The organism is Lacibacter sp. (assembly GCF_035299325.1).
Classification (GTDB): Bacteria; Bacteroidota; Bacteroidia; order Chitinophagales; family Chitinophagaceae; genus Lacibacter.
In genome coordinates this window covers 1-115,343 of the sequence record NZ_DATGWT010000013.1, presented here as the reverse complement: position 1 = coordinate 115,343, position 115,343 = coordinate 1, and the positions used below count along the sequence as shown (strand labels likewise).

General features: G+C 40.6%; 103 protein-coding genes (1 of these 103 running past the window's edge). 49 read left to right on the top strand and 54 right to left on the bottom strand.

All coding sequences use genetic code 11. The features are described 5' to 3' along the window. Positions 1-326, top strand: the final stretch of a protein-coding gene (locus VK159_RS08570; RefSeq protein ID WP_324229713.1) for an aminotransferase class IV. Its footprint begins 511 nt before the window's first position; 326 of the gene's 837 nt are visible here — the last part of the coding sequence; its start codon lies off the left edge, out of view; the stop codon is at positions 324-326. 15 nt (positions 327-341) lie between these two features. Here VK159_RS08570 and VK159_RS08565 read toward each other — a convergent pair whose 3' ends face one another. Next, positions 342-812, bottom strand: coding sequence for a hypothetical protein (locus tag VK159_RS08565; RefSeq protein WP_324229712.1), 471 nt, complete (start codon positions 810-812; stop codon positions 342-344). Positions 813-969: 157 nt separating this feature from the next. On the opposite strand from VK159_RS08565, the gene VK159_RS08560 reads away from it, so the two are divergent. Further along, positions 970-2,763, top strand: coding sequence for an ABC transporter ATP-binding protein (locus VK159_RS08560; protein WP_324229711.1), 1,794 nt, complete (start codon positions 970-972; stop codon positions 2,761-2,763). A 9-nt stretch (positions 2,764-2,772) separates the two neighbouring features. Here VK159_RS08560 and VK159_RS08555 read toward each other — a convergent pair whose 3' ends face one another. The 4 genes from VK159_RS08555 to VK159_RS08540 form a co-directional block, all read right to left on the bottom strand. Continuing rightward, entirely contained in the window at positions 2,773-3,396 is a 624-nt protein-coding gene (locus tag VK159_RS08555) for a zinc-dependent metalloprotease family protein (protein ID WP_324229710.1), read from the bottom strand. 2 nt (positions 3,397-3,398) lie between these two features. After that, positions 3,399-4,445, bottom strand: coding sequence for an LIC11966 family surface protein (locus VK159_RS08550; protein ID WP_324229709.1), 1,047 nt, complete (start codon positions 4,443-4,445; stop codon positions 3,399-3,401). Between the two features lie 22 nt (positions 4,446-4,467). Beyond that, positions 4,468-6,546, bottom strand: coding sequence for a S41 family peptidase (locus VK159_RS08545; protein WP_324229708.1), 2,079 nt, complete (start codon positions 6,544-6,546; stop codon positions 4,468-4,470). A gap of 62 nt (positions 6,547-6,608) precedes the next feature. After that, a complete protein-coding gene (locus tag VK159_RS08540) occupies positions 6,609-8,627 on the bottom strand; it encodes a dehydrogenase E1 component subunit alpha/beta (RefSeq protein ID WP_324229707.1) in 2,019 nt (672 codons plus the stop codon). Positions 8,628-8,645: 18 nt separating this feature from the next. Here VK159_RS08540 and VK159_RS08535 point away from each other — a divergent pair, with 18 nt between their 5' ends. Then, entirely contained in the window at positions 8,646-9,023 is a 378-nt protein-coding gene (locus tag VK159_RS08535; RefSeq protein WP_324229706.1) for a hypothetical protein, read from the top strand. Between the two features lies 1 nt (position 9,024). On the opposite strand, the gene VK159_RS08530 is transcribed toward VK159_RS08535, so the two are convergent. The 3 genes from VK159_RS08530 to VK159_RS08520 form a co-directional block, all read right to left on the bottom strand. Further along, positions 9,025-9,384, bottom strand: coding sequence for a phage holin family protein (locus VK159_RS08530; RefSeq protein ID WP_182802888.1), 360 nt, complete (start codon positions 9,382-9,384; stop codon positions 9,025-9,027). Between the two features lie 129 nt (positions 9,385-9,513). Next, the gene (locus VK159_RS08525) at positions 9,514-12,336 is read right to left on the bottom strand and encodes a TonB-dependent receptor (RefSeq protein ID WP_324229705.1); all 2,823 of its coding nucleotides are present in this window, start codon (positions 12,334-12,336) and stop codon (positions 9,514-9,516) included. A 256-nt stretch (positions 12,337-12,592) separates the two neighbouring features. Next, positions 12,593-13,873: a pitrilysin family protein gene (locus VK159_RS08520; RefSeq protein WP_324229704.1), complete on the bottom strand. Its 1,281-nt coding sequence runs from the start codon at positions 13,871-13,873 to the stop codon at positions 12,593-12,595. 61 nt (positions 13,874-13,934) lie between these two features. Here VK159_RS08520 and VK159_RS08515 point away from each other — a divergent pair, with 61 nt between their 5' ends. Then, entirely contained in the window at positions 13,935-15,689 is a 1,755-nt protein-coding gene (locus tag VK159_RS08515) for a hypothetical protein (RefSeq protein ID WP_324229703.1), read from the top strand. 8 nt (positions 15,690-15,697) lie between these two features. Here the strand turns inward: VK159_RS08515 and VK159_RS08510 are convergent, their stop codons facing one another. Both VK159_RS08510 and VK159_RS08505 read right to left on the bottom strand, forming a co-directional pair. Next, positions 15,698-16,936: a pitrilysin family protein gene (locus tag VK159_RS08510; protein WP_324229702.1), complete on the bottom strand. Its 1,239-nt coding sequence runs from the start codon at positions 16,934-16,936 to the stop codon at positions 15,698-15,700. 62 nt (positions 16,937-16,998) lie between these two features. Beyond that, on the bottom strand, positions 16,999-18,183 hold the full coding sequence (locus VK159_RS08505; RefSeq protein WP_324229701.1) for an aspartyl protease family protein: 1,185 nt from the start codon (positions 18,181-18,183) through the stop codon (positions 16,999-17,001). Between the two features lie 183 nt (positions 18,184-18,366). On the opposite strand from VK159_RS08505, the gene mqnC reads away from it, so the two are divergent. After that, the gene (gene mqnC, locus VK159_RS08500) at positions 18,367-19,491 is read left to right on the top strand and encodes a cyclic dehypoxanthinyl futalosine synthase (protein WP_324229700.1); all 1,125 of its coding nucleotides are present in this window, start codon (positions 18,367-18,369) and stop codon (positions 19,489-19,491) included. Between the two features lie 123 nt (positions 19,492-19,614). On the opposite strand, the gene VK159_RS08495 is transcribed toward mqnC, so the two are convergent. After that, the gene (locus VK159_RS08495; RefSeq protein ID WP_324229699.1) at positions 19,615-20,007 is read right to left on the bottom strand and encodes a hypothetical protein; all 393 of its coding nucleotides are present in this window, start codon (positions 20,005-20,007) and stop codon (positions 19,615-19,617) included. Between the two features lie 50 nt (positions 20,008-20,057). After that, positions 20,058-22,073: a hypothetical protein gene (locus tag VK159_RS08490; RefSeq protein WP_324229698.1), complete on the bottom strand. Its 2,016-nt coding sequence runs from the start codon at positions 22,071-22,073 to the stop codon at positions 20,058-20,060. A gap of 259 nt (positions 22,074-22,332) precedes the next feature. Here VK159_RS08490 and VK159_RS08485 point away from each other — a divergent pair, with 259 nt between their 5' ends. The 5 genes from VK159_RS08485 to VK159_RS08465 all read left to right on the top strand — a co-directional run bounded on the left by VK159_RS08485 (position 22,333) and on the right by VK159_RS08465 (position 27,526). Further along, positions 22,333-25,620 carry a S41 family peptidase gene (locus VK159_RS08485; protein ID WP_324229697.1) on the top strand — a complete coding sequence of 1,096 codons (3,288 nt, stop codon included), beginning with the start codon at positions 22,333-22,335 and terminating at the stop codon, positions 25,618-25,620. 84 nt (positions 25,621-25,704) lie between these two features. Continuing rightward, positions 25,705-26,157 (top strand): DinB family protein, encoded by a 453-nt coding sequence (locus tag VK159_RS08480; protein WP_324229696.1) that lies wholly within the window; start codon positions 25,705-25,707, stop codon positions 26,155-26,157. 39 nt (positions 26,158-26,196) lie between these two features. Beyond that, positions 26,197-26,652, top strand: a complete 456-nt coding sequence (locus tag VK159_RS08475; RefSeq protein WP_324229695.1) for a GNAT family N-acetyltransferase — start codon at positions 26,197-26,199, stop codon at positions 26,650-26,652. 66 nt (positions 26,653-26,718) lie between these two features. Next, the gene (locus VK159_RS08470) at positions 26,719-27,171 is read left to right on the top strand and encodes a copper resistance protein NlpE (RefSeq protein WP_324229694.1); all 453 of its coding nucleotides are present in this window, start codon (positions 26,719-26,721) and stop codon (positions 27,169-27,171) included. Positions 27,172-27,235: 64 nt separating this feature from the next. Continuing rightward, complete coding sequence (locus VK159_RS08465; RefSeq protein WP_324229693.1) at positions 27,236-27,526, top strand: hypothetical protein; 291 nt, start codon at positions 27,236-27,238, stop codon at positions 27,524-27,526. Between the two features lie 35 nt (positions 27,527-27,561). On the opposite strand, the gene VK159_RS08460 is transcribed toward VK159_RS08465, so the two are convergent. Then, positions 27,562-28,173 (bottom strand): hypothetical protein, encoded by a 612-nt coding sequence (locus VK159_RS08460; RefSeq protein ID WP_324229692.1) that lies wholly within the window; start codon positions 28,171-28,173, stop codon positions 27,562-27,564. Positions 28,174-28,215: 42 nt separating this feature from the next. Further along, entirely contained in the window at positions 28,216-28,782 is a 567-nt protein-coding gene (locus tag VK159_RS08455) for a methyltransferase family protein (protein WP_324229691.1), read from the bottom strand. A gap of 122 nt (positions 28,783-28,904) precedes the next feature. On the opposite strand from VK159_RS08455, the gene VK159_RS08450 reads away from it, so the two are divergent. Continuing rightward, positions 28,905-29,042, top strand: coding sequence for a hypothetical protein (locus tag VK159_RS08450; protein ID WP_324229690.1), 138 nt, complete (start codon positions 28,905-28,907; stop codon positions 29,040-29,042). 54 nt (positions 29,043-29,096) lie between these two features. Here the strand turns inward: VK159_RS08450 and argH are convergent, their stop codons facing one another. The 11 genes from argH to VK159_RS08395 form a co-directional block, all read right to left on the bottom strand. After that, positions 29,097-30,398, bottom strand: coding sequence for an argininosuccinate lyase (gene argH / locus VK159_RS08445; protein ID WP_324229689.1), 1,302 nt, complete (start codon positions 30,396-30,398; stop codon positions 29,097-29,099). Between the two features lie 18 nt (positions 30,399-30,416). After that, a complete protein-coding gene (locus VK159_RS08440) occupies positions 30,417-31,490 on the bottom strand; it encodes a M20 family metallo-hydrolase (RefSeq protein WP_324229688.1) in 1,074 nt (357 codons plus the stop codon). 10 nt (positions 31,491-31,500) lie between these two features. Continuing rightward, positions 31,501-32,292 carry an acetylglutamate kinase gene (gene argB / locus VK159_RS08435; RefSeq protein WP_324229687.1) on the bottom strand — a complete coding sequence of 264 codons (792 nt, stop codon included), beginning with the start codon at positions 32,290-32,292 and terminating at the stop codon, positions 31,501-31,503. Continuing rightward, positions 32,285-33,241: an acetylornithine carbamoyltransferase gene (locus VK159_RS08430; protein WP_324229686.1), complete on the bottom strand. Its 957-nt coding sequence runs from the start codon at positions 33,239-33,241 to the stop codon at positions 32,285-32,287. Before VK159_RS08430 ends, argB begins: the two co-directional genes overlap by 8 nt. Further along, positions 33,238-33,462: a hypothetical protein gene (locus tag VK159_RS08425; protein ID WP_324229685.1), complete on the bottom strand. Its 225-nt coding sequence runs from the start codon at positions 33,460-33,462 to the stop codon at positions 33,238-33,240. The genes VK159_RS08430 and VK159_RS08425 overlap by 4 nt, the downstream gene beginning before the upstream one ends. Before the next feature lie 9 nt (positions 33,463-33,471). After that, positions 33,472-34,614: an aspartate aminotransferase family protein gene (locus VK159_RS08420; protein ID WP_324229684.1), complete on the bottom strand. Its 1,143-nt coding sequence runs from the start codon at positions 34,612-34,614 to the stop codon at positions 33,472-33,474. A 71-nt stretch (positions 34,615-34,685) separates the two neighbouring features. Further along, the gene (argC, locus tag VK159_RS08415) at positions 34,686-35,663 is read right to left on the bottom strand and encodes an N-acetyl-gamma-glutamyl-phosphate reductase (RefSeq protein ID WP_324229683.1); all 978 of its coding nucleotides are present in this window, start codon (positions 35,661-35,663) and stop codon (positions 34,686-34,688) included. Between the two features lie 85 nt (positions 35,664-35,748). Next, positions 35,749-36,951, bottom strand: coding sequence for an argininosuccinate synthase (argG, locus tag VK159_RS08410; RefSeq protein ID WP_324229682.1), 1,203 nt, complete (start codon positions 36,949-36,951; stop codon positions 35,749-35,751). 78 nt (positions 36,952-37,029) lie between these two features. Beyond that, entirely contained in the window at positions 37,030-37,749 is a 720-nt protein-coding gene (locus VK159_RS08405) for a GNAT family N-acetyltransferase (protein ID WP_324229681.1), read from the bottom strand. Positions 37,750-38,046: 297 nt separating this feature from the next. Beyond that, on the bottom strand, positions 38,047-38,961 hold the full coding sequence (locus tag VK159_RS08400) for a DMT family transporter (RefSeq protein ID WP_324229680.1): 915 nt from the start codon (positions 38,959-38,961) through the stop codon (positions 38,047-38,049). Positions 38,962-38,963: 2 nt separating this feature from the next. Continuing rightward, the gene (locus VK159_RS08395) at positions 38,964-40,304 is read right to left on the bottom strand and encodes a M24 family metallopeptidase (RefSeq protein ID WP_324229679.1); all 1,341 of its coding nucleotides are present in this window, start codon (positions 40,302-40,304) and stop codon (positions 38,964-38,966) included. A gap of 401 nt (positions 40,305-40,705) precedes the next feature. Between VK159_RS08395 and VK159_RS08390 the strand changes: the two genes are divergently transcribed. Next, positions 40,706-42,253 (top strand): hypothetical protein, encoded by a 1,548-nt coding sequence (locus tag VK159_RS08390; RefSeq protein WP_324229678.1) that lies wholly within the window; start codon positions 40,706-40,708, stop codon positions 42,251-42,253. Between the two features lie 109 nt (positions 42,254-42,362). On the opposite strand, the gene VK159_RS08385 is transcribed toward VK159_RS08390, so the two are convergent. Beyond that, on the bottom strand, positions 42,363-43,505 hold the full coding sequence (locus VK159_RS08385; protein WP_324229677.1) for a methionine aminotransferase: 1,143 nt from the start codon (positions 43,503-43,505) through the stop codon (positions 42,363-42,365). A 126-nt stretch (positions 43,506-43,631) separates the two neighbouring features. Between VK159_RS08385 and VK159_RS08380 the strand changes: the two genes are divergently transcribed. Then, positions 43,632-44,963 carry a Gfo/Idh/MocA family oxidoreductase gene (locus VK159_RS08380; RefSeq protein WP_324229676.1) on the top strand — a complete coding sequence of 444 codons (1,332 nt, stop codon included), beginning with the start codon at positions 43,632-43,634 and terminating at the stop codon, positions 44,961-44,963. 3 nt (positions 44,964-44,966) lie between these two features. On the opposite strand, the gene VK159_RS08375 is transcribed toward VK159_RS08380, so the two are convergent. Then, complete coding sequence (locus VK159_RS08375; RefSeq protein WP_324229675.1) at positions 44,967-45,293, bottom strand: MmcQ/YjbR family DNA-binding protein; 327 nt, start codon at positions 45,291-45,293, stop codon at positions 44,967-44,969. A gap of 57 nt (positions 45,294-45,350) precedes the next feature. On the opposite strand from VK159_RS08375, the gene VK159_RS08370 reads away from it, so the two are divergent. Further along, the gene (locus tag VK159_RS08370) at positions 45,351-45,815 is read left to right on the top strand and encodes a hypothetical protein (RefSeq protein ID WP_324229674.1); all 465 of its coding nucleotides are present in this window, start codon (positions 45,351-45,353) and stop codon (positions 45,813-45,815) included. A gap of 92 nt (positions 45,816-45,907) precedes the next feature. Here VK159_RS08370 and VK159_RS08365 read toward each other — a convergent pair whose 3' ends face one another. From VK159_RS08365 to VK159_RS08355, 3 genes are all read right to left on the bottom strand, one after another. Further along, positions 45,908-47,164 carry a pyridoxal phosphate-dependent aminotransferase gene (locus VK159_RS08365; RefSeq protein WP_324229673.1) on the bottom strand — a complete coding sequence of 419 codons (1,257 nt, stop codon included), beginning with the start codon at positions 47,162-47,164 and terminating at the stop codon, positions 45,908-45,910. A 144-nt stretch (positions 47,165-47,308) separates the two neighbouring features. Next, positions 47,309-48,412 (bottom strand): trypsin-like peptidase domain-containing protein, encoded by a 1,104-nt coding sequence (locus tag VK159_RS08360; RefSeq protein ID WP_324229672.1) that lies wholly within the window; start codon positions 48,410-48,412, stop codon positions 47,309-47,311. Positions 48,413-48,443: 31 nt separating this feature from the next. Beyond that, positions 48,444-49,769 (bottom strand): hypothetical protein, encoded by a 1,326-nt coding sequence (locus VK159_RS08355; RefSeq protein ID WP_324229671.1) that lies wholly within the window; start codon positions 49,767-49,769, stop codon positions 48,444-48,446. A gap of 177 nt (positions 49,770-49,946) precedes the next feature. On the opposite strand from VK159_RS08355, the gene dnaN reads away from it, so the two are divergent. Next, positions 49,947-51,062, top strand: coding sequence for a DNA polymerase III subunit beta (gene dnaN / locus VK159_RS08350; protein WP_324229670.1), 1,116 nt, complete (start codon positions 49,947-49,949; stop codon positions 51,060-51,062). 65 nt (positions 51,063-51,127) lie between these two features. Here dnaN and VK159_RS08345 read toward each other — a convergent pair whose 3' ends face one another. After that, the gene (locus tag VK159_RS08345; RefSeq protein ID WP_324229669.1) at positions 51,128-51,643 is read right to left on the bottom strand and encodes a hypothetical protein; all 516 of its coding nucleotides are present in this window, start codon (positions 51,641-51,643) and stop codon (positions 51,128-51,130) included. A gap of 13 nt (positions 51,644-51,656) precedes the next feature. Between VK159_RS08345 and VK159_RS08340 the strand changes: the two genes are divergently transcribed. From VK159_RS08340 to VK159_RS08290, 11 genes are all read left to right on the top strand, one after another. Then, positions 51,657-52,097 carry a putative signal transducing protein gene (locus tag VK159_RS08340; RefSeq protein ID WP_324229668.1) on the top strand — a complete coding sequence of 147 codons (441 nt, stop codon included), beginning with the start codon at positions 51,657-51,659 and terminating at the stop codon, positions 52,095-52,097. Positions 52,098-52,191: 94 nt separating this feature from the next. After that, positions 52,192-53,016, top strand: coding sequence for a sterol desaturase family protein (locus VK159_RS08335; protein WP_324229667.1), 825 nt, complete (start codon positions 52,192-52,194; stop codon positions 53,014-53,016). 327 nt (positions 53,017-53,343) lie between these two features. Continuing rightward, positions 53,344-53,742 carry a PadR family transcriptional regulator gene (locus tag VK159_RS08330; RefSeq protein WP_324229666.1) on the top strand — a complete coding sequence of 133 codons (399 nt, stop codon included), beginning with the start codon at positions 53,344-53,346 and terminating at the stop codon, positions 53,740-53,742. A gap of 19 nt (positions 53,743-53,761) precedes the next feature. Beyond that, a complete protein-coding gene (locus VK159_RS08325; protein WP_324229665.1) occupies positions 53,762-55,990 on the top strand; it encodes a PspC domain-containing protein in 2,229 nt (742 codons plus the stop codon). A gap of 129 nt (positions 55,991-56,119) precedes the next feature. Then, on the top strand, positions 56,120-56,590 hold the full coding sequence (locus tag VK159_RS08320) for a nuclear transport factor 2 family protein (protein ID WP_324229664.1): 471 nt from the start codon (positions 56,120-56,122) through the stop codon (positions 56,588-56,590). 208 nt (positions 56,591-56,798) lie between these two features. Beyond that, positions 56,799-57,317 (top strand): GNAT family N-acetyltransferase, encoded by a 519-nt coding sequence (locus tag VK159_RS08315; protein WP_324229663.1) that lies wholly within the window; start codon positions 56,799-56,801, stop codon positions 57,315-57,317. Positions 57,318-57,422: 105 nt separating this feature from the next. Beyond that, complete coding sequence (gene gcvT, locus VK159_RS08310; protein ID WP_324229662.1) at positions 57,423-58,508, top strand: glycine cleavage system aminomethyltransferase GcvT; 1,086 nt, start codon at positions 57,423-57,425, stop codon at positions 58,506-58,508. A 104-nt stretch (positions 58,509-58,612) separates the two neighbouring features. Further along, a complete protein-coding gene (locus VK159_RS08305; protein WP_324229661.1) occupies positions 58,613-59,083 on the top strand; it encodes an SRPBCC family protein in 471 nt (156 codons plus the stop codon). Positions 59,084-59,174: 91 nt separating this feature from the next. After that, positions 59,175-61,259, top strand: coding sequence for a matrixin family metalloprotease (locus VK159_RS08300; RefSeq protein WP_324229660.1), 2,085 nt, complete (start codon positions 59,175-59,177; stop codon positions 61,257-61,259). Between the two features lie 70 nt (positions 61,260-61,329). Next, positions 61,330-62,061: a 2-phosphosulfolactate phosphatase gene (locus tag VK159_RS08295; protein WP_324229659.1), complete on the top strand. Its 732-nt coding sequence runs from the start codon at positions 61,330-61,332 to the stop codon at positions 62,059-62,061. Between the two features lie 407 nt (positions 62,062-62,468). Continuing rightward, positions 62,469-66,227, top strand: coding sequence for a DEAD/DEAH box helicase (locus VK159_RS08290; protein ID WP_324229658.1), 3,759 nt, complete (start codon positions 62,469-62,471; stop codon positions 66,225-66,227). A 110-nt stretch (positions 66,228-66,337) separates the two neighbouring features. On the opposite strand, the gene VK159_RS08285 is transcribed toward VK159_RS08290, so the two are convergent. Continuing rightward, positions 66,338-66,991 (bottom strand): ABC transporter ATP-binding protein, encoded by a 654-nt coding sequence (locus VK159_RS08285; RefSeq protein ID WP_324229657.1) that lies wholly within the window; start codon positions 66,989-66,991, stop codon positions 66,338-66,340. 534 nt (positions 66,992-67,525) lie between these two features. On the opposite strand from VK159_RS08285, the gene VK159_RS08280 reads away from it, so the two are divergent. After that, positions 67,526-69,700 carry a TonB-dependent receptor gene (locus VK159_RS08280; RefSeq protein WP_324229656.1) on the top strand — a complete coding sequence of 725 codons (2,175 nt, stop codon included), beginning with the start codon at positions 67,526-67,528 and terminating at the stop codon, positions 69,698-69,700. Between the two features lie 8 nt (positions 69,701-69,708). Then, complete coding sequence (locus tag VK159_RS08275; RefSeq protein WP_324229790.1) at positions 69,709-69,819, top strand: VOC family protein; 111 nt, start codon at positions 69,709-69,711, stop codon at positions 69,817-69,819. 147 nt (positions 69,820-69,966) lie between these two features. On the opposite strand, the gene VK159_RS08270 is transcribed toward VK159_RS08275, so the two are convergent. After that, positions 69,967-72,090 (bottom strand): hypothetical protein, encoded by a 2,124-nt coding sequence (locus VK159_RS08270; RefSeq protein WP_324229655.1) that lies wholly within the window; start codon positions 72,088-72,090, stop codon positions 69,967-69,969. Positions 72,091-72,495: 405 nt separating this feature from the next. Here VK159_RS08270 and VK159_RS08265 point away from each other — a divergent pair, with 405 nt between their 5' ends. Continuing rightward, complete coding sequence (locus VK159_RS08265; RefSeq protein ID WP_324229654.1) at positions 72,496-72,879, top strand: VOC family protein; 384 nt, start codon at positions 72,496-72,498, stop codon at positions 72,877-72,879. 9 nt (positions 72,880-72,888) lie between these two features. On the opposite strand, the gene VK159_RS08260 is transcribed toward VK159_RS08265, so the two are convergent. Next, positions 72,889-73,521 carry a DUF1080 domain-containing protein gene (locus VK159_RS08260; RefSeq protein WP_324229653.1) on the bottom strand — a complete coding sequence of 211 codons (633 nt, stop codon included), beginning with the start codon at positions 73,519-73,521 and terminating at the stop codon, positions 72,889-72,891. 127 nt (positions 73,522-73,648) lie between these two features. Between VK159_RS08260 and kdsB the strand changes: the two genes are divergently transcribed. Beyond that, the gene (kdsB, locus tag VK159_RS08255; RefSeq protein WP_324229652.1) at positions 73,649-74,365 is read left to right on the top strand and encodes a 3-deoxy-manno-octulosonate cytidylyltransferase; all 717 of its coding nucleotides are present in this window, start codon (positions 73,649-73,651) and stop codon (positions 74,363-74,365) included. 146 nt (positions 74,366-74,511) lie between these two features. Here kdsB and nadA read toward each other — a convergent pair whose 3' ends face one another. Further along, positions 74,512-75,516, bottom strand: coding sequence for a quinolinate synthase NadA (gene nadA, locus VK159_RS08250; RefSeq protein ID WP_414672823.1), 1,005 nt, complete (start codon positions 75,514-75,516; stop codon positions 74,512-74,514). A 603-nt stretch (positions 75,517-76,119) separates the two neighbouring features. Here nadA and VK159_RS08245 point away from each other — a divergent pair. The 3 genes from VK159_RS08245 to VK159_RS08235 all read left to right on the top strand — a co-directional run bounded on the left by VK159_RS08245 (position 76,120) and on the right by VK159_RS08235 (position 79,286). Continuing rightward, a complete protein-coding gene (locus VK159_RS08245; RefSeq protein WP_324229650.1) occupies positions 76,120-78,258 on the top strand; it encodes a peptidylprolyl isomerase in 2,139 nt (712 codons plus the stop codon). 161 nt (positions 78,259-78,419) lie between these two features. Beyond that, complete coding sequence (locus VK159_RS08240) at positions 78,420-78,938, top strand: DUF2480 family protein (RefSeq protein ID WP_324229649.1); 519 nt, start codon at positions 78,420-78,422, stop codon at positions 78,936-78,938. A 153-nt stretch (positions 78,939-79,091) separates the two neighbouring features. Next, positions 79,092-79,286 carry a hypothetical protein gene (locus tag VK159_RS08235; protein ID WP_182802985.1) on the top strand — a complete coding sequence of 65 codons (195 nt, stop codon included), beginning with the start codon at positions 79,092-79,094 and terminating at the stop codon, positions 79,284-79,286. Positions 79,287-79,291: 5 nt separating this feature from the next. Here VK159_RS08235 and VK159_RS08230 read toward each other — a convergent pair whose 3' ends face one another. Beyond that, positions 79,292-79,807, bottom strand: a complete 516-nt coding sequence (locus tag VK159_RS08230) for a RidA family protein (RefSeq protein ID WP_324229648.1) — start codon at positions 79,805-79,807, stop codon at positions 79,292-79,294. A 33-nt stretch (positions 79,808-79,840) separates the two neighbouring features. Next, entirely contained in the window at positions 79,841-80,935 is a 1,095-nt protein-coding gene (gene corA, locus VK159_RS08225) for a magnesium/cobalt transporter CorA (protein WP_324229647.1), read from the bottom strand. 66 nt (positions 80,936-81,001) lie between these two features. Here corA and VK159_RS08220 point away from each other — a divergent pair, with 66 nt between their 5' ends. From VK159_RS08220 to VK159_RS08210, 3 genes are all read left to right on the top strand, one after another. Beyond that, positions 81,002-81,496 carry a hypothetical protein gene (locus VK159_RS08220; RefSeq protein ID WP_324229646.1) on the top strand — a complete coding sequence of 165 codons (495 nt, stop codon included), beginning with the start codon at positions 81,002-81,004 and terminating at the stop codon, positions 81,494-81,496. A 5-nt stretch (positions 81,497-81,501) separates the two neighbouring features. After that, a complete protein-coding gene (locus VK159_RS08215) occupies positions 81,502-82,380 on the top strand; it encodes a serine hydrolase (protein WP_324229645.1) in 879 nt (292 codons plus the stop codon). Positions 82,381-82,461: 81 nt separating this feature from the next. Beyond that, positions 82,462-83,607 carry a hypothetical protein gene (locus VK159_RS08210; protein ID WP_324229644.1) on the top strand — a complete coding sequence of 382 codons (1,146 nt, stop codon included), beginning with the start codon at positions 82,462-82,464 and terminating at the stop codon, positions 83,605-83,607. A gap of 59 nt (positions 83,608-83,666) precedes the next feature. Here VK159_RS08210 and feoB read toward each other — a convergent pair whose 3' ends face one another. Continuing rightward, positions 83,667-85,787 (bottom strand): ferrous iron transport protein B, encoded by a 2,121-nt coding sequence (gene feoB, locus VK159_RS08205; RefSeq protein WP_324229643.1) that lies wholly within the window; start codon positions 85,785-85,787, stop codon positions 83,667-83,669. Positions 85,788-85,941: 154 nt separating this feature from the next. Here feoB and VK159_RS08200 point away from each other — a divergent pair, with 154 nt between their 5' ends. The 3 genes from VK159_RS08200 to VK159_RS08190 are packed head-to-tail and all read left to right on the top strand — an operon-like array spanning position 85,942 to position 88,305. Further along, positions 85,942-87,579 carry a M28 family peptidase gene (locus VK159_RS08200; protein WP_324229642.1) on the top strand — a complete coding sequence of 546 codons (1,638 nt, stop codon included), beginning with the start codon at positions 85,942-85,944 and terminating at the stop codon, positions 87,577-87,579. Positions 87,580-87,619: 40 nt separating this feature from the next. Then, on the top strand, positions 87,620-88,054 hold the full coding sequence (locus VK159_RS08195) for an IPExxxVDY family protein (RefSeq protein ID WP_324229641.1): 435 nt from the start codon (positions 87,620-87,622) through the stop codon (positions 88,052-88,054). A gap of 20 nt (positions 88,055-88,074) precedes the next feature. After that, positions 88,075-88,305 (top strand): 4a-hydroxytetrahydrobiopterin dehydratase, encoded by a 231-nt coding sequence (locus VK159_RS08190; RefSeq protein ID WP_324229640.1) that lies wholly within the window; start codon positions 88,075-88,077, stop codon positions 88,303-88,305. A gap of 27 nt (positions 88,306-88,332) precedes the next feature. Here VK159_RS08190 and VK159_RS08185 read toward each other — a convergent pair whose 3' ends face one another. The 7 genes from VK159_RS08185 to rho all read right to left on the bottom strand — a co-directional run bounded on the left by VK159_RS08185 (position 88,333) and on the right by rho (position 95,746). Beyond that, positions 88,333-88,665 carry a hypothetical protein gene (locus tag VK159_RS08185; protein WP_324229639.1) on the bottom strand — a complete coding sequence of 111 codons (333 nt, stop codon included), beginning with the start codon at positions 88,663-88,665 and terminating at the stop codon, positions 88,333-88,335. A 64-nt stretch (positions 88,666-88,729) separates the two neighbouring features. Then, entirely contained in the window at positions 88,730-89,788 is a 1,059-nt protein-coding gene (selD, locus tag VK159_RS08180) for a selenide, water dikinase SelD (RefSeq protein ID WP_324229638.1), read from the bottom strand. Positions 89,789-89,811: 23 nt separating this feature from the next. Further along, complete coding sequence (locus tag VK159_RS08175) at positions 89,812-90,693, bottom strand: hypothetical protein (RefSeq protein WP_324229637.1); 882 nt, start codon at positions 90,691-90,693, stop codon at positions 89,812-89,814. A 35-nt stretch (positions 90,694-90,728) separates the two neighbouring features. Further along, complete coding sequence (locus VK159_RS08170) at positions 90,729-92,450, bottom strand: hypothetical protein (RefSeq protein WP_324229636.1); 1,722 nt, start codon at positions 92,448-92,450, stop codon at positions 90,729-90,731. Positions 92,451-92,465: 15 nt separating this feature from the next. Next, positions 92,466-93,548 (bottom strand): tRNA 2-selenouridine(34) synthase MnmH, encoded by a 1,083-nt coding sequence (gene mnmH, locus VK159_RS08165; RefSeq protein WP_324229635.1) that lies wholly within the window; start codon positions 93,546-93,548, stop codon positions 92,466-92,468. A 253-nt stretch (positions 93,549-93,801) separates the two neighbouring features. Further along, on the bottom strand, positions 93,802-94,110 hold the full coding sequence (locus tag VK159_RS08160) for a hypothetical protein (protein ID WP_324229634.1): 309 nt from the start codon (positions 94,108-94,110) through the stop codon (positions 93,802-93,804). Between the two features lie 19 nt (positions 94,111-94,129). After that, positions 94,130-95,746, bottom strand: a complete 1,617-nt coding sequence (gene rho / locus VK159_RS08155) for a transcription termination factor Rho (protein ID WP_414672822.1) — start codon at positions 95,744-95,746, stop codon at positions 94,130-94,132. 325 nt (positions 95,747-96,071) lie between these two features. On the opposite strand from rho, the gene asnS reads away from it, so the two are divergent. Both asnS and VK159_RS08145 read left to right on the top strand, forming a co-directional pair. Further along, on the top strand, positions 96,072-97,520 hold the full coding sequence (asnS, locus tag VK159_RS08150) for an asparagine--tRNA ligase (protein WP_324229632.1): 1,449 nt from the start codon (positions 96,072-96,074) through the stop codon (positions 97,518-97,520). A gap of 52 nt (positions 97,521-97,572) precedes the next feature. Further along, positions 97,573-98,241 (top strand): hypothetical protein, encoded by a 669-nt coding sequence (locus VK159_RS08145; protein ID WP_324229631.1) that lies wholly within the window; start codon positions 97,573-97,575, stop codon positions 98,239-98,241. 1 nt (position 98,242) lies between these two features. Here VK159_RS08145 and VK159_RS08140 read toward each other — a convergent pair whose 3' ends face one another. Genes VK159_RS08140 through VK159_RS08125 form a run of 4 tightly spaced genes read right to left on the bottom strand, consistent with a single transcriptional unit; the run spans position 98,243 to position 101,885 of the window. After that, positions 98,243-98,575: a DUF2304 domain-containing protein gene (locus tag VK159_RS08140; protein WP_324229630.1), complete on the bottom strand. Its 333-nt coding sequence runs from the start codon at positions 98,573-98,575 to the stop codon at positions 98,243-98,245. Continuing rightward, on the bottom strand, positions 98,572-99,252 hold the full coding sequence (locus VK159_RS08135) for a glycosyltransferase family 2 protein (RefSeq protein ID WP_324229629.1): 681 nt from the start codon (positions 99,250-99,252) through the stop codon (positions 98,572-98,574). Before VK159_RS08135 ends, VK159_RS08140 begins: the two co-directional genes overlap by 4 nt. Before the next feature lie 41 nt (positions 99,253-99,293). Beyond that, the gene (locus VK159_RS08130; protein ID WP_324229628.1) at positions 99,294-100,901 is read right to left on the bottom strand and encodes a hypothetical protein; all 1,608 of its coding nucleotides are present in this window, start codon (positions 100,899-100,901) and stop codon (positions 99,294-99,296) included. A 6-nt stretch (positions 100,902-100,907) separates the two neighbouring features. Further along, positions 100,908-101,885 carry a DUF3089 domain-containing protein gene (locus tag VK159_RS08125; RefSeq protein ID WP_324229627.1) on the bottom strand — a complete coding sequence of 326 codons (978 nt, stop codon included), beginning with the start codon at positions 101,883-101,885 and terminating at the stop codon, positions 100,908-100,910. A gap of 156 nt (positions 101,886-102,041) precedes the next feature. Between VK159_RS08125 and VK159_RS08120 the strand changes: the two genes are divergently transcribed. Both VK159_RS08120 and chrA read left to right on the top strand, forming a co-directional pair. Beyond that, a complete protein-coding gene (locus VK159_RS08120; protein ID WP_324229626.1) occupies positions 102,042-102,986 on the top strand; it encodes an isopenicillin N synthase family dioxygenase in 945 nt (314 codons plus the stop codon). A 19-nt stretch (positions 102,987-103,005) separates the two neighbouring features. Beyond that, entirely contained in the window at positions 103,006-104,223 is a 1,218-nt protein-coding gene (gene chrA / locus VK159_RS08115) for a chromate efflux transporter (RefSeq protein ID WP_324229789.1), read from the top strand. On the opposite strand, the gene nadD is transcribed toward chrA, so the two are convergent. Continuing rightward, the gene (gene nadD / locus VK159_RS08110) at positions 104,203-104,790 is read right to left on the bottom strand and encodes a nicotinate (nicotinamide) nucleotide adenylyltransferase (RefSeq protein ID WP_324229625.1); all 588 of its coding nucleotides are present in this window, start codon (positions 104,788-104,790) and stop codon (positions 104,203-104,205) included. The genes chrA and nadD overlap by 21 nt on opposite strands. A gap of 18 nt (positions 104,791-104,808) precedes the next feature. Continuing rightward, the gene (locus tag VK159_RS08105) at positions 104,809-105,036 is read right to left on the bottom strand and encodes a FeoA family protein (RefSeq protein WP_324229624.1); all 228 of its coding nucleotides are present in this window, start codon (positions 105,034-105,036) and stop codon (positions 104,809-104,811) included. A 55-nt stretch (positions 105,037-105,091) separates the two neighbouring features. On the opposite strand from VK159_RS08105, the gene ybeY reads away from it, so the two are divergent. The 5 genes from ybeY (at position 105,092) to VK159_RS08080 (ending at position 111,479) form a co-directional block, all read left to right on the top strand. Next, on the top strand, positions 105,092-105,532 hold the full coding sequence (gene ybeY / locus VK159_RS08100; protein WP_324229623.1) for an rRNA maturation RNase YbeY: 441 nt from the start codon (positions 105,092-105,094) through the stop codon (positions 105,530-105,532). After that, the gene (locus VK159_RS08095; protein ID WP_324229622.1) at positions 105,529-106,191 is read left to right on the top strand and encodes a CAP domain-containing protein; all 663 of its coding nucleotides are present in this window, start codon (positions 105,529-105,531) and stop codon (positions 106,189-106,191) included. Before ybeY ends, VK159_RS08095 begins: the two co-directional genes overlap by 4 nt. Before the next feature lie 73 nt (positions 106,192-106,264). Continuing rightward, complete coding sequence (locus VK159_RS08090) at positions 106,265-106,882, top strand: hypothetical protein (RefSeq protein WP_324229621.1); 618 nt, start codon at positions 106,265-106,267, stop codon at positions 106,880-106,882. Positions 106,883-106,924: 42 nt separating this feature from the next. Beyond that, the gene (mnmG, locus tag VK159_RS08085; RefSeq protein ID WP_324229620.1) at positions 106,925-108,793 is read left to right on the top strand and encodes a tRNA uridine-5-carboxymethylaminomethyl(34) synthesis enzyme MnmG; all 1,869 of its coding nucleotides are present in this window, start codon (positions 106,925-106,927) and stop codon (positions 108,791-108,793) included. Between the two features lie 229 nt (positions 108,794-109,022). After that, the gene (locus tag VK159_RS08080) at positions 109,023-111,479 is read left to right on the top strand and encodes an outer membrane beta-barrel family protein (protein ID WP_324229619.1); all 2,457 of its coding nucleotides are present in this window, start codon (positions 109,023-109,025) and stop codon (positions 111,477-111,479) included. 337 nt (positions 111,480-111,816) lie between these two features. Here the strand turns inward: VK159_RS08080 and VK159_RS08075 are convergent, their stop codons facing one another. The 3 genes from VK159_RS08075 to VK159_RS08065 all read right to left on the bottom strand — a co-directional run bounded on the left by VK159_RS08075 (position 111,817) and on the right by VK159_RS08065 (position 114,210). Further along, positions 111,817-112,677: a hypothetical protein gene (locus VK159_RS08075; RefSeq protein ID WP_182803042.1), complete on the bottom strand. Its 861-nt coding sequence runs from the start codon at positions 112,675-112,677 to the stop codon at positions 111,817-111,819. 76 nt (positions 112,678-112,753) lie between these two features. Continuing rightward, entirely contained in the window at positions 112,754-113,023 is a 270-nt protein-coding gene (locus tag VK159_RS08070) for a hypothetical protein (RefSeq protein WP_324229618.1), read from the bottom strand. Positions 113,024-113,448: 425 nt separating this feature from the next. Next, on the bottom strand, positions 113,449-114,210 hold the full coding sequence (locus VK159_RS08065) for a fatty acid desaturase (RefSeq protein ID WP_182803045.1): 762 nt from the start codon (positions 114,208-114,210) through the stop codon (positions 113,449-113,451). Positions 114,211-114,618: 408 nt separating this feature from the next. Between VK159_RS08065 and VK159_RS08060 the strand changes: the two genes are divergently transcribed. Next, entirely contained in the window at positions 114,619-115,155 is a 537-nt protein-coding gene (locus VK159_RS08060; RefSeq protein ID WP_324229617.1) for a hypothetical protein, read from the top strand. The last annotated feature ends 188 nt before the right edge of the window (positions 115,156-115,343 follow it).

Sequence of the window (115,343 nt, the reverse complement as noted above, 5' to 3'; positions counted from 1 at the left end):
TCAGTGAGTTGCCACGTTCCAATGTGTTTGTTGTAACAACAGATAATAAATTGCTTACAGCAAATGAACATGTATTGTACGGCATCACCCGAAATCATATTCTGCAAATCGCAACATCAGTCTTGGAAGTAAAAGAACAACCAGTTTCACTTACTGATGTACTCAATGCAAAAGAAGTGTTTGTAAGCAGCACTACAAAACGGTTACTTCCCGTTTTTTCTGTCAATGGAAATAAAGTTGGCAATGGCAATACCGGAACTGTTACCACTGATCTTTATCAACGCTTTCTTGAAATGGAGCATCAATTCATCAAGAAAGGTTGGTAACAAATTTATCCAGGCTTAACTTTTTCTGTTGCTGATATAAAAATCACGCAGCAGTTCAGCTCCTTTTAATTTACCCGGATCTTTCCACCAGCTTTGTTTCTGCCACTGCATATACTGCTTCCGTTCCTCTAATAAAAAAGATTGCAGAAAAGGAGCCGGTGTCATTTGTTGTTTTTCATTTACTGATGGAGGCAATGGATAATTAACTGCAACAGGTGCAAGCGACTTAGCCTTCCCAAACTGAGTCGTTAATGATTGACCATAATTTGTACTGAACTTATAAGTAACTGAAGATTGTGGCAATTGCTTTTGTTGCCAATTCTGTTGTTGTTTATTATGATAGCCCGCAAGTTGCTGAAGCGTCGGTTTTTTAGGAAGATTTTGTGCGGTTACAGTAAAAGCAGGAGCGAGTATGAGCACTGCTAACCAAATTGTTTTTCCCTTTTCCGGGAACACCAGTTGCGGGAGGTGATACTTACTAAACATACACTGATTTTTAATTGATGATCAATTACAGGGCATGATTAAACTGTAAAGAACTTGTTTCTGTAAGTTACAACACTAAACAAAGAAATCAAATAGCTGTTATAACAATCCCGGGGCTGAAGAATCATTTTGTAACTTGTACGCCTCCTTCACTGATATGAAAATACTCTGGCAATATTTAAAACCCTACCGTAAGCTGGTATTTGTGGCACTGCTGCTGGCTGGTATTGCACAAATACTTTCGTTATACGATCCAATTATTCTTGGCCGCATCATCGACGATTATACACTGAATCCTGATAGTAAGACGGAACCAGAGCAGATTCGAGGTGTGCTGGTATTATTAGGTATTGCACTGGGTATTGCGTTGGCTGCCAGGCTATTCTTATCCTTCAAAGATTATGTGATGAGGTTGGTGGTGCAGAAATTCGGGATGCAGATCTTTAATGACGGATTACGTCAGATGCTTCGTTTGCCTTACCAGGATTTTGAAGATCAGAGCAGTGGTGAAATTTTATCCATTCTGCAAAAAGTACGTAACGATACAGAACGCTTCATTACTGCTTTCATTAATATTCTATTCTCGTCTATTGTTGGCATTGGTTTTCTTATCTGGTATGCATTTACCAAACATTGGGCATTAATACCTGTTTTCTTAATTGGTGTGGTATTACTTGGCGGATTAACAAGTATACTCAGCCGTTCCATTAAAGTATTGCAACGTTCACTCATCCGGCAGAACAGGCAAATGAGCGGAACCATCACCGAAAGCTTACGCAATATTGAATTAGTGAAAAGTTTAGGTTTAACTTATCCTGAGATAAAACGATTGCGCACACACACGCAGGAAATTTTTGATCTTGAAATGCAGAAAGTGAAAAAGATCCGTTCGCTTTCTTTTTTCCAGGGAAGCATTCTTATTCTGCTGAAGCAATCGATCCTGTTTATTTTACTGTGGCTCATCTTCCGTAAAGTATTGTCGCCGGGTGAATTGATCTCGATGCAGTTTATTTCAACCGGCATCATCGGACCTTTACAGGATCTTGGCAGTATCATTCTTTCTTATCGTGAAGCAGAAGCATCGCTGCAATTGTTTAATGAATTGATGTTGAAAGAAACAGAATACCGTCCTGAAGAACCGGTTGATGTGGGAGAAATTGAACACCTGCGTTTTGATGAGGTTACCTTTCGTCATCGCACTGCAACAACCAATGCACTGGAACGTATTTCATTCGAAGCATCATTGGGCGATACCATTGCATTTGTCGGGCCATCGGGTTCAGGCAAATCAACACTGGTGAAATTATTGGTTGGATTATATACGCCGGTTGATGGTGATATTTTGTATGATGATGTTTCATCGAAAGATATCCGTTACAACCGCATGCGCAAACAGTTAGGGTTTGTGACGCAGGAAACACAATTATTCTCCGGCAGCATCCGTGATAATATGAAGTTTGTAAAAGCAGATGCAACAGATGAAGAAATTTATTCTGCTTTAGAAAAAGCATCAGCACTCGCCATCATCAACAATAAAGATCTGGGATTAGATACTCTGCTGGGCGAAGGCGGTAAAAAATTATCAGGTGGTGAAAAACAACGTTTGTCTATTGCACGTGCTTTGTTACGCAAGCCTCGGTTATTGATCTTTGATGAAGCTACTTCTGCATTGGATTCAATCACGGAAGAACAGATCACCCAAACGGTTCGGGAAATTTCCAGTTTAAAACAACAGATCACCATTCTCATCGCACATCGTCTTTCTACTATCATGCATGCAGATACTATTTTTGTATTGGAGAAAGGAAAGATCGTTGAGCAAGGCAGTCATGATGCATTAGTAAGCAACAAAGGTTTGTATTATGCGATGTGGAGGCAGCAAATTGGTGAACGGAAGACGATGGCGGCGGCGATTGAAGATAACGATGAGGAATTTGAAGAAGCTGAATAAGCAATCTTATTATATCCTGAGCTTCATTTTACAACTATTGCATAGACTCTTTTCCCTATCCAGCTTCATTTGTCCTTCTGCATCAACCATAATACAGGTTTCATCCGGGCAATGATACAGGCCAAAGTTGTGACCCATTTCATGCACCACCAATTTGAACAATCGTTGCTGAAAATGCTTTTGTGAGGTGGCTGTTTTTCGCAAGCGAAAAGTTGAAACAACACAGGAGTTACCAGGCTTATAGCCTAAGCCCATCACACCATAATCTTTATGTGCTCCCTTGTTGACAGAGACATCCTCGTTTGTAATTCCAACGATCGATCTGACTGAATCTGCTGTTATTTGTTTGAGCCATTTAATGGTAGAATCGGCACGGTAGCGACTACGGGGTTTATAGTAAAAGTTTGCAGGAAAGTTCTTTTTACCCGCAATTACAACTTTAACAGGATAGAATTTCTCAACGGTATCTTTCAGGTATGCAAGCATCTTTGCATCGTCAAATCGCAATGGTTGTAAAATAATAATTGGCTTTACCATTTTTTTCTTTTGTACAGATGCATGTTCTTTACAAGCTGCAATGGAAAAAAGAGAAAAGCCAATTAAATACAAAATGCTTTTACAAGGTGAAAGCATAATTACTTTTTGAAATAAGGAGTATGCCTGTCTGCAAAATCTTTATCTGCCTTATTGTAAGTATTAATGATATTCGATTGTGTATCGCCGATAAATTTTCCGGTGCTGTTAAATGTATTTACAGCAGCATTCATTTCGTTTACGGCTTTATTGTAAGCGTCAATATCTTGTTGTGTTCTGTCTCTTTGCGGTTTACTGTCAAATGATTTTTTTACTTTCTCAAAGTTTTCGTTCTTTAAAATAAAGTCGGTCATCTTTGGCACATCATTTTCGCTCATGCGTTTAAACTGATTGAGTGCATACTTGCAGGCATTGGCCAAGGAAGGATCACCTGAAAAGTTTTTCATTGTGTCCAGCACTGCAAGTCCATCTTTCGCATAAGTGATCACGGCATTACGTGCCTGCTCAATATCAGTTACTTTATTTGTTTTGATGGCTTTGTTCATTTCATTCCACTGCCAGTTACATTTAAAGAACAGGAGATAAACAACGTTTCTGTACTCAACCACATCAGATGCTTTATTCATTTTCTCTGCAAATTCATTTGTGCCTCCATCAACCAGCTGCACATTGTTTCTTGCAGCAAATTCTTTTGTTGCCACCCGGCGTTTTTCACTTGCTTCAGCCAGTTTTTCTGATGTTTTTTCCTGGAGCAAGAGGTATGCCTGCATTTCGTTGAACGATTGCTCAGCAATATCTTCCATGTTAACGATCTTTGCATAGTCTTCGCTGAAAACCAGGTATAATAATTTCAGGTAATCAATACTGCTCTGCCAAAGAGCTTTATCGCCTTTGAACAGAGGTAACCCAATTACTTTGTTGCGGCTGCTTACAATACCATCCAATACCTGCTGACGCATACGTTCAATTTTTTTAACCCTTCCGCTGTGTGCGGCCGTGCTTACGTAGGCAAGGTACTTTTGATTGGCTTCTTCTTCAGCCTTCTCGATCATATTCATATACTCAACAGGGTTGTCCTGTTGTGCAGTTACGTTTACAATACAAAAAAGTTGAACCAAAAAGAAGAGTGCCAGTTGTTTCGTTTTCATGTGCTGTTTTTATAATGAAGATTTATTTTGTTGCCATTTGCATAACCAGTTGATAACAGATCTGGATATATGGATCGGTAGAAATAAGTTCTTTTGTTTCTTCGTCTGATTCAGTGAGCCACTCACTTGCTTTCAATCGCTGCTTTCTTAATTGATGATTATCGACCGTAAAAACAGAAGCCGGCTGATACTCTTCAAAGAAAAGAATATACTCCTGCTGTTTCTTTTTCATCAGCAGCATGTCATCAAGCTTCAACGATATTTCTTTCAGCTGCTCCATCGACTTATACCACTTCACATATTCGTTTACTTTTTTAAAGTAGGTTGATGTGTCAGTTGCTGAAAGAGCAACCTGCGTTAATTTTTCTTTACCCGCTGTTGCAAGTGGCTTATAATATTTATTAGGTTCAATGGATGTGAGTTTGAAGGAAGTTGTTTTGTCCTTCTCTTTTTCACCAATCGATTGCAGCAGATCAGGCAATACAACATCGGGTTGCACACCTTGCTGTTGTGCAGTAGTTCCGGTAAGCCTGTATAAAGCGGAAGTTGTTATTTTAAGATAGTTGTCTGCTTTTACTTTGCTGAATGTTTCAATGGTTACAGTTGTATCAAGAGGAAAAATGACCTGCCCGGTTGATTTTCCGTATGTAGTTGTACCGGCAATCACTGCACGGTTATAATCCTGCATGGTTGCTGAAAACGTTTCTGAAGCTGACGCACTATATCCATTCACCATTACCAGCAAAGGGCCATCAAAAATGCGTCCGCTGTTTACATCTTTTAAAGTATAAGGTTTGGGTTCTTTTGTTTTTAGCTGTGCCACCGGCCCGCCATCAATAAAAATTCCTGAGAGATCAACCGCTTCCTGCAAAGAACCTCCACCATTAAAACGGATATCAATAATCAGACCTTCAATGTTTTCCTTTTTAAGTTTGATGATCTCTTTCGCTACATCATTGGCACAACCGTTAATACCGGTATTAGTATTCTCCCAATCAAAATAAAAATCAGGAATAGAAATATAGCCGATATTTTTTGTTCCTTTCAATACATATCCCTGCACAATATCTTCTTCGTCTTCTTCTGTTGAAAACCGTTCTTTATAAAGTGTAACTACTCTTGTTGTGCCGTCAGGTTTTTTAACTGTAACAAGAAGTTTATCTGCCTTCATTTCACTCATCACACTATCAACTACCAACATAGCTGAGGTGCCGGTTTGTACAACTTGTTTACCGGGCTCCTGTATGGCAACAATTTTATCTCCGGGGTTAATGGCCCCGCTTTTAAATGCCGAACTTCCCGGTTGCAACCGATCGATCACAACATCGCCATTTTCGTCTTCATCCAACTCAAAACCAAAACGCTTGGGTGTTTGGCCAACTCCTTCATCAAAGTTTTCTTTTTCTTCTTCAGGCAAGAATACAGTATGAGGATCGTAACAGTTAGCCAAAACCTTGCAGAAAAGATTACTGATAAATTCTTCGTTACGACCAGGCACTTGGGCTGCTGTCATCTTCTTTTTCGAAGACGTTTGTATCCGTTTACGGAAAACATTTTCCAAACTGTCGATCAGTTTTTTTTGTGTAGTCCGCTCAGGAAACTCAGCAAGAATATCGGTTATCAGATCCAGTGTTTGCCACTTAACCTGTTTATATAGTTTTTGTTGTTTTGCAGTAATTGATGCAGCGAACGCACTGTCGTCTTTCAAAACAATTTTATCGGGTGCAGAAAAGTTGAAAGGAGTTTTGCAAATAAGTTGAACAAGCGAGTCGTTTTCACGAACACGTTTCTTCATGATGGCAACAGCTGTTTGCAGGAAATTTGTTTTGCGTTGTAGGATCTCTTCATCAAGTGTATTTCTGAAGACGGAGAGTGTTGCAATATCATCGGCCTGGAAAATAAGTTGATCTTTATCTGCTGTGGCAATGAATTGCTGAAATAAATATTGACTGAAAGCATCATTCAATGGCTTTGGTTGAATATGAAATTTGTCAACCATGCGTGTGATCAAAAAAGCCTGTTGCATCGCTTTATTAAAATCCTGGGCATGACCCAAAAGCATTGTTGCAACAAAAAAAAGCATCACCGATACGCTCTTCATTCAGTTAGGTATTTTGGAGAGGAAAAATAATAGAAATCTCTGGTTTTTTGCTTCATTGTGGATTAATAGTCGACCAGTTTTTGCAACACTTCGTGCAGTCTTGCTTTTGCCATGAAGTTTTGTTCCAGTTCAATATTGAAAGGAATGGGTGTATCCAAACTTGCACAACGCATCACCGGCGCATCCAATAATTCAAAACAATGCTCAGCAATCCATGCTGCAATTTCACCACCAATACCGCCAATCAATGTGTCTTCGTGCAACAATAACACACGACCCGTGCGTTGAACTGCTGCACGAATGGCCGCATAATCCAACGGAGCAAGCGAACGTAAGTCGAGTATGTCAATTGAAATTTCCGGATGCTCGGCTGCATAATCTTCGGCCCAATGCACCGCAGCGCCATACGCAATGATCGCTACTTCATCACCACTTCTTACATGGCGGGCTTTGCCAATTTCAATTTCATAATATTCTTCCGGCACTTGTCCGCTTACTGCACGGTACAATGCTTTGTGTTCAAAATATAAAACAGGATTGGGATCGTTGATAGCAGCGATCAATAAACCTTTTGCATCCATAGGGGTTGATGGATATACTATTTTCAACCCCGGTGTTTTTGTAAACCACGCTTCATTGCTTTGGCTGTGAAACGGACCCGCACCAACCCCGCCGCCTGTAGGCATGCGTATCACCACATCTGCGTTTTGTCCCCAGCGGTAATGGATCTTCGCCAGATTGTTGACGATCTGATTAAATCCCACAGTTACAAAATCAGCAAACTGCATTTCCATCAATCCCTTGTAACCTTCGAGACTTAAACCAAGTGCAGCACCAACAATAGTACTTTCACAAATGGGCGTATTACGCACCCGTTCTTTACCAAACTCCTGCACAAAGCCTTCGGTGATTTTAAATGCACCACCATATTCAGCAATATCCTGTCCCATCAATACAAGATTGGGATGTTGGGTCATGCTTTGATGAAGGGCTTCTTTGATAGCATCAACGAAACGTTTGTCGTGAGTGGTGAGTGGTGAATGCTGAATAATGTCTGAATGATCAAGATGCTTCACTGTTGACTGTCGACTGTCGAATGTCGACTCCGCAAACAGATCATCCAACTCTTCTTCCGTATCAATTTCCATTGGCTTTGCCTGGTTCGCCAACAGCAGTTCACTGTCGATTAAGTTTTTTAATTCTGCACGAATAGATGTTACATCTTCTTCTGTTAACACCGCTTCGCTCAGCAAATACGTTTCAAAATTTTTGATGGGGTCTTTTTCTTCCCATATCTCAAACAAATGTTTGGGTACATATTTTGTTCCGCTGGCTTCTTCATGTCCACGCATGCGGAAGGTCATGCATTCGATCAAATAAGGTTTCTGATGTTCGATGCAATAATCACGCACGCCTTTAATGGTATCGATCACCGAAAGAATATTATTGCCATCGATCTTTACCCCATCCATGCCATAACCTCTTGCACGCTCAACTAAACTTTCGCAACGGTATTGTTCGTTGGTAGGTGTGCTCAACCCATAGCCATTGTTTTCAATAATGAAGATCACGGGCAAATCCCACACAGCAGCCACATTCAAGGCTTCATGAAAATCGCCTTCACTGGTACCACCTTCACCGGTAAAAGCAAGTGAAACCTTTTTATCCTTTCTTAATTTATGTGCGAGTGCCACACCATCAGCAATGGCCAGTTGCGGACCGAGATGCGAAATCATACCACAAACATGATGCGCTTTGCTGCCGAAATGAAAGCTGCGTTCCCGCCCTTTGCTGTAACCTTCTTTATTACCCTGCCATTGCATAAAGAGTTTGTGCAGGGGCATATTGCGGGTGGTGAACACGCCGAGATTGCGGTGCAGCGGCATGATCCATTCGTCAGGATCCAGCGCCAACGTGGCTCCAACAGCAATTGCTTCCTGGCCAATTCCACTAAACCATTTGCTAATTTTTCCCTGCCGGAGCAATAAAAGCATCTTTTCTTCGATTAATCTTGGGTACAGCAAGCTTTTATAAATACTCGTTAACTCAGTGTTGGTAAGGTTTTTGCGTTCGAAGAGCATTTTAAAATTCAATATCTGATGAGAAACAAAGTTCAGGTTTCGTTCCGTTTAAAAAAGGAATTTCTTTTACTAATGTTTGTAATTGCTTGCCAGGTTCCGGCAGCGATCCGGGCACAGGGTCAACCCGGTGATAGCAGCAAAGTCAAGACCGTTAATAAAGCAGCCGAGTTAAAGGTGAAACAGCTGGGTAATAACTGGCAATTTGCCTTCCCCCGCATTCAGTTCAGATCAGCGTTAAAAGTAACCAATAGTAATGGGGCTGTTGTAAAGGCAGTAATGGTTGATGAAGGTTTGGAAGCCATCAGCGTTTCAATCAGCAATTTGCCCAAAGGCATTTATCAATGTGTGTTGGAAAACCGCACCCAACGGTTTGCAGCCAGGGTAATGGTTCGGTAATTTATTTATTCTCTTTCCCTTCTTCTTTCAGCACCATCTTGTGTACAATGGAATTGATGATGGATAAACAGATGCTGAATAACAAGGCATACCAGAAGCCATCCACAATAAATCCTTTTACAAAATACGCATCGAGCAGGATGATACAGGCGTTGATCACAAAGAGGAACAAGCCCAGTGTAAAGATGGTGGCAGGTAACGTAAACAAAACGAGAATTGGCTTCACAACCGCATCGAGCAAGGCCAATACAAATGCCACCGCAATTGCAGTAAAGAAATGATTGATGCTGATGCCCGGTAACAGGTATGCTAAGACAAAAGCGTTAACAGCGGTAATAAGAACTTTTAAAACAAACTTCATACATCAATGATTTCTGATAAAGGAAAATAAAGATACTATTTACTACCAATGATTTTCTAAATTATATAAATGTAAAAACCGGCTTGCTTAATGGAAAGCAAGCCAGTTTTTATACATCTGTCAATTGATTTATTTGATGTTAAATGAAACCCGTGCAAATACAAACCTTCCGTTGAAACCCATTTGCTGTACACGACGGCTGTACATAAATCTTCCTAACGACATGTTGTTTGCATGTTTGTGCAGATCCTGGTATTCATCAAACAGATTATTTGCACCGGCAGTAATTATAAAGAACTTCCCTATTTCATAACTCACAGAAAGATCTGTAACTGTTTTTGGCGCAAACTCCTGGTCAAGTGTTTCACGTTGGTTATTATTGAATGCATTCATAGGGAATGCACCCGGGTTAGCAGGATTTATACTTGGATCGAGATAAGTTACTTTTCCAAAATAGGCCGTACGTAACATCACTCCTAATTTCCTGAACTTATAGTTCAACATAAAACTTGCTTTTGATTGCGGGTTTGCCACTTCAATACGGCTTTGGTCTTCACGGTTAAAATAATTACCGAGCTGGCCGCTGTTGATGAGTATCTGACTAGCTTTAATGATTGGTTTGCCATCTGCACCTTTACGCACTTCGTTCTGAATAAATGTTGCAGCAGCTGTAAAGCGGAATTTGTGTTCCCTTGCAATATTGAATGAATAATTCACTACAGCTTCTATTCCTTTGTTACGTGTATCAATGGCGTTGGTAAAGAAGTTTGCTGTTTGAGCGCCTGCTGCACTTAACAAAGCCTGCAACGCAGGATCGCTGCCTCCTGTAAAATTGTTGGTTAATACAATTCTGTTATCAATATTAATAATATAACCATCCACTGTTATTTCAAGACCCGTAAACGGCTTTGCTGTAATACCTGCACTATAGTTTCTGCTTGTTTCCTGTTTCAATTCCGGTATACCCAGAATTTTTGCAGGTGCACTACCATTTGGAAATGTTCCACTCTCGGTTGCAACTAATCCGCTAGGACCCGAAACAAACAAGGTGTTTGTTTTTGCATAAAAACGTTGCTGCATACTTGGTGCTCTAAAACCAGAACTGGCTGCTGCACGAATCGTAAACTTATCGGCAATCTTATAACGTGAAGCAAGTTTGTAATTCAACGTGCTGCCAAAGTCGCTGTAGTTTTCAAAACGCAAAGCGCCTTCCACCATCCATTCACGAGTGAAGTCCTGCTCCACATCTGCGTACAATGCAATGTTGTTTCTGCTGAATGTTCCTGCAAACGGAGGTGTAAAGCCTGCAAATACCTGTGCACCCGCTGCTGCACCAGAAGGTATATCGTAATTTCTGTACGATGATTCCTCACCTGCTTTCTGTCCGTATTGATCAACTCTCAGTTCCGAACCGAATGCCAGGTTCATTCCATGAAGTACATTAAAATTTCTGCTGAAATCGATATTGGAGGTAATCTGTTGAAACTTCAATTCACCTGCATTAAATTTTGTTTGTGCATTGGTTGGTGTTTGTACAGCAAACTGTGAATAGTTCACAGAATTATCTACAGTAAAACCGAATGTATTTACACCAAAGGTTTCGCTGAAGCTTGCATTCCATTGTCCCACTTTTCCTTCAAATGCTGCAGATATTGAATAATCCTGGATGTTTGTTTGAATGAGCGGAAGAAATCCTTCCGGATAAAGCTCTAATGCTTCACTCCTGTAGGTTGAACCTGCACCGCTGAATACAGAACTCGGGTATCGGTAGAAACCTGCAGCCTCTCCATTCTTTTTATTATATCCTCCAAACACATTTAAATTCCATCCACCGCCCAAAGGGAACTGGCTGTTGACCATCAAAGAACCACCTGCAATTTTAGAGTTTCCTATACGCATGTCAAACGTATTGCGGTTGGTGCCTCTTGCTGACATAATACTGTCGTCTTTATTTTGTCCACCAACTGACGGATAGATCTGTCCGGTGTATGTTCCGGTACGATTGCTGAAATCACGCAGGTTGTATTCACCACTAAAATTCATGTACCCTTGATTCTTGAATCCAATGCCATAATTCAACCCAGCCTGGAAGGCACCACCATCATTGACCTTTTGATCAGGAGCTTCACCTCTGTTTGTAATCTTGTACAAAGCATAATCTTTTGGATAAGCAGTAATGTTTTGACCATACGAAACACTACCGCCTAAAACTCCTGTATTTTTTTTCAGAACAATATTGATCACCCCTGCTATTGCATCACTACCATATTGTGCTGCTGCACCATCACGTAACACTTCTACACGTTCAATAGCGGTTACAGGAATTGCACTCAGATCTGTTCCAACCTGTCCACGGTTTACCGTACCATTTACGTTTACCAATGCACTTTGGTGACGTCGTTTTCCGTTGATCAAAACAAGTATCTGATCTGTTCCCAAACCTCTTAGTTGAGCAGGGTCCACATGATCAGTTCCATCAGCAATAGTTTGCCTGCTACTTTGAAAGGATGGCGCAACATAAGTAAGTATCTGGTTCAGATCTGTCTGCCCCACCTGGTTAGCAATTTGCGTGATGGGGATGATATCAACCGCAACCGGCGTTTCAGTTCTTGTTCTGCTAAGATTGCGGCTACCAACCACAACAATATCGGTTAACTGTTCTGTTGGTACCAGCGAAATTTCAAGTCCTGATGTTACAGAAGAAATAGCAATGTCTTTGCTTTCGTAACCAACATAACTGATGGTGATCGTTTTTGCCTGGTCAGAAACAGACAACGAAAACTCACCGGCTGAATTGGTACTTGTTCCTCCGGTTCCTCCTTTAACCACAACGGATGCACCTTGCAACGGTTGTTTTGTTTTGTTGTCTTTTACCGTACCTGTAATAACTTTTTGTGCCACAGAAAAGATGGGCAGAAATAATAACACGATGTAGAAAATTCTCTTGCTCATATGCATTTGCTTTAGTTGGTGAAATAAATGAGGGACGGAATAACAATGTGAATAGAGAGGGGCTCAGTTAAGGAGTTTCACACAGATAAGAAACAGTTAATTCCTTTATGAAATTTAAGCATTAATAACCAAAAAAAGATGGCTGGCTGTTATTTATTTTTCGATGGTAAAGAGCAGGTATCGGTGAACAGTATGCGTAAAAAACAAAAGCATCTTACATAGTAAGATGCTTTTGTTGATGATATTATAAAATAAGTTATACAACCACCAGCTCATAAAATTTCTCCGGATGTAAATATTTATTCGCCAGCTCCTGTAATTCCTTTGCTGAAATATTTTTGATGATGTTTACTGATTTATAAAAGTATTGTTCATCCAGTCCATTTAAGATTAAATTTTTCCAACGACCGATGATGTGAAAGGGACCATCAAGATCACCAAGAATTGTACCGATGAGATAATTCTTTACCAGTTGCAATTCTTCATCATCTACCAGTTCTTCACGCAGATCTTTCATTTCATTGTATATCTCAGTGATCGTTGCTTCGCTCACATCTCTTCCTGCTTCTGTGCTGATCATCCAAGCCGTAGTAGAAATATGATTGAGAATATAACTGTGAATACCATAGGTATAACCTTTGTCTTCACGGATATTACTCATCAACCTTGAACCAAAGAAACCCCCAAACAAGGTATTCAACACCTGCACGGGTTGAAAATCGGGATGATGACGATTCGGGAATGGTTGCGCCAAACGAATAGCGCCCTGCACACCATTAGGATCATTTGCTATTCTGTATTTCTTTTCTGCAGCAGGCATTACCGGGTGAATAATGGTTGGTATCTCTTTTTTATTCAATGGTAACTGGCCAATTGTTTTATTAAGCTCCTGTTCAAAATTTGCAGGCAATAAACCCGCTGCAAAAATGATACACTTGCCTTCGGTATAATATTTCTTATAATAATCCTGCAGTTGTTCCTGCTGCAATGCATCGTAATCTTCTTTGTTGCTGTACACGCCATACGGGTGATCTTTGCCAAACACATATTCATCGATCAAACGACCGGCAACAAAATCACACTTCTTCAAATTAACCGTTAAGCGTTGCTGCATGTTCTGTTTGTAAATATCCAGTTCGTGCTGCGGATAAATGGCATCAGTGATCATTTCAGCGATAACCGGCAAATGCGTTGCAAAATGACGATCGATACAATGCAACACAATGTTTGCAGTTTCATTATAACAACCACGGCTCAGGTGTGAACCATAGTAATCAAAATGCTCGTTTAACTGAAAAGCTGTTTTGCTTTTAGTTCCGTTCTTAATAAGATAATTCGTAGCTGCCGCTATATTGTTCTGCTGCTCAAACCAGTTTCCGGCGCTAAACACCAATTCAAGGCTCAACACTTCCTGTGTGCCTGCATTTACAGCATATACTTCCACGCCATTATCCAGTACATATTTATCGTAAGGTTTTAATTTAAGATCAAATTCGGTGGCGTCTTTTATAATTGGAGCTTGTAGTCTATTTAACATTCATTATAATTGTGGAGAGCGAAGGTAATTACTTTCTCAAAAGCCGTTTAAATTAGTTGAAATGCCCCGATTTAAAAGTCTGCTTTTCCTTAGCCTTGTTATTACTGTTGTAGTGGGTATTTCGTTAACGGCACTTTATCTTCTATTCGCCAATAACTATACAGAATTTCTCAGCTGGTTCTTAAACCGGATCCATAAACCCCATTTACTAAAATCAGCATCCTCTTTTCTGTCGCAACAACAGTTCCAGCTGTTGCGGATCGTTGCTGTTCTTTTTGCCGGCGCTGTTTTGCTTTTGTTGTTTATTATCTATAGAAAGCGAAACGTAATACTGGCAAGAATTACGTTGTTGATTGATGAGTCGGAATCGGTTCTCATGGGCTTTTCTAAAAACCTGGTGCCTGCTGACAAGTTTCACCGGGCTCTGTTCTTTTTTCTTGTTGGATTCTATCTTATCCGAACTACTGTTTCTATTATTTATTACCCGATAGATTTTGATGAAGCAGACACCTACATGCTTTTCAGCTCGCAAGGTCCATTGGTTGCTGCCACGTTTTATCCGTTGCCGAACAATCATATCCTGTTTTCAATTGTAACTTCTGTAACAAGCATGTTACCAATTGACCCGGTTTATGCCTTGCGTCTTCCGCTGCTGCCAATTGGCTTCCTGTTAATCATTTCAATGTTTGGCTTCTTAAAAAAACACTTTACTGATGCTGCCGCTTTACTTGGTCTGAGTTTTTTTATTGCTGCTTACCCTCTGTTCATTTACTCGTTTCTTGCAAGAGGTTATCTGCTCTTGCTTTTCTTTTACGTGATTGCGCTGTATGCTATTTTTGAACTGTGCTTTTCAAATGAGCATAAGAAAAGACACAGCTATTTGCTGATTCTTGCTGCAATAGGTGGGTTATACACTATCCCATCTTTTTTATATGCGTTGGCAGGTTTGTTCTTGTTTGCGTTTACAGCGATGGTATTGCAAAAAAAGAACGCTGCACTTGTTCGCTTTATCAAGAACGGATTTGTTATTGCACTGGTTGCAGCTATCTTATACCTGCCTGTACTAATATCAGTAAAATGGTCGCTGTTAAAACCATACATGACTCCGGTTTATGACAGAGCAAATACACTCAGCGTATTTACAACAACCTTTGGCTACCTGTCAAAAACATTTTTGTCACCCGTTAATCTGTTTGCAGTATTCTTCGGTTGCTCTTTTTTTATTGGTTCACTTTTTCTGTTTCGCAGCAAAAGACCGATCAACAAAGCGATTGTTATATTTGCGTTCATTCAACTTATCCTATGTGTGATTGTTTTTTTTCTTTTCCGGCAGCAGTTTCCGGCAAAACCATGGATGCATTTTACTGTGGTAGTTGCCTTTCTTGGTACAGCTATCGTCAACCATATGCTGGAAAAAACAAATATCCGTCCTGGTTTGCTTTTCCTTGCAATGATTTTATTGCTTGGCAGCGGAACGATGGCCGGTTATTTTTATAAAAAGGAAAATATTACTACAGGCTATAACATTGTGGCAAAACAATGTGAACAATTATTGATCGAAAAGAAAGTAAAAGAAGTTTATACAGGAATCCCTTATTATAAAACAATGATCGATTACTATGCACTTAAAAATAAGCTGCAGGTATCACTGTCAAACAGCCGAACAACGAGCAGGCTGTATGCTCCCTTCGATCCTCAAAAAAAATATGATCTTATTATCATCCCTCTTCAAGGATCGAAACTTCCGCCATTATTATATAACTATGATACAATCATACAGAAGCACAATACAGCAGTACTTTTGATAAAGAACTAACAGCTTCTTTAATTATTGCTCAGATAATACAACGTATTACTATTGCTCTCCTCAAATATTTTTTTACTTTCTTCCAGCAACTCCTGTGCAGTGATGCTCTGGTAACGCTGCAGTTCATCGTTCATCAGTTCTGCATCGCCTAATAATTCATAATATGCCAGGCTGTTTGCACGGCTCATCACACTCATATCTTCAAACAAAATAGTACTTTCTGTTTTGTTGATCACTTTCTGCAACTCTTTCTCATCCACCAACTCAGTCTTCATTTTTTCCACTTCTTCATTCACTGCCCGTTCAGCTTCCTGAATGTTTACCCCTTTCACCAGTTTGCCTTCAATGGTGAGTAAGCCATTATCAATACTTCCGAAGTGATAACATTCAATGCTGCTGAAGAATTTCTTTCCTTTCACCAGCGATTCATATAAACGGCTGCTGGCACCACCACCTAAAATATCCGTGATAAGATCGGTTACATAATAGCCACGCTCTAATCGTGATGGCATATGCCATGTTTTTACAAATGCATCAAGTGGTACGTCTGCTTTTACTTCCATGCGGCGTGCTTCCGTTTGTACAGGTTCCTTTGGTAACTGACGCACATATTTTTCTCCTGCAGGAATAGAGCCAAACCATTTTTCTGAAAGCTGCAACACTTTCTCCGTTTCCACATTACCAGCCACTACCAATATGGCGTTGGATGGTGTGTAATGCTTAAAGAAAAAATTCTTTACATCCTGCAATTGTGCTTCTTCAATATGCTTCAGCTCTTTACCAATCGTCATCCATTTATACGGATGTTGTTTGTAAGCCATCTCACGCATCTTGTGCCACATATCGCCATAAGGCTTGTTGAGATAATGTTCTTTAAATTCTTCACTCACCACTTTTCGCTGCACATCTAAACTTTTTTCACTGAACGCAAGACTCAACATACGATCACTCTCCAGCCAAAAAGCTGTTTCAAGATTTTCAGCGGGTAACTGGCAATAGTAATTGGTAAGATCGTTCGTTGTATAAGCATTGTTTTCGCCACCTGCCAATTGCAATGGCTCATCATAATCAGGAATATTGACAGAACCACCAAACATTAAGTGTTCAAACAAATGCGCAAAGCCGGTACGGTTCTCTTCTTCATCACGTGCACCCACATCATACAACACATTTACAACAGCCATGGGCGTGGCAAAATCTTTATGGATCAGCAGTCTTAAGCCGTTCGAAAGTATATAGCGTTCAAATTTGATCATAGTTCAATTGTAATACATAAATGAGTTGGTAAAATTCGGTAAAAAACAAATGGCGAAGCGGCTTACTTTAAAATACTTCCAATTTTTAACTCAAACATTTGTGGCAGTGCATTCCTGAAGATGAGGATGCGTACTTTTTGTCCGGGGTTTTGCAGCAATGCTTTGTATTGACTGATATTGTTGCTGAAATTGTTTTCAATACCAAAAATAATATCGCCGGGTATAAGCCCTGCGGCTTCAGCCGGCGAGCCCTGTTGAATTTCGGTGATCACTATTTTTCCATCAATAAAATAGTAATTCATGCCCGTATATGAATAATCAAATGCATCACGGATATGAGTATTAGGCGTAAGATGGATCAACCGCTCAGGATAGTTGAGCACAATATTGAACCTGCGCAACAGATCGCTGCCCAATAATCCTTTTATAGAAGGATATCCTAACACATTGATCGAATCGGAATACACATGCAATGGAATTTTTTTAAACTTGTATGGACCAATATTCATTCGCTTCAGTGTTGTGAGCCGCATATTGATCTTACCGATCAAACCTTCAACCTGTGTGTTTACCGATTTTCTTGTTTTGCTGATGAGAACACTGTCTTTTACAAACTGTTCTGCCAGCAGTAACGACAAGCCGGCCCCCGTATCAAAATAAAAATTCAACAGGTAAGAACGTTCATCCTGCACCAAATGCTGTGTAATGGGAATGGATGCAAAAGTTGGTTTTAAAAACGTACCACGTTTGGGATATTTATAAGAACCGGGCATGTACACACTCATCATGTGTTTATCGTAATCAAGTGCAACAATATACCTGCGCAGAAAAGAAAAACCAATAATACCATCTACCCGTAACCCATACACTTCGGTAAGTATCTGGTAATCGTTGATGTGAAAATCGAGATTCGCAACATCAAGACCGGGGAAATGCAGCGTACCGTTTTTATAATAGTTGATGTTTTTCGAACCGCCAATTCCCCTTACCGTTCGTTCACTTGTTTCAAGTGGAAGTTTGTAGTAAAGAGCAGTTGTTGTGTCGAGCGAAATACCTCCGCTGCCGGTATCTAAAATAAAATTGAGTGTATCGGGAAGGTCATTGAGTGTGGCATGCAGAATAATGATACCACCGGTAAGCTGCTCAAACTGGAAACTCGTGAGCAGGCGGGCAGGCGGGAAATCATCGTTTTGGGCCGACAATTTCAAGCAAAGCAACAGCAGGCATATCGTTTTTGCAATCTTCACCTCTCAATATTAATGGAAACTACTGGTACAGACAATCAAATTAGGATGAACGCTTCGTGGTTCGTAAAATATCCGGCCGTACCTTTGTGACCACAGATGAACGCAGTTAAACAAATGATGAACAGTTTTGTTCGCAAGTAACTGCAGCTCTCCACCGTGAATCATTTTTCAACTTGATGTACTATGAATCTGAACGATCTCTACCAGAAAGCCTCCAACTTTGAATTTTTAACCGTTGAAGAAGGAATGTTTCTTTTCCAACATGCACCACTCACCGAGCTGATGTTTGTGGCTGATGAATTACGCAAACAACAGGTGCCGCATGGTAAAGTAACCTGGCAGATCGATCGCAACGTGAACACTACCAATGTGTGTATTGCCAATTGTAAGTTCTGTAACTTTTTTCGCATACCAGGTCATGCAGAAGCATACATCACCGATATTGAAACCTATAAAAGGAAGATCGATGAAACCATCCGCTGGGGTGGCGATCAGTTGTTGTTACAAGGCGGACATCATCCCGAACTCGGATTGGATTTTTATGTGAACCTTTTCAAACAACTCAAAGAATTATACCCCAACATTAAGTTGCACACACTCGGGCCACCTGAAGTGGCGCATATCACCAAGCTGGAAAAAAGTACGCATCACGAAGTGTTGAAAGCATTGAAAGAAGCCGGTATGGATTCGTTACCCGGTGCTGGTGCAGAAATTTTAATTGATCGTGTACGTCGTTTGATCAGCAAAGGAAAATGTGGTGCACAGGAATGGCTGGATATTATGCACGAAGCACACAAGCTCAACATCACAACAAGCGGAACAATGATGTTTGGTCATGTAGAAACATTGCAGGAACGTTTTGAACATTTGGTGAAGATCCGTGAAGTGCAAAGCCGTAAACCCGAAGAGGCAAAAGGTTTTCTTGCATTTATCCCATGGACCTTCCAGGATGTAGATACATTGCTTGCAAAAATTCGTGGTGTACATAATTTAACTACAGCTGAAGAATATGTTCGCATGATCGCTATGAGCCGTATCATGTTACCGAACGTAAAGAATATACAGGCAAGTTGGTTAACAGTTGGAAAACAGACAGCACAACTTTGTTTACAGGCTGGTGCCAATGATTTCGGAAGCATCATGCTCGAAGAAAATGTTGTAAGTGCGGCCGGTGCACCGCATCGCTTTACGTATAAATCAATACAGGAAGCAATTCGTGAAGCAGGCTTTGAACCGCAACTCCGTAACCAACAATACGAGTGGAGAGAATTACCGAATGTGATTGAAGAACAGGTAGTGGAATATTGATAATATGGTTGATAGAAAAACCGATTACGTAGATTATTGCGGATTAAAAAGATAAGAACAGCCGATGCAATGCATCGGCTGTTCTGGTTAAAGGATGTTCATTTTTTAATCCTGATCAATCCCTTATTTTATCTTCAACGTATTATGAAAAGACCTGATTTTCCATTCATCACCATTACGTACAATAACCATTGAAACAGTTGAACCATTCTTCCCTGCTAACGGACCAACAGGCGCATCAAGTTCTGTGTTTGCATGAGCAATGATCGTGTTCTGATCAATCAATGTTGACTGCACTTGTTTGTAAACAACCTTACTGTCTTTGTAAATACTCATAAAAAGACCCTGATGTTCCTGCCCTAATTGCTGTGCTGTTGCGTTGGCATGCAATATTCCCCTGATATCTACAAACTCTGATGCTTCTGCAAAAGGAATAGAGAATTCTGCTCCGCTTGCATTGTTCCAACCACTTTCAAGGGTGTTGAGAATGTTATCTACAATCTGTTTTGTTTCCATTTTACTTATTGTTTTTCGTTTATGAATAGATTGTTTTCCGGTTATAATTGTTACAATGATTTATCTATTTTCACCACATCAGCCAATGCTCCTGTTCCTTTTACACCTGATGTAAATCCTGAATTCATACCATACTTCACTACGCCTTCAGTGCCACCAAGTGTACCTCCTTCACTTCCGTTTCCACCGGCTAAAACAAAAGGTGTATCACCAATTTTTACGGATGCTTTACCCATGACGCCTACATCACTAAACTCATTGTTGTTATCAAACGAAACATATACCATCGCTTTGATATCGGCACCACCGGTGTTTGCAAAAAACTTTGCTTTTGCACCCACACCTGCAGCAAGTGTGGTAGTTCCCGTTCTGAAATTGTGTTCGTAACTCGCCTGCCACAACTTTCCTACTTCAAGCGCATACTTACTGCAATCAGCTTTTATCTTGGCTACTTTCACATCTACTTCAATATTCAACCACGACGGACAACTGAGATCAAGGTTTCTCGAAGAAGCAATTAAACTATCGGCTTCAGCAGTGCTAAGACTTACACTACACTCCATTGGTGGATCTAAAAACTGTCCGCTTCCCCAGCATTGACCCAACACAACAAAATACTGTTGCAGGTTACGATACACCATAATCCTGTTTCCTGCACTTGGATCGAGTGAAACAATATTGATGAGATCGTTGAGATATTCTCTCCAAATGCCCAATGCACGTTTGCCTCTTTTTGTAACAAAGGCATTGTACTCTGCTACAAACGCATCCATGATAGGTTTTTTGATGTCGCAGCATTTTTTAATATACGCTTCGTATTCGCCATGTGTTGCACCAGCAGGCGCTTGCGGACATTCCACCGCCATCATTTTTGCATTGTAATCGTTCAACAATTGTTTAATGTGGTTGATATCAAGTTCGTTGAAGAATAATAGTTCTTCTGATGTATAGACTTCATGAAGATCTTTCAGCAATGCTTCCACATAGTCGGCATAAATGCCGGGCATCGCCTCACCATCTCTTTTTATTTCTTCAGGAGAAAGTTGCGCTTTGCTGTTCCAGTAAAGCATTTCTTCCATCACTGATTGACCAAATGCTTCGCCCTTTATTTTGGCTTCTGCTGTTTGATCTGTTGTTTCAGGTAATGATGGCACTTTAAAATTCTGGAAGGAGAGTTCGCCAAAATAATTACGACTGGGAATATTGCGTTTCTTACGAAGTTGATAAATATTAAATGCCTTGTCTTTACCACGCATCAATGCCATGGTACTTCTACGGTAAGCTACTTCCAATTCTTTTTCAAAATACTTCATCCCTTCTTCGTATTGTTCATAGAAGAATTTGATCATACCCATGCTTCGGTTGGCTTCCGGGTTTAACGGATCGTGTTGTAAACATTGTTTTAAAAAAAGTTCTGCCAAACCAATATCGCCGAGGCCGAGATAAGCTTGCCCCATATTGTTCAACAGCATGCTGTTGTTGGGATCGCTTTGTAATTGATTCATTAAAATAGGAATGGCTTTATGCTGAAAGCCCGTCATGTTCATGATGGCCGCAACATTGTTCCATCCTGTTTGATCGTTCACATCTTTTAATGCAGCTTCTATGGCAATAAGGAGTGATTGCTCAGGCTTATCCGCATAAAAAGTTCCTATAGCTGATTGTTGAAGTGTTTCTGCATTTTGTCCTGCTACAATTTTCTTCACCTCCTGCAACACTGTTGGTTTTACAACCGTTTCTATTTGTTGCTTTGTTGTACGCAACATATCGCTCAACTGAATTAATGTAGGCGGTTGTGTGGGTATAAGTGAAAGTCGCTTTACATCTTTTGGAGGCAGTTGTACTTTAAAATCAGGAAGCGTCATTTCATCTATCTTAAAATTCGCTTCCTGTGCAATCTGTTTTGCCTGCGCACTGTATTGTTTCTGCATTTGCTTTTTGTAAGCTTCCAGTTCTGCAGGGCTCATCTTCATCATCTTGTTCACGTCTGGCATTGTGGGCTTGGTTTGTGCAAATGCCGGTGAAATAGTGAGCAACAACAAGACGATCATTAAGGCTGTTTTCATCCGATTAGTTTTTGAGAACGTAAAAATAGAACCGGTGCTTGCGGTAAACAGCAGTATACTGCATCAATTGAATTTTCAAGCGGATGAATTGTAAGTGTATCAGATTAAGATTTGCAGCTGACTGGTCCCCGTTCACTTCGTTTCCATTATTTCCAACTAAACTTCTGTAAGAATAAATTACCTTAACGATAAATTAAAGAGCCATTAGTAAAGCAGGAGCTTTCCTGAACCATTCACATTCCTAACTAAACATTTGCATATGAGAAAAAATCAAACGCACTTTCGTGTACTGCTGTTTGTGTGCAGCACAATCATTTCAATTGCAGCCTCAGCGCAAGGAACTTTGCTGCTACGTCAGCCATCCGTGAGCAAACAACACATTGTATTTGTACATGGCGATGATCTGTGGGTGGTAGCCCGTGAAGGCGGTGATGCACGCAGATTAACAAGCGCCGTGGGTGCAGAAAATAATCCACGCATCAGTGCCGATGGAAAATGGGTAGCATTTACCGGGCAATACGATGGTAATACAGATGTGTATCTCGTATCGATTGACGGTGGTGCACCAAAACGTCTTACCTGGCATCCAACACCCGATCTTGTTCAAGGCTGGACAGCTGATGGCAGCAAGATCATTTTCACATCCGACAGGATGGGTTACCCAACAGCCAACACAAAATTTTATACGGTTGCAACAACTGGTGGTACACCTGAACCAATGATCCTGCCGTTTGGTTTTGTTGGCAGTATGAGTGATGATGGAACTATGATGGCGTATCAACCGCATCGTTTTTGGGATCCTGAATGGAGAAATTATCGTGGCGGACAGGCACAACCCATCTGGATCTTTAACATGAAAACACAGGAGACAACAAAAACCATTCAGGGTGACAAAGAGCGACACACAGCACCTGTTTGGGACAATGGCATTTTATATTTTCTTAGTGAACAGGATTATGCAAACAATGTATGGTCGTACAATCCAAAAACAAAAGCGCAGAAGCAACTCACCTTTCATAAAGATTATGATGTAAAAAATTTATCAGCAAGCAACGGCGTTTTGATTTATGAGCAAGGTGCACGTTTGCACAGTTATGATATTGCAACAGGTAAAACAAAACCATTAACCATCAATGCCAACGGCGATCTTAACTGGGGCCGTGCAAGATGGAATAATATTTCAGGTGCGCAACTTACCAATGCAAGTCTTTCACCAACGGGTAAAAGAGCCTTGTTCGAACATCGTGGTGAAATTTTTTCCGTACCAAAGGAAAATGGCGACTGGAGAAATATTTCCCGCACTACGTATGCTGCTGACCGTTATCCTGCATGGTCGGCTGATGGACAGAAGATCGCCTGGTTCTCTGATGCAAGTGGCGAATACCAATTAATGGTTGGCGCACAGGATGGATTGGGAACGCCAAAAGCATATCCCATCCCCAATAAAAAATTCTATTACTATCCGGCATGGAGCCCCGATGGAAAATACATTGCGTTTACTGATACCGATTATAATCTCTGGAACTTAGATCTTGCCAGTGGTAAAGCAACATTGGTAGCTACTGACAGGCTTGCACATCCTAACAGAACATTACATCCTGTATGGAGTCCGGATAGTAAGTGGATCGCTTATGTGCAGATCATGGAGAACCAATACAAAGCTGTAAAAGTTTATAATGTTGATGAAAATAAAAGCACTGCCATTACTGATGGTTTGAGTGATGCGATCAGTCCGCAGTGGGATGAAAGCGGAAAATATTTATACTTTTTGGCAAGTACCGATTATGCATTAAGCACGGGTTGGTTAGATATGAGCAGTTACAATTATCCTGTTACACGTGCATTGTACATGGCTGTTCTTTCGAAAGAAACAGCCAATCCATTCGAACCAAAAAGTGATGAGGAACCAACAAAACCCGGCGAAGAAAAACCTGTACTTACAACTAAGAATACTGGCGATACAGTAAAACCTGTTGTAACAAAACCAACCGGCGTACGAGTGAAGATCGATTTTGATGGTATTGATCAACGCATAATTTCTGTAAACATTCCGGTGCGTGATTACCAGGATCTCGTTGCCGGACCAGATGGACATGTGTTTATTGCAGAAGCCATCGCCAATGAAAATGGGTTGGTATTACATCGTTACAGTATCAAAGACCGGAAAGCAATTGAATTCCTGCGAGGTATTTCTTTTGCATCGTCCAGCTTCGATCGAAAAAATTTGTTGTACAGCAGTGGCCCATCGTGGTTTATTGTAAATACAGTTGCAGGTGCACCTCGGCCTGGCGATGGCAGATTGCAGACAGATGCAATGAGAGTGTATGTTGATCCTGCAAAAGAAGCAGAGCAGATCTTTAAAGAAGGCTGGCGCTATCAACGTGATTTTTTATACGTCAACAACACACATGGTGCACCGTGGGATAAAGTATATGATTGGTATCAACCTTGGTTGAAACATGTAAAGCATCGTTCTGATCTTAATTACATCATTGATATTTTAGGTGGTGAAATTGCAGTGGGTCACTCGTACACATCGGGTGGCGATTTTCCGCAAGTATCAACCATTCCTGTTGGATTGCTGGGTGCTAACTACGCAGTTGATAAAGGTTTCTTCAAGATCACAAAAATATTTACCGGCGAAAACTGGAATCCTGAATTGCGTTCGCCATTAAGTGGTCCGGGTATGAACGTAAAAGAAGGTGAGTATCTGGTTGAAGTAGATGGACGACCGTTAACTGCAGATATGAATTTGTATAGTTTGTTTGAAGGCACTGCCAACAGGCAAATTAAAATTCGTGTGAACAATAAACCATCGTTAGAAGGAGCAAGATCAATTACAGTTGTACCCGTTGCAAATGAAGCAGGATTGCGTTCAAGAGCATGGGTAGAAGCCAACAGAAGAAAAGTAAATGAACTATCAGGTGGCAAGCTTGCATATGTGTATGTGCCTAACACAGGCAATCCCGGTTATACTTCTTTCAACCGTTATTATTTTGCACAACAGGATAAACAGGGAGCTGTGATAGATGAACGAAATAACGGTGGCGGATCTGCAGCTGATTATATGATCGATGTGATGGGAAGAAAACTACAAGGCTATTTTAACAACCGTGTGGAAGGACACAAAGTATCAACTACACCAATGGCAGGTATCTTTGGGCCGAAAGTGATGATCATCAATGAGAATGCGGGATCGGGTGGTGATCTGTTGCCTTACATGTTCAGGAAAAGTAAGCTTGGTCCGTTAGTGGGCACACGCACCTGGGGCGGCTTAGTTGGTACATGGGATACACCTCCGTTCATTGATGGTGGAAGAATGGTTGCACCACGTGGCGGCTTCTTTGATACCGATGGTAAATGGGCAGTAGAAGGAGAAGGTATTGCTCCCGATATTGAAGTGTTCTATGATCCAAAAGCATTGATCGAAGGAAGAGATCCACAACTTGAACGTGCTGTACAGGAAGCATTGAAGTTATTGAAGACAGAAGGGGTCGAATTGAAAAAAGAACCTGCAGCGCCGATACGTTACAAACGACCATCGTAATCGTTATAAAGCATTGTTTAAAAATCCCCTCTTCGTTAGAGGGGATTTTTTTGTATCGTTTACTTTCTTCTTAATTTTATTTCTATGCTTACAGAAACACTTGCAACCATCTTTCAAAGGGATCTAACAAAACTCTATTCCGAAATTGAACAATACAAAAGCGAAGACAAGCTTTGGGTAACAGAACGATCAATCGCTAATTCAGCCGGTAATCTTTGTCTGCATTTAGTGGGGAATCTCAAAACTTATATTGGTGCCGAGCTTGGTGGTTATGCTTATACACGAACCCGTGATCTTGAATTTTCATTGAAGGATGTACCAAAAGCAGAATTGCTTGCAATGGTTGCTGAAACAAGAACCATTGTAGATGAAACATTACGCAAGCTTCCCGCAACTACGTTGCAGGATGAATATTCCATGTTGGTATTTGCAGAAAAAACATCAACCGAATTTTTCCTTGTTCATCTCGCCGCACATTTAAGTTATCACCTTGGTCAAATTAATTATCACCGGCGTTTGCTGGATGTGCAGGAATGATGCACAAAGATTTTTATCTTGTACTACTAATCATATCTCATGCTAAGCCTCATCAAAACAAATTCCGATAGCAGCGATTTTCGTTCGCTGGTTGTTGCACTCGATGCAGATCTGCAGGCACGCTATGGCGAACAGCAATCGTTCTTTTCACAGTTCAATAAGCTCGATCATATTCATCATGTAATTATTGCGTATGAAAACAATAAACCGATCGGTTGTGGCGCATTTAAAGAATATGAGCTGGGAGTGGCTGAAATCAAGCGTATGTATGTAAAACCCGAACTGCGTGGCAAAGGCATTGCTGCCGAAATACTAAATAACCTTGAGCAGTGGGCGAAAGAAGAAGGTTTTAAGACCTGCATTCTCGAAACTGCCATTAAGCAACCCGAAGCCATCAGGCTATATGAAAAATGTGGCTACACCCGTATTCCCAATTACGGACAATACATTGGTGTGGAGATCAGTTTGTGTTTGCAAAAAGAACTAAATGCTTAAACCATTTGTATTTTATTTGAACACTGTTTATAACTTGTCTTCATTTCTAACCAATAAACTAAAAACATGAAACACTTTCTGCTCGTTACCTTTTCGGCAATTTTTTTGGCTGCATGTTCAAGTAACACTGACAAAACCGAAGATGCCACAACCGATACAACAGCAGCTCCGGTTTCAACTATTACAGGCGATAACAGCATGAACTCACTTGATTGGGCGGGAGTTTATAAAGGAACAGTTCCTTGTGCAGATTGTGAGGGTATTGAAACAACCATCACGATTGCTAATGATTCAAGCTATGTGCTTTCGCTGAATTATCTTGGTAAAAAAGGAGCAGCGCCAATTGAGAAAAAAGGAACATTTAGCTGGAATGCAGCCGGCAATACCATCACACTTAACGGCATTACTGATGGTGCCAATCAATACCTCGTTGGAGAAAACAGGTTGATACAGCTTGATCTGAACGGCGAACGCATTAGCGGCGATCTTGCAAAAAAATACGAGCTGGGCAAACAATAGAAATCGTACAACATGCAACTGTAGCTGTTTTTACGCAGTCTGTAAGAGTGTCAATTAATAATAAATGAACAAACAACAAACCTCTCTCTTATTCTGCCTGGCAATGGATGCAGTGGGTTATGCCACTTATGCATTTCCTTTTCTTGGTGAGTTTGGTGATTTGATCTGGGCACCAATCTCTGCGCTTATTTTCTTCCGCACATTTGGTGGCTGGAAAGGTGCTTTTGGTTCGGCCTTTAACTTTGTTGAAGAGCTGTTACCATGGACCGATTTTGTTCCCAGCTTTACGCTTATGTGGGCATGGAATTATTTCGGACGAAAGAAAACCAGTATTGCAATTCAACCTGCCAGATAAAACAAACGTCGCACTTTTGGTGCGACGTTTTTATTTTAGTTCTTATTGGTTCCATACCGCCATGGATCGTTTGTATCTTTCGTGGGACGCATATCTTCATCTTTCTCCTTATCATATACACGCAGGTAAATGGTCCATTCAAAATTCTGGTACTCCGCAACAAGATCGATCACCAGTTTGCTGAATTCACCTGTTACATCATTAATATGAAACTGGTTACTCCACAAACGCAATTCTTCTGATGGTGCACTGTAAGTACCACTTGCTGTAATACTGTTGTTTGCTCCTTTGCTGAAAAGCGATTTGCCTAAGATATCATTGTAGTAAGCTTTGTATTGCTTTTGCATTTCTTTTGTTTCTTCCGTTACCAGGAGTTTTGCTTCCCACAGCCAGTTAATTTTTTTATTGGCCGGGTAACCAAGAATTTTTGTTTCAACCGCACCCTTCAGTTCCACTTTCGAGCTATACTCAATCACACTGGGGTCACCCTGGTTCTGTGTGCCTTTGATCAATGCAAATTGATTGGGATAATCGTTAATTACTTTTTCTAGTTGCGGCCGGATGGTGGTGAGAGTGTTCTTCGTTTGTGCAGATGAAAAGAAAGCAATCAGGATAATTGCTGATGATAGCATTAGTTTTTTGGTCATGGATAGAGATTTGATTGCAATATAGTAAAACAAATCTTTTTATCATAGTATCCCGGGTATCAGTCTTTTTACTCTTTTCATATAGTCCTTGTATTGATCACCAAAAACATGAATCAGTTTTTTTTCTTCAAGCCACATACCAATAAAAAGATAAGCGATCATCAACAATAATAAATACCAGTTTTTATAGAATGGAAAAGCAATACAAATACCGATAAAGAACAATAGTGTGCCGCTATACAATGGATGACGCATGTATTTATGCAGTCCTTTTATCTGTAAAGGCATGTGTGTCTCTTTCGTTAATCCAAGAAAAGAAGAAAGCTCGTATTCTGTTGCTGATTGAATCATAATTGCCAGACCAGCCAGCGCCAAAACCGCACCGGCAACTACAACAGCTGTTGTGCTTTCATAAAGTGGTGGGCACACAAAACGAATCTGAAACCATAGCAAACCAAGCAAAGCTGACAGATTAATGAGGTTGTAAACAAGCCGGTAGGCCTGTTTTGAGATGCCGGAAACGCTTTGAAACCAATGCTTTACATGCTCTGCCGCCAACAAACTATGCAGAACAAAATACAAAGCCCATAATGAAAGCAACAAGATCATATTACGAATGTAGTAGGAATATTACACAGAAACCCGTAAAAATAACAGGTGAAAAAACATTGTTTCTACGCTTGCAAACAAAAGAAAGCGTTTATACTTTTATAGCCTTAAATCCAATCGTTATGAAAAAGAACCCTACTGTACGTAAAAGCTCTTCTGTTCTTCAGTCAATTAAACAGATTGTTCATTTGCTGGTTGAATCTTTTGAATCACCACAGACAAAGCAATTTAAACGTTGGAAAAGTTATGTAGCTGAATAATATGAATGAATTTTACTCTTGAAAGCCATAAACGCTGCGAGTGTATGGCTTTTTTTATGCGTTGAACTTTCCCATTACTTTTTCCATCTCGGCTCTAATTTCGATGTTGCAGAGATTACCAATACTTCCTTCGTGTGTATGATGTAATTGTTGCAGATCGTATTCAAACTCCCCTTTGTTGATGGCGTTACCTACCTGCTGATACGCCTCACGGAATGGGACACCTTTATTCACCAGTTCATTCACTGCTTCCACACTAAAGAGATATTTATACTTTTCATCCGTAAGAATATTTTCTTTCACCTTCATGTTGCTGAGCATGACCTGCATTAATTGCAAACAAGCTTTCAGTTCTTCAATAGCAGGGAAGAGAATTTCTTTTGTCAACTGCATATCACGGTGATAACCGGAAGGAAGATTGTTGATGAGTAAGGTTAATTCGTTCGGGATCGATTGAATGCGGTTGCACTTTGCACGGATGAGTTCAAACACATCCGGATTTTTCTTGTGCGGCATAATGCTGCTGCCTGTTGTCAATTCATCGGGGAACGAAAGGAAACCAAAATTCTGGTTCATATACAAGCAACAATCCATTGCCAGTTTGCTGAGCGTTGCTGCAACAGAGCTCATGCCAATGCTTGTTACTTTCTCTGTTTTACCACGGCTCATTTGTGCATATACACTGTTCCAGTTAAGTGTACCGAACTGTAATAATTCTGTTGTACGTTTTCTGTTGAGCGGAAATGATGAACCATAACCAGCACCGCTGCCCAATGGATTTTTATTGGCCACCTGGTATGCTGCTGCTAATAATTCAAGATCATCAACCAGGCTTTCAGCATATGCGCCCAACCACAAACCAACGGATGACGGCATGGCAATTTGCAAGTGTGTATAGCCGGGCAATAAGGTATTCTTATGCTGATCGCCTGTTTTGATCAACAGATCAAACAGGTTTTTTACTTCGTCTTTGATGTGATTGATCTCTGCACGGAGATATAATTTAATATCAACAGCAACCTGGTCGTTACGACTACGGCCGCTGTGAATTTTCTTTCCTACATCACCGATCTTTTGTGTAAGCAAGTATTCAACCTGTGAGTGTACGTCTTCAATACCTTCTTCAATGATGAAAGAGCCGAGCTCAATTGTTGCAGCAATTTCTTTTAAACCATTTACTGCCATCTCTGCTTCTTCATTGCTCATCAAACCCACTTCGCCCAACATGGTAGCATGTGCAATGGAACCCTGCACATCATACTTCGCCAACAGCAAATCAAATTCTTTATCACGACCAACGGTGAATTGTTCTACCAATGCGGATGTGCTGCTGTTTTCTTTGCTCCAGAGTTTCATAACAAATGCTTTCGGCTTTTAAAGAATCTTATCTAATAACTGAATGTATAATTCAATTCCTCCTTTTATCTCGTCAATATAAATATACTCATCGGCTGTATGACTTCTTGCACTGTCGCCAGGACCCATCTTCAATGCCGGGAACGGCATTAATGCTTTATCGCTGGTTGTAGGTGAACCATAATAACCACGACCTAATTCTATTCCTGCTTTTACCAACGGATGATCCATGGGTATTGATGTTGATTTCATTCTTGTTGTACGTGGCTTGAACTGGCTCTTGAGATTTTGTTTCAACTCACCAAGAATTTCATCGAACGTATAAAGTTCATTCACCCGCACATCAATCACAAATTTACATTGCGGCGGAACCACATTGTGCTGTTGATTTTCTGTTCCGATTACCGTTACCGTCAACATTGACTCCCCTAACAACGGACTTACTTTATCGAACTTATAATTACGGATCCATTCAATATCATCAACCGCAATGTATAATGCATTCACGCCTTCTTTGCGAGCAGCATGACCAGCCTTGCCTTGTGCAATACAGTCGATCACCATCAACCCACGTTCTGCAACGGCCATGTCCATTTTTGTTGGCTCGCCTACAATACCAAAGTTGATATTTCCGAGATAAGGTAATACCAGTTCAATACCGTTTACACCGCTGATCTCTTCTTCAGCACTTGCAGCAAAAACCACATTATGCGAAAGATTTTCTTTTTCGTAGTAATACAGAAAAGTTGCGATCAAACTCACCAAACAGCCACCGGCATCATTACTGCCAAGACCATATAATTTTCCATCTTCAATAATTGGTTCAAACGGATCTTTTGTATACTTCGCATTGGGCTTCACCGTATCATGATGCGAATTAAGTAATACCGATGGTTTTGATGCATCATAAAACTTGTTCTTTGCATACACGTTGTTGCCAACACGAAAATGTTCAATTCCTTTTTGTGCAAAAAAGTGAATAAGAATTTCTGCAGTTTCGTTTTCCTCTTTTGAAAAAGACGGAGTGGCGATCAGCTGCTTTAACAATTCAAGCGCCTCTGTGTGAAGTTGGCTGATGTCCTGGTTTGCCATAATAATTTTTTTAACTGTTTGTAATGGATGTTCCGCTTTCTCCATTGATCAGATCTTTCAATTGCTCTGCTTTACCAATTACTACTTTTTTTACGCCACTGTTTAACGCAGCAAATGCGTTATCAAGTTTCGGGATCATGCCCGCAAATATTTTTCCTTCTGCTTTTAATTCTTGATACGATGATGGATCGATATTGCTGATAACCGTTGTATCATCATTTGCATCGAGTAAAACACCTGCTTTTTCAAACGAGTAGATAAGACTTACTTCGTACAAGCTGCTCATTGCTTTTGCTACTTCCTGTGCAATTGTGTCTGCATTGGTGTTGAGTAGTTGACCGTTACCATCATGTGTAATGGGAGCAACTACCGGAATAAATCCATGATCTAACAAACTACTCCAGCTTTTTGCATTTATCTTATCCGACTTTACATCGCCTACAAACCCGTAATCAATTTCTTTTACCGGACGCTTATTGGCAGGAATTAAATTACCATCTGCACCAGTAACTCCAATGGCATTGCAGTTGAGTGCCTGCAATTGTGCAATTACTTTTTTGTTGATTAGACCTGCATACACCATTGTTACTAAATCAATGGTTGCTACATCGGTGATGCGCCGGCCATCAACATATTTACTTTCGATGCCGAGCGTTTCACCGATCTTTGTTGCAACTTTACCGCCGCCATGAATAAGAATCTTTCGTCCTTCCACTGCAGCAAAACTTTGCAGGAACGATGAAAGCTTTGTTTCATCATCCACAATGTTGCCACCAATTTTTATAACAATCAGCTTATCCATTTCCTTTTAATATTTCTGCCAACACTGTTTGTGCGGCCCATACACGATTACTCGCTTGTTGAGTAACGATGCTGTTGCTGCTGTCGAGTACTTCATCGCTTAACTCTACATTTCTGCGAACGGGCAAGCAATGCATCACTTTCGCATTATTGGTTGTTTTCAGTTTTTCTTCTGTCAACATCCATGCAGGATCGTTACAATAGATACGACCATAATCAGTATAAGTGCTCCAGTTTTTCACATATACAAAGTCAGCATCTTTCAACGCTTCGTCCTGGTTATGTGTGATGGTTGCGCCTTTGGTGAATTGCTCATCCAGTTCATAATCTTCCGGATGGGTAATTACAAAATCTGCTTCACCCCATGCATTGATCCATTGTGCAAAACTGTTGCTTACACATTGTGGCAATGGTTTGATGTGTGGAGCCCAGGTCAACACGATTTTTGGTTTGCGTTTTTCTTTGAATGTTTCTGTAATGGTGATGATGTCGGTCAAGGATTGCAACGGATGTAATGTTGAACTTTCCAAACTCACCACCGGAACGCCTGCATATTTGATGAACTGTTTAATGAACAGTTCGCTGTAATCATCTTTCTTATTTTGTAAAGATGGGAATGTGCGGATAGCCAGCACATCAAAATAATTTCCGAGAATAGGCGCTGCATCTTTTACATGCTCTACTGTTGTTCCACTCATAATAGCCTCTTCTTCAAACTCCCAGCTCCAGCCTTCGCTGCCTACATTGAATACGATCGGTTGCATACCGAGATTCTCAGCAGCAATTTGTGTACTTAAACGTGTACGCAAACTGGGGTTTAAAAAAATTAAACCCATGCGTTTACCGGCACCCAATGTTTTGTCAACAAGCGGATTTGCTTTATATGCCAATGCCTTTTCTACAAGTGCATTGATATTTGCTACATCATGAACGGAAATGAACTGTTTCAATTCTTTTTTCTTTTTTTATTCCAGATATAAATTACCAGCGTTGCAACCAGCATATAGAATATAAACAAGGGCAACATTCCAAAATATCCTTTCATCATAAAGCCAGTCATACTATATTGACTAAATGATGGATTTGCCAAAAACAAAATGCTGTCAATTAAGAATGGTATTGCTAAAAGAAGAAATACTACCGCTAATTTTCCAGTTACATTTTGTTTCATAAAAACGAATTATCCTTTCATCGCTTCAAGCTCTTCCTTCACTGCATCAATAAACATTTCTGCATCTCTCTTCTTCAAACCAAGACTTGGTAACAAGCGGATCACGTTAGGTTTTGCTTCACCGGTGAAGATCTTTTGATTGAGCAATAAATTTTTCTTGAGGTCTTTATATTCTTCCGGTACATCAAAGCCAATCATTAAACCACGGCCACGTACATTTTCCAGTTCTTCAATCTTCTCCAATTCTTCACGCAGGTATTTACCGATCATCACCGCATTGCCCATCAATTTCTCTTCTTCCATTACTTCCAGCACTGCTAATGCGGCCGCACAAGCCAAATGATTACCACCGAAGGTGGTGCCCAACTGGAAATGTTTGGGTTTGATGTGTGGTGCAATAATGATTCCGCCGATGGGGAAACCATTGCCCATACCTTTTGCCATGCTGTAGATATCTGCATTTACGCCTGCAAAATCATGACTGAAAAATTTACCGCTTCTGCCATAACCACACTGCACACTGTCTGCAATATAGACTGCACCATATTGGTCGCAGAGTGAACGGATTTTTTTAAGGAATGAATTTTCAGCGACATTAATACCACCTACACCTTGAATCCCTTCAATGATCACCGAAGAAATTTCATCCCCTTGTTTTTTGAAACAAGCTTCCAAAGCTGCTTCATCGTTGAAAGGAAGAAAGATCACATTATCAGTTTCGTTTACCGGTGCGATGTAATTTTTATTATCAGTAGCACTTACGGCCAATGATGTACGACCGTGAAATGCTTTCTTGAAAGCCACAATTTTTTTACGTCCGTTGTGGAAGCTTGCAAGCTTCAGTGCATTTTCATTTGCTTCAGCTCCTGAGTTGCAAAGGAAAAGTTGATAATCTTCTTTACTGCTTACTTTACCAAGCTTGGCTGCTAATTCTTCCTGTAATGGAATTTTAATCGAGTTAGAGTAGAAAGCAATTTTGTTTAATTGCTCTTCAATTCGTTTTACCCAATGCGGATGTGTGTGTCCGATACTGATCACTGCATGACCTCCGTAAAGATCCAGGTACTGTTCGCCTTGATCGTCCCATACATAAGTGCCCTTGGCTTTTGTAATGGCGATGTTGTTAATTGGGTAAACGTCGAATAAATTCATGTTCTTGGTTTTACCACAGAGGCTCAGAGACACGAAGAAAGACTCAGTGCTCTTTGTGTCTCTGTGGTTATTTAAAAATAATTTGCTTTCAATCTTAGACCGGTTGTTTCATCTAATCCAAACAACAGGTTCATATTTTGTACAGCTTGTCCGCTAGCGCCTTTCAATAAATTATCTGCTGCGGAATGAACAACAAGCATGTCAGCAACTTTCTCCAATTGAATGAGGCACTTATTTGTATTCACCACTTGTTTTAAGAAAACTGCTTCTTTAATCACATGTGTAAATGCAGCATCAGCATAAAAATCTTCATAGAGTTTATTCAGCTCATCCAGGCTCTTTTCACATTTCAATTGTGAACTGATGAAAATTCCCCTTGTGAAATCGCCACGCCACGGAATAAAGTTAACAGCAATATCGCTGTTGGGTTGTAACTGCAATAGTGATTCGCCGATCTCTCCAAGATGCTGATGCGTTAATGTTTTATATGCCTGGATATTATTTGCTCTCCAACTGAAGTGCGATGTTGCAGATAAACTCTGTCCTGCTCCTGTACTGCCGGTGATGCCGGTTGAGTACACATCTTTCAACAAACCCGCTTCTGCTAATGGCAATAAACCGAGTTGCAAGGTTGTAGCAAAACAACCGGGGTTTGCAATGTTGTTTGCTGTTTTAATTTGCTCTTTGTTCAATTCCGGTAAACCGTAAACAAATTTGCGGTTGCCAATTGTTGAACTATTCGCTAAACGAAAATCGTTAGCTAAGTCAATTACTTTGATCTTTTCATCGATTTTATTCTCTGCTAAGAATTTTTTTGATTCGCCATGACCGAGGCAGAGAAACAATACATCTACATCATTTGCTAATTCACCGGTGAACTTTAATTCTGTTTCTCCAACGAGATCCTGGTGTACTTTATAAACAGGTTCACCTGCATTACTTCTGCTGTGAATAAACGATAACTCAGCAGAAGGATGATTGATCAACAAACGGATCAATTCACCACCCGTATAACCTGCTCCACCTATAATTCCAACTCTAATACTCATAATTAAAAATTAAGAATGAAGAATGAGAAATGAAAAAGTGAAGACAGATGCCTCAACTACTTTCTCATTCTTAATTTTTCATTTATTATTTTTCATTCTCCGCCTGCACCGAAGTCCAGATAGAAGTTTGATTGCCGAATATTTTTGAGAAGCCTCTCACATCATCACCTGTAAAGCCGGTGTTCATTTCACCATACTTACCAAACTTGCTGCTCATGAGATCGTATTTGCTTTCGATACCAATTACCTGGAAACGGTAAGGCATCAGTTGTACGAACACATCACCTGTTACATTTTGCTGACTGCTGATGAAATACGCTTCAACATCTCGCATCACAGGATCAAGAATTTGTCCTTCGTGCATCCAGTTACCGTAGAATTGCGCAAGTGTATCTTTCCATTGCAATTGCCATTTGGTGAGCACATGCTTTTCTAATGCATGATGTGCTTTTAAAATCACCATTGGAGCAGCGGCTTCAAAACCAACACGGCCTTTAATACCAATGATGGTATCACCCACATGAATATCTCTTGCAATACCATAAGCTCCGGCAATTGATTGTAAATGATTGATGGCGTCAACCGGATGATCGAACTGTTGATCGTTCACCGCTTTCAATTCACCTTTTTCGAAATGAAGTTTTACTTCTTCGCTTCCGGTTTTAGTTACCTGCGTAGGCCATGCTTCTTCCGGCAACATGCCTTTGCTGTTGAGGGTTTCTTTACCGCCAATGCTTGTTCCCCAAAGTCCTTTATTAATTGAATAAGCTGCTTTTTCAAAATTCATTTCTACTCCCTTGCTCTTGAGGTAAGAAATTTCTTCCTCACGACTAAGCTTCATATCACGAATAGGAGTGATAATCTCAACACCTGGAATCATGATGTGGAAGATCATATCGAAACGCACCTGATCGTTACCTGCACCAGTGCTGCCGTGTGCTACTGCATCGGCATTTAATTTCTTTGCATGTTCCGCAATATGCAATGCCTGGCTTAAGCGCTCAGCACTTACACTTAACGGATACGTATTATTCTTTAAGCAGTTCCCGAATACCAGGAACTTAATGATGCGTTCGTAATATCCTTTTACTGCATCAACAGCGGTATGCGATTTCACGCCCAGCTTGTAAGCATGTGCTTCGATCTTTTTTAATTCTTCTTCGCTGAAACCACCCGTGTTTACAATCACCGAATGAATTTCATAACCTTTTTCATCACTGAGATATTTGGCGCAGTAAGTAGTATCCAATCCACCACTAAAGCCGAGTACAATTTTTTTGTTTGCCATTGCTGAATAGAATTATTGAACGTACAAGTGAGTGACACAACAACTGATCAACTATGAACCGTTGCCGGTTATACCCATTTATAAATGAAAAAAATATTGTAAGAATCTTTTTACTTTGCTTTCGCCGCCGCTTCCTTTATCATCTTTGTCTTTACGCAGAAATGGTTTTAATAATTTCCATTCTTTAAAACGTAACAAACGTTCAAAGCCTTTTTTATTTTCTTCGAAGTATTGTTTTGTTTCTTCCGGCTCATAATGATCTTTAGGATCGTAAAGCATAGCAGTGCACATACAGTTCTTGCGCTCTTTGCTCATGAGAATATCGTAGTTCACACAGCTCTTGCAACCACTCCAGAATTCTTCATCTTGTGTTAACTCGCTGTAGGTAACAGGTTCGTAACCGAGATCAGAATTAATTTTCATTACTGCCAAACCGGTTGTTAAGCCAAAGATCTTTGCTTCAGGAAATAATTGTCTTGATAATTTGAAGATGCGTTCTTTAATCTGTTTGGCAACACCGCTTTTCCGGAACGCAGGTGATACAATCAATCCGCTGTTGGCAACAAAGGCGCCGTGGCTCCATGTTTCAATATAGCAGAAGCCAACCCATGTACCATCTTTTGTATGGGCGATCACCGATTTGCCTTCGCTCATTTTATTCGCCACATATTCGGGGCTACGCTTGGCAATGCCAGTGCCTCTTGCTTTGGCACTTTGCTCCATTTCGTTGGTAATTGTTTCAGAATAGTGAGTATCGCCACTATTGGCTACACGTATAATAATTTCCTGATTGTCCATGATTGTAAATGCTTAACAAAACCGGGATGACCAATCCTAAGAGTATTACCGGGAGGTTGTTCACTGACAGGGGCCGTGGTGAAGGGCTCGTCCTATCAGACGATGCGTCGAGGTCGTGGGGAAAATACATAGAAGTTAGAAGTGCTGTTGTTGGCACTAACTTCAATTGTGTGATATGTATTTGCGTTTGTCAATTGCTTAATAAAATTGAGGAACAAAAGTAATTGATATAATTATATAATGGACATAAAATTTTCGTAAAGGTTTAAGAACGATAGTTAGTGAAACAAGCGAGACTCAAGCTGTTATGCGTCTTGCTTCGTTCTGCTTCTTGATAAATGAAATGATGAGTCCGCTGATGATGATACAAACAATGCCCATCAAAGAAACAGCATCTGGAAAAGCATCACCCAACATCATACCAATGAAGATGCTGAAGATGATGCCTGCATAGCTGATGGCTGAAACAACGCCTGCTTTATCTGCTCCATAGGCCTTGGTAACGAAGTATTGTCCAAATAATGCTGATGTGCCCATTAGTATTACCGGAAACCACTCGGATTGCTGTGGCCAGCGCCAGTTGATGAAAAGAATTTCATCCGCAGGTAATTGCAACAGGTAACGAAGCAATGTAAACAGCAAAGGAACAAGCACGCCTGTCAGCACAAAAGAGAGTACGATCACTCGTGTATCATAATATTTTGTTAGTCGGCCAACTGTTAGATAAGCAATTGCAGAGAGTATGCCGCTCAATAATCCTGCAAGATGATAGTACCAGGGAAAATGAATATTGGGTTTGTAGATGAGCAACATGCCTGCAAAGCCAAGCAACACAGCCAACAATACCCAGCGACCTTCGTATTCTTTAAACAACAGGAAGGAGAAAAGTGCAATGAATAAAGCTGAAGTAAGATTATAACTCATGGCCGTTCCCAAAGGCAAATGCAGGATACAATAGAGTAACATATAAACTGCTGAAGTGCCCATTAGTCCACGAAAGATGAGCCGGAGAAGTTTACCGCCGGTTTGCTCAGGTGCACGATTGATCAAACTGATGGTTATAAATAATAATCCAATACTGTTGCGCCAGAACACCAATTGGCCTGCATTAAAACTTCCTTTCAACGCTTTGGCAGCACCACCCATGATGGAAAATCCCAATGCTGCAAGCAACATGAAGAAGATGCCACGATATGTTGGAGAGATATTCAATGTTAATTGCCAACATTCTTGTTTGCTCTTGGCACCAGGTAAATATCTTTTTGCCTTCCGCCGATATAACGGAAACCATTCTCATCAAAATAGCCATCCTGCTCCAGCATAATGCGTATACTTTTTTTCCATTCGGGAATATCTGTTGCTGCGTTTAACTCAATGCTGTAAGCTGTTCTGTAGTTCATTGGGAAATCGCCTGAACCCGGCACTCCGCCTTGTTGATCCCATAAACCAATGGTTGGACCGGCGGCATGACCATGAAAACCTAATGGATGTGTATAGATAGTTGCAGCAATATTTTCCTTCTTCGCTTGTGCTAATGCGTCTGCAAGAATCTGGTTGCCTGTTTTATCTTTTTTGAATTGTGATGTAAGAATATCCTGCAAGCGGTTTGCTTTTGCAAATGCATCACGAATACTTTTCGGAACTTCTGTTTCTCCCGGCTTTAATACATAAGCATGTTCCTGCACATCGGTATTCAAGCGTAAGTAAGTGATACCAATATCTACATGCAACAGATCGCCGGGTTGAATTACATCATCTTTCGGACGATTAGAAAAACTCCGCAAGTGTTCAAAGCTTTGCGGATCGTTCCGTTGAACTGATACGGAAGGATGAAACCATGTACTGTAGCCCATTGTTCTGATCTTTTCACGGAACCACCATACTACATCATCCGTTGTTGTAACACCCGGTGTAATTACTTTTTCAGAAAATCCTTCTTCAATAATTCTTCTTGTTTCATACACAAGTTGTGGATAAATCTGCATCTCCCGTTCTGTTCTTGTTTCTAGCCAATTAACAGCAAGCGTTTCTGCACTCACCACTTTAGTTTTAAAAGCAGCAGGTAACTTTTGCATCATTTCGTTATAATCTGTTACATCCATTCCATCTGCATGACCAAAATTGGTAGAGGTGTTGATGCCGATCTTCCTTGGGTTTCTTGTTGTGATGATATTCATCAATGCATCCCACTGATCAGGAAATTTCTGCATGTCCCATTCGGCTTTGATGTTTTCGCCAACGTTGTAACGGGCAATAGCCAGCTTTTCAAAAACCTTCTTTTCAGGGTTATTATAAAATACAATGATGGTTCTGCGGCGTGCAGAGATCCAGGTTGCAGGAAGCATGGTGCGGATAACAGGGTCTTCATTGTACTCTCTTGAAACGATCACCCACAGATCAATACCATTTCGTTCCATTAATACAGGCAAGAGATTATTAAAGCGATCAGCAAGAATTTCATCGATCACTTTCGCCTGCTCACGCATCGGAAGTACTTGTGCATGATTAAAACAAACAGACGTAAGCAAAAGAAGGAGTAAAAAATACTTTTTCATACATTTTATTTACTGTTCGAATGTACGAAAGCCATAAAGTATTACCTGTGTAAGAAAATGAGGAGAAAAAAGTTTGCGGAATGAATTTTTACATTATTTTAGCAAACCTTTTAAAAGAAAAAGGTCACCTGTAGAAACAGCTGACCGTTAACGATTGCTTGCCATATAAAAAAATAGATCTGTATCTTTACCTGTCGCTTGAAGCGACTTGATTCTTGGCCGTTTACGATGCTTCCCCTTTAACGATTGCCTGCCATATACTTTTTAAGCCCGAATCCAAGACAAAAATAATCTTGTTGTTTTTGTGCTTCAAATCAAATAACGGGTCTTTTTATGACGTCAAAGTCGGGGAAAGACAGTGAAACACAGGCAGGACAAGGGTTTCAGGAAAAAAAAACATTATGGCCAACAGGTTTTCAGATACATTATTTCAATTAGTTCACTCCCTCGAAAAAGCCGAGAAACGGCATTTTAAACTCTACATCAAGCGTAGTTCTTCAAAAGAAGACCTTAAAATCATCCAGCTTTTTGATGCATTAGATAAAATGCAGGAGTATGATGAACATGTGTTGCTGCGCAAACTCACTGATAACAGCAAAACAAAACTCGCCAACCTTAAAACACATTTATACAAAGAATTATTGGCCAGTTTACGTTTATTGAAAACAGGTGAGAATGTGGATCTGCAGTTGAGTGAACACTTAGACAATGCCCGTTTACTTTACAACAAAGGATTAAAGCAGCAAAGCTTACGCATTATAGAAAAAGCAAAAGAGCTTGCACGTGCAAATCAAAAGTTCAACACACTTGTACAGTTGATCTCACTTGAAAAGAAAATTGAAACATTACATATTACACGCAGCTCTACTGATAAGACAGAGATGATGGCTGAAGAAGCTTTTCAGATCAGCAGTCATATTGATCGTGTAACACGTTTATCAAATCTTGCATTGTTGTTATATCGTTGGTATGTATTGAACGGACATGCACGCAATGAAGATGATGAGATTGATATAAAAACTTTTTTCAAAAGTTACTTACCGAAAGATCTTTCACTCATCAATGGCTTCTATGAAGAATTGTATCTCTACCAGAGTTATTGCTGGTATGCATTTATAAGACAGGACTTTTTAATGTATTACCGCTATGCAGAAAAATGGGTGAACCTGTACAGGGCAGAACCGCATTTGAAAAATATTGAAACAGGTCATTACATTAAAGGCATGCAGGCGTTGTTGAATGCACATTTCGATCTGCGTAATTTTAAAAAGTTTGAAGAAACGTTGAAAGAATTTGAAGCGTATGAAAAAACGCCGGAAGCACAAATGCACGACAACTTCCGCACACATACTTCCATTTACATTAACAGCTCTCGGGTAAATGGCCATTTAATGAAAGGTACTTTCAAAGAAGGTTTGAAACTTGTGCCGCTTATTGAAGAGAAGCTGAGTGAATATTCGTTGTTTGTAGATCAGCACCGCATTCTTGTATTCAATTATAAAATTGCATCGTTGTATTTTGGCAATGGCAATTATGAAAAAGCCATTGATTATCTCCACCGTATTATCAACGGACCGATGGATATGCGTATTGATCTCCAGTGTTATTCACGGTTGATGCATTTGCTGAGTCATTACGAACTGGGTAATTATGAAATTCTTGATTCACTCAGTAAATCCGTTCACCGTTTTATGGAGAAGATGAAGAACCTTACAACAGTGGAAGAAGCAGTATTCAAATTCCTGAAGACGAGTTTTACGCAATCGCCTGATAAGATTAAAACCGCATTGGAAAAATTATTGCAGGATATCAAGCACCTGGAGAAGAACCGTTTTCAAACAAGATCGTTCGCTTATCTAGATATCATTTCCTGGGCTGAAAGTAAGGTGTATAATAAAACGATGGAACAGGTGGTGAACGGAAAATATAAAGCCAGCAGTCGCAAGTAATGTCATCCCGACCTGTCCCGCAAACGGCGGGAGGAACGAGGGATCTGCTCCTTTCTTTTACTGAAGCTCAGCAGATGCCTCCTGAGTCAGCATAACAACAACATCAGCATTATATCTTCATCAAACGTTCAACTGCCTGTTGTAATGTTCTGTTTTGTTTACTAAAACAAAAACGAACAACCTTATCATCTTTCTGGTTGTGATAAAAAGCAGAGAGAGGAATGGTGGCAACACCTGCTTCTTTTGTTAAACGTATAGCCAGATCTTTATCTGCTTCATCGCTGATGCGCCCATAGCTTGCACAAACAAAATAACTGCCGCTTGTATTCAGCAGATCAAACTTTGTCTGCTTCATCAATTCAATAAAATAATCACGCTTCTGTTGCATAAAACGTGGGAGCGATAAGTAAGCATCTTTATTCTTTAGATAATCAGCTAACGCAACCTGTGCAGGTGTAAAACAACTGAAACAATTAAACTGGTGTACTTTCCTGAACTCTTTTGTGAAAGCTGCAGGTGCAATACAGTAGCCCATTTTCCAACCCGTGCAGTGATAGGTTTTACCAAATGAAAAGTTTACAAAGCTGCGTTCAAATAACTCAGGATATTTCAACATGCTTTCATGCGGAAGTTCATCATAAATCAAATGTTCATACACTTCATCGCTCACAATAAAAATATTGGTGCCGGCAACCACAGATTTCAATTCAGCAATATCATTTTTATCTAACACACTTCCTGTTGGGTTATGCGGCGAATTAATGAGGATCGCTTTTGTTTTTGCGGTGATGGATGCTCGCACCAACTCCCAATCAATTTTATAATCAGGATAAGTTAGTGGAAGCGGAACTGCTTTTGCGCCGTTGATCTCAATGTTTGGAATATAGCTGTCGTAAGCAGGTTCAAACAATATCACTTCATCGCCGGGTTGCAATATGGTAGTTAACGATGAGTAAATAGCATAGGTACCACCGGGAGTAATGGTAATTTCCGTATCTGGATTCACTTTTGTTTTGTATAAGAACTCAACTTTTTCTGCAATACTTTCCCGCAAACCAATCAGCCCCGGCATTGGTGCATATTGATTATGCCCGTTCTTCATCGCTTCAGCAACTTTGGCTGTTAGCTCTTCACTCATCGGATAATCAGGAAACCCTTGTCCGAGGTTCACGGCTTTGTGTTCAGTTGCCAATGCACTCATTACGGTGAAAATAGTAGTGCCAACGTTGGGAAGTTTGCTTTTGATCTGCATAGCTACAAAGTAAAGAAGATGAATTGTTTCTGTAAGCAATTATTATGTAGAACTCTTTTTCCATCTTTAACTTACAGTTGTTAAACGGTTAAATACTTATCTTTCTTTTTCTAAATATTAATAACGATGAATGCCCGCCGAAAGTTTCTGCAACAATCTACACTCCTGGCTGCAGGAGGTTTACTGATTCCTGCGTTTGAATCCAATGCGTTTTCTATTTTCAAAAACAGGGTTTCCCCTTCCGATCAGGTAAACATTGGTGCCATTGGTATTAAGGGAATGGGATGGGCCAATGTAATGGCTGCATTAAAAATTCCCGGTGTAAATCTTGTTGCTGTTTGTGATGTTGACAAATCTGTTATCGATAAACGGCTGGAAGAGCTAAGCAAAAAAAATATATCTACTTCCAACATAAAAAGATATAGCGATTACCGGAAGCTGCTTGAACAGAAAGATGTTGATGCGGTCATCATCGGTACCCCCGATCATTGGCATGCACTCATGATGATTCATGCATGTGAAGCCGGTAAAGATGTGTATGTTGAAAAGCCGGTTGGTAATTCCATTGTTGAATGTAACAGAATGGTAGCCGCACAAAAGCGTTACAATAAAATTGTACAAGCCGGACAATGGCAACGAAGCCAGCAGCACTTTAAAGATGCTGTTGATTTTGTACATAGCGGGCAGTTGGGAAATATCCGCACTGCCAAAGTATGGTGCTACCAGGGTTGGATGAAACCCGGTCCGGTTGTTCCTGACTCTGCACCGCCTGAAGGTGTGGATTATAAACAGTGGCTGGGTCCTGCTAAAATAAGACCGTTTAACAGCAGCCGCTTTCATTTTAATTTCAGATGGTTTTGGGATTATGCCGGAGGATTGATGACAGACTGGGGCGTGCATCTTTTAGATTATGCACTGATTGGTATGAAAGCAGATCTGCCCATCAGTATTGCAGGACTTGGCGGAAAGTTTGCTTATCCCGATCTGTATGAAGAAACGCCTGACACCTTAACCACGTTATATGAATTTGATAAATTCAACATGGTGTGGGATTCGGCAATGGGTATTGATAATGGTTCTTACGGAAGAGATCATGGCATTGCGTTTATCGGCAATAACGGAACACTTATTTTAAATCGTGGTGGTTGGGAAGTAATTGAAGAACGGCAAAGTAAAAATAAGGTGATCATGCCTTTCCAAAAATCTTCAGATAACGGGCTTGATAAACATTTTGTGAATTTTATTGCTGCTGTAAAGTCACGCAAGGCTGAAGATTTAAATTGTTCCATACAGGCGGGGGCGCATGTGGCTACTGTTGCACAAATGGGAAATATTTCTTTCAGAAGCGGAAAAAAATTATTGTGGAATAAAGCCAAAGGGGCATTTACCGATGAAGCAATTAATCAACAATATTTATTGAGCAAATACCACAACGGATATCAGCTGCCGAAGGTTTGATGATTATTTCTTTTTCTTGTTGACTAATTCATACGAATGATCGATCCATTCTTTAATGAGTTTTGATGGAACCGTTCCATCAACCACAATCGTATTCCAGTGTTTCTTATTCATATGCCAGCCTGGTAATACACAACTGTATTGTTCCCGCAACTCAATAGCGAGGTCAGGATCGCACTTTACATTGAAACGAAGTTCTTCTGTATCAAGCGGCAGTAAGAGAAACGATTTGTTGTTCACTTTAAATACGATCACATCCGGACCAAACGGAAGGGTTTCTTCAGCGTCTGGTTTCATCAGGCAATAATCACGAATGGTTTCAATATTCATACGATAATCTTAAGAAAGTTGCTGCAACGAAATTATTTCTTTTGTTGTCAACAAAGTATGAAACATCTTCTTCTTATCATCCTTGCATCACTCAGCTTGTTTGTTTCCTGTAAAAAGAAATCAGAACAAGGTTATCAATGTAAAACAGATCTCATATGCCCGGCAGTGGTTTGTGTGGCCTACTGGAGTAACCTGCACTTTACTATTGTTGATAAAGCAACAGGCAGAGATTTGCTGTTTGGTTCAAACCCTACGCTTACCCCAGCAGATATTAAACTGTACAAGAAACAAAATTCGCCATATACCGAAGTACCTGTGCTGGTTGATAATGACAAAAAGCGTTTGTTCACATTGCAGGCGGCTGATACCATGGCTTTGCAAATTAAAAACGGGTCGTTACAATTTCTTGTAATGAAAAAGTTTTGTGCAGATGAATGTTGTGCACGCACTGCAGTAGAAATGAAGCATGAAGGAAGATTGTTGATAGCTGATGAACAGAAACTGATCCGATTCCGCTATTAATTGCTCACAGATAGCACTGATTAACACAGATAAAATAAAAAAGAGAATGGTTGAAACAAATCAGCCATTCTCTTTTCGCTCTTTCCAAACTCTTAGCTAAGTTTTTGCATCGCCTCTTTCAGCTTACCTAAAAACTCAGGGATCTCTTCTTTTCGACATGTACCAACACTTAAGCGATACCAGGGAGATGTTTTGCTTGCACCAAATGCTGTAAACGGAACAATGGCGAGCTTTGCTTCATCCAATAAATATTGTGTTACATCAGCCTGTGTTTGCAAAAGAGTGCCATCTGCTTTTTTCTTTCCAACAAGGTCAACTTTAATGGTGAGGTAAATAGCACCTTGCGGAGCAACCACATCAACATTCAAGCCTTCAGCTTTTAATTGCAGCAATCCTTTTGAAATTTCAGTGAGCCGGTAGCTTATCTCTTCTTTGAAGTTGACGAGGTAACGATCAATATTTTCTTTCTGTAATAAATATTTTGCTGTTGCTTTCTGCTCAGCCATTGGTGCCCATGCACCAACATGTGAGAGAATAGCTTTGATCTTTGAAATGATCAACTCCGGACCAACAGACCAGCCAACACGAACACCTGTTGCAGCAAATACTTTACTGATACCATCTACAAACACCGTGATCTCTTTCATCTCGGGACGAAGTGTAACAGGGTTGTAATGTTCATTTCCGCCAAACGTCAACGTCCAGTACATCTGGTCGAACATCAGGAATAATTTCTTTGCACCTTCTGCTCTTGATCTGTTTTCTTCCAGAATCATATCACAGATCTTTTCCAGTTCTTCCTTCGGGAACATGGTACCTGTTGGGTTTTGTGGTGTACACAAACACAACAACGTGGCACCTTTCAGATGAGGTTTGATTTCATTTGCCGTTGGCATGAAATTATTTTCAACAGTTGCCTCGATCAACACATGTTCTGCTTCTGTAAAGTGTGCGTAATGATTATTGTTCCAGGAAGGTGCTGCATAAATCACTTTATCACCCTTGTCAACAATGGCACGAAAAATTGCATAGATAAGTGGGCGACCACCTGCAGCAATCTGAATTTCATTCACACCATATTCTAATCCTTCACGCTCTTTTAAAAACTGCGATACACTTTGGCGCAACTCCAGGATTCCTTCAGCTGCAGGGTAAGTAGTGAAATGATGTTTATATGCATCAATAATTTCATCTTCCAGTTCCTTTGGTATTGGAAATACGCTGCTATCGAAATCACCAATCGTGAAATTGTAAATGTGTTCGCCCTGGCGCATACGCTCTTTGATCTGGTTACCCAGCTTTACAATTTCAGAACCTATTAATGTTTCGGCGAGATGAGATAGCTTCATGTACTTATTTTTTTAGTGCCAGTTTTGGCAGATCGTAGTTCTGCTCAATTTTTAAGAAAGCGCAAAAGTAGGGCAAGACCTTGAAAAACGATCAACTGTTCGTTTATTGACAGAATACAAACAGACACTTACCTTAACATTTGATTATTCTTCCATACGATCCAGGCATCCATGTTCTTTTTTTAGAATATCATCATATGCATCGGCTTTCTGAAATAACTGGCGAAACAGCAGCTCACCATTTTCCTGCGAAAGATCAAGATCGTAGATAATACGGCTCAACACAATGTTCTGGTTCTGGCAACTCAGCACCAGACCTTTATTGTGATAATTTTCTTGTAACAAATATTGATACAGCGGCTTTATCTTCATTCCATCCGATGGCAGCAGGCACAAATAAGCGTCACTGGCAATGAAATAATTTTCAGGATTATAGCGGATGACAATTTTTGCACTTCCTTCTTTTACGCTCCAGATATTTACTCCTTCACGTGCAAGTTTAATATCCTTGCCAAGTGCTTTCAGAATATTTTCAATGGTCTTACTCACACCAACAGGTTCATATTCTTCCGTTGGTAATTCAGGAAGTTTTACTTCACTGCCGCAGGAAGGACAATACTTTCCATTATCGATATTCTCAGGCAACACCAAAAATTCACAGGCATGACAACGGGTAGAAGGTTTGCCTTTATACGGCGCATAAATATCCAGTGCTGTGCGCAGGTATTGTTCAGGCAATGCAAAACCCAGGTTATCACCGCCACGAATGATGAACGTGTTTACACCAATTACCTCACCGCTCATGTTCAACAATGGTCCACCGCTGTTGCCGGGATTAATAGCTGCATCGATCTGGATGTATTTTAATCCTTCACGCACACGATCAACTTTGGAGATCACACCTTGTGTGGCGGTATAATTTAATCCGTAAGGATGACCGATTGCAATCACCGGATCGCCATCTTTCATCTTAATATATTCACCGAGTTTTATTTCCGGTAATTGCACTTGTGGCGGTGCCTGCAAAAAAGCAAGATCATGTTTTCGATCAGTGTACCATACACGACTCAATACTTTTTCAAACTGTTTGCCTGCAATGGTTACTTCTGTATTTGTATCAACTACATGATTATTAGTAACGATAAGATCATACTGACGCAGGTAAAAACCGGTGCCTGTGCCTGTTTGCGTGGCAATTTGTATAATGGTATCCTTAAAGGAATCAACTATCTCGACCGCTGATGGCATGATTTCTTTTTGATTTTAATGATGAGATGATTTATTTAACTTCAGTATTTACAAACTCTATCTCTGCCGTAAACGACAATGTAAAACTGAGTAACGAATCATATTTCAGGTTTTCTGTTTTAAAATTGATCAGCGGATATTTTTCACGCCATGTATCCATAATAACCGTAATCTTTTGTGCAATCAGCTCACTATTGAATTTTTGTGTTTGGCTGTTGTACAACTCTTCGCTAAAACCAAGATCACGAAAGAAATCTGCATACGATACTTTCATTAAAATAAGATAGAGATCACTTATCGGCTTTGGCAAACTGAAATTGTATTGACAATACCCCAATCCATATTCACTGATCTGCTGCGCTACATAGGGATGATTATTTTCCTTGAACCAAACAGTATTCTGATTAGCACCAAAAATAGAATCAGCAATTATTTTTTGTTGTGTTGGTTGGGTGATAGCAAAACTATGTTTGCTTCGAAACAGGCAAGGAAAAACATCTTCTTTTGTTTTCGTCATCATCTTTAAAAACCCCTGCAGCATTGCTTTGTTCTTTTCACTGGCGGGTTTATCATCTTTCATAAAGAACAACGCAACAAGATCTTCAAGATCATACAACAAACGACCCTCGGGTACAATCAGGAAATCGATACGATAAGCAAGGTTCAACAGCAGGTAAGAAATACCGGCACTCATTTTATCGGGATCTAATTGTTCAATGGCCGCTGCTGTATCCCTGATCCATTGAATAATATAATTGTACTTCACTTCCTTTTCAGCATCAGGAATCTGTTCGATGTGTTCTGTATCTGCAGACTGGAGTGATTGAAAATCCTGCAACAGCAGATCGTCCTGCTTATCGGCACGGGTGGCTAACTCTTTGAACGCATAGTAAAGTTTATTCGGGTTGGCCGTATTTATCTCCGTATCAAAACACATACAAAGCCTGTCAGCATCCAGTCCGTACCGGCAATAAAAGAGGTTGAAATTATGCTCCAGTAAACGACGCATCACCGGCACTGAAGGCTGCGCCATCCGGGCCAGGGTTACCTCGGCTGATAGGTTCTCGCCATTGTAACGTCCACGCACCAATTTGCTTCCCTGGTAAAACGTAAATGTTCTTTCCGCTCCATTGGTTGATGATTGCACATTTTGCAATGCATCGTCCCGCATATAATCGAAGAAAGCTTCAATGCTTTCATGATAGTTTTTTTCTTTGAAGAGGTTCTCCGCATCGGCCCAGCGTTTTGTTTTTTGCAGGGTTTTGTTATTATCGCTGTAACGCCCAAAAGTAATGGGTGGCGTTACCACTTCCGGGCTTTGTTTTTTCTTGGTCCAGCCAAATAGTTTGTCCAGCATCTTCAATCAATTAATAAGGCCGAATGTACAATGATTTTGCTGCAATGTTTTGTTGTTTTAGAGCCGTGCGTCTGCCGTAAGTAAGGCTGAAAACAAGTTGATAATTTAACCCTTATCTTGCAGGCTCATGAGGCAAAAATGCCTTACCTTCCCCGTTATTAAATTAAGAACAGCGTTATGAAGTTTATCGTTTCGTCATCGGCTTTACTGAAACAACTGCAGCAGATCAATGGTGTAATTAATGCCAACACCGTATTACCCATCCTGGAAGATTTTTTATTTGAGATCAACAAGAACAAACTAACTGTGGTTGCTACCGACCTGGAAACAGTGATGAAGATCCACATGGATATTGAAGCAAAAGACAATGGCCGGGTTTGTATTCCTGCACGTATCCTGATGGATACGTTGAAGAATTTACCTGATCAACCACTCACCTTTAATATTGATAAGAACTTTGGTATTGAAATTACCAGCGACAGCGGTAAGTATAAAGTGATGGGCGAAAATCCTGATAACTTCCCGAAAGAACCTGTGGCTGATGATACCACTTCATTCACCACAACTTCTTCAGCATTGGTTACTGCCATCAACAAAACATTGTTTGCGGTAAGTAATGATGATCTGCGTCCTGCAATGACGGGTGTGTATTTCGAACTCGATAAAAAAGGATTGACCTTTGTTGCAACAGATGCACATCGTTTGGTGCGTTACAAACGTACAGATGTGAGTTGCCCGAAGAGCGAAAACTTCATCGTTCCAAAAAAACCGTTGAACTTATTAAAAACAGCATTGCCTGATAATGAAGATGAGATCACGCTCTCTTACAACAGCAACCACCTGTTTGTTGTTCATGGTACAACTGAGCTTGTCTGCCGGTTGATCGATGCACGTTTCCCTGACTATAAAGTGGTGATCCCTGCTGATAATCCTTACAGCATGATCGCCGGTCGCAACGAATTGGCTGGTGCATTACGTCGTGTAAGCGTGTTCAGTAACAAGAGCACCAACCAGGTTGTGTTGAGCATTGGCGGTAGTTCGTTGCAGTTAGCTGCTCAGGATGTTGATTTTAGTTTTGAAGGTAATGAGCGTATGAAATGCCAATACGATGGTGAGGATATGCAGATCGCTTTCAATGCAAAATTCTTAGTGGAAATGCTGAACGCTGTTGAAACAGACGAAGTAAAAATGGAATTAAGTACACCAACAAAAGCCGGCCTCATTAAACCAACAGAACAAAATGAAGGTGAAGATGTGTTGATGCTGGTAATGCCGTTGATGTTGAATCAATAAAGAATACAGAAACCAATACTACCAATAAAAGTCCCGCTTGTAAGAGCGGGATTTTTTATTAAATATTATTTTACAGGTATATTGTTTGCTTCAAATGTTGAAATTAACTCACGCATCTTGTGTTCGGAGAAGTGATCTAAGTTCATATTAACCGTAAACACAAGCGTTTTCTCTTTCAAAATTTCAATAGAAAGAATTTTTCGTTTTGGAAGCCATTTACTTTTTGATTCCCAATCTTCTTTTTTAACGTGCATGTTTTCAAACGAAGTTTTCATTTTTCTCAACTTCGTTAAATATCCTTTTGAATAGAAATGAAGCTCTTTGCTTTCCTCGTCAAAGCGAACCTCATGAACTTTGTCTTTTTGTAAAAGATAAAAAAATGTTCCTAAGAAAGTACCTCCCATCGAATAAGGAGCAGCATCTGCCTTCTCAGGAAAAAAGAGCGTAATAATAAAATAACCTGCCAGTAGAAAACTAAATGAATATAGTACCAGTAAAAAAAATTGACGTTTCGTCAAAGGCTTATCCGTTGTAAATGTTGTCATAGTTAAAACGTAATGTAAAATAAAGAATCTTTTCATTGTATTTTTAGTCATGAGCTACTCCATCCTCAACACATACGATAACTACATTGATGCCAACCTTCACATGATGCAGCTGCAGGAAGAAGGCATCAACTGCTGGCTCAAAGATGAAAATACAGTTACCATCGATCCGCTGTTGACCAATGCTATTGGCGGTATTAAGCTCATGGTGCATGAAACACAAAAAGACCGGGCAACAGATCTGTTACGCACAATCGTCAACAAAGCAAAAGAGAACCGGGCCTGCCCTTACTGCGGATCATTGAATGTGGAGTATATTTTCAGCAACCGGAAAACGTCTAATTGGTTCAGCGCCATTTTTACTTATCTGTTGGGAGGATATGCCCTTGCCTCTGAAAAAATGTATCATTGTTTTGATTGCGAAAAAGAGTTTGCGGAGGTGAAAGAAGTTGTCATCCCGACGAAGGAGGGATCTGCTGATGCGTTGTGAATAGGCCGAGAGGTTTTTCCGTTGATGAAACGGCATTAAACAATTTTTTTTCATCCATGAAAGCCTTCGTAACTTTTGACCTAATTGTAACGCCATGTGGAACGACATCCTGAACCACTTTCAAACACTTGAACATCGCCCGCTCGAACGGATGGCGATCCTTGTTGGTGGTCTTTTACTTTTCTGGATCATTGAAGGCGCCATTCCCTTGTTTCCGCTTCGTTACAAGAAAACAAAACTTCGCCATGCAGGTGTAAACTTTGTGTTCACGGTTATCCATCTCATCATTCATACATTCCTGGCAATCCTCATTATTAAATTATCCGATTGGTGTGCTTCTGCAGAATTTGGTCTTGTATATTGGACCAATGCCAACATACTTGTCACCATTTTTATTGGTGTGCTTGCACTCGATTTCAGCAGTTGGCTGGTGCATTTGGTCATGCACAAAGTGCCGCTGCTCTGGCGTTTTCATCTTATTCATCACAGCGATACCAATGTTGATGTAACAACCGGGCTTCGTCATCACCCCGGCGATAGTTTGTTGAGGGGAATCTTTTTCCTGCTGCTCATCTTTATTTCAGGTGCGCCCATGTACAGTGTAATGATCTATCAAACTCTTGTGGTGCTTGCCACTGCATTTACACATGCCAACATCAGTCTGCCGGTAAAGCTTGATAAAGCACTCAGCTATATTCTCATTTCACCAAATATGCACAAAGTGCATCATCACTGGAAACAACCCTATACGGATAGTAACTATGGTGCGGTGTTCTCCATCTGGGACCGGCTGCTCGGCACATTTTCAAGTTTAGATATTAAACAGGTGCGTTATGGTCTCGATCGGTATTATCCGGAAGAAAAAGATGAAGATGTACTGGAGCTGCTGAAAAAACCCTTTGGCAAACTCGAAAAATAGGCGGGTTTCCATCAAAGCCTGTGTCTCTTTTTTCTGGTTTCTAAGGAAATTGTTGGCTGAAGCAGGCAGGTTGAAAAAAAATTTCTACTTTTCTAAAAATATTTTTTTGAATTAAAGCGCTGTAAAACAGCGCTTTAATTTTTACAAGCTATCGTTTTCTGCCAACTACTAAAAAAAAGATGGTACTTTGTGTTGCATAGTACTGAATTTTCACTTAGCTTTGTTTTGTCAATGTAATTAAGGTGATTGGAAGGCAGAAGCACAAAGGAAGAGCTCTCCCCCATGATTCTCCACCACCTTTCACCAAATAAACAAACTCCTCAGGTTATGAATATCGAGAACACACAAAGCCAGATGCGCAAGGGAGTCCTGGAGTTTTGCATTCTCTCCGTTATCCAACGGGGCGAAGTGTACCCCAGTGATATTATTGAGGAAATGAAAAAGGCAAACCTTAACATCCTCGAAGGAACCCTGTATCCACTACTTACCCGATTGAAAAATGCCGACCTGCTGACTTACCGCTGGGTTGAAAGCAGCAGCGGCCCGCCACGAAAATATTTTGCACTAACAGAAAAAGGAGCCGCCTTTTACAAAGAACTGGAACAAACATGGAACGAAATGTCCAGCTCTGTTGATGCCGTAACCAAGAAGAACGGCCGAGCCAATGCCGTTGTAACCGGTGAAAGCGTTCAGGTTCATCCTCCATCTGCTGAAAGCCCACTTTAACCATTAAACTGTTATTATTATGAAAAAGGTAATCAATATAAATTTCAAGGGCCGGGTGATACCCATCGAAGAATCGGCTTTTGAGCAATTGCAGAAATACACCGAAAGTCTGCGCCGCTACTTTGCCAACGAAGAAGGACGTGATGAGATCATCAATGATATTGAAGATCGTATTGCTGAACTGTTCGACGAAGAACTGAAAAAAGGCGCCACTTGTATTACCGACGAAAGTGTTGCCACTATTTGCAGCAGCATGGGCAGCATCGAAGATTTTGAGCAGATGGATAATGAAACAGGTGCTTCAACAAGTCACAACAGTTCTTCTTCGTCTTCTTCTGCAACAGCAGCAACAGCTTCTGCAACAGCTGATGAGCCTCGTGGAAGCCTTGGCCGTAACGCCAACGATAAAATACTTGGTGGTGTATGTAGCGGTCTTGCTCATTATTTAAAGATCGATCCTACTGTAGTGCGTATTCTGTTTGCCCTCATCACCTTTGGTGGTTTTGGCACAGGTGTACTTGTCTACATTGTTCTGTGGATCGTGTTACCATTGAAAGACCTCAAAACAAATATCCGCAAGCGTTTATTCCGCAATCCTGATGATAAAGTATTAGGTGGTGTAGCAAGCGGTTTAGCTAACTATTTCAATATACCGGTATGGGTGCCACGTGTGGTATTCAGTTTGCCACTGATCCTTGGTATCATTTCATCGATCTTCCGCAATGCCATGTTCGATTTTGATCTTGAACCCAACATCGTCTTTGGTGGCTTCGGCGGAACACTCTTTGTGATCTATGTTATTCTCTGGATCGTTTTACCAATGGCCAGCAGCGCAACAGATAAATTACAAATGCGTGGCGAAAAGATCGATGTGAACAGTATCAAGAATGCTGTGCAGGAAGAATTAGGCAGCGGCGGAACTATTAAGGAAAGAGCCTCACAAATGAGCGAAGAAATAAAAGAAGGTGCACAACGTATGAGCGCAACCATCACTGAGGGCGCAAAACAAATGAGTTCTGAACTGGGATCAAAAAGCAAAGCCTTTGCAGTTGAAGCCGGACCTATTGCCCGCAGCACAACAAGCGGTATTGGTCATGCAATTGGTGTTCTGTTCAAAGCATTCTTCTTATTCGTAGCAGGTACAATTGGTTTTGTGTTGTTGATGGCATTGATTGGTGCTGTTATTGGCGGTGTTGCTGCATTTCCTTTCAAAGGATTCTTTTTAGAAGGAACCTGGCAAAACATTGCTGCATGGGGTACCCTGCTTCTGTTCTTACTTGTTCCCGTGGTTGCATTATTAACCTGGGTTATCCGTAAGATCATTGGTACAAAAAGCCGCAACCCTTACTTAGGTTACACTTTCGGTTTCCTTTGGTTTGTTGGTTTGGTTTGCTTCATCACACTTATTTCTTCCTTCTTCAACAACTTCCGTGTATCTGCACAAGAGCAGCAGGCGGTTGAAATTGCTCAGCCAGTAACAGGTAAAATGGTTGTGAAAGTACCATCAGCAAAAGTAAAAGTGTATGGCCGTGCGTTTGGTGTTGATGATGTGTTCAGTATGGATGGTGATAGTTTGTACATCAACAATATCCGTCTTCGTATTGTAAAAAGTACCGATAGCCTTTATCACGTAAAATATGATAAACGCAGCTCAGGTGCTACAAGAGATAAAGCACTTACAAATGCGCAATCAATTAAGTACAATGTAAACTTTAAAGACAGCGTGCTGTCACTCGACAAAGGGTTTACTGTAAGTGAAGAATCAAAATTCCGTAACCAGCGTGTGATCGTTACAATTGAAGTTCCTGTTGGCAAACGCATTTACATCGACAAGAGTGTTGATCGTTTAGAGTGGCACAACATTACGTTCAATGGTCGTGGCGGAGATTGGGAATGGGAAGATGATAACAGGTGGAGCCACACCGGCTGGAATGATACAAACGTAGAATATATTATGACAGAAGAAGGACTTGAACGTGTAGATGGTAAAGATAAAATTGAAAAAGTTGAACGTGAAGAAGGAACAATTGAAAGCGAACTTGATCGCATCGAACGTGAAAAGAAAGAATTGCAACAGCGTGAAGAAGAACTGAAGAACAAGAAAAAAGAGAACGACAGTCTTCGCTACCGTTACAATCCTGAAGCACCAAAAACATCTACAACACCCGCAAAACAGATCGTTGAACGAATAGCAACTCCTAACAGTGATGCAGTGATCATTCAGCCAATGACCATTAACGCACTGTAACCTCGGTTAAAGTTGGAACAGCCAACGGCCCCGATGTTTTGAAAGAAACGGAGGGGCTTTTTTTCCTCCCCTCCCGGGAGGGGACTTAGGGGTGGGTTAATCAATTATCATTACCATTAAACCTTTTTTATGCGACTACTTCGTTTCATTACGCTCTTTTTATTGGCAGTTATTTTATTTGGTAATGCAAATGCACAAGACGCAAACCAGAAACACCAGGATAAAGAATTGTTTCAAACCATTTTCAAATTAGACAGTGCATGGTTTGCGGCATTCAACAAAGACATTACAGTTTTCAGCAGTTATATCGATTCAACACTTGAATTCTATCACGACGGAAGTGGGCTTACTTTTTATGCAGATAACGTAGCTGCTTTTAAACGAATGATGGCCCAGACACCAGATTTAAAACGGGAGTTGCTAAAAGAAACCATGGAAGTATATCCCATTCCCGGCTACGGTGCGGTGCAGATAGCACAACATCGCTTCTGCCATATGGAAAATGGAAAAATGGATTGTGGTGTATTCAAGTTCATACATACCTGGAAAAAAACAGAAAAGGGTTGGAAAGTGACACGCATCATCAGCGTAGATCATTAATACATCCGCATTAACCATTACCTTATCATCATTGATGTTCAACAGGCTTGCTGTTGCATCAAATAAATCCACCTTATCATGAAGTCAAGAATTAAAAAGATCACAGAAGTTCTGTTTATCTGTCTTCTGATCATCGCTATACTCTACGGCATACTTTGGTTGCTCGGTTATCTTCGGTAATTTTATTGCAGCAAAACCTGGCTTGGTTATGGAGCAACTACCAAAAAACATAACGCTACGTGCAGCCACAATTGAAGATCTGTCAACACTCGAATATTGGGATGAACAGCAGCATGTGATCGATTGCGATCCCAGCGATGACTGGGAGTGGGCAACAGAATTACCAAAACAGGTTTCCTGGCGTGAACAACTCATAGCCGAACTGAATGGCCGGCCCATCGGTTTTATCCAGATCATTGACCCTGCTTTGGAAGAAACACACTACTGGGGCGAGGTAGAGCAAAATCTTCGGGCCATTGATATTTGGATCGGTGAAAAAGAACATCTCGGCAAAGGTTATGGCACACGCATGATGCAACTGGCCATTGAACGCTGCTTCGCAAATAAACCTGTTACTGCTATTCTCATTGATCCGCTTATTTCCAATACTGCAGCACGTCGGTTTTATGAACGGCTCGGTTTTCGGTTTGTTGAAAACAGGATATTTGGCAACGATGAAACGGCTGTTTATATCCTGGAGCGAAGCAATTGGAACCCTCCACAATAACAGCCGGATGCGCAATCGTTTTTTCAAAATCGCCATTTATTAAAACTTCTCTCGGCTCATTCTCCTGCTTCCTTTACATTTGTGGCCATCACAAATGATCGAAGCATGAAATCAACCCCCTTTACAAACAAACACATTGCCCTTGGTGCGAAAATGGCTGAATTTGCCGGTTACAATATGCCCATTTCTTATACCAGTATTAATGATGAACACGCTGCTGTACGTAATAATGCCGGTGTGTTTGATGTGAGCCACATGGGTGAGTTTATTTTAAAAGGTGAAGGAGCGTTGGATCTTATTCAGCGTGTTACCAGCAATGATGCTTCTAAACTAACCAACGGAAAAGCACAGTACAGTTGCTTACCAAATGCGCAAGGTGGTATTGTGGATGATCTGTTGGTGTATTGTGTGGAAGAAAACAAAGTGTATATGTTGGTGGTAAATGCCAGCAACATTGAAAAAGACTGGAACTGGATTCAGCAGTTCAATACCAACAATGTTGAGATGCACAACATCAGCGAAAGAACATGTTTGCTTGCAATACAAGGTCCCAACGCTACAAAAATTCTGCAGCCGCTTACTGAAATGGATATCCTTAACCTGAAGTATTACACCTTTGTAAAAGGAACGTTTGCCGGTGTGGAGAATGTTTTGGTAAGTGCAACAGGTTATACCGGTGCAGGCGGTGTTGAAATTTATTTTGAAGACAGCAATGGTGCTGCCGATAAAATCTGGGATGCCATTTTTGAGGCAGGGAAAGCAGCTGGTATTAAACCGATTGGTCTTGGTGCAAGAGATACACTCCGTTTAGAAAAAGGTTTTTGTTTATACGGCAACGATATTGATGATACAACTTCACCATTAGAAGGCGGGCTGGGTTGGGTTACAAAATTCAACAAAGACTTTACTGCAAAAGAAATTTTAGAAAAACAAAAAGCCGAAGGCGTAAAACGTAAGCTCGTTGGTTTTGAAATGATCGATCGTGGTATTCCCCGTCATGATTACAAGATCAAAGATGCTGATGGTAATGAAATTGGCAAAGTAACCAGCGGTACACAATCTCCTTCTCTTCAAAAAGCGATCGGGCTTGGATACGTGGCAACCTCTCATGCAAATTTTGATTCTGATATCTATGTAGAAGTGCGTGATAAACTGTTGAAAGCAAAAGTGGTTAAGACTCCTTTCCTGTAAAAACACACCGAAAAAGTTAAAGGCATTATTCTTGCTGCTAAATATCAGCCGATGAGTCACCAACGAAAAAGGTGACTCATCGTTTTTTAAACAACCATCCTTCTATGCCATCCATTCACGTAACCACATTTATTGCCGCACCCATTGAGCGGGTGTTTGATCTAAGCCGGCATATTGGCTTGCATAAAATTTCGCAGCAGGATAATAACGAAGAAGCTGTTGGCGGTGTAACATCCGGTCTTATTAAACAGGGTGAGTACGTTACTTGGAAAGCAAAACACCTGTTTAAAACAAGATTCATGACGGTAAAGATCACGGAGATGACAAGTCCTGATTATTTTGAAGATGTTATGGAGAAAGGTGATTTTGTTTCTTATGCTCACAAGCATCATTTCAAAGCTGTGAACAACGGCACCATCATGATCGACAAGGTTGAGTTTGAAGCACCGTATGGTTCTGTTGGAAAACTCTTCAGCCGTATTTATCTCACAGGTTATATGAAACTACTTATTGAGAAACGGAACAATACGATTCGTGAGTATGCGGAAAGCACGAAATGGCAGGCTTTATTATAATTTAAGTGTTTTCCTGCTGTTGATAGTTTGTACAAATAACCTTTAATAGTTATACTTGTACACAAATCGTATCCTGATGAAACCAGCAAGTATGCGCCTCCTGCTAATTGCTTTCTCGTTTGCCTGTTCTATTCCTCAACTATCGTCGCAATGTTTGATGGTTCCTGTTTCTTTACAGGAAAGGGTATCCTCTTCTGATGTTGTGATCAGCGGTGTTGTTACAGAAAAAGAAAGTTTTATTGATTCAAACACGATGCAGGTATACACAGTCAACAAGATCAGTGTAAATGCATGGCTTAAAAACTCACGTGCACTACCAACCGTTTATGTTATTACCGAAGGTGGTGTTTATAAAAACCGTTCAACAGTTGTTTATCCTTCGCTTCAATTGCAACAAAACACACGCTATGTTTTGTTCCTGCAAACAGCTGCCACAAAAAAGCAAAGCAAACAGTTACTGAAAAAAAATCCGAATGCTTTGCAAACTATTCCATATGCCGGTGCGCAGGGTGCAATTATTCAGCAACAGAATTTGTTTATTGATGCGGTGCAAAACCAAAAGATGACAGAAACAGAATTACTTAACCGGATTAAACAAGTAAGCAAGGTAGATGCGTTAAACCCCGAAGGAAAAAAATATACAGCTGTTGTTGCAAATCCCGTTGCTAACAGAACAATGGCCATTACCTCTTTTTCACCGGGTACATCGAGAGCGGGAACGGTTGTGGCAGGCGATCAGATCACGATCAATGGAAGTGGATTTGGCGCAAGCGCAGGCACCGTTTATTTCACCAATGCAGATGATGGTGGCGCTACATTTATTGCATCATCACAACCAAGCGATATAATTTCCTGGAGCGATAACAGCATTACAGTGAAAGTTCCTTCCTCAGCTGGCACTGGACCTATCAACGTCAACGGCAGCACAACATCTGCATCAAATTTAAATGTGCAATACAGCCATATTGATATCAATAATGATTTCTTTGGCTTTGCATCAGCTACACGTCAACGTTATTACCTCCGAAATCTTGATGGTATTGGCGGTTACACCTTTCAGTTCAATACATCCTTCGCGTCTAACACAGCAGCTGTGGCTGCGTTTAACCGTGCATTGATAAGCTGGCGTTGCGCTACCGGTGTTGGCTTTCGTGCCAGCGGTACAACTTCGGTTGCAACTTCGGCCAACGATGGTGTAAACGCAGTTTACTTCAATTCATCGCTTCCTTCAGGAACGCTCGGCGTTTGCACCAGCAATTTTGATGCATCAGCAACAGGCGGTTGCAATCAAAACAATACGGTTTGGTGGTTGGCAGATATGGATATTCAATTCAGAGATATTCCTCTCGCTGGTTTTAACTGGGAGTTTGGTCCGGTATCACCTTCCGGTTCTGAATTTGATTTTGAATCAGTGGCATTGCATGAACTTGGTCATGCGCATGGGCTTGGTCACGTCATTGCACCGGGCAACGTAATGCATTATGCACTTGCAAACGGAGTTGTATCAAGAACATTGGCAAGTAATGATATTGCCGGTGGTGATGATAAACTTTCTTATTCATCTGTTTCTACCTGTTTTAATCCTGCCGGCTCGGGTACAGAAATGCAAACTGTTGCGGCTGGTAGTTGTGTAACATTACCTATCACGCTTGGTGAATTAAAAGCTAAACGAATGACCAATGGTTTAATTCAATTAGACTGGAATACCATCCAGGAATTAAACAACGATGGTTTTATTGTTGAGCGTGGCGAAACTTCTCAACGTTTTCAACGTATTGGTTTTGTAAAAGGCAAAGAGTTTTCACTTGAACCACAGGCTTATAGTTTCCCTGATAACAATGCCGGTCCATACGGATGGTACTATCGCTTAATTCAAAAAGATCTCGACAATCACCAGGTAAGTTCATCTATCATTTTTGTAAAGGGCGAAGAAAGCAAACAATGGAAAGTGTGGAGCAGTGAAGATGGTAATACTCTTTCATTGTACAACAAAGAATCACAAAACAGGAAAGTGCAGTTCTTACTGTTTGATGCAATGGGTCAGCTCATCTTCAATACAACGGTAACCAACGGCAAAGCACAATTCAGCTTCTCACATCTGCGGAAAGGCTATTACAGCTATCGTGTTGTAGATACAGATCAAACAATTTCAGGAAAGCTGGTGCTCGGCAATTGATCAATAAGAAATCATAACAATACTTACCTGAAAGAGCAGCATTCACTGCTCTTTCTTATTTTTGCGCCTCATGGCAAACAACAAACCCACACTTTATACCTGTCTCTCACCGGCATTATTACATTTATACGATCTGCGAAACGCAGTAGTAGTGATCATTGATGTATTTCGTGCAACATCTACTATTGCATCAGCATTACACAACGGAGCACAATGTGTAATTCCTGTTGATGAAGTAGCAAAAGCAATCGCACTCAGCAAAAACATTGATGGCAGCATTGCAGCAGGTGAACGTGACGGACAAATTGCCGAAGGATTACAACATGGTAATTCACCACTTGAATACAGTCGTGATTTTATTGAGAACAGAACCCTGGTACTCACCACAACAAACGGTACACGCTTGTTACAAATGGCCCTGGATAATGACGCCGATACAATCATCACCGGTTCATTTCCCAACTTAAGTGCAGTATGTGATTTCCTAGTCAAACAAAACAAGAATGTTGTACTTGGTTGCGCCGGTTGGAAAGACCGTTATAATTTAGAAGACACGTTATTTGCCGGTGCTGTTATCAGCCGCATTAAAGAAAACTTTACCATTCATTGCGATAGTTCTCTTTCTGCAGAACTGCAATATGATCTTGCAAAAGATGATCTGCATGGCTTTGCGCCAAAGCTTACACATTATCATCGTTTGGTTGATCGTTTTGGTTTGATCGAAGACATCCGTTTTTGTATGACTCCCGATATAGCCAACGTGTTGCCGTTGTATAAAGAAGGAATGTTATTAAGAGGCTAAGAGAATTAATTGACAATGGACAATAGTCAATAAGCAAATTGGCAAAATCTATCTGCGTTTATTTGTGTTCATCTGTGGCGAAACATTCTTGAACCACGAAGGCACAAAGGCACTAAGTTTCACAAAGAAAAAATACACTGGATAAATTTAATGTAATCATCCGTGGTATATCAGTGCAATCGGTGAGCAAAAAACATTCTTATTCCGTGGCTTTCGTTCGCAAAAACAAAACCTGTAAAGATAAGAACCTTTTCCTGTTCAGCAATCACTTTACAACTGTTGATATTTCTTTCTTTTTTTAACGGGAAATGTGCATTTAAAGCCTTTACTTTTGCAGATTGGCCTTTTCTGAACTCTTCGAGTTTTCTGTGAAATGCCGCTATTGAAAATTGTAAAACTATTATCGCTTGGCTTTACCACATCTGTTGAAGTTCGCTTATAATCACGGTACCGAAGAAGTGATCCGTAGAGGGAAAAAAATTCATGCTATTGGTTTTGCGGAACTGGTAGAACATGATGAACTCATGGGCACAGTTGTATTTCGTGTGCGTGACGATTCTTACTCAACTTTTTACAAAGTATATATCCAGAAGTACAAAGATGCCAACGCCATGAATGTACGTTGCAGTTGTCCTTACAATCTCGGCGATATCTGCCGGCACGAAGTAGCTTCTTTGTTTCAATTGCAGGACCTCATAGATAAAAATATTCTTGGTCTTAAAGATCTGCAGTACGATCAGCGCCATACTGTGGTGAAGATGAAAAACATTGAACTGAAAACCATCCGCACACTCACTGCTGCTGCGGCATTAGATGATGCTGAAGTATTCTTACGCAGCAACAAAGCATCGATTCTTTCTGCAAAAGATGAATGTGTAAGAGCCGAGTTGCAAATGAACGGTGAAACATGGCCGGTAACCATTCAGAAAAACGACGAACGTAATTTCGATACATCCTGCACCTGTGCAGAAAATGCTCATGCTATTTGTGAACATAAAGCCATTGTGTTTATGCAGTTGCTTAATGCACACGGGCCCATGTATTTCGACAGCATCCGCAACATGGATAAAGAAAAAGGAAAGCTGTTGGGCATTTATGGTTATTCACTCAACGATAACTGGCAGGAAAAATTTGAATTCATTTATAAAGACGGGAAACCGTTTCTCCGGGTGCTTGATCCCGGCGTAAAACGTGTTGAACCTTCTACCTTAAAAAAACCAGAACCCGTTGCTACAGTTGCTGTAACAAATGAAACAGAGACAGAAGTTGAAACTGTTGAAGAGGTAAAACAATCTGTGCGGCTGGGTGTGGTGTTAAACAACAACACCAAGCAGTTTCCTTATTTCAGTATTGAAGTAGTAAAAGGCGAAGTGGACGAAGAAGGAAATGAGTTTACCGGTACTGTGGAAAAATTAGACGTCAGCAAGTTTATTGAAACAGAAGATCTTTCAGAAAATGACAAACTGTTATTACAATTGCTGCGTCGTTTGCAACCTGCAGAGATCAGCAAGTTTGTAAACCGCAATTCACCTTTCTCCGGCATTTGGGAAAACATTATTCATCACGAAGAAGATGATCTTCCCGAAGACACCAAAACATTAATGCTGGAATATTTATTACCACGCATTCAGAAATTATTTGCAGAAACAAATTCGCCGGTATTGCTTCTGCCGAAGGGAAAAGAATTCAAAACAAAAAACCTCGTACACATATCCACAACAGGAACTTTCCTGAAACCATTCTTCGAACTCAAACAACAGAAGAATAAATGGGAGTGGAGTTGTAAAGTGAAGATCAACAGCGTGGCCATGGATGTGCATGAGAATGATTGGAACAGTCCGCTCATTTTCTTATTCAATAACGAAGCACGCACCTGGGAAAAACAGGAAGATGCACAACTGGTGATCGATTTTGCATCAAACAAAAACAGGCTGATCAGTAATGCCGATCTGTCTGTTTTCCTTGAAAAAGAAGCATTGAAAATTGCACGTGACTATCATGTTGATTTCGACCAGGCATTGATCAAAGAAGTAAAATCGGGCGAGCCCGATATTACGTTGCAGTTACAGGAGCGTGGTGATTATTTAGTGATGGTGCCCACCTTCAGTTACAAAGGATATAAAGTAAGGCCGAACGATAAAGAAGAAATTATTCTTCCCGGTGAAGATGGATTGATCATTGTAAGCCGCAACCGTGAAAAAGAAAATGAGTTTATTGAGAAGGTAGAAAAACTGCATTCACAATTCATTAAACCCGAAGGCGGCGCACAACTGGCACTGAAAGGTGCAGAAGTATTAAAGAACAACTGGTTCTTTTTGTTTGTGGATGCCATGAAGGAAATGAAAGTACCGGTTGAAGGTTGGGAAGTACTTAAGAATTTCCGTTTCAATACAGCCAAACCAAAAACAGAAATTTATATCAGCAATGGTGTTGATTGGTTCGATGCAAAAGTGAAAGTGGTGTTTGGCGATCAGAGTGTGAGCATTGCTGAAGTAAAGAAAGCGTTGGCCAACAAGCAATCACTTGTGCAATTGCAGGATGGAACCTTGGGTGTGCTACCCGAAGAATGGATCAAGCGTTATTCCATGCTCTTCCGTGTGGGTGAAAACAAACAGGATCAACTTCGTTTATCAAAATATCATATCAGTGTTATTGATGAACTGTATGAAAACAGGAACGAAGAAGAGTTGATGATCCAGCTCGAAGAAAAGTATGAACGCTTGCGTGAATTCAAACACATCAAAAAAGTTGATCCACCTGCACATCTGCAACCTATTCTTCGTCCTTACCAGGAAAGTGGTTTTCATTGGCTCAACTTTTTAAGTGAAGTTGGTTGGGGTGGTATATTGGCTGATGATATGGGTTTGGGTAAAACCATCCAGGCACTTTCGTTTTTGCAACACACACATACAAAGAATGGAAAGCTGAAAGCGTTGGTTGCTTGTCCCACAACGTTGATGTATAACTGGGAAAACGAGATTAAGAAATTTACACCATCACTCACTTATCATATCCATCACGGCGCACAACGTAACCGTGATAAAGCGTTCTTCGATCAGTTCAATGTAGTGATCACGACGTACGGTACGCTCCGCAGTGATATTAAATTATTAAGTGAGCAAGCGTTTGATTGTGTGGTGTTGGATGAAAGCCAGGCCATCAAAAATCCAAACAGTAAAGTAGCGAAAGCAGCTTGCCTGCTCAAAAGCAAACACCGTTTGTGCATGAGTGGTACGCCGTTGCAGAACAATACATTTGATGTGTATGCACAAATGAACTTCCTCAACCCTGGTATGCTCGGTACGGTTGAACATTTCCGCAATGATTTTGCAACACCGATTGATAAGTTTGGAGAGAAAGAACAGAAAGATCATTTACGCAAACTGTTGTTTCCGTTTATTCTCCGCCGTACAAAAGAACAGGTGGCAAAAGATCTTCCGGAAAAAACAGAAAGCATTTTGTATTGCGAAATGGAAAGCGAGCAACGTAAAATTTATGATGCTTATCGTAACGAATACCGTTCAAAAATTCTTGGTACCATTGAAGAAGTGGGTATTGGTCAATCGCAATTGACCATCCTGCAAGGTTTGATGAAACTAAGGCAGATCTGTGATTCACCGTTTATCTTAAACGAAGCAGAGAAGTTGCCGAACCATTCCATTAAACTTGATGAGTTGGTACGTGAGCTGGAAGAGAACATGGGTAACCACAAAGCGTTGGTGTTCTCTCAGTTCCTTGGTATGCTGGCGTTGATCAAAGAAAAACTGGAAGAGCTGAATATTCCGTTTGTGTATTTTGATGGTAGTACTTCTGCTGCTGATCGTGAAAAAGCGGTGCAGGATTTCCAGAACAACGAAGAAACAAGAGTATTCCTTATTTCATTGAAAGCCGGTGGCGTGGGTTTGAACTTAACCGCTGCCGACTATGTGTACATTGTTGATCCATGGTGGAATCCTGCTGTTGAGCAACAGGCCATCGATCGTACACATCGTATCGGGCAAACCAATAACATCTTTGCCTATCGTATGATCTGTAAGGATACCATTGAAGATAAAATTTTACAACTGCAGGAACGCAAGCGTTCACTTGCACGTGATCTGATTGCCGATGATAACGGATTTGTGAAGAGTTTGAGCAGGGAAGATGTGGAATATCTGTTTAGTTAGTTTTGCCACGAAGAAGCAAATAAAGAAAAGGAAGTACGGTGTACTTCCTTTTTTATATTGTGCATGTTTTTGTACTTGTAATTACCGAAGCTGATGGACAAGAAAAACTGCTAAAGTCTTGCATAACCCATTGTTTCCAGCTCTGAGATGTTTTTCGTTAAATGAGTTTTTCCATTCGTCAGTACATATAAGCTATCACAGATGTCTGTAATATATCTAAACATGTGATCTGTTAATAATAGTCCTTTATTTTCTTTTTCTTCGGAAAGCAGATTCTGTACTTTTTCAATTTGAAGTGGATTCAAATGAGTAAAAGGTTCATCAAGCATTGCGAACTGAGACCTTGACTTTACTACAATGTAGAGTTCAATTAATCTCTGTTCTCCACCGGACAAACTATTTATGATAGAGCTATGCCTTGTTTTAAATTCCGGGAATCGTTTTTCAAATGACGAATACTCCAATTCATAATCATCAAATATTCTTTTGAGGGAAAGTGATTTAGGGATAAAGTTAAACTGCGGAAGATAAAGCAACAGGTCGGGTCTTTTGAACGGTTCATGTTGTGCAACATCGTCAAAGCGGACAGATTTTTCGCATTCTAAACTTCCGTAGATAATTTTCATCAGGCAAGATTTGCCCTCTCCGTTTCTGCCCAAAATACCTGTGATTTTACCCGTCTCACATTTCAAATAAATATCTCTCAATATTTTTCTACCATTAATTTCAAATTGAATACTATCGGCCTCTAGTTTATGAATCATCGGAATTTGTATACTAGGGTTATCAACAGGATAAATAAAACAAAGTCAAAGATGAGTGTTGCTGTCCATAACAAAACCTTGGAAATTCCTAAATTTTGAAAATAGTAATACTCTCTGCACTTGTAATTGTCGATGAAATAGAATGTCAAACCAAGTGTTGCGATTTTCAACCAGAATAAAGCAACAAATGCACTAAAACCGTATTTCCAGAATAATAACAAACTACAAATTGTTATTAAACCGGTAGACAAGACAAAGCTTTTGTAGAATGTCCAAAGGAGCCTTATGGTTTTTGTTAGTCGCATACCTAAGATGTCTGATCCATAGATAAACTTTGTTCGTGTTAGATACGTCGCTCTAATTTATGATATAAAACGATTGGCTGCATTAAATCGAGTATCTCAAATATAACATACTGCTCTGGCATTGATTACCTCGAAACTAATTCATCAAACATATCACAAGCAAATCGATTCTCTACATCCATCCACGCTAAACCAAATGCTATCTTCGCAGCAAATTTTCATCAACCTTATGCAGCAGCTCCGCTCACTACTTCTTGGCTTTATCGTTCTTTTTTCCAGTTTCTCATCTGTTGCACAATACAGTTTAAAAGCAGTGGTAAAAAATGAACAGGATCAACCGCTGGCTGCTGCCACGGCAGTTATTCAACAACTCAAGCGTACGGCTGTTGCAGATAGTAATGGCGTGGTGTTATTCTACGATCTTCCGGCTGCTGTGTACACGGTTTTGTTTTCGCATGTGGGTTATGAAACAAAAACGGTTTCGGTTCAGTTGCCAATAGACAGTACGCTTGTTGTAGTGCTTAACGAAGAAGAACATGAAGAGGAAGAAGAGATCATCATTACATCCACAAGAACAAGCAGGTACATTGCCAATATCCCCACACGTATTGAAACGATCTCCGGCGAAGAGCTCGAAGAGAAAGGCAATATGAAACCTGGTGATATCCGCATGATGCTGAATGAAAGCACGGGTATACAAACACAACAAACATCAGCTACTTCCTATAACTCCAGCATCCGCATACAGGGGCTCGATGGAAAATACACGCAATTATTGCGTGATGGTTTTCCGTTGTACTCCGGTTTTTCAGGCGGTCTTGGTTTATTACAAATTGTTCCTCTTGATCTCAAGCAGGTGGAAGTGATCAAAGGTGCTTCTTCTACGTTGTATGGCGGCGGTGCCATTGCCGGTTTGGTGAATCTTGTATCAAGAACACCGGGTGAAGAAAGGCAGCTCAATTTTTTATTCAATGGTACTTCTGCTTTGGGTTTAGATGCAAGTGCTTTTTATTCAGAAAAATTCAAGAAGGTTGGCACAACAGTTTTTGCTTCCTTCAATGCAGGTACTGCTTACGATCCTGCAGATATTGGTTTAACTGCTATTCCAAAATTCAAACGCACTACCATTAATCCAAAACTGTTTCTTTATTTAAATGAACGCAGCACGCTTCATCTTGGTGTAAACGGCACATTTGAAAACAGGATCGGTGGTGATCTCAATTATATTAAAGATCCTGCGAACAACCCTAATCTTTATTTCGAAGAAAATAAAACAACACGTATCAGCACACAGGCGGGGTATGATTACAATATCAATCCGCAATCAAAACTATCCTTGAAGAACAGTGTGAGTTTTTATGACCGCAGCATTTCTGTTCCCGGTTTTCGTTTTGCAGGTTTACAAACAGCGTCGTTCAGTGAAGCAAGTTATCGTCATGAAAATGAAAAACTGGAATGGATAACGGGTATGAATGTGTGGACCGATCAGTTCACACAAAACGATCCGGCTTCCGGTTCCAAAGTAAATTATTCGCACACAACAGTTGGCCTGTTTGTACAAAACACCTGGAATGCAACGGAACAGTTTATTCTTGAAACAGGTTTGCGTGGCGATTACCAAAATCAATATGGCTTTTTTGCATTGCCGAGAATTTCTGCATTGTATAAATTCAGTTCACAATTTTCGATGCGAGTTGGTGGCGGGCTTGGATATAAAACACCAACCGTGTTTACAGAAGATGCAGAACGTATTCAATTCCGTAATGTATTACCAATTGATGTGGCTAATACAAAAGCTGAAGAATCAATCGGTGGTAATCTTGATCTCAACTACAAAACAAAACTTGGAGAGGAAGTTGAATTATCTGTCAACACACTTTTCTTTTATACCAAAGTAAACAATCCTTTGGTGCTTGTTCCTGAAGTGAATAATGTTTATCGTTTTCAACAACCGGTCGGTTTTATTGATACAAAAGGCGTGGAGGCCAACGTGAAAATTTCTTATGCTGATTTTAAATTGTTCATTGGTTATACACTTGCTGATGTGCAGCAACGCTATAATGGAAACAGCAGCACATTTCCGCTTGTTGCCAAGCACCGTTTGAATAATGTGCTGATGTATGAGATCGAAGAAAAACTAAAACTGGGTTTAGAGGCGTATTATTTCAGTAAGCAACAATTGAACGATGGTGCAACCGGCAAGCCTTACTGGATCTGTGGTTTTATGGCTGAAAAACTTTGGGAGCGTTTTTCTGTATTCATCAATTTTGAAAACTTTCTTAATACAAGACAAACAAGATTTGATACTATTTATACCGGTTCAATCAACAACCCAACCTTCCGTGATATTTATGCACCAGTCGACGGCTTTGTTGTAAATGGCGGTATTAAAATCAAGTTGTAAACTCATTTATCCTCAGTTGTGTACATCATATCGCCATCATCTGTTCAGATTCTGAAAGGTCGAAGAAATTTTATACTGAAGTACTTCAACTTACTGTGATACGTGAAGTATATCGCTAAGAACGGGGATGGCCCCGTTCTCCCGACCTGCGCCAGAAGAAGCCAAAAAATTAAACGGCTGAAGATTGAATGTATAAAGAAGAAGGAAGTACAGTTGTACTTCCTTCTTCTTTATGTTTATAGTATGCTGCAGAAGTGTAGTGTATTTTATTCCGGCACAAATAGAACATTGTACGTTTTTACAACGCCTTTGTAGTCAAATTTTACAACTGCTTTACCATCTTTTGTTGCTGCTTGTGTAATGCTCACTTTTACAGTACGGTTGTTCGAAGACGCTGTCACTCTTGGAATGTTTGTTTCACTTGCAGGCACTTTCACCGTAGCCTGGTAAATGTTGTATTCCGTAATTCCATTCGCATTGGTAGACCTTACAGGCGTAGCAGGAATGTCAATTCCTTTTCCATTGACCATAATGTTTACAACAGGAACAACAGGACGTACCAATTTCTTTGTCTTTGAACTGAATCCAAGACCGCTTAGATTGAACAGTACATCCGTGCTGTCTCCTTCTGCTACTAAAAAAATCGCATGCTTTTTATCCAGGTTATCTACGTATTTCGCTACGTCGATACTGAATTGGGTAACTTCCTGTTTGGAATTAGCTGGTACAATTATTTCACCGATTTTTTTGCCGTTCCATGTGGCATTATCCCAAGGCCCGTCCAGCCATATATTCACTTTGAACGATTTTGTTGTAGTGGGTGTAAGGAAAAGATGAAACTTCGTTTGGTTGCCGGGTTTCGTTCCTGCAAAAGCTTTCAAACCGTTTTTATTCTGCGACAACCCGCCAAATCCGAAATATTTATAACCGACGATGTGGCCATTTTTTACTTTTTCAATCGGCATATGATTATCCCAGATATCCCACGAATCCTGCTGGGTGGCCGGAGTTGAAAGATAAGAGGCATATCCGGCAGAATAATATTGATAGGGATCGAGGCCATAGAAATGAAAACCTTCTGAAGTAACTTCTGCGCCTTTGTATTCTTTTCCCTGGCTGTCTTTTGCGGTCCACAACTTATCTGTTGCATAAGGATCGTATGCTCTGATGGTAACTCTTCCACCATCTGCTACCGGTTTTTCATCGGCAATAACAGTAACCGGTGCAACCATGGGCTGACGTGCATAACCAAAGCCCCGTGGCGGACGGTGGTAAAACGCATACCACTGACCGTTGATGTCCTGTATACTTCCATGTGTATTGTGTCCGGAGTAACTTGTTTGCAAAGCGGTTCCATCCTGATTGAGAACCGGCGCACGGGAATCCACCAATACACCACCGCTTTTCCATGGGCCTAACGGAGAGTCGGCATAGGCATAACGCAACGTAGAGTTAGAGCTGCTCAATCCATAATCCGGTCCGGAATAGCCACTGTACACGGTCACAAATTTGTTCCCCACTTTACGGATCGATGAAGCTTCAAAAAAGTTGAAGGTTCCCAGATCTTCATTCGGGAAAATGCTGGGATACACCGTACCTGCAGGTTCACGAAGTGCTCCACCATATCGTGCGCTTGCTGGTAAAAAAGGTTTGAGAATACTGGTGCCGGGACGCAGTGTGTACATGGTGTTCTGATCTAACTGTGCTGCAGACGATCCCTGGAAACCCCAGTAACCATAGGCACGGAAACCAATTGCGTAATCAGGATCTTTTGGATCAGTGATGTATTCAACATACACGGCGGGGTCGAAACCTAAAATACTTCCCGGTACAGTAGCCTTGCCATCTGCTGTTAAGTTGATGGGTGTAAACGGCCCGTCGGGACGATCGCCTTTTACTACCATTGCTTCCCTGTTCCGACCACGACTGTGCGGGTACAGGTAATATTCTTTTTTACCGTTCTTTCTTTTCACTTCTACCAGGTCTGGGGCATACATTACATCCCACTGATTGTCGATCGGGTAAGTGAACACAGGGCCCTCATCCCGCCAGCTCGATAAGTCTTCTACCGGAGCCGACCAGATGCGGATGTCAGGACCACAATAACTGTTCACCCGCAGATCATGCGAACCAATGATATAGGCACGGAATTTTCCCGGCTTGTCGGGATCTTCAAAAACACGGGGCTCGCCGTCAGGTAAATGTTCCCACAATGGGAGGTAGGGGTTACCCGCCCCTTTATGAATAAACTTGTTAGTATTCTTTTTTGCAGTCAGGCTGTTTTGCGCACTTGTAACTGTTAGTGCAAAAAGGAAAATAAAAAGTAAAAGGATCGGTTGCTTATGAAAGTGGAAACGCAGCATCTTTTTGAACAATTGGTTATTTACCATCTTACTGTTTTTGGTTTTAGATCTGTTTTTTTTATTCTGATTTCAGGTTCTGCTTATGGTATACCTTGCCGCTAAATCTGGAAGAATCAAATACGGTTTCCAAATTTACGGTTCTGTAAAATGAAAGCGATTAGATTGTTGGTATTTACAAGACGAAAAAAGATCACTCAAACTTGTGCTGCTAATGAAATTCAATATAGAAGATTCGTAACGGTTGCCAGCAGGGTCGGAATACTTGTGCCAGAAGAACCTTTTTAAAAATATGACGTTAATAAAACAGCTTTGCCTTTTTCGTCTGTACGAGATCACTTCATTCTTGTTCTACACAGTTTTGAATACGTATTTATAAACCCTGTTAGAGAGTTTTTGTATTTCCAAGCATATTTGTAATTCAATTCGTTTTTCATGTTACAAGCTGTTCACCATATCGCCATCATCTGTTCAGATTACCATCGGTCGAAGAAATTTTATACAGAAGTACTCCAACTTACTGTTATACGTGAAGTGTATCGCAAGGAACGAACTTCGTACAAACTCGATCTTGCATTGAATGGAGAATATATTATTGAACTGTTTTCTTTTCTATCGCCACCTGTACGTCCATCAAGACCGGAAGCATGCGGTCTTCGTCATTTAGCTTTTGCAGTAGATGATATTGAAACTGTAATAAAACATTTACAACAACACAAAGTAGAAGTTGAACCTGTGCGTGTTGATGAATTTACCAACAAACGTTTTACGTTTATTGCAGATCCTGATGGATTACCAATTGAGTTTTATGAATTGTAAATTCTTCGTTTAGTCAAGAACTTTCATCTGAATATTTTTATACAACACTTTACTGTTTGGATCGTGGCCTTGCAGTGCAATAGTACCACTGCTGAGTAAGCGGCCTTCCATTCCTTTTTCACGCACAGCATTTTCAGGTTCTGTATAATCAACCAATTGTTTATTGTTTACAGAAACTTTGATGTTTTTACCTTTCACTACAATGTGCATGGTAAACCATTCGTTGTCTTTTGCCGGTGGTTCTTTTATATCCTGCACAGCATACAAACCTCCGGTACGGCGCCAATCGCCTTGTGAATTATTCACCTGCACTTCATATCCTTTTTTTGGCCATGAGCTTTCCTGGTATTGCGTATGAATATATACGCCGGAGTTTGAGCCGGGCTTGGTCATGATATCAAGCTTCAGTTCAAAATTTTTGAAGTCATGATTGCCGACTTTACCATCATAAAACAAATGAGCCACTTTTCCATTCACTACAATGGCACCATCTTCCACTTTAAACGTTTCGGGATTAGCGCCTACTTTCCAGCCATTAAGTGATTTACCATCAAACAACGAAACCCATTTTTGTTTTTTGTTTGTTGCTGAAAGTAAAAAAATAACAGAGAACAATACTGCTGTAAGTTGGAGGAATCGCATGGCTGAAGTTTTAAATAAAAAGTAAACAAATGTATTCATTCATTTTTAGGGTATTTCATTTTTTCTGTTGTGCAGGAAAGTTGAAAGAAACAGAAAGAAAAATTAGCAGTTAGTTTACATTTGTTCCATGCAGATCATTGCTGTTATACCTGCCCGTTATGCGGCCACAAGATTTCCTGCAAAGCTGATGCAGATGTTGGGAACTAAAACGGTCATTCGCCACACGTATGAAAATACTGTAGCCACCGGTTTGTTTACCGATGTATTGGTGGTAACTGACAGTGACATCATTTACCGGGAAATAATTTCCAACGGTGGGAAAGCAGTGATGAGCAGTAAAGAACATGAAAGCGGTACAGATCGTATTGCAGAAACAGTGAAAGAAATGAATGTTGATGTGGTGATAAATGTACAAGGCGATGAACCTTTTGTGCAACGTTCATCACTTGAAAAATTATGCAACATCTTTCATGATCAGTCGGTACAGGTTGGTTCGTTGATGCATATTCTTACAGATGAAGAACAGATCAATGATCCGAACTGTGTGAAAGTGGTGGTGAATAAACAAATGGATGCGCTTTATTTCAGCCGCAGTGTTATTCCTTACAAAAGAGATGCCTCAACGCCGGTCGCTTATTATAAACATATCGGCATGTATGGCTACCGGAAAGATAGTTTACTGCAGTTTACTGCTTTACCCGCCTCATTACTTGAACAAACAGAGAAATTAGAGCAGCTTCGGCTTTTAGAGAACGGTTTTCGAATACGAATGGCTGTAACTGAACCTGTTGGCGTTTCTATTGATACTCCCGCCGATTTAGAGAAAGCGAAACAGCTTTTATAAGTAAAAACCCTATTGTTTAAAAAAAATATGGAAAAGTCTTTCGGTTTCTCGAAAACGTTTCTATCTTACACTCGGTTTTTCATAGGATATTGGATTTTAAAACGGGGCAGGATTTCTATCTGGCCCCTTTTTTATTTTATAACCTTTTAGATCAATCCAAACTGAGCACTCAATTCAAGCATACGATCAATGGGTTTCTTCGCTGCTAACCGTAATTCTTCATCCATTAAAATTTCCGGCATTTCATATTCCATACACAGGTAGATCTTTTCTAGTGTATTCCGCTTCATATGCGGACAATCGTTGCATGCACATGCATTATCAGGAGGAGCAGGTATAAAGGTCTTGTGAGGATTACTCTTGATCATTTGATGAAGAATGCCCGTTTCAGTAGCAACAATATATTCCTGGCTGTTATCCTTTTCCGTGTATTTGAGTAGTTGGGTGGTGCTGCCAATAAAATCAGCCAGTTTCAACACCGGTTCTTCACACTCAGGGTGAGCAATCACTTTTGCGTTCGGATGACGGAGTTTCAGTTTCGTGATCTTCTCCACGCTGAATATTTCATGCACCATACAGGCGCCATTCCACAGCACCATGTTGCGGCCGGTTACTTTGTTGATATAAGCTCCGAGGTTTTTATCGGGCGCAAAAATGATCTTCTGCTCTTTTGGAAGACTTTCCACAATTTTTTGTGCATTACTGCTGGTGCAGATAATATCGCTTAAAGCCTTTATTCCCGCACTGCAGTTGATGTAGGAAATCACAAGGTGATCAGGATGCTTTTGCTTGAATTGTTCGAACAAAGGCGGCGGGCAGCTGTCGCTGAGCGAACAACCGGCTTTCAGATCAGGAATCACCACTTTTTTGGTGGGGTTCAGGATCTTAGCGGTTTCAGCCATAAAATGCACACCGGCAAAAACGATCATATCTGCATCTGTTTGTTCTGCTTTTTGCGCAAGTCCAAGGCTATCGCCGATATAATCCGCCACATCCTGGATATCCGGTTCCTGGTAATAGTGCGCCAGGATAATGGCATTTTTTTCTTTTTTGAGACGTTCAATTTCGGCGAACAGATCCAACTCAGGATCCAGCTCAATATTTAAAAATCCATTTTTTTCAACGTTTATCTTTGGATCAGTTACAAGCATTGTGTTCATCACGCTTTGTTTAAATTTGATTCGAAACTAGGTTAAAAAAATTTAGCTCTTTTACCGTAGTATATCTTAATAGATACTTATTTATTTAATAATCTATTACTATTATGTATGTGAATTAGTGGATATCTCCTCTTTAATTGCTTTTGCAAAGTTAGCGAAGGCTATTTTATTCACATCAATTCCCAACTCATCCACATTGGGATATGCAGCAGCAGTAAGGAAAGATTGGCTTTGTTCACAACTGTGGATTCAAAAATGGTTGTACAACTAACATCAGTATTTTTTCTTTTTGTTGTGTTAAACCGGAGGGGATAAACACGAGGTTGTAAACGTAGTTTTTGTACCGGGGGTCAACCTCCACAGATCTCAACTAACCATTCACGAAGTTATCCCTGTTAAAAACGACCATATCCACAGGTTTTAAGGTTTATTCACAGGGCTATTGTGAATTCTTTATTTCTGTTTTTGAAACATCCGCCCCTTCTTTTCTAAAACCTTTACCCTGTGCAGATTACGGGAGTTTTCCACAATTTGTTCAAACCTCTTTTTCCCCCTATTTTTGCCGCTCACTTTTATAACGTACAATATACTATTATGTCCATTATTCAGCAGATTCGTGAAAAGTATGCGGCCGTGAGCATTGCTGTGATTGCTTTGAGCCTTATCGGATTTATTCTAACAGATTACTTTGCCGGCCGTGGTAGCGGTGCCGGATCGCAACCAACCTCAATTGGTTCTGTAAACGGAAAAGATATTGATGTAAATGTTTTCAGTGATCGTTTAACAGAAATGGAAAATGGTTACCGTGCTCAGGGAATGGATGTAAATGATGAAATGCGTCAGCAATTGATTGAAATGTTATGGAGTAACGAAGTTGAAGAAACCATTCTTACTGCTGAATATGAAAAACTTGGTTTAACGTTTTCATCTGCTGATATGAATGAAGCGTTATATGGCAATAATCCACCTCCGGCATTAGCACAACAGTTCAGAGATCAGCAAACCGGTGCTTATGATGTAAACGCAGCACGTCAGTTTATCAACTCATTGAAAAATAAAAAAGCAAACGATCCGCAACGTGTATATGTTGAGCGTAACATCATTGATTATATTGTACAGAATGGTTTGCGCACAAAATATGGTGCACTCTTAGCTGGCAGTGTTTTCTACCCAAAATGGTTAAGTGATAAAGATCTCAACGATCAAAGCAGCATTGCTTCTATCAGTTATGTTGCTGTTCCTTACACTTCTATCAGCGATAGTGCTGTAAAAGTTACCGATGAGGATATTAATGCATATGTACGAAAACATAAAAATGAATTCAAGCAGGAAGAAAGCAGAGCAATCTCTTATGTAATTTTTGATGCCGCTCCGAGCGCTGCAGATTCTGCTTATGCTTTAGGTGAAGTAAGTAAACAATACAGCGCATTTGCAGCATCAACCGATGCTGCACAATTTGTAATTGCCAATAGTTCAAATACAGCTTTTTTCGATGGTTATATATTAAAGTCTGCATTGCAGGTGCCAAATGCAGATTCCATCCGTAACCTTCCTGTTGGTGGACTATTTGGACCATACCAGGACGGAGGCAATTATGTTATTGCCAAAATGCTGGCAAAACGTGATCTGCCCGATTCAATTAAATGTCGCCACATCCTCGTTGGTGTAATGGATCAGCAAACCGGTCAGGCAATAAGAACAGACAGCGCAGCAGCACAACTTATTGATAGTATCAAGAATGCTGTTAGTGGCGGCGCAAACTGGGGCGATCTGGTTAAAAAATACAATCCATTAAGTGATGGCAGCCGTGAAAATAATGGTGAGATGACGTTTGCTTCTATGCAGATACAGGACCCTAACACGTTTGCAAAAGAATTTGCACAGTTTATTATGCTTGATGGAAAACAGGGAGAAAGAAAAGTGGTGAAGACAAGTTTTGGCTACCACCTTGTTGAAATCCTTGAGCAAAAGAAAATTGAGCCTGCTTATAAAATTGCTTACTTCTCACGTGCCGTTCAACCGAGCGATGAAACCATCAGCAGTGCAAGTACAGCAGCAGCACAGTTTGCTGCTGAAGCACGTAACGCCAAGCAGTTTGAAGATGCAATTACTAAAAAGAAATTAGTACCACGTGTTGCTGAAATTCGTCCTACAGATTATTCTATTATCGGTTTAGGTGGTGCACGTAATCTTGTTAAGTGGGTGTATGAAAATAAAGTGGGTAATGTATCTGAGCCAACAACGCTTGGTGATAAAGTGGTGGTAGCGTTGATTGCTGAAGAAAAAGAAGAAGGTGTGCCTGATGCTAAAACAGCACGCATCCAGGTTGAAAGTATTGTACGTAATCAGAAGAAAGCAGCAGAGATCATTAGTAAAATCGGTAATAACCGTGATTTGAACCAGATCGCAACAAGCTTCAAAACAAATGTGTTACGTGCTGATAGTATCTCCTTCTTCTCTCCGTTCATCCCTGGTGTTGGTATGGAGCCAAAAGTAACCGGCGCAGCATTTAACCCATCTGTAAAGGGTAAAAGCAGCGAACCAATCACTGGCAATACGGGTGTATTCGTGATCCGTACAGAAAATGTTGGATTGCAGCCCGCAGGAAATGCTGCATATAACGATCGTCGTTTACAAATGGAAGGCGGTATGAAACAAAGCGCAGCAAATGCTGCATTACAATCATTACGCAAAGCGGCTAAGGTAAAAGACAGAAGAATTAAGTTCTATTAATCGTTCTCAGTTTTAGATAACGCAATGGGCATAACTCAAGTTATGCCCATTTTTATGCACAGTAGTTTTACGTATACCACGATGAAAAACTACGATGCTGAGAAATGGTAAAAAAGGAAATTGCATATTTGGAGTAAATTTACTATCTCAATAGTAGTGATATGAGTGAAGTGATAGTAAATAAAGTAGCTGAAAGTGCCTTGCAAACCATTGACCTGGAAGCCTGGATCCCAAAGGAGGAACCGGTTTTATTCGACTTGAAAGATTTCCTGTTTATGGGATTGATCATTAAAGAAAAAGAATTCAGGGCCTCGCTTCAGCAAACAGATGCAAGTGTTTATAAAGACAAAACTGTTTTAATCAGCTGCAGTGCAGATGCCATTATTCCGATGTGGGCCTATATGTTGGTGGCGTCTTTGTTGCAGCCTGTAGCAAAAGAATTATTTCTGGGTTCTGCAGAAGAATGGAAGAAACAAAAACTGATGCAGGCAATTGCAGCACTTGATACATCGGTTTACAAAGATCAACGGGTGGTGGTGAAAGGATGTGGCGATGAACCAATACCCGAAGCAGCATACCTGGAGATCACCAACAAATTAAGACCTGTAGCGAAAAGCATCATGTACGGAGAACCTTGCAGCACTGTTCCGATTTTTAAACAACCAAAACCAACTGTATAAACCTCAGTGCCACTTAACGACTTTCGTAATTACCATCCTTACCGGCTCACACCAAGGCAGAGGAAATTTTTGAAGCTTTGGGAAAAGCGCAGAACAATTCCCAGGTGGAAATATATTCTCTATCACGGCGTGTTAAGGGAAGGGTTGATATCTATGCTTGTAATTAAGTTGCTTCAGTTTGTATTTGACCCGCAGGCATTCACTGGTTTTTACTTTACTGTTATGGGTGTTATCTTACTTGTAATGGAAGTTTGTTTCTGGCTTGGTGGTGGCGGCATTATTGGTTGGTTCAAACACCGCAGTTTTGAAACTGAATATGAAATGCTCAAAAGCATGGAGCATTTTTAACTACACTAGTCTACTTCCACTACCATTTCAATTTCAACAGCAATATTCATTGGTAATGCTACCATACCCATGGCTGCTCTTGCGTGTTTTCCTTTTTCACCAAAGATCTGTACCAATAAATCACTGCAACCATTGATCACTTTGGGTTGCTCTGTAAAATCGGGCAGACAGTTAACGTAGCCATTTACTTTTACAATTCGTTTTACTTTATTCAGGTCGCCACCAAGCGCATCTTTCAATGTAGCAATAAGACTAAGAGCTGTAATTTTTGCAGCTTCATAACCTTGTTCAATACTGAGATCTTTTCCCACCTTTCCCATAATATTTGATCCGTCTGCCTTTGTTGGTCCGTGTCCTGCAAGAAAAATAAGATTGCCTGTTCTTACATACTTTACATAGTTGGCAATTGGTTTGCTCGCCGGAGGTAATTGCAATCCTAAATCTTTTATCTTTTCATCAGCAGTTTGTGCAGTTACAGAAAGAAATGAGAAAGCAAAAAGTAATACCGTGAATAATTTCATACAAGTAAGTTTAGTAATAGTGATTATATATAATTAAAACCAACCTCTTTTACGGAAGAGATACAACATGACCAAAGGAATTAAGATCATCATGCCGCAGGTTAAATAGAAACCCCATTTGTGATGTGCGTAAGGTATCACATCAAAGTTCATCCCGAACATACCACCTATCACAGTTGCAGGCGCCAGTAAACAAGTTACAATGGCCATCACCTTCATCACCTCATTCATCTTCAGATTTACATTACTCAGATAAAGATCGTGTAGGTTCATCATCATATCACGGTAGTTCTCTGCCAGATCATTTGCCTGAACAATGTGGTCGTAAATATCTTTAAAATACTTCTCGGTACGTTCCTGTATGAGCGGGCTCTCACTGCGGAGAATACCATTGATCATATCCCGAACCGGAGAAATGTTTCGTTTCAATACGATCATTTCTTTTCGCAGTTGATTGATTTTTGCCAGTGATCGTTTATTGGGATGCCGGATAATATCTTCTTCCAGCAATTCAATCTTATCACTCAGCTTTTCCATCACCACAAAATAATTATCAACGATCATATCAATTAGGGAATAGAAAAGATAATCGGTTCCGCTTTGCCTGATCTTATTATTTCTGAATTGCAGTTTATCACGCAATGGATTGAACACATCCCTGGATGCGTCTTCCTGGAAACTGAGTACAAACTGTTTTCCCAGTACTATGGAGATCTGTTCAGTTTCTACTGTTGATTCTTTCTCATTAAAGTATAACATGTTCAGCAGGCAGAACATGGTACCATCAATATCATCCACTTTTGGGCGCTGACCGATACTAAGGATGTCTTCCAGTACGAGTGAGTGAATATTGAAATGACTGCAAATATCTTCTATGTCTTTTCTGCGGATACCATCCACATTGATCCATGTTACACTCGCTGAATGTTTGTAACGAAAGGCGTCTTTTACCTCAGCTAATTTTTCCTGGTGCAGGTTTTCAAAATCGTAATCATACACGTATAAATTGATATGATCAGGTTCTTTTCGAAGTGGAACTACAGTGGGATTTACGTTGAGGATACGCTTTGTCCGCAGGAGGTTGAAGGGGTTCAACACCAGGTCTAAATAGGAGCTCCGTTTTCCCATAATGAAAATTTAAACGAATTTAAACATTCATTACGCATCTTCACAAGTGTTATGTAGCTTTAAGACATGATTCGATATCTCCTAACTCTTTGTCTTGTTGCATTGGTTGTGGCCTGCAACAACGAAGCCTCCAACGAAAGCAAAGCTGCAGCAAATGCTGAGCCGCCACAACAATGGTTTGTAACGGATACAGTAATTGTTTGGGATTGCACAGCGGAAACGAAAGACAGGAAAAAGATATTTGCTCCCAAAGATTCTGTTACAGTTCCGCAGGCGTTTGTGAACGGTGTGAACAAAACCTACAGTGAAATCAAGATGCTGTTCGATCGAATTTCAAATGATACGGTTTATATAAATATTCCTGATGCCACCTGGCTTACCGACAGAGCAGGCAACTCCGGTGCAGAGCAATATCTTTCTTTTGCAGCTCTTAACCTGCTTGAAACAAAGGGAGTGCATTATGTCCATTTCGATTTTACAGCAGGTGTACATGCCCGGCCAGCTACCTGGAGCAGGAAAGATTTTAATGATTGGAAACTCGACCCGTCATCGGTTCAATAAAACATATGAAGTCTGTTGTTTTGTTTTTTGCATTCCTCGTGAGTTTGCAGCTTTGTTATGCGCAAAAGACCGATCAGAAATTAAAGAAGCAGATCGAAGAACTGATCAGCGGTTTTAATGGTGAGATTGGTATTTATGTGAAGAGTTTAAAAACAGGAAAAATAGTTGCCATAAATGCTGATACTGTTTTTCCAACTGCAAGCATGGTGAAAGTGCCGATCCTGCTGGGAGTAATTGATAAGATCAACAAAGGCGAGTTGACTTACCATCAACCTATTATATACAACGATTCATTACTTTATGCAGGAGTTGATATACTCGGCTCTTATAAAAACAACGAACAGGTGGAGTTGTCGAAAGTGATCATGCTCATGCTCACCACCAGCGATAATACTGCAAGTTTATGGTTACAAAGTTTAGCCGGAACCGGTACACGCATCAATGAAATTATGCAGGAGCTTGGGTATAAGCATACAAGGGTCAATTCAAGAACACCCGGCCGTGAAGAAAACCGAACTACTTACGGATGGGGACAAACGACCCCCTTTGAAATGGCGAATATCATAGAACGCATTTACCGTAAAGAGATCTTTAACGACAGCAGCTGCATCCGCATGATGCGTTTGTTAGGCCGTAATTACTGGGATGAAGAAGGTTTGTCGTCTATTCCGCCAACGGTTGAAGTATTCAGCAAAAACGGAGCGGTAAATGCCAGTCGTAGTGAAGTGATGCTGGTGAATGCGCCACATCATCCTTATGTAGTTTGTATCATCACAAAAAACAATAAAGACCAAAGCTGGAATGCAAATAATGAAGCCTGGACACTAACCCGTAAGCTTTCTTCGTTATTGTGGAACTATTTTGAACCCAACATGAAGTTTTAAAATCCGTATACATTTGTTAAAGAAAGCCGGTCTTAAGGAACTGGTATTTGCTTTGAGCTTAGTTAGAAAAACCATCAACATATGAAACAACTTTTACCCATTCTTTTTATTGTGATCACATTTGCTGCCTGCAGGGGCAGCCGTTCTGCCAGCTACGGTGATGAGAAAGATCTTGCAACACTCATCAGCCGATTGAACAAAAAGGGAGCAGACGATAAGATCATCGCAGATCTGCAACAGGTATATAATAACGCCTACACAAAATCAATGCAGCGGCTGAACAATTACCAGTACGATCCTGCACCGGAGAAGTGGAATAAAATCATTCCCGAGCTGGAAGGTCTCCATCGTATGTACGAAACCGTTAGCCAGAGTGCTTATGCGGTTCGGTTATTGAAGCCCGCCAACGTTTATCCTCAGCTTGTTTCAACAAAAGATTCGGCTGCTGCAGACTATTACCAGTTTGGGGTTGAGCAATTGAATTTGAATACAAGAGAAAATAACAAAGAAGCATACTATGCTTTTCAACGTGCACAACAATATGTTCCTAACTATCGTGATGCAAAGCTCCGTATGAAGGAGGCGTTTGATCGCAGCATTGTAAACGTACTCATCAACCAGATACAATATGATCAGTTCGGCATGGGCGGAAACAATTGGGGATGGAATCAATACAGCAGCCGTGACCGTCAGCACCAGGCAAACATCATTCGTGATCTCGGCGGACAAAACTCAACAACCAATCCTGCACGTTTCTTTGATGAATACCAATTGCGTAGTATCGGTGCCGGTCCTGATCTTGTAGTTGATCTTGTTTGGCGGAATCTTCGTTTTGATCAGCCGCTTGACCAATCACGAACATACAACCGCAGTAAACAAATTGAAACAGGGAAAGATACTTCCGGTCGTCCTACCTACACAACAGTAACGGCTACAGTTCGTGTAACAAGGCGTGTACTGAATGCAGATGCTGATATGAATGTGATCATTACCGATGCTGTTACACGTAATCAAATCAAGTGGGATCAGTTGCCATCTGAATATCGTTATACTTATGAGTATGCTGAATACAGCGGCGACAAACGTGCACTTGATAATAACGATATTGCATTAATTAATCGTGGTAGTAACCAGCGTGTACCAACAAAAGAAGATGCCATGTCAGAAATGATGCAGCGGATTTACAGCAACCTGGTAAACAGGATAAGAAATACAGTGAGTTGGTAAGAGAAAGTTATGAGTTAGGGGCTATGTGTTACGGGTGTAGCACAATTTGCGGGTTATAGTTATTTCAACAACTGGTAAGCGATCAAACTTAAGATATAAGCAAGGCCTGTCATATACACGAGTTGTATGACGGGCCATTTCCAACTCCGGGTTTCACGTTTTACAATGGCGAGTGTGCTCATACACTGCATGGCCAACAAATAGAAGATCATCAATGATACACCTGTGGCAAGTGTGTACACTTTTGTTCCATCTGCTTTTACAGCCGCATGCATTTTTTGCCGAAGCGTTTGCTCATCAGCTCCATCACTGTCAACAGAATAAAGCGTAGCCATTGTTCCAACAAAAACTTCACGTGCTGCAAATGAAGTGATCAAGGCAATGCCAATTTTCCAATCGTAACCTAGTGGTTTAATTACCGGTTCAATGTATTGACCCATTACACCTGCATAAGAATTCTGCAACAGTGCAGTTTGTTTTTCTTTCTCAATCACCTCAGCATTCTGTGGTGCAGCTGCCAGGCGTTGTGCATATTCTGTATTTACTTTTTCAATCCTGTTACCGGGACCATAAGAACTCAATGCCCACAGTAACAAACTGATGACCATGATGATTTTACCGGCATCAAACACAAAGATCTTAGCCTTTTCGATCATGGTGATCACAACATTCTTATAACGAGGGTGGCGATATAACGGAAGCTCAAGAATAAAAAAGCTTTTCTCTTTCAGTTTGATAAAACGCTTGGCTACATATGAAACCACCAAGGCAATCACCACACTAAACACATAAAGACCCATCATGACCAACCCCTGCAAACTCAGGAAGCCAAGGAAATATGTTTTCGGAATTACCAGTGCAATGAGTATAGTATAAACAGGCAATCTGGCACTGCAACTCATGAGAGGAGTTACCAGGATCGTCAGCAATCGCTCTTTCTGGTTCTCAATATTTCGCACACTCATGATAGCCGGTACAGCACAGGCAAAGCCGCTGATCATCGGCATCACACTTTTTCCATTCAACCCTACTTTACGCATGATCTTATCGGTTAAAAAACCGATGCGTGCCATATAGCCTGTCTCTTCAAGTATAGTGATCAAACCAAACAGGATCATGATCTGTGGTACAAACACAAAGATGCCGCTCAAACCTGCGAGTACACCATTAATGAACAGATCAGTTAGCCATGTATCAGGCAACCAGCTGCTGAACCAGTTTGATGCTTTCAGGAAAAAGAGCTCGATCATATCCATGGGATACTGTGCGATCCAGAATATACTTTGAAAAAGCAGGAACAATACTGTAAGTAAAATGGCATAACCCCAGACACGATGAAGCAACACCCGATCGAGCTTTTCTGCGATCAATTGTTTTTTTACCGGCGATTCTTCGGTTATGGTATTCTGAACGATCTGCTTAATGCGTTGGTAACGCAGCATGATCTCCTCGGCCTGGATACGTGTATGCTGAACTTTGTTGCGTTGTTCGATCGTTTCAATTTTGTCCTGCATCGCTGCATTCAACAAAAACGATTCGTGGTTGATGAGGTGATGGATAGCTGCATAATCACTCAGGTGAGGCAAGATCTCTTTCACTTCATTTACCGCTTCAGTAGCAAGATTTTTATTGGGGATAAAATCAAAAGCCGGTGGACGGTATTGCTGCCTGGCAGTTGCTTCCACAGCTTTTTTCAACGCATCAATTCCTTTGTTCTTCCTTGGATTTACCGGAACAACAGGAATGCCCAACTCTCGCTCCAATCCTTTCAGATCAATGATAATGTCTTTCTTGCGGGCTACATCCATCATGGTAAGTGCCAGCACTGCCGGTATCTTCAGGTCGATGATCTGGGATACAAAGAGGAGGTTCCGTTTCAAGGTGCTTGCATCTGCCACAATCACCACCACATCTGCTTTTACATCTGTGTCCTGGTTCATGAGCACACGATAGCTCACCCATTCATCTGCACGTCGGGGATACAGGCTGTAAGAGCCGGGTAAGTCAATCAACTCGGCCCTTAAATCAGTACCCAGATTTAGTTCACCTGATTTTTTATCAACCGTAACGCCCGGGAAATTGCCCACTTTCTGGTTAAGACCGGTTAGGGTATTAAACAAAGAGGTTTTACCGCTGTTGGGGTTGCCAACTAATGCAATATGAATTTTGTTTGTGGCCATGAAAGCAAGTGCAAATGTAGGTGCAAAAAGATTGAGGCATTTACGAAGTTGGAAAGATTAGCTTCGGGTTTGTGAAATGCTGTTTAATTTTCTAAGCAACCTTACAGGGAAAGCACACATCTGTTTAACTTTGACCCTCAAATTAATTTGATATATGAAAAGCGTTCTTTCGTTTTTGTTTTTTCTACTCATTACCATTGGTTCTTTTGCACAAAAGCTGAGTAAGTCTGATAAACTGAGTTTGCTCAATCTCCGTACACATACAAGTTTTCTGGCTGATGATAAACTGGAAGGAAGAAGAACCGGTACAAAAGGCGAAGAGCTTGCTTATAAATACATCATTCAGGAGTTTCAACGAAACGGTGTGGAAGCAAAAGGTGAAAATGGTTTCCTCCAGGTGTTTGAGATAAACGAAGGAAAGCAAATACTTCCTTCCACCTTTTTTATTATCGATGGAGAACATTTAAAAGTTGATAAAGATTTTTTTCCTTTCAGTTGGAGTGCAAACGGAAGTATTGAAGCAATGGCTTCTCCCAGTTTGCATGAAGGCGGCAGCGCCTGGTTTTGGGATATAAAAGAATTGTTGGTAGAGAATGAAAACAATCCGCATTTTGATCTGCCGGGCGCCATCCGCACGAAAGAAAAAGATGCGGCGCAAAAAGGCGCCACTGCTTTGATCCTGTTTAATAGCGGAGCAAAAGATGCAGGGTTGAAGTATGATGCAAAAGATCGCTCAGCATTATCTACTATTCCTGTTATCTGGTTACAAAAGCGTATCGGCGATAAAATCGCTGCAGATCCATCGGCTATGCAGGACATTAAACTGAAAGTAGAACAAGGCGAGAAGATCAGGAAAGGACATAATGTAGTTGGTTATATTAACAACAATGCAGAAAGCACAATCATCATTGGCGCACACTACGATCATTTGGGTTATGGTGAAGATAACAACTCAAGACATACCGGAGGTTCAGCAATTCATAATGGTGCTGATGATAATGCAAGTGGCACAGCGGCATTGATCGAGTTAGGCCGTTTATTAAAAACTGAAGGCGCAAAAACAAGTAATTACCTGCTCATTGCTTTCAGTGGTGAAGAACTGGGATTGTATGGTTCAAAGTATTTTACTGATCATCCAACCGTTTCATTGAATACAGTGAATTACATGATCAATATGGATATGGTTGGTCGGTTTAATGATACTGCAAAAACAATTACTGTTGGTGGTATTGGTACATCACCAACATGGGGATCACTCATCAATGAAAAGAAACCTGCTTTCAGTATTAAAGTTGACAGCAGCGGTACCGGGCCAAGTGATCACACTTCTTTTTACAGAAAAGATATTCCAGTGTTATTTTTCTTTACCGGTCTGCACACCGATTATCATAAACCAAGTGATGATTTTGATAAGATCAATTACAACGGTCAGTTATTGGTTGTAAAATATATCACCCGTTTAATAGCACGAAGCAGCAAGGAACCAAAACTGGCGTTTACAAAAACACGTGAACAGCAAACAACCACTACTGCACGTTTTACTGTGAGCATGGGAATTATGCCCGATTATACATTCAGTGGCAATGGTGTAAAAGTGGATGGCGTAAGTGAAGGACGTGCAGCACAGAAAGCCGGTTTAAAGGCTGGCGATGTTGTAACAAAGCTGGGCGAATTTAATATCAGCTCTGTTGAGGCTTATATGCAGGCATTGAGTAAATTTAAAAAAGGTGACAGCACAAAAGTGAAAGTGAAAAGAGGTAACGAAGAACTTGAATTTGATATATCGTTTTAAAAATGGTTGGCAAAGACAGCAACCACGGCTGATTGCAAACATGAAACTCAAAATCGATAACGAACTGCTGGCGGAAGAATTCTTTGAGAATACACTTCTGCTTGGTGTAATGGCTCCTATGGAAAGCCAGAAGTTTGTTTGGCAGGTAAACCAATCCATGCGTTTCGATTTTCGATTGAATGATGATATCGAAATTCAGTTAACCAAGAAAAACAGGCAGTATTACTTTTCGGTTTTTGAATACAGGGAGCCAAACATGGTGTTGGAATATTATCTCTATAAGAATCAATTTGACGGCGAGTATCTGTTACCTGAATTCAAACACCTTGATTATTTATGGCTGACAAAAGGCGATCTGCCGGGTGAAGAAGATGAAAAAAAGTTGATCACTGATATTCGAAATATTCCCGGTGTACAGTTGGTGGTTGAGTTAACCAATGAAAAAATAAAGAACAAGCAGCATCTTATTTTATAACCTCACTCAATTGTAAACTTATGTGGACAGAAACAGATAACAAACTCTACCGCAAATTTGAATTCGCCGATTTCTCTGAAGCGTTTGCGTTTATGACTCGTGTAGCGTTAGAAGCTGAAAAGATGGATCATCATCCGTTATGGACCAATGCGTGGAATAAGGTGGAGATATGGCTGAGCACACACGATGCAGGTGATATTGTTACATCAAAAGATAAAAAGCTTGCCGACAAAATCGACAAGCTTTTATAGTATTCGTCTGACAACAACAGAATGCTTTTATTTAATAAACTGAAACCATTGCTGATAGTAGGTTCCTACAACAGGCAATGGTTTTTCTTCGCCATTTAATGCAGAGATCAACCCCAACACCCAAAGCACCACAAGTGCTATCCATATGATCGTAATTAAAAACGATAGAAAGGGAACCATAAACACCAGCATCCAGAAGGCAATGTAAATGGCCAGGCTTGTTACCATGATTCCAAAACTTTGTCGGAGATGATATGTAGCTAGTGAACTTTTTGGATTCAGATTGCCGTATGAAACATAAGCAATGATCCAGCCAATGAGGGTAAGATAGCTTACCCAGGCGATTGTTTTTGCGTCCATAAAAATTGGTTTAAGTTGATTACAGACAACTAATATACTCATCTATCATTGCCATTGCAATACATCAACTTAAAACCTGAACAACCTTTTCCGCTTTTGGAACAATTCGCCCGATTGGTTGTGTATATGCTTCAAGATTGTTTGCAGCAAGAATTTGCTGCACTTCAGTTAGCTGTTCTTCTTTTACAGCGATCAATAATCCGCCATTCGTTTGCGGATCAGGCAACAGGTTAAATGCTTCCATCACGTTCACGCCTGCACCAAAACCAACTTTGGTACTGTAGCTATTCCAGTTACGGTAGGTTGCGTCAGGAACAATGCGTTGCGCCAGGTATTCTTTTGCTGCCGCAATAAATGGTATTTGCTGATAAGAAAGCTCAGCAGAAACACCCGCACCTTCACACATCTCAATTAAATGTCCAAGCAAACCAAAGCCGGTTACATCTGTCATTGCTGTAACAGCATCGATCTTTCCAAGCAACTCGCCAACAGCATTAAGTTGTTTCATTTGTGTTGCTGCAAGTCCTTTATGTTGTTCTTTCAACACATCTCTTTTTTCTGCAGTGCTTAATACGCCAACACCAATGGGTTTGGTCAGTAGTAATACATTTCCTTCCTGTGCAGTATTGTTTTGTTTGAGATGTGCAATCTGTACCATTCCGTTTACGGCCAGGCCAAAGAATGGTTCCGGAGAATCAATGCTATGACCACCAGCTAAGGTGATACCAGCTTCGTTACAAATTGTTCTTGCACCATCCAATACCTGTTGCGCAATTGAAGCAGGTAGTTTTTCTACAGGCCATCCAAGTATCGCAATGGCAAGTAAAGGTTTGCCGCCCATTGCGTACACATCACTGATGGCGTTTGCTGATGCTATTTGTCCAAAGCTGAATGCATCATCAACAATTGGTGTAAAGAAATCAGTAGTGGAGATCATGGCCATACCATTACCGAGATCGTACACTGCTGCATCATCTTTACTGCTGTTGCCAACAAGTAAATTTTTATCTGCTATTGTTGATAATGTTGATTGTAATATCTGTTCCAGTACTGCAGGAGCTATTTTGCATCCGCAACCGGCGCCATGTGAAAACTGTGTGAGTCTGATTGTTTCTGAAAGCATGCGCAAATGTAAACCAGAATGCATTATTTCCTCGTAATACGAACGGCAGCGCTTTTCTTATTATCAGATTTAAACCTGATCTCGTAGACCAAGCCGCCGGTTTTTACAACAAGTACACCTGTGTTCGGAGGAATGGTTCCCTGGTTCTCGGCAAACAATATAAGTAAAAGACCTTCTTCAGTTTTGGGTAAAGCAATTGTTTGTTTGATTCCTTTATCAGATAATCCTATGCGATTAAGTAAAATACTGTTGTTAGTAAAAACAGAAACACTGTCGCCATCGATCAACCCATCATCATATAATTCTATTAAAACAGAGTCAGCATTTGTCTCAATACTTTTTACGATCTCAACAGTACGGGACGAAAGTTTAATGGAATCTTTATTGAGTATCGGCGACTGTTCAGGAGCAGATGGTTTTTCAACCTGCACTGCATTTTTTTGTTCGAGCACTTTGATCAGTCCTGACTTTGAAGGATCATCTTCTTTTTTCAAAAACGTTTTTCCACTTTCTTCAAAGAGTTGCGTCTTGCGTTTGTTTGATTGTTTCCATTCACCGCTTACTTCTTTTGTGTCACTGTTTAGGAAGAGAATATGACTTTGCAAAACACCTTCAGAGCCGGAAGGATTTTGATAAAGCGTTTTTGTTTCGGTGATCACCATATATCCCTCAAACAGGTTTCCTGCTATTTCACAAACAGCATAAAACTCACCGTTTACAACAGTAGAATACGAATAGCCGGAGATTTTGTTGCCATCCTGGAACAACAGCAATTCATATTTATATTCAGTTATCTGCTGCAGCGGATGATTGCTTGTAAAGCGGCCACGCCAAAGCCCTGCAATATCTTGTGCAGAAGAAAAAAGAGTGCTGCAGATCAGCACAAGGCTGAAAACAAGTTTCATACTGCAAAGAAAAACATTCAATTGCTATTGTGCTGTTATTCTTTTCGCTTTAATACAATCGACGAGCTTTTGTTGAGTGTTGAGCTGAAGTTTACCTGGTAACGTTCATTGGTTGTGGTAACGATCAGCAATCCTGTATTTGGTGGAATGCTTCCAAGGTTTTCAGCAAAGAGAGTAAGTTGTATAATTTCTCCTTTTGGAACAGCAATGGTTTTTTTATAAGCACTTGCCTTAATACCAATTCTTGATACAATCAATTCGTTGTTAAGAAACACACTTACCGTATCTCCATCGATCTCACCATTGTCGTACAACGATAACACCACACTGTCCTCTGATACTTCCAGCGCCTCAATTATTTCAACCTGGCGTTTCACAATTACAGGGTTATTAATTACCGGTGGCTTACCTGTTCCTGTTTGTGGTTGACCTGCTGTATTGCCGGCATTTACATTGCCAATGGTACTGATACTTGATTGAGTTGGTTGATTAGTTGCAGCAGGCGTTACAATAGCCGGTGTTGTTGGTTTTTGCTCAACAGGTTTATTGGCAACTGTTGATGTATTCTGCTGCTGATTTGTTGTGGCAGGAGTAGTTGGTTTAGATGTTGTTACAGCCGGACCTGTTTGCTGGGGTTTCGGTTGCTGCTGATTAACGGCAACATCATTTGGTTTTGTTGTTGCTGGTTTATTAGTAGTTACTATTGGTTGAGTTTGTGTTGTTGTTACTGGTGGTTTATTGTTTGTCTGATTAACAGCAACTGTTGTTGGCTGAGGTTTCGGTTGTTGCGGATTATTAGCTCCAACGGATGTTTTATTTGTTGAGTCCGCAGGTTTAGTTGCAACAGGTTTGTTTTGTTGTGTAGTTGTTACAGCAACGGTATTGTTACCAGTTGTGTTTGCAGGTCTGTTGGTATTGGTAACAGGTGTTTGATTCTGCGGAGTATTTGTGACAGGCGGTTTGTTGTTTGGCTGATTAACAGCAACATCATTAGGTTTTGTTGGTGTTTGTTGTTGATTGTTAACCGCAATAGTTGTTCTGTTGCTTGAATCTTTTGAAGGAGTTACAACCGGTTTTGTTTCGTCGGGTTTTGTAACTGCAACATTGTTTGTTGCAATGGAATCTTTCGAAGTTTTTACCTCCGGCTTATTTTGCGTTGAAGGAGCTGTTGTTGGTTTGTTGTCATTTGGCTTGTTGACTGCTATATCTATTGGCTGAGGTTTTGTTGGCGTTGAAACCAGTACTGGCTTAGGATCATCAAACATCATTTCTTTCGTGAGCTTTTTTTCTTCCAGGCGTTTGTATAACTGCGTAGCCAAATAATTCCGTTCTCTGTTCACAACAAGCTTGCCCGGTATTGCATATATGTTTCGCCAGCTCGATGTATTCCATTCTCCAATTAAAACCGATGCCGTGTCAACAATGTCTTTGATGTTGAACATGTACACGGTCTTAATACCTTTTGTTTTTTGCTCAAAGTTGTTTGAAACAGATTTTTCGTCTTCAACAATCAATACACTGTCTTTAATACGTGCTTTTACTTTTACGAGGTTATAGTACAACACATCATCGATCAAAAACAAGCGCTGGCAGTAGCCATACAGTTCACCGTTCTTTTCTTTTAACGTCAATTCAAAATCTACTGAATACTTTAAACTGTCAGAAACCATCTTTCCTTTGTACACACCGGTAACCACCTGCGTCTTACCAAAGAATGAAAGGGAGCAGAAAAATAGGAGAAGTAAAAAGTTTTTCATGAGCCTTTGTTTTAGCTACACCTGCAGCTGTAATAGTTGTTTAATATTGGATTCCTGAACGGTTTCGCAGGGTATCTTTACTAATAACGCCTGAAGGTTCTCTCTATTATGCAAACCCTTTGAATACCATTTGTCGTAATAGGTAAGTAAGATACGGAAACAATCTTCCACCCGGTCTTCAACAAGGGCATTAATAGCCTCTTTGGTCTCCAGACCACCCAGTCTTTTTTTGATGCGGATGACGGCATTCACAAGTCGCTCACGTTCATGTTTTCCGTATTCAGCCACAATATGCTTCAATCGCTCCTCAAAAGGAATATCAAGAAAATAGACAGGGGATGTTCGCATTTGTTTCCAAAGGCTCATGGGTGTATTTACATCTCCAATGCGCTGGCTTTCATCTTCGATCCAGATAGCTGCTGGATTTTTAGATGCTTCATAAAGGGCAAGCGCTAATTTATTTTCAAATTGTTCCTGAGAAGGTTGGGGCGGCATTCCCAGGTTACCAAAGGCAGACCCTTTATGATGAGCCAGCGCTTCGAGATTTATTACGTTTTCACCTGCTTTGGCAATTTTTTCCAGTAAAGGTGTTTTACCTGAACCAGTAAAGCCAGCAAGAATGCGAAAGGAATAAGTTTTTTCAAACTGATCAAGCGCCCACCTGCGAAAAGATTTATAACCGCCAACAAGTGTGTAAACATTAAAGCCATAAAGATCCAGCAACCATGCAACACCCCCGCTACGCATGCCACCACGCCAGCAATGAACAAGAACTGTTTTATCATTTCTGTCAGATCCCGACTGGGCCGATTTCTTGCGGATGATCTCATTACAGTCCTCCACCAGCTTTTCTGCCTCTTCCACCATACTCCGCATTTTCACACCAAAGAACGTAAGGCCGATCTTGATTGCTTCTTGCCGGCTTTGTTGTTTATAAGCAGTGCCAACTACTTTGCGTTCTTCGTCAGAAAATAAAGGAAAGGAATAGGCACCGGGAATTTTCGCATGTTTGTATTCACCGGGACTGCGTACATCCAATACAGGATAAGTAGCAGCAAGCGAAAGAAACTCTTCGATATTTATTTTTTGAATAGCCATAACACCAACACACAAATTTACTTAGTTCGTCTTGCAACAATAATGGAGATAAGCCAAAGCAAAAGCGAAATGCAGAAGAAGAGAATAGTAAGTTGTTTGGCAATAAGAAAAAGTTCAAGGTTGCTGGTGAAAAACCAGGCGTAGCACATAACAATAAACGCAAACATTCCGAATGCCCTGCTGATGTTACCGAACCTTTGAAGCATAGTACAAAGCAAAAAGCCCTGCAGATGTCTGCAGGACTTTTATAAGTTTAATTTTCTTTGATCTGGATGTTTACTTCTTTTCCCTTCTTCTCCACATTGATGTTTCCGCTGTCACCGGTTTTGATTTCTATTTTGCCATCCTTTCCCTCGATCTTAATTCCATCTTTAGAATTGATTTTGATGCTTGCAGAATCATCTCCGGTAATGGAAATGCCTTCTTTACTGATCTTTATTTCACCAGAGTCGCCACTGATCTCAATTTTTGACTCACTGCTTTGTTTTTCATTATCTGATTGCTGCGAATCACCACAACTAAAAAGAGTAAGTAACAATGCTGAAAGAAAAAAGTATTTCATACGAAGAGTTTAAAATTGTTTAACCATTCATGCTGATAAGAAACTCGTTGTTGTCTTTCGTTCCACGCATGTGTTGCAACAATGTATTAATTGCTTCTTCTGTATTCATGTCAGCCATGTGCTTGCGCAGGATCCACATACGTTTAGCAGTGTCTTTATCAAGTAACAGATCATCACGACGTGTACTTGAAGCAACAATATCAATTGCAGGGAATACACGTCTGTTGGCCAGCTTACGATCAAGAGCCAATTCCATGTTACCTGTTCCTTTAAATTCTTCAAAGATCACTTCATCCATCTTGCTACCAGTATCAACAAGCGCCGTCGCAATAATGGTTAATGATCCGCCATTTTCAATTTTACGTGCAGCACCAAAGAACTGTTTTGGTTTTTGCATAGCGTTTGCTTCAACACCACCACTCAATACTTTACCACTTGAAGGTGCTACGGTATTGTGCGCACGTGCCAAACGTGTAATTGAATCTAACAGGATAATTACATCATGACCGCACTCAACCAAACGCTTTGCTTTTTGTAAAGCGATGGTACTTACTTTCACGTGTTTCTCTGCAGGTTCATCAAACGTGCTGGCAATAACTTCTGCTTTCACGCTACGTTCCATATCAGTTACCTCTTCCGGACGCTCATCAACCAGTACGATCATCAGGTAACATTCCGGATGGTTTTCTGCAATGGCGTTCGCCAGTTCTTTCAACAGCATCGTTTTACCTGTTTTTGGCTGGGCAACGATCAATCCACGTTGTCCTTTACCAATTGGGGTAAACAGATCCATAATACGTGTGCTGTAATTATTGGAAGTAGTTGTAAGATTTAATTTCTCGTAAGGAAATAACGGTGTTAGATAATCAAACGGCACACGGTCACGCACTTCATCAGGACGCTTCCCGTTGATGGTATCAACTTTCAATAAGGCAAAATATTTTTCACCTTCTTTTGGAGGACGAACAGAACCGTAAACGGTATCACCTGTTTTTAAGCCAAATAGTTTTATTTGTGATGGAGATACATACACATCATCGGGACTTGATAAATAGTTGTAATCGCTGCTGCGTAAGAAACCGTATCCATCAGGCATCATTTCCAACACACCTTCACCTTGTATCACACCATCAAACTCAATGTTGAAAGGTTGTTCACGCTTATTATTTTGAAACTGTCGTTGTTGATGCTGCTGGTTTTGCGGGCGCTCATTTGGTTGCGGATTTTCAGCTTCCTGGTTTGATTCGGCCAATTGCTCTCCTAATTCCATTTCAGGAGGACCTGCCACAAAATCATCTTCACCCGGTAATGTAAAACCAGGAGGAATAATGGGTTCAGGCAGTTCAGTTTTCTTCAGCACTTTTTTAGGTGCAGCTGCAGGCGCTTCCTCTTTCTTTTTGCGAACCTTAGGAGCAGCAGTTTCCTTATCGCCACTTTCCACAACAGCTTCTTCAGTACCGGAAGCAGTGGTGGTCTTTACAATGCGTTTGCGCTTTTTATCGTCTGCGCCTTTGTTTTCACTTGCCATAACAGCTTGATTATCGAGGATTTTATAAATGAGTTGTTGCTTATCTAATTTTTTAGCTCCTGCAATTTTTAATTGCTCGGCTACGTCTAGCAACTCAGGAACGAGCATGTCGTTCAATTGTAGAATGTCGTACATAAGAGATTAATTCATTAACACGGATAGAAAGTCTGGGACTTGTTTTTAGATCTGAAAGTTTGTGTTGATAAAAGTTAAAGGGAACCTGGAACGACCGAATTTGATGAGCTTATGGAAGATCGGATTTTTAAATATCAGTCTGAATCCAATGCAATGTTACGGTAAAATCGGAAAAAAGGAAAAAAAATTAGCAGAGGTGTATTTTTTAACAAAAGGCAGGCATAGCAGGCCATACAGCAGAAAATCAATACTTAGTGATGGTCAATAATTATCTTTGCCGCTCAAAATTTCAGCTTTTATGTTTAACAAAAGGGTTAAGATCAAAGAATTGCTTAGTCAGGAGCCACAACAACAGGAAGTAACAGTGATGGGTTGGGTACGCACGTTCCGCAATAACCAGTTTATTGCCTTGAACGATGGCAGTACCAATAATAACCTGCAAGTTGTGTTGGAGTTGGGCAAGTTTGATGAAGAAACCCTGAAGCGAATCACTACATCGGCTTCATTAAAGGTTACCGGAACTGTTATTCCTTCGCTTGGAAAAGGTCAGAAACTTGAAGTGAAAGCAAGTTCATTAGAAATATTGGGTGATAGTGATGCAGAAAAATATCCTTTGCAACCCAAAAAACATAGTCTTGAATTTTTACGTGAAATAGCACATTTGCGTTTCCGCACTAATACATTTGGTTCGGTATTTCGTCTTCGTCATGCATTGGCATTTGCAGTGCATAATTTTTTTAATGAGAAGGGTTTTATTTATTTACATACCCCCATCGTTACAGCAAGTGATGCGGAAGGTGCCGGTGAAATGTTCCGTGTAACAACATTGCCTTTTGATAACCCGCCACGTAATGAAGATGGCTCGGTTAATTTCAAGGAAGATTTCTTTGGCCGGTCTTCAAACTTAACGGTAAGTGGTCAGCTCGAAGGTGAACTGGGTGCAACAGCATTTGGCGAGATCTATACTTTTGGTCCAACCTTCCGTGCTGAAAATTCGAATACAGCTCGTCACCTGGCTGAGTTCTGGATGATTGAACCGGAAATGGCTTTCTGTGATCTGGAAGATAACATGAACCTTGCTGAAGAGTTCATTAAATACATCATCCGTTATGCAATGGAAAATAACAGGGAAGACCTCGAGTTTCTTGCACAACGTTTGGCTGATGAAGAAAAACAATTGCCACAAGACAAGCGCAGCGAATTAGGGCTGATAGAAAAACTGGAGTTTGTATTAAACAACGATTTTGAACGTATTACGTACACTCAAGCAATCGATATATTATTACAGTCACCTGCTTACAAAAAGAAGAAGTTTCAATACGAAGTAAAATGGGGTATTGATATGCAGAGTGAGCATGAGCGTTATCTGGTTGAAAAACATTTCAAGAAACCGGTAATCGTTACAAATTATCCGGCTGCCATTAAAGCCTTTTATATGCGCCAGGATGATGGCTGTGAGCCAGGAAAAGAAACGGTTGCTGCGATGGATATTCTTGCACCGGGCATTGGCGAAATTGTTGGAGGTTCACAACGTGAAGAGCGCATGGATAAACTGATGAAACGTATGGAAGAGATGCATGTTCCTGCTGAGGAGTTATGGTGGTATCTTGATACCCGTCGTTTCGGTACTGTTCCGCATGCAGGTTTCGGGTTAGGTTTTGAGCGTATGGTACAATTTGTAACCGGTATGGGAAACATCCGTGATGTGATTGCTTTCCCCCGCACGCCCAAGAACTGCGAGTTTTAAGCAACAAGCAGCTTAAAAAGACGTTGTAGTATCTTTATACAAAACCTGAACCATGCAAAAAACGCTGTTTATCTGTACGATTCTGTCTATTGTTCTGTCTGCGGGGAATTGTAAGAAGTCCTCAACCCCTGATCCGGGATCGCCTGCTTCTTCCTATCAGCCAACAACAACGGGCAGCGAGTGGAACTATACTACAACCGGTACAACTGCATCAGGTCCGGTTAATACATCGTTTAAACTAACAGCTACTTCCAAGGATTCTGTGTCCAATGGGAAAACGTTCAGGGTTTTTTCCAATACAGCAGGCGCCAATGAATATTATGTAAAAGTTGGTAATGATTATTCCCGGATATCGTCATTGGCTTCAGTTACTAACCAGGTGGAACTTTTGTATTTAAAAGATAACCTGAGTGCAGGTGCGAGTTGGAGCGAGATAAAAAATGTTGTAGTAACCGGAGCGCCCTTTCCTGTAGACGTTAATATTAACTACACCGTCATTGGAAGCAAGTTTGACACATCTTTCAATGGAAATAGTTTTAAGGAATGTATTCGTATAAAAGTTACACCAACTATTACCGGCCTTACAATCAACGAGAACAACATTACATACCTGTTTGCCAAGAATGTGGGTATGATCTCAAATAAGGTTCGGTTAAAAGTAACTATGCTTGCAATGGATGTAGATACTGAAACAAAGCTGGGTGCTTACATCATTAAATAATTTATTTCTTCATTATTTTTTCAACTTCATCCATAGCCTGTTTGCGGATGAGGTCTGTTATTTGTTGTTCAAGTTTTCGCATGCGTGCGTATAGTTTCAGAATAACAAAATAAAACAGCACAATGCAGATATATAAAACAAGATCGGTACCACGACCAACGCCCAGTTTGTTGGCTAATAAACTTGTCCACTCCGGAAAAAGAATAAACAATACGGCAGCTGCAATTAGTATGAACAGCAGCAGCACATCTGCAATTCGGTTACGCAAGCGAACAAAATAGAACAGACCTGTAAACAGAAATCCGATGATGAGTATGAACTGAATGGGTGTCATCGCAATAGTTTATGTAAAAGTAAATCGAAAAGAATACGAATGCTGTTCCATCCTGATTGACCTTTTGCTCTGGAATAAGCTGTGTAACGAACTTCAACTGCAATTTCTGTAAACCTGAGTTTGTGTTTTTTCACGAGTATCAAAATCTCCGATGCATGTGCCATCCGGTTTTCTTTAATGCGCATCAGTTCTGCTGCCTTTCTGTTAAAGGCACGTAAGCCATTATGTGCATCACTCAGCAAAAGTCCTGTGAAAAGAAAGTTTACATAACGTGCCGTATGTAATAACATTGAACGGGCAAAAGGAAGTGATGATTGTTTGTTTAAGAATCTGGAACTAAACACAACATCTGCTTCGTTGCTTTGAATTGGTTCAAGTAGACGTTCTATAGCTGAAAAATCGTGCTGCCCATCAGCATCAAAGTGCACAATACAGGAGGCCCCTTTTGACAGGGCATATTGTGTTCCCGTTTCCAACGCTGCACCTTGTCCAAGATTCTGCGGATGACGGATAACTATAACAGGCAAATCAGAAAGAAACTTTTCTTGTTCGTTTGTAGAGCCGTCGTCAACAATAACAATTTCATAGCCCCCATTCAGAAGTGGTTCTACTGTTGAGCGAAGAACCGTCTCTTCATTAAAGGAAGGAATGACGATGAATATTGCAGAGTTGGTCATAAGCTCCAGTAAAGGTAATTAAGATTGGTTGCAGGAAAGTGTCATCTGTTGGGCGGCAACACTGTAGAGTAGATAATAAAATTCGTTCTTGTAAAAACCGGAACAGCATTATACTCCTTAATTAGAGCCAGATCTGCGGATGGAGCATCCTTTTTACTGATGATAAGCAAACGAACCTTTTTTGTTGTTTGAAGTTTTTTGCCGGTAAGCAAGGAAGTCTTCTTGGTTATTGCCACATTTTTGATGTAAGGAAAAAAAGTAAAATAGGGCTCATTGTAAGTTAGTACGGTTGGCAGTTCATCATTGGCAAATGTTTGGAGATAGTTTTGCGCTGCGGCCCTGTCTGTCCGGTTACTTAATTCTTTATCTGGAATATTATGAGTTGCCAGGTTATAATAGAACTTCAATGTAAGTGTAAGATTGTAGACTATCGATAAGGTAAACAGCATAACTAAGATGCGCTTTATAATAACCGACCATATCGCCCATTTCTCTTTCACTAACCAAAACGTTAATACCAATAATAAAATGGATGGAACAATATAGTATCTGCCTTCGTTTACATAGGTCCAGCCGCCGGGTTGTCCGGTACGACTGTTGTGCGTAATAGACAGCCCAACAAGAACAGCTACAGGAAGCAGAAGAAACGGAATTGTTGTTAAGATGCTGAGAGTTTGTTTAAGTCCTTGTTGATCTTTATCCTCCTTTTCTTGTTGAATACGAATAACGAAAAAACGTACCGCAACAATCACAAATGCAAATAGAAGAAAGGCCGTAATAATGTAATAGATGTATCGAACAGGATTAAGTAGAGTACTCCATGTATTTTCAATATAGGAGATGTTGAGAAATGTTTTAAATACGAAAGGGTAGAAATTTTGCAGGTTAAATAGAAAGAAACCTGATTTGTCCATTGCCAACGATTGCTCAATTGGCTGGGATGTGTAAAGAAACAAAAAGTACTCCTGCAGGAAGATGAAGAGAATCACAAGCGAGAGTGAAAGGACAGACCAAGTGATAAGTTTTTTGTCTTTTAAGAAGAATGCCGATGCTAAAAGATAAAATGGGAACAAGAGGCTAACAGGATAGTATTGATATCGAAAAGCAGAAGGAAGAAAAAACAGAAGCGATATGATGAGAAGCTGTACAGTATTTGTATGCTTGTCTTTTTTTAATTCTCTAACTAATACCAGCAAAGCCCAGATACAAAAAAGCGCAGCAGCGAGGTCACTAAAACCAGGCCTTTTAATTAGTTCAGGGTTTAAGGCAAATACAATGAAAACATAAATGATGTATTGAGTGTTCAGACCAATTTCCTTGCAAAAGAGATAGAGCACCCGTATGAGTCCAAGCAACGTAATTGAGAGTAATGATATATCTGCAAGGTAGAAGCTTCCGGTAAATTTTAGAAATAAGGTTGTCGTCAAAGTTACAAGTGGCGGCCATAAGCGCAAGCCTTCAAAATAAAAGGCAGAGAGGTCTTCAGGTGATGAGCGGATAAAACCCATGCCATGTCCATCGATGAGATTCTGAGCTGCGGAATTGATCAGCATATAATCGGTCATATGCAACGGGAAACAATACAAAAGAAGAAGGCGTGTAATAAAAGCAAACGCCAAAACGATTTGCAGTTGTCGTGTTACACTCATTGTACTTTAGTTGCTTTGAATTAGATGACTTTTTTGATAGGCTTCTATTCTGTCTCTTACATTTTTCCTTATGGAGTAATAAAACAGGTTCATATCTCCCGCATGATAATTTTTGGTGCGTAAAAAAATACTGTAGAAAAACCGGGGTCTGTTTATCCAAAGTACGCCATTGTGATTCTTAGCACCATTTGTCCGCTTGTAGGGTTTATTAAACTTAAACAGAACCGCTCCCTTGTTTTCTTTTCTTGAAACAGCGGAATCAGACAGTGTCCAGATCAATGGATTTACAGACCATGTTTTCCCTTCTTCTTTTTGAACATAATCTGGCAGGTATCCTTTTCGGAATGTTCGCCATGTAACAAAACAATTTGTTTCATTTGGAGCTCTGCATGGTTCCATAACAGAGAAATAATTTAGCGGCACGCCTAATCCAATGATATAAGCACACACCAGCTTATCTGAAAGTGGCTTGTTTTCAAAAAACTCCTTAAGCAATCTTCCGGCATGATAAGTACCCTGGCTGTGTGATGCAATAATGATCGGTCTGTTATTGTTATGTTTTTCAAGATAATAAAGGAATGCTTTTTTTACATCTGCATAAGCAAGTTCAAGGGCCGCTTGTGATTGCGGTTGATCAAAGGAATAGAAAGAATAGATATGAGCCTGCCTGTATCGTGGAGCAAACACCCTGCAGTTGCCATTAAAGATACTTGCCTGGTATAAAATGGAAGTATAGTCAGTTTTTGCATTGAGTGTGTCATTGGCGAGAGAGGCATTCCATACTTTTCCAGCAACAGCTTTTGATGTTAAACTGGTAGGATGTATGAAGAAAACATCGGCTAAACTATCTCTTGGTTCTAATAGTAAGGGCTTTGGAATACTGTCTGAAGGGTCTTTTTTTGAAGGATGAGCTGCCCAGAAGCGAAGGTCCGAATAGTCAGGAACGCTGTCGGCTGCTGTAAATTCCTTTTTGTATTTCTCCATATGCGTCAGATAGGAAGGCCTGCACGCACCCAGGAAAAGAAGGACGATTTGTAATACAATTAAAAAAGCTTTCGTTGATTCAATCAATTTTGTAATTTTTGCAAGCCAAACCTAACAGAATTACATCAAATACTTTATTAATTAAAAGAGTTTATTATGACAATTCCGGTTGTTGATCTTGCCGAGTTCACCAGTGGTGACCCTGTTTTAAAGCAGAAGTTTGTAAATGAACTTGGTAGGGCATATGAGGAGGTTGGCTTTGTAGCAGTAAAAAATCATGGAGTACCCGATCACCTTATTTCGGATCTGTATAAGTATGTCCAGCAGTTCTTTTCGCTCCCTTTGGAAAAGAAAAAAGAGTATGAAATTCCAGAACTGGCCGGCCAACGTGGTTACACGTCTTTTGGAAAAGAGCATGCAAAGGGGAGTGATGCTCCGGATCTGAAGGAATTTTTTCAATATGGACAAAAGGCTGAAGGCGAAGAGTACGTTCCGGAGGAATACCCGGAGAACGTTCAGGTTGGTGAAATACCGTCCTTCAACCCAACATTTCATTCAGCTTACCGATCGTTTGAAGAATCGGGCAAAAAACTGTTGCAGGCCATTGCGTTGTATTTAGGACTCGATGAATTTTATTTTGATAACTGGGTGCGGAACGGAAACTCTATACTCCGGGCCATTCATTATCCCCCAATAACAAACGAACCTAAAACTGCGATCAGGGCGGAACAACACGAAGACATTAACCTGATAACGCTGTTGGTGGGAGCTTCGGCAGATGGATTACAGATTCTCACAAAACAAAACGAATGGGTGGGCGTAACATCTTTACCAGAACAGATCGTTGTGAATGTCGGTGACATGCTGCAACGCTTAACTAATAATAAATTACGATCCACAACTCACCGTGTAGTTAATCCACCAAGAGAGCTGTGGCATACATCAAGATTTTCGATTCCCTTCTTTTTACACCCAAAAGGAAATATGTCGCTCGCATGTTTGGAAAGTTGTGTTGATAAAGAAAATCCAAAACATTATCCTGATGCAACTGCTGGAGAGTATCTTGATGAGCGCTTACGTGAAATTGGATTAAAGAAGTAAACCATTTAAATCCGTTGATCTGAAATTTATCCGACACATTCCATTCTTAAAAGCGGTACTCATTTATACGCTTGCTGCTTTTGGTGGTCCGCAGGGTCATATCGGAATGTTGATGAAAATTTTTGTAAAGAAGCGAAGAGATCTTACGGAGCATGAGTTAACAGAAATTATTTCTTTTTGTCAACTGTTGCCAGGTGCCAGTTCAACTCAAACTATTACGCTAATTGGCTATAAGCGTGGCGGTTTGCCATTAGCATTAGTTACTTTATTTGTATGGGTGTTTCCTGCCTGTTTCATAATGGGCGCTCTATCGTTTTTCGTTCACTATCTCGATAAGAAAGCACTGCATACAGATATATTTAAATTTCTGCAGCCTATGGCTGTTGGCTTTCTGATCTATGCCACATGGAATACGTACAAGTCTGCAGTGAACAGTACAATCACCCGTGCGATAATGATTCTTGCAGCTATTGCTGTTTATGCATTTTTTAAAACACCTTGGGTTTTTCCGATTATTCTTGTTGGGGCAGGTATTGTTACGAATTTTAATAAAAAGCGTATTCCTCAGAAAGAGATTCCCAGACGGAAAATTAAATGGTCGAATATATGGTTGTTTGCTTTTGTGTTTATTGTAGCAGGATTTTTAAGTGAAACTGCTCGTAAACAGGAGTGGGAGAACAGGCGTGCGTTCAATCTTTTTGAAAACTTTTATCGTTTCGGAAGCCTGGTTTTTGGTGGCGGACAAGTGTTGGTGCCAATGATGTATGAGCAGTTTGTAATCCGTGAAAAAACACAGTACATGACAGGTGAAGAGTTGCTTACAGGTGCTGGATTTGTACAGGGAATTCCGGGTCCTGTTTTTTCGATGGCCTCATACACAGGAGGTATGGCAATGCGTGATCTCGGAGCCGAACAACAAGTGGCCGGCAGTGTCATTGGAGCAGTTGCAATCTTTCTTCCCAGCTTATTGCTGGTACTGTTCTTTTATCCAATCTGGAACAACTTAAAAAAATATGCGGTGGTTTATCGATCGCTTGAAGGAATTAATGCAGCAACAGTTGGGTTAATGGCGGCTTCTGCTTTTTATGTGGCAAGAGATATTTCTATACTTGATATGAATGCGATCAGTTATCTGAACCTCATCGTTATTTTTTCTACAACTATACTTCTCTCCACTACAAAAATTCCTCCACCTATAATAGCGGTGGTGTGTTTGTTACTGGGATGGATTTTTTAGTTTGTAATACCCGGCCGATTCTATTTCATCACATACCACATCCGGAACTAGAAAGCGGATTGATTTTCCTTTTGAAATTAACTCACGGATATGTGTAGCCGAAATTTCCAGTAGTGGTGCAGTAAGCGAATGAAGTTCTTTAATTTGATGCGGAACGATCGGAAAGCCAGGTCTTGTGTAAACATAGATCGGATAGTTTTCCATGATCTGTTCAGCATTTTTCCATTTATCCAGGTTTTGAAGACTGTCACTACCCATGATTACTGAAAAAGAATGTTGAGGATATTTTTCGTGCAGGTAGGCAAGTGTTGCGATGGTGTAAGAAGGTTTTGGTAACCGAAACTCAATATCAATTGCTTTTAAGGATGCACTTTTTTGTATGGCAAGATTTACGAGGTGCAGCCGATCGTATTCATTCAAAAGTTGCTTTTGCTGCTTAAACGGATTTTGAGGAGAAACAACAAACCAAACCTGTGCGAGGTCTGTTTCATTTAAAATGTGCTGGGCTATTATAAGATGCCCGCTATGGATGGGGTTAAAGGAACCAAAATAAAGTCCAACCTTCATTAATTAATTGAATTACAATTAGTTAGATGTTTTAACCAATATGCTTTGTGCCTCTTCAATTCGAAGACTAAGCTGATAGCCGGCTACTTTTATACTGATGGGGTCACCTAAAGGAGCCTGCATTTCTACTGTTACTTCCTCACCCGGAACACAACCCATTTCCATCAGCTTCAAAAATATCTCATCGTTTTCAAAGGAGTGAATGATTGCTTTTTGTCCAGGTTCTAATTCCGATAATCTTTTCATACGCAGTTGCAAAAGTATCGCTTCCTGAAGTGAAACTTTCCCGAATTTTGGAATTATGCAGGCAGCACGTGTTAATTTTTTTTACCAGGATGTAAAGTTTTCTTTTTCCAACCGAACAGAACTAAAAGGTTTTCTTAAGAAGCTCTTTCTTAAAGAGGGTTATAAATTAAGTGAGTTGAATATCATCTTCTGCACGGACGAAGCTTTGCTTCAGATCAACAGGAATTTTCTGCAACACGACTTCTATACAGACATTATTACTTTTCCTCTTAGTACAGCCTCTCAACCAATACAGGCTGAACTGTACATCAGTATCGATAGGGTTCGGGACAATGCCAGGCAAGTCGCCACTTCGTTTAAAGACGAACTGCACCGGGTGATTTTTCATGGATGTCTTCACCTGGCAGGATACGGTGATAAGTCTTCACAACAAATTAAGAAGATGCGTGAACGGGAAGACCACTATCTGCGTTTATATGCTAAACAACTTGGATGATCCGACTCCTTCTTTCTCTTTTTATTCTATGCATGGTAAGCATATCCTTTGGACAAGGCGTAATTGTGCTTCAGGACAAACCCTTCGTATACAAGCCTGCTCGTGATGCTGATGTTTGGAACAAATTGGTTTCAATTCAGGGCTTTGCTGGTTTGTCAGAAATAGAACAGGATTTTTTCTATTGGACTAATTTGATGCGAAAGAATCCCGGGCAGTTTGCTGAAACTGTGCTGCAAGAGTTTTTGAAACAATTTCCCGAGGCCAATTCGCCTGATGCAAGATCACTTATCACTGATTTGAAGAGAACACAAACAAATCTTCCATTTCTTGATCCTGACCACGGGCTGTTTGTGATGGCCTCAACTCATGCTGCAGACCTGAAAGGAAGAAATGGGATTATCTCTCACCAATCATCAACAGGAAAAGATTTTGTGCAAAGAATAAAAGAGGCCGGAAAATATCGCTGCGGGGCTGAAAATGTATTTGTTGGCACACCGGAAGCTTTAGATGCCTTAATACTTCTTCTCATTGATAAGGGTGTAAAAGATAAGGGCCACCGCAAAAATCTCCTTGATCCCGGTTTTACCTTAATGGGCGTCTCCTTTAAGGAAATCAACAACAAAAAGACTGTTCTGGTCCAAGACTTCGGGTGCAAATAAGTTTCACGAAACACGGTTTCACCATGAAACTGTGTTTCGTGAAACAGTAACTTTGCTCAAAATAAAATCTCATATGGCCCGGAAGAGATGGACAGCCCAAACAGAAGTTACCCCCTCGCTTTTAAAGTTCAGAGAAAAGAGAAAATGGCAGATTGCACTCAGAAGATATCTACTGGAGAGAAACCCTTGTGTGTCTTATGCTCCCTACTTTGGCTTAGACATTGAAAGCTTTCGGAAATGGATTGAAATGCAGTTTACAGAAGATCTCTCTTGGGAAAGCTTTGGACAAAACTGGCAGTTTGATCACATTATTCCTGTAACCTATTTTGATTTTGCAGACGATGATGAATTAACACTGTGCTGGAACTTCACCAATATTCGGGTAGAAACAATACAAAACAATAAGGATAGGGGTAACAGGGTTGATGTTTTGATGGCAAAGGATTACTTCGGCAACTTATACAAAGAAACGGGCTACGAAGTTTGCCAGGAGCTATTGAGAAAAATCGAACGCATTGAAATAGCCGAAATGATCCCGACTACAAATCAAAAGGCGTTTATACTTCAGCATAAAGACTACCTGAAACACATTGAAGGGTTTACTTCTTATGAATTTGAACTGCTGAACTCCGGACGGGATATCGAAGAAGTAAAAAAAGAAGCCGAGCTGATCAAAAAGCTTGGACGATAATCAGAAACCAGATGGAAAACAATTTGGTTAACTTTGCGCCCTATGTTTCCTGAATACGATGTGATAGTTGTTGGTGCCGGCCATGCCGGTTGTGAAGCGGCCGCCTCTGCTGCGAATATGGGCAGTAAGGTGTTGTTGGTTACAATGAACATGCAGACCATTGCTCAAATGAGCTGTAATCCTGCTATGGGCGGAATTGCCAAAGGCCAGATCGTACGGGAAATAGATGCATTAGGTGGGTATAGTGGTATAGTTAGTGATAAGAGCATGATCCAGTTCAGGATGCTCAACCGGTCAAAAGGACCGGCTATGTGGAGCCCAAGAACACAAAACGACCGGATGCTCTTTGCCACAACCTGGAGGGAAATGCTGGAGCAAACGCCTAATGTTGATTTCTACCAGGATATGGTGCGCCAACTGTTGGTGAAGGATGGCCGTTGCTACGGAGTTATAACGGGGTTGGGCCATGAGATCAAAGCAAAATCAGTGGTGGTCACCAGTGGTACTTTTCTGAACGGTGTTATTCATATTGGTGAGAAGCAATTAGGTGGCGGACGTATTTCAGAGAAAGCAGCAACAGGGATTACTGAGCAATTGGTTGAGCTTGGATTTGAAAGCGATCGCCTCAAAACTGGCACACCTCCACGAATTGATGGACGCAGTCTCGATTATTCCAAAATGGAAGAACAGAAGGGCGACGAAGAGATCACTGGTTTTTCCTACATGGATGTTCCCGTCATTAAGCCCGAGCAACAACGAAGCTGTTTTATTACATATACAAGCCAGGAAGTACATGATGTTTTAAAGACTGGTTTCGACCGCAGCCCAATGTACCAAGGTCGCATCCAGGGAACTGGTCCACGCTATTGCCCAAGCATAGAAGACAAGATCAATCGATTTGCCGAACGTGATCGTCACCAACTATTTGTTGAGCCGGAAGGCTGGAACACAGTAGAGATTTATGTAAACGGCTTTTCAACTTCATTACCGGAACAAGTACAATACGAAGCTCTTCGTAGAGTGGTGGGTTTTGAGAATGTGCGCATGTTCCGCCCCGGTTATGCCATTGAATACGATTTCTTCCCACCAACTCAGTTAACTTATTCGCTCGAAACGAAACAAATACAAAACCTGTTCTTTGCCGGACAGATCAACGGAACCACCGGTTACGAAGAAGCAGCTTGTCAAGGGTTAATGGCAGGCATAAATGCACATTTAAAAGCAACAGAACAGGATCCGTTTATTTTAAAAAGAAGCGATGCCTATATCGGCGTGTTGATTGATGACCTCATCAGCAAAGGCACCGATGAACCGTACCGCATGTTTACCAGTCGTGCAGAATACAGAACACTGCTGCGCCAGGATAATGCTGATCTGCGATTAACCGAACTCAGTTACAAAATGGGATTAGCAACGCAGGAACGTATGGATAAAACCCGCAGCAAACTGGATGCGGTGGAACGCATCAAATCATCGCTGGCAGATGTTTCACTTACGCCTGATGAAATCAATGAGTTCCTTGTTGCAAACAACAGCGCACCTCTCACACAAAAACAAAAAGCGTTACAACTGTTGCTTCGTCCCGGTATTCAATTGAGCAAACTGATTGCTGCATCACCCACCTTGCAACAACTAACGGGAACGCCTACCGCAGAAGTAATGGAGCAGGCAGAAATACAGGTGAAGTATGATGTGTACATCGAAAAAGAAAAAGAACTGGTACAACGCATGAGCCAATTGGAAGACCTCGAAATTCCAAACAGTTTTGATTATAACAAGATCTCTTCTTTAAGTACAGAAGCATTGCAGAAATTTAAAAAGATCAAGCCACGCACGCTAGGCCAGGCATCACGTATTTCAGGGGTAAACCCAAGTGATGTGCAAATACTCATGGTGTATATGGGGCGTTAACCTGACGAATTTTTCACATACAATCAATTTGGTAAAATTGTGACAAGGATTAACAATTGTTAACTCCATTCAATAGTTTATTTCACTCTCTGTCATTAATCACTACGACACGATTCGTTTTTAAACAACATTTGTGAAACCGAATCATCATGTTGCATGCAACGACTGCATGTACATTAACATGCTTGTAAAAGTTACCATTGATTCGGGTGTCTATAACACTTGAATAATGAACAGAGTTACATTAAGCCTTATCATCCTTTTCTTTGCAGCAATTGTATCTGCACAAACATCCGTACGTGGAAAAATAACAACCACCATTCTTAACCAGGATAAGAAACCGGTAGAGAATGCAACAGCTGAATTATTGCGGAGTAAAGATTCTTCATTGGTAAAAACAGCATTGTCTGATAAAGCCGGACTTGTAGAATTTGAACGCATCCCCTTAGGTTCTTATATTATTCGAACCAGTCTTGTAAATCACGAGAAACAATTTTCATCAGTCATTACAATTTCCGAAAATCAAACAACAGCATCAGCAGCAGATGTTGTACTTCAACCTTCAGCCACACAATTAAAAACAATTGAAGTAACAGGAAGGAAACCATTTATTCAACGCCTTGGTGACCGTATTGTGGTAAACGTTGAAAACAGTGTGGTGAATGCAGGAAGTTCTGCCTTTGATGTACTGGAACGTTCACCAGGAATATTAATTGATGCAAATGATAACCTCAGCATGCGTGGCCGCAGCGGTGTCATCATCATGATCGATGGAAAACCAACACCCATGAGTGGTGCCGATCTGGTGAACTACTTACGCAGTCTTCCATCAAATGCTATTGAACGCATTGATCTCATCACCAATCCATCATCAAAATATGATGCGGCAGGTAATGCAGGCATCATTGATATCCGCATGAAAAAAGATCAACGCTTTGGTACCAATGGCAGCATTACGGCAGGTTACGGACAAGGTGTTTATCCCAAAGCAAACGGTGGTATCAATTTCAATCACCGCAATAAGAACATGAATTTGTTCGGTGGTTATAATTATGCCTACCGGATGAATTTAAACAACCTGTTACTCGATCGTAATTTCTATACCAGCTCCGGCGAATTCACCGGAAAAGATGAAAAGAATAACTACACCAAAATTCCTTTAGACCTGCACACCTTGCGTATTGGTGCCGATTTCTTTCCTTCGAAAAAAACAGTGATCGGGTTTGTGGTAAACAGCAACATGAATTTTATCAGACCAAATAATAATAACAGTTCTGTTGTGAGTGATGCATCCAAACAACCCATGTTCACCTTCCGCACACAAACACGCAGCCAGAATGAAAACAAAAATGCGGTTGCAAATGTGAACATCAAACACACATTCGACAGTACAGGAAAAGAATTGACGGCTGATATTGACATGGGTTATTTCGGATCAGATAATGATTCACGTGTGGCAACACAATATTATAAACTGGACGGAACTGCATTGCAACCTGATTATATATTAGATGGATTCCAGAAAGGGAACTTACGTCTTGCAACAGCAAAGGCAGATTATGTGCAGCCTATGAAAAACAAAAGCCGTTTTGAAGCAGGCTTTAAAACAAGTTTGGTGCATGCCGATAATGATGCACGCTTCTACGACATGAGCAGCGGTTCACCAATTGATGATGAAAACAAAACCAATCATTTTTATTACGACGAAAACATCAACGCAGCCTATACCAATTTCAAAAAAGAATACAAGAAGTTTGACTTCCACATTGGCTTACGTGCAGAGAATACCAATGTAAAAACAAAACAGGTAAAAGGAAATACTACCTGGGATTCATCTTATACACAACTCTTCCCAAGTGCTTTCTTTAATTATAAGTTGAAAGAAGATCAAACATTGGGCGTATCAGTTAGTCGTCGTATCGACAGACCAAATTATTCTCAACTGAATCCATTCTTATTCCTGATTGATGTAACAACTTATTCAACCGGTAACCCGGCTCTGTTACCACAATTCACCTGGAGTTATGAGTTGAACTATACCGTGAAGAATATCAACTTCACACTTGGTTACAGCCGCACAAAGAATAACCAGAATATTGTGATCACACGTTTTAAAGATGCGTTCCCCAATATTCCGAGTGATGACAACATTACCGTGCAGATACCGGTGAACCTTGCCTCATCTGATTACTATGGCTTAACTGTTGCTGCACCTGTACGCATCAACAAATGGTGGAACATGATGAACAACGCCAACGTGTTTTACAATCATTTTAATGGAACACTTGCGGGTACAACATTGGATAACGGTAAAGCAGTGGTGAACCTCAGCAGCAATCACACGTTCACGTTTGGAAAGGGCTGGACGAGTGAATTGTTTGGTAACTATAATTCAGGTGGACAATATGGTTTCATGGCCATGCGTCCGCAATGGGGTGTGGGAGCGGGTGTACAAAAAAGTTTATGGAAAGGAAAAGGCCAGGTGCGTTTCAACATCACCGATATTTTCTGGACCAATTTACCAAGAGCAACAATTACATATAACAATTATATCGAGATATGGAGAGCATACCGTGAAACAAGAGTAGCCAACCTCAGCTTCACGTATCGCTTTGGCAGTAATAAAGTAGCACAGGCAAGAAGAAGAACAACGGCATCAGAAGAAGAGCGGCAACGTGCACAATAGAAGACCGCTGATGATGTGAAGGGGATGATGCGAATGATGAAATCAGTGAACATCAGTTTTATCTGTTCGATCTGTGAATCTATTAACCAAGTACATTTTTTCTCATGTTGATAACGGGCTGGTATTCTTATCGGCCCTCTTTTTTTTCTTCACGAAAAAAATGAATAGGCAATAATCAACAGGCAATTGGCAAAGCGTGAAGCCTTGACATGCTATGTATTTTTGCCCGTTGCCCATTGGCAATTGCCAATTGCTCTTCCTGTATTTCTTTGGAATTTGGTTTTTGTGTCTTGGATTTTCTTGTATGCCTTTCTTGTGCCTTGTGCCTTGTCCCTTTCTACCTTAATTCTTTCTTCCTTGCAATCTGCAATAACTGTAAGTGAGGTTGTAAATGCACCAGGCTGTCTTTCTGTAAAAACTGGCGGAGATGTTTGTGGAAATGACTGTAATCGTAGTAACCATACACACCATAATGAAATGTTTGCGGACGGCTCACGATATGGCTCACAGCTTTGCGTATACGCAACACCTGTAAGGCCTGCTTGCTGCTCACACCCGTACCCGATTCAAAATAACGTTGCAACGTGCGTGTGGAAATGCTGTAATGTGCAGCAAGATCTTCAATGGTAGTATTGAAATTATTATTGATCACTGCTTTCTGCAGGATCTCTGTAACAATATTGATGGGTTGTAAAGAACCACGGTATTGTTCAACAGTATCTTCGTAATGATTGGTAAGCAGCTGCACACGTTTTTCAAAAGAGCCTGCATGCTTAATATTATTGATGAGCTGTTGATCCATGAGATAACTCAATGGAAACATGGTGCCGCTGTACTCCGAAAAATTCACCTTCTTCTCAAAGATCACCGGGCTCACTTTAAACTTAATACCAAACACAGAATTTCCCGGACGGTGAAACGCTTCAATATTATTGAGCCTCGGCAAAAAACCATCACCTCTCATTTGCTGACGGTTCTGTTCGATCTGCATATCGTAAGGCGATCCTAAATTAATGAGATACGAATAACCAAGATTGGGAAACAATACATCACTGAAACCATCCGGATATTTTTGCCAGAGATGATCAAACTTTGTTTGCCAGAAGAATTCAATAAACAGAGACAAAGGTCCCGTTACATGATGTCGGTGATAGTTAGTTTCGAAGTGATCGCTATGAACAAATTCAATGTGTTGCACGGGAGCAAATTATAAAACAACAACAGCAACCACAATCTTTTCATGATGAATGGCTTCCGCTTATCAACTATTTATATTAACGCTTTATTAGCAAACCATAAAGCAACAAACCAAGCGTTAGTAACACGTGCAACAACAGCCATCCTTTTTGCCAGCTCTTTCTGTTAGTCCACTTAACAGCTGGGTTAAACGGATCGAAGATCAATGCAATACCCAAATTGGAAGCTGCTGAAACAAGATCCTTACTCACCAACAGAAAGTAAAGACTTAATAAAACAAATGCTGCATAAGCCCAGCGGTTAACGGTTGTGCTGATGTCTTTTGGAGTTGTTTTCTCTGATGTCATAACAAATGTTTACCAATGAGTGTAGCAATTCAGTTACTTGTTACAACTCCTGTGTTAACAAAATATGATCACTCACTCTGTTAAACGCTGAATCATGAACACTGAAATTGTTTTTGCATACAGGTTTTTTGTTTTGTTGAATCAATATCATTCACAGTTCTCTGAAACTAAAACAACTAAACAGCCTGTTGCCCGCAGGTAATTATTGCTCACAGATTACACAGATGAACACAGATTTTTATTCAGCAAACTGAACGGAGATACTATGTAATGATTATCTAAAATCTATCCGTGCAAATCTGTGTAATCTGTGAGCCATACTAATTCATTCGTGTAATTCGTGGCGCTTGATTCTTCCATTCGTGTAAACAAAAAAGCCACCGGATATTCTCCAGTGGCTCGTGTAATTATCAGCAGTATAAAAATTAATGCTTGAGTTTTTGCTGTGGCAGGTGCACAGGTTTTAAACGAATGATACGTAACGCATGCATCACACGCATAATCACAAAGGTGAGATCAAACTCATACCACTTGCGTGCAAAGTTTGCATTGTCTTTATCCTTGTGGTGATTGTTCTGAAACAGTTCACCCATCAGCAACACACCCCATGGCGTGGTGTTCTTACTGTGGTCTTCAATTTTATAATTGCGGTAACCCATCTTATGACCAAACCAGTTTACAATAGCACCTTGTATTGGTCCCATCAAAAAATGAATAGGCAATAACAGGAACCACCAGAAGCTTGGTGCAAAAAAGAAATAGAAGGCAACATACCCTGCAATAAAAAACCCACGGGTAATATTGTTATGACCAAACTTATCCAGCTTATCCCAAACAGGTAAGTACTCACGGGTAAATTCAGGATCGGGAACATTCTTGCCCGTAACAAAACCGCTGAAGATGCGTGCCGTGTGCACCATCATTTGCCAGATATCTTTAAAGAAGTGTGGTGAGTGCGGATCTTTCTCTGTATCGCTGTAAGCATGGTGCATACGATGCATCACTGCATACGCACGTGGCACCAAAAAAGAAGAACCCTGTACAAACCATGTTAAGAAGTAAAATGTTTTTTCCCAGCCCGGCTTTGCCGTGTACATCTGGTGGGAAGCATAACGATGAAGAAAGAATGAGTGAAAGAACAAACTTAAAAACCAATGCAATGTAAAAAACAAGAGAATCGCTGTCATGAGAAACGTAAATAGAATAAATGAAATAAGGTTGCAAAGAAAGCACATAAAAAGCACAACACATGAACTGTAGAAAAACAAGACCAAGATTTTACTGAATGAATGAACAGTTAGCCGTAGAAACAAACAACCGTGTGTAAAACAATCACTTAAATTATCGTTTCGTTTGCCAATTACAATCAGTAACTTTCTGTTAAGAACCCCACCCCGTTGATTGCTTGCTCTTAGTTTGGCCCCCTTGATTGCTGCCAACTTCTATTTTTTTACTCAAAACCTTCCACACATGAAATGAGCCATAAAAATTATCGTTGACCTCCTTTGCCATTCAGCGGGGAGATTTTTATACCAAAGACGATGATAATTTTTGGCGAATAACATGTGGCTAAAAAACAATTAAAAAATAAACACATGAAACATGTTTTACTGGTAACCGGTATTGTTGGTTTAATTCTGGCCTGTAACAACGAAACCGAAAAACCTGCCGATGCTGCAGCAACCACCCCAACAGCAGCAACGCCAACCGATTTGCCTTACACCGCCTCTTACTCGAGCGAATGGGATACCAATGTATCTGATGCCGATGTTAAGACCGTACTCACCAGTTATAAAGACTGGGCCGATGGAAACATGGACGGACTGATGGCGGCCATTGCCGACTCCATCTGGGTAGATCGTTGGGATGGCCACAGTGCCAACTATGCCAAAGCCGATCTGCAGAAAATGTGGGCCCTTTCCAGAGACAGCCTCAGCTCTGTGCAAATTGAAATGGAAGCCTGGCATAAAATGCGCAGCGTAAAACAGAAAGACAGCATCATTGTAGTGTGGTATAAACAGATCGATACATATAAAGATGGTAAGATCGATTCGGCACGTTGGCACGATATTAATATGGTAAAAGGAGGAAAGCTTGTGTGGTACAGCCAATACAGGCGCCAGTTGAAATAATACAGCAGAGCCACTTACCTCATAAAGCCCTTGATCGAAAACACAGAGCATCAGCCAATAGGGTTGGTGCTTTTTTGTTGATTGGTTTTACGCAGAGGCGCAGATGGATGAACCTGAACACAGATAGAAGAAGCTGATGCGGCGTTCTCAGGTATGCCATACTTACAACAGCCTGCAGCTATTCATCA

Excerpts from the sequence above, each read along its gene's own strand:
- VK159_RS08270 (WP_324229655.1), bottom strand. The coding sequence starts at position 72,090 with ATGGTAAATAACCAATTGTTCAAAAAGATGCTGCGTTTCCACTTTCAT.
- VK159_RS08420 (WP_324229684.1), bottom strand. The coding sequence starts at position 34,614 with ATGAATTTATTCGACGTTTACCCAATTAACAACATCGCCATTACAAAA.
- VK159_RS08230 (WP_324229648.1), bottom strand. The coding sequence starts at position 79,807 with ATGAAATTATTCACGGTATTACTTTTTGCTTTCTCATTTCTTTCTGTA.
- mnmG (WP_324229620.1), top strand. The coding sequence starts at position 106,925 with ATGTTTCCTGAATACGATGTGATAGTTGTTGGTGCCGGCCATGCCGGT.
- VK159_RS08235 (WP_182802985.1), top strand. The coding sequence starts at position 79,092 with ATGCTTGTAATTAAGTTGCTTCAGTTTGTATTTGACCCGCAGGCATTC.
- VK159_RS08200 (WP_324229642.1), top strand. The coding sequence starts at position 85,942 with ATGAAAAGCGTTCTTTCGTTTTTGTTTTTTCTACTCATTACCATTGGT.
- VK159_RS08060 (WP_324229617.1), top strand. The coding sequence starts at position 114,619 with ATGAAACATGTTTTACTGGTAACCGGTATTGTTGGTTTAATTCTGGCC.
- mnmH (WP_324229635.1), bottom strand. The coding sequence starts at position 93,548 with ATGGCTATTCAAAAAATAAATATCGAAGAGTTTCTTTCGCTTGCTGCT.
- ybeY (WP_324229623.1), top strand. The coding sequence starts at position 105,092 with ATGCAGGCAGCACGTGTTAATTTTTTTTACCAGGATGTAAAGTTTTCT.
- VK159_RS08475 (WP_324229695.1), top strand. The coding sequence starts at position 26,197 with ATGCTAAGCCTCATCAAAACAAATTCCGATAGCAGCGATTTTCGTTCG.
- VK159_RS08365 (WP_324229673.1), bottom strand. The coding sequence starts at position 47,164 with ATGAAGCTATCTCATCTCGCCGAAACATTAATAGGTTCTGAAATTGTA.
- VK159_RS08330 (WP_324229666.1), top strand. The coding sequence starts at position 53,344 with ATGAATATCGAGAACACACAAAGCCAGATGCGCAAGGGAGTCCTGGAG.
- nadD (WP_324229625.1), bottom strand. The coding sequence starts at position 104,790 with ATGAAGGTTGGACTTTATTTTGGTTCCTTTAACCCCATCCATAGCGGG.
- feoB (WP_324229643.1), bottom strand. The coding sequence starts at position 85,787 with ATGGCCACAAACAAAATTCATATTGCATTAGTTGGCAACCCCAACAGC.
- VK159_RS08285 (WP_324229657.1), bottom strand. The coding sequence starts at position 66,991 with ATGATTCATAAACTAGAGGCCGATAGTATTCAATTTGAAATTAATGGT.
- VK159_RS08405 (WP_324229681.1), bottom strand. The coding sequence starts at position 37,749 with ATGGACAATCAGGAAATTATTATACGTGTAGCCAATAGTGGCGATACT.
- VK159_RS08425 (WP_324229685.1), bottom strand. The coding sequence starts at position 33,462 with ATGAAACAAAATGTAACTGGAAAATTAGCGGTAGTATTTCTTCTTTTA.
- VK159_RS08090 (WP_324229621.1), top strand. The coding sequence starts at position 106,265 with ATGGCCCGGAAGAGATGGACAGCCCAAACAGAAGTTACCCCCTCGCTT.
- VK159_RS08195 (WP_324229641.1), top strand. The coding sequence starts at position 87,620 with ATGAAACTCAAAATCGATAACGAACTGCTGGCGGAAGAATTCTTTGAG.
- VK159_RS08300 (WP_324229660.1), top strand. The coding sequence starts at position 59,175 with ATGCGCCTCCTGCTAATTGCTTTCTCGTTTGCCTGTTCTATTCCTCAA.
- selD (WP_324229638.1), bottom strand. The coding sequence starts at position 89,788 with ATGCTTTCAGAAACAATCAGACTCACACAGTTTTCACATGGCGCCGGT.
- dnaN (WP_324229670.1), top strand. The coding sequence starts at position 49,947 with ATGAAGTTTATCGTTTCGTCATCGGCTTTACTGAAACAACTGCAGCAG.
- VK159_RS08065 (WP_182803045.1), bottom strand. The coding sequence starts at position 114,210 with ATGACAGCGATTCTCTTGTTTTTTACATTGCATTGGTTTTTAAGTTTG.
- VK159_RS08240 (WP_324229649.1), top strand. The coding sequence starts at position 78,420 with ATGAGTGAAGTGATAGTAAATAAAGTAGCTGAAAGTGCCTTGCAAACC.
- VK159_RS08440 (WP_324229688.1), bottom strand. The coding sequence starts at position 31,490 with ATGGCAAACCAGGACATCAGCCAACTTCACACAGAGGCGCTTGAATTG.
- VK159_RS08160 (WP_324229634.1), bottom strand. The coding sequence starts at position 94,110 with ATGAAATACTTTTTTCTTTCAGCATTGTTACTTACTCTTTTTAGTTGT.
- VK159_RS08305 (WP_324229661.1), top strand. The coding sequence starts at position 58,613 with ATGCCATCCATTCACGTAACCACATTTATTGCCGCACCCATTGAGCGG.
- VK159_RS08355 (WP_324229671.1), bottom strand. The coding sequence starts at position 49,769 with ATGCTGGACAAACTATTTGGCTGGACCAAGAAAAAACAAAGCCCGGAA.
- nadA (WP_414672823.1), bottom strand. The coding sequence starts at position 75,516 with ATGCTTGTAACTGATCCAAAGATAAACGTTGAAAAAAATGGATTTTTA.
- VK159_RS08520 (WP_324229704.1), bottom strand. The coding sequence starts at position 13,873 with ATGTTAAATAGACTACAAGCTCCAATTATAAAAGACGCCACCGAATTT.
- VK159_RS08360 (WP_324229672.1), bottom strand. The coding sequence starts at position 48,412 with ATGCCATCAGCGGTCGAGATAGTTGATTCCTTTAAGGATACCATTATA.
- VK159_RS08535 (WP_324229706.1), top strand. The coding sequence starts at position 8,646 with ATGAGAAACAAAGTTCAGGTTTCGTTCCGTTTAAAAAAGGAATTTCTT.
- VK159_RS08315 (WP_324229663.1), top strand. The coding sequence starts at position 56,799 with ATGGAGCAACTACCAAAAAACATAACGCTACGTGCAGCCACAATTGAA.
- VK159_RS08390 (WP_324229678.1), top strand. The coding sequence starts at position 40,706 with ATGGCCAACAGGTTTTCAGATACATTATTTCAATTAGTTCACTCCCTC.
- VK159_RS08095 (WP_324229622.1), top strand. The coding sequence starts at position 105,529 with ATGATCCGACTCCTTCTTTCTCTTTTTATTCTATGCATGGTAAGCATA.
- VK159_RS08175 (WP_324229637.1), bottom strand. The coding sequence starts at position 90,693 with ATGAAACTTGTTTTCAGCCTTGTGCTGATCTGCAGCACTCTTTTTTCT.
- gcvT (WP_324229662.1), top strand. The coding sequence starts at position 57,423 with ATGAAATCAACCCCCTTTACAAACAAACACATTGCCCTTGGTGCGAAA.
- asnS (WP_324229632.1), top strand. The coding sequence starts at position 96,072 with ATGTTTAACAAAAGGGTTAAGATCAAAGAATTGCTTAGTCAGGAGCCA.
- VK159_RS08070 (WP_324229618.1), bottom strand. The coding sequence starts at position 113,023 with ATGACATCAGAGAAAACAACTCCAAAAGACATCAGCACAACCGTTAAC.
- VK159_RS08280 (WP_324229656.1), top strand. The coding sequence starts at position 67,526 with ATGCAGCAGCTCCGCTCACTACTTCTTGGCTTTATCGTTCTTTTTTCC.
- VK159_RS08540 (WP_324229707.1), bottom strand. The coding sequence starts at position 8,627 with ATGCTCTTCGAACGCAAAAACCTTACCAACACTGAGTTAACGAGTATT.
- VK159_RS08325 (WP_324229665.1), top strand. The coding sequence starts at position 53,762 with ATGAAAAAGGTAATCAATATAAATTTCAAGGGCCGGGTGATACCCATC.
- kdsB (WP_324229652.1), top strand. The coding sequence starts at position 73,649 with ATGCAGATCATTGCTGTTATACCTGCCCGTTATGCGGCCACAAGATTT.
- VK159_RS08185 (WP_324229639.1), bottom strand. The coding sequence starts at position 88,665 with ATGGACGCAAAAACAATCGCCTGGGTAAGCTATCTTACCCTCATTGGC.
- VK159_RS08470 (WP_324229694.1), top strand. The coding sequence starts at position 26,719 with ATGAAACACTTTCTGCTCGTTACCTTTTCGGCAATTTTTTTGGCTGCA.
- VK159_RS08490 (WP_324229698.1), bottom strand. The coding sequence starts at position 22,073 with ATGAAAACAGCCTTAATGATCGTCTTGTTGTTGCTCACTATTTCACCG.
- VK159_RS08480 (WP_324229696.1), top strand. The coding sequence starts at position 25,705 with ATGCTTACAGAAACACTTGCAACCATCTTTCAAAGGGATCTAACAAAA.
- argG (WP_324229682.1), bottom strand. The coding sequence starts at position 36,951 with ATGGCAAACAAAAAAATTGTACTCGGCTTTAGTGGTGGATTGGATACT.
- VK159_RS08555 (WP_324229710.1), bottom strand. The coding sequence starts at position 3,396 with ATGCTTTCACCTTGTAAAAGCATTTTGTATTTAATTGGCTTTTCTCTT.
- mqnC (WP_324229700.1), top strand. The coding sequence starts at position 18,367 with ATGAATCTGAACGATCTCTACCAGAAAGCCTCCAACTTTGAATTTTTA.
- VK159_RS08550 (WP_324229709.1), bottom strand. The coding sequence starts at position 4,445 with ATGAAAACGAAACAACTGGCACTCTTCTTTTTGGTTCAACTTTTTTGT.
- VK159_RS08295 (WP_324229659.1), top strand. The coding sequence starts at position 61,330 with ATGGCAAACAACAAACCCACACTTTATACCTGTCTCTCACCGGCATTA.
- VK159_RS08190 (WP_324229640.1), top strand. The coding sequence starts at position 88,075 with ATGTGGACAGAAACAGATAACAAACTCTACCGCAAATTTGAATTCGCC.
- corA (WP_324229647.1), bottom strand. The coding sequence starts at position 80,935 with ATGGGAAAACGGAGCTCCTATTTAGACCTGGTGTTGAACCCCTTCAAC.
- VK159_RS08320 (WP_324229664.1), top strand. The coding sequence starts at position 56,120 with ATGCGACTACTTCGTTTCATTACGCTCTTTTTATTGGCAGTTATTTTA.
- VK159_RS08265 (WP_324229654.1), top strand. The coding sequence starts at position 72,496 with ATGTTACAAGCTGTTCACCATATCGCCATCATCTGTTCAGATTACCAT.
- VK159_RS08340 (WP_324229668.1), top strand. The coding sequence starts at position 51,657 with ATGAGCTACTCCATCCTCAACACATACGATAACTACATTGATGCCAAC.
- VK159_RS08545 (WP_324229708.1), bottom strand. The coding sequence starts at position 6,546 with ATGAAGAGCGTATCGGTGATGCTTTTTTTTGTTGCAACAATGCTTTTG.
- VK159_RS08210 (WP_324229644.1), top strand. The coding sequence starts at position 82,462 with ATGAAACAACTTTTACCCATTCTTTTTATTGTGATCACATTTGCTGCC.
- VK159_RS08485 (WP_324229697.1), top strand. The coding sequence starts at position 22,333 with ATGAGAAAAAATCAAACGCACTTTCGTGTACTGCTGTTTGTGTGCAGC.
- VK159_RS08395 (WP_324229679.1), bottom strand. The coding sequence starts at position 40,304 with ATGAAAAAGTATTTTTTACTCCTTCTTTTGCTTACGTCTGTTTGTTTT.
- VK159_RS08450 (WP_324229690.1), top strand. The coding sequence starts at position 28,905 with ATGAAAAAGAACCCTACTGTACGTAAAAGCTCTTCTGTTCTTCAGTCA.
- VK159_RS08510 (WP_324229702.1), bottom strand. The coding sequence starts at position 16,936 with ATGATCAAATTTGAACGCTATATACTTTCGAACGGCTTAAGACTGCTG.
- argC (WP_324229683.1), bottom strand. The coding sequence starts at position 35,663 with ATGAGTATTAGAGTTGGAATTATAGGTGGAGCAGGTTATACGGGTGGT.
- VK159_RS08245 (WP_324229650.1), top strand. The coding sequence starts at position 76,120 with ATGTCCATTATTCAGCAGATTCGTGAAAAGTATGCGGCCGTGAGCATT.
- VK159_RS08220 (WP_324229646.1), top strand. The coding sequence starts at position 81,002 with ATGATTCGATATCTCCTAACTCTTTGTCTTGTTGCATTGGTTGTGGCC.
- VK159_RS08130 (WP_324229628.1), bottom strand. The coding sequence starts at position 100,901 with ATGAGTGTAACACGACAACTGCAAATCGTTTTGGCGTTTGCTTTTATT.
- VK159_RS08495 (WP_324229699.1), bottom strand. The coding sequence starts at position 20,007 with ATGGAAACAAAACAGATTGTAGATAACATTCTCAACACCCTTGAAAGT.
- argH (WP_324229689.1), bottom strand. The coding sequence starts at position 30,398 with ATGAAACTCTGGAGCAAAGAAAACAGCAGCACATCCGCATTGGTAGAA.
- VK159_RS08105 (WP_324229624.1), bottom strand. The coding sequence starts at position 105,036 with ATGAAAAGATTATCGGAATTAGAACCTGGACAAAAAGCAATCATTCAC.
- argB (WP_324229687.1), bottom strand. The coding sequence starts at position 32,292 with ATGGATAAGCTGATTGTTATAAAAATTGGTGGCAACATTGTGGATGAT.
- VK159_RS08345 (WP_324229669.1), bottom strand. The coding sequence starts at position 51,643 with ATGAAAAGATTCTTTATTTTACATTACGTTTTAACTATGACAACATTT.
- VK159_RS08370 (WP_324229674.1), top strand. The coding sequence starts at position 45,351 with ATGAAACATCTTCTTCTTATCATCCTTGCATCACTCAGCTTGTTTGTT.
- VK159_RS08565 (WP_324229712.1), bottom strand. The coding sequence starts at position 812 with ATGTTTAGTAAGTATCACCTCCCGCAACTGGTGTTCCCGGAAAAGGGA.
- VK159_RS08525 (WP_324229705.1), bottom strand. The coding sequence starts at position 12,336 with ATGAGCAAGAGAATTTTCTACATCGTGTTATTATTTCTGCCCATCTTT.
- VK159_RS08560 (WP_324229711.1), top strand. The coding sequence starts at position 970 with ATGAAAATACTCTGGCAATATTTAAAACCCTACCGTAAGCTGGTATTT.
- VK159_RS08385 (WP_324229677.1), bottom strand. The coding sequence starts at position 43,505 with ATGCAGATCAAAAGCAAACTTCCCAACGTTGGCACTACTATTTTCACC.
- VK159_RS08260 (WP_324229653.1), bottom strand. The coding sequence starts at position 73,521 with ATGCGATTCCTCCAACTTACAGCAGTATTGTTCTCTGTTATTTTTTTA.
- VK159_RS08335 (WP_324229667.1), top strand. The coding sequence starts at position 52,192 with ATGTGGAACGACATCCTGAACCACTTTCAAACACTTGAACATCGCCCG.
- VK159_RS08465 (WP_324229693.1), top strand. The coding sequence starts at position 27,236 with ATGAACAAACAACAAACCTCTCTCTTATTCTGCCTGGCAATGGATGCA.
- VK159_RS08515 (WP_324229703.1), top strand. The coding sequence starts at position 13,935 with ATGCCCCGATTTAAAAGTCTGCTTTTCCTTAGCCTTGTTATTACTGTT.
- VK159_RS08455 (WP_324229691.1), bottom strand. The coding sequence starts at position 28,782 with ATGATCTTGTTGCTTTCATTATGGGCTTTGTATTTTGTTCTGCATAGT.
- VK159_RS08125 (WP_324229627.1), bottom strand. The coding sequence starts at position 101,885 with ATGGAGAAATACAAAAAGGAATTTACAGCAGCCGACAGCGTTCCTGAC.
- VK159_RS08080 (WP_324229619.1), top strand. The coding sequence starts at position 109,023 with ATGAACAGAGTTACATTAAGCCTTATCATCCTTTTCTTTGCAGCAATT.
- VK159_RS08530 (WP_182802888.1), bottom strand. The coding sequence starts at position 9,384 with ATGAAGTTTGTTTTAAAAGTTCTTATTACCGCTGTTAACGCTTTTGTC.
- VK159_RS08120 (WP_324229626.1), top strand. The coding sequence starts at position 102,042 with ATGACAATTCCGGTTGTTGATCTTGCCGAGTTCACCAGTGGTGACCCT.
- VK159_RS08375 (WP_324229675.1), bottom strand. The coding sequence starts at position 45,293 with ATGAATATTGAAACCATTCGTGATTATTGCCTGATGAAACCAGACGCT.
- VK159_RS08135 (WP_324229629.1), bottom strand. The coding sequence starts at position 99,252 with ATGACCAACTCTGCAATATTCATCGTCATTCCTTCCTTTAATGAAGAG.
- VK159_RS08380 (WP_324229676.1), top strand. The coding sequence starts at position 43,632 with ATGAATGCCCGCCGAAAGTTTCTGCAACAATCTACACTCCTGGCTGCA.
- VK159_RS08140 (WP_324229630.1), bottom strand. The coding sequence starts at position 98,575 with ATGACACCCATTCAGTTCATACTCATCATCGGATTTCTGTTTACAGGT.
- VK159_RS08170 (WP_324229636.1), bottom strand. The coding sequence starts at position 92,450 with ATGAAAAACTTTTTACTTCTCCTATTTTTCTGCTCCCTTTCATTCTTT.
- VK159_RS08145 (WP_324229631.1), top strand. The coding sequence starts at position 97,573 with ATGCAAAAAACGCTGTTTATCTGTACGATTCTGTCTATTGTTCTGTCT.
- rho (WP_414672822.1), bottom strand. The coding sequence starts at position 95,746 with ATGCTCGTTCCTGAGTTGCTAGACGTAGCCGAGCAATTAAAAATTGCA.
- VK159_RS08460 (WP_324229692.1), bottom strand. The coding sequence starts at position 28,173 with ATGACCAAAAAACTAATGCTATCATCAGCAATTATCCTGATTGCTTTC.
- VK159_RS08215 (WP_324229645.1), top strand. The coding sequence starts at position 81,502 with ATGAAGTCTGTTGTTTTGTTTTTTGCATTCCTCGTGAGTTTGCAGCTT.